The following is a 115,343-nucleotide window of genomic DNA, read 5'->3' as shown; positions in this document are numbered from 1 at the left end:
CCGGAGGTATTGCTGGCGCACAAAATGCAGCCCATTGGTTATTTATTGTATTTTCTATTACCCCACTGATTGCATTTATTACTGCAAAAATCGTTGTTTCCAATATAAGAAAACATTAATAACATATAACCTAAAAGGCTATTAAAAAAATAGCCTTTTTATTTTTTATAAATAAACGCCTTTTAAACCTGACTATCTTTATTTATGTTTTTAATATCGCTAAATTAGCCCTAAATAATATACAAGGGTAAACATATGAAATTAAGAAATGCAATAATAATTGGCGTAATATACACACCATCAATATGCCAGGCCGTAGAACAAACTAACTATAAATATTATTCTGATCATATTTCTATTAATCAAGACTCTTCAACAATAGTTAAACCTAATGAAATTAATCCTAAACAAGCAGAAATATTAATAGCACCAAAAAATTCCAAAGGTATTTCTCATAATAAATATGATACATTTGATGTAACTGATGCTGGCATTATTTTAAATAATAAAGAGGTTGCCGCTGAGACTATTATTAATGAAGTGGTTAATGGAGCAACGTCATTCTTAGCGGGGAATATCGCGGTAGCTGGCAATGCAGCTCATGTTGTTATAGCCAACCCAAATGGTATTGAATGCCATAATTGTAGTTTTTCGAATACATTACAAGAAACGTTAACAACAGGGAAACCTGTTATCAATAATAATAATGATGAATTAATCGGCTACCGCTTAGAAAAAGCTATCGCTCCTATAAATAAAGGATATAGGGGTGGAAAATCAATTGAACATATTGGAAAAATTGTATTCAGTAACAAAAATGACCGTAGTTCTAGTCATTCTTTTAATAAACTTAATATCATATCTAATAACATTAAGTTAGAAAACGGCTTTATATCTTCTAAAGGAGATATAAGTATTTACTCAGGTAAAAGAGATATAATAATTAAAGAAGGTGAAAGTATCTTAAAACAAGAATACGCCATGCGCTCAAATATAAAAAGAAACAATCTACCTAATCAGATAATATTAGGTGATAAAAATGGTGATCCTAAAAAACAAGGTTTAATCTCTTCTAAAAATATCATTATTAATGCTTCTGATACTACTATTTATAATTATGGTAGTTTAGAAAGTAGTAACCGTAGTAAAAATGCCATACAACTTAATCTAAATAAAACAACATTTAATAACCATGGATATATTCTCGCCAGAGGCGGATATTTAGATCTGCAAAATAAGTCTTTCTTCTATAATATGGAAAGTGGAACTATTGGCATGCAATATTGGCTTAATACTGGTAAAAATAACAATAACTATAGCGAGACATACATAGGGTTAATACCCAAAAATACTATTAGCCAAATGAAAAACTTAACTTTAGATATTAGTGAGGATAGCCAACTGATAAATAATGGTGTTATCAACACTGAACGATTATACACTCGCGATAAAAATATGAATAATATTCAAAACAATAGAGAAGATATCAAAATTTATACTAAATTACGCAAAATTAAATAATATTTAACAAAGAAAACCATCTGCTATGCATCAGCGGATGGTTTTCTGATTTAACTAAAAAACAAAAAAACTAATCAATATTTTTCAAAGTTTTCTTGGATCGTGGCGGGATCTTGTGTTTCTGTCAAAGATAACTGTAATAACACTCTTGCTTTCTGTGGATTTAAACGTTCTGAAGCAATAAAGCCATATTTTGCATCATCTACTTCACCATTTTGTGTGGTAAATCCAACCGGAACACGACTTGAACGAACCACAACAACACCTTTTTTTACACCATCAGCTAAAGTATTTAAGATGTCAGAATACAAGTTACCATTGCCGACACCTGCACTAACAATACCTTTAAAGTGGTTATCTATAAACGCCTTCGCCGGTAAATCAGATGCATTAGCATAGTTATAAACAATACCTACTTTTGGTAATTCGGTTAATTTGCTGACATCAAAGGCAACTTTCTCAGCGCGTGGTGTTGCAGCAGTGTAATAGTGTACTTTACCATCATGAACATAACCTTGTGCACCCGCATTAATCGGCTGGAATGCTTGCACTTCTGTCGTATTCATTTTGACAACATCTTTACCACTGATCACCGAATTATTCATGGTAACTAATACACCACGATTTTCAGATGCTTTATCACTCGCCACCACCACGGCATTATAGAGGTTTAATGGACCATCAGCACCTAATGCTGTTGCTGGGCGCATTGCCCCTACCATCACCACCGGTTTTTTACATGCTGTGGTTAAGTCAAGAAAATAGGCGGTCTCTTCCATCGTATCTGTACCATGGGTTATCACAAAGCCGTCTGTTTTATCACAATCCGTATTAATTTTATTCGCCAGTTTTAACCACACTTGGTCGTTCATATCTTGCGAACCAATATTAACCACTTGCTCGCCTGTTAAGTTAGCCACTTTTTTTGCCTCAGGTACGGCATTAATCAATGTATCAATGCCTAATTTTCCTGCGGTGTAGCTTGAAGAAGTTGCAGAGTCACCACCCCCTGCGATGGTTCCCCCAGTTGCGAGGATTGTCACATTAGGTAAAGCAAAAACGGTACCACTAATTACGGTTAATAAGCTGGCTAGCAATGTTTTTCTTATCATTTTTTAATCCTTATGAGTCTATAAAATCGCGTCCAATTATGATGATTTATTATCAGTAATTCCGTGATAAATAGAACGAATTTATCAAAAGAACTAATATATTAGTGCATTAATGATAAGGAATGTTATTTAAAATCAACCGACACGAGAAATAATTAGTGCATTAGCGACGATTTCAGTATCATGTGCCCCTAACTATCACTCGTAAAATATTGATGAAACCTGCCATGTCACAAACATTTATTCCCGGCAAAGATGCCGCACTGGAAGACTCTATCGCTAGCTTTCAGCAAAAATTAACTCAGTTAGGTTTTAACATTGAAGAAGCTTCATGGTTAAATCCTGTTCCTAACGTTTGGTCTGTTCATATTCGTGATAAAGATTGTCCGTTATGTTTTACTAACGGCAAAGGTGCTACTAAAAAAGCAGCATTGGCTTCAGCATTAGGCGAATATTTTGAACGTCTCTCAACCAATTATTTCTTTTCTGATTTCTGGCTAGGTGCTGATATTGCAGAAGGTGAGTTTGTTCATTACCCAAATGAAAAATGGTTTCCACTGACAGATGATGATGCTGTACCTGAAGGCTTATTAGATGCACGTTTACGTCAATTTTACGATCCTGAAGGTGAGCTATGTGGCAGTGAACTGGTTGATTTACAATCAAGTAATTCAGAACGTGGTATTTGTGCCTTACCGTTTATTCGCCAATCAGATAAAACACCTGTATATATACCTGTTAATATCATTGCAAATCTTTATGCATCTAATGGTATGTCAGCAGGAAATACGAAAAATGAAGCTCGAGTGCAAGGGCTTTCTGAAGTGTTTGAACGCTATGTCAAAAATAGAATTATCAGCGAAAGAATTAGCTTGCCTAAAATCCCCCATGAAGTTTTAGCTCGTTATCCTGCTGTTATTGAAGCTATTACGACATTAGAAAAAGAAGGCTTCCCTATTTTTAGTTTTGATGCATCTTTAGGGGGACAATTCCCCGTTATTTGCGTCGTGCTGTTTAACCCACAAAATGGGACTTGTTTCGCTTCTTTTGGTGCTCACCCCGATTTTGGTGTGGCATTAGAGCGTACTGTTACTGAGTTATTGCAAGGCCGTAGCCTTAAAGATCTCGATGTTTTCAATCCACCGAGTTTTGATGATGAAGAAGTCGGTGACCACACTAATCTTGAAACCCACTTTATCGACTCTAGTGGTTTAATTAGTTGGGATCTGTTTAAAAAAGATGCAGACTATCCATTTGTTGATTGGGATTTCAGTGGTTCAACCGAAGAAGAATTCCACACATTAATGTCACTGTGCCAGCAATGTGATGCAGAAGTGTATATTATGGATTATGACCATTTAGGGGTTTATGCTTGCCGTATTTTAGTCCCTGGCTTATCCGATATTTATCCTGCTGAAGATCTGCAACTAGCCAATAACATTATGGGTGTCCATTGGCGTGATACCATTCTTTCTTTACCAACAAGTCATGGCACAAAAGAAGAGTACCTCTCACTTATTGGCCAATTTGATGAAGATGGCTTAGATGACTTTACTCGTATCAGAGAAATGATTGGTATTGCACCGGGTAAAGATAATGGTTGGAGTCATTTACGTGTAGGTGAATTAAAATCAATGTTAGCACTCGCTGGTGGCGATTTAGAACAAGCATTAGTTTGGGTTGAGTGGACACAAGATTTCAACGCATCATTATTTACACCAGCGCGTCAAAATTATTATCGTTGCCTGCATAATCTTTTACTCCTACGTGAAGAGCATGAGCGTGAGCCTGCACAATATATGGAGGCATTTTCTCGTATGTATGGCGAGGAAACACTGCAAGCTGCATTAAATGCAATTGAAGGTAAACAACCTTTTTATGGCTTGCAACCCATAGATCCATCATTAGCGAATTTGCCTGTTCATCAATCTTTATTAGCCGCGTATGAAAAATTACAACAAGCAAAACGTCAATCGAATAAATAACATTATTTTATTTAAGGTTATTTATTAAATAATTATTTTTAACTGATTAATAATCGCTTTGTTTAAAATCAAAACACTCTACTAATAAGTAGAGTGTTTTATTATATATAAAAAATATAACGACAATTTTGCCACCATGACAATTATGTCAAATGACAAAAGTGTCAAATATGTCAAAAGTGACGATTTTAAGTTTTAAATACGACGTAAAAAGATAAGGTTAACTTTTTAATCTAAAAAAACCACAAAAATATAGTTTAAATTGCTAATTGTTTACCTAGATCTCAAAAATTTAAAAACCGTATTTTTATAATGGTTTTAAGGCTGGCGTAATCAATTAGATTACCCACAAATAAAGTAATGTTTATATTTAGCGCAAAAGTAAATGGAGCGTTAAATTTTATTTTTATCTGTTAACGCTAATAGAAATAAATAATACGTTATATTTACTTTTTACTTTGTTTATCCAGCCAGGCTAAAATTTTTTGATAAAATTTAAAAAATTTTTTCTTATTATTAATCAAATAATTATAGCTAATTTAGCCGGTTTTTACGTACTAAAATTGCGTCTCTCATAAGCGACTATGATCCATATCAACTTTAGGAGTAAGACCCTTTGCTACTATTATTGCGTGCTATAATTATTCCAACATATAAGAGAGTGTTAGTATGAAAGCTGACAGCCCTTTTAATTTATTATCACCTGCTGATATGGCAAAAGTTGCCGATGATGCATGTTGTTATAAAGCAAACAAACATATCCCAACAACTTACTTATCTGCTTTTACTGCGGGAATGTTTATTTCAATTGCGTTTGTTTTTTATATTACAGCGACTACAGGCACCGCATCTGTTCCATTTGGTCTCGCTAAACTCGTTGGAGGAATTTGTTTCTCTTTAGGCTTAATGCTCGTGGTTGTTTGTGGTGCAGACTTATTCACTTCAACTGTACTCACCATTATTCCTAAAGCGACAGGACGTATTTCTTGGGCTAAGATGTTCGCTAATTGGATAAATGTCTATATTGGTAACTTTATTGGCGCCCTGTTCTTTGTTGCCTTAATGTGGTTTGCAGGTCAATATGCAGCAGCTAATGGGTTATGGGGTCTGAATGTATTACAAACTGCACAGCATAAAGTTGAGCACACCTTTATTGAAGCAGTTTGTTTAGGTATTTTAGCTAATTTAATGGTTTGTCTTGCAGTTTGGATGAGTTATGCAGGTCGAACTTTAATTGATAAACTCTTTGCACTTATTTTACCTATCGGTATGTTTGTGGCGAGTGGCTTTGAGCACAGTATCGCTAACATGTTTCTTATTCCTTTAGGTATTGTAATTAAGAATTTTGCACCGGCAGAATTCTGGACTACAGTAGGTGCATCACCAGAACAATTTTCAAATCTAACAGTATCAAATTTCCTCGTTGATAATTTATTGCCAGTCACTATCGGTAATATTATCGGCGGAGCAGCCCTAGTCGGTCTGGTATACTGGTTAATGCATCTGCGCGGCGATAAACATTAATCCGTGCAGTTATGACTGATTTCTTAAGTTCCATTGTAAAAAGGTAGAAGTATCATGTCTGATTTAAATGAAAAATTTGCTGAAGCATGGAAAGGTTTTTCTGAAGGTGAATGGCAGAACAATGTTAATGTTCGTGACTTTATTCAAAAAAACTATACTCCATATGAAGGCGACGAATCTTTCCTAGCAGGTTCCACTAAAGCAACTGATACACTTTGGGAACAAGTTATGGAAGGCATCAAAATTGAAAACCGCACTCATGCGCCGGTTGATTTTGATACTTCTGTTGCTTCAACTATCACTTCACACGATGCGGGTTATATCGAAAAAGATTTAGAACAAATCGTCGGTTTACAGACTGATGCACCTCTAAAACGTGCAATCATCCCATTCGGTGGGATCCGTATGGTTGAAAGTTCTTGCCACGCTTATAACCGTGAGCTAGATCCAGAGCTGAAAAAAATCTTTACTGAATATCGTAAAACACACAACCAAGGTGTATTCGATGTTTATACTCCAGACATCTTAAAATGCCGTAAATCAGGTATCTTAACTGGTCTGCCAGATGCTTATGGTCGTGGCCGTATCATCGGTGACTACCGTCGTGTTGCACTGTACGGTATCGAGTTCCTACGTAAAGACAAATTCGCTCAATTCACCTCTTTACAAGAAAAACTGGAAAAAGGTGAAGATCTGGAAATGACTATCCAACTGCGTGAAGAAATCGCAGAGCAGCACGCTGCATTAGGTCAAATCCAAGAAATGGCTGCGAAATATGGTTGTGATATTTCTCGCCCAGCTCAAAATGCGAAAGAAGCAGTACAATGGACTTACTTCGGTTACTTAGCCGCTGTTAAATCTCAAAACGGCGCAGCAATGTCCTTCGGTCGTGTATCTACTTTCTTAGATATCTATATCCAACGTGATCTCGATGCAGGTCTGTTGACTGAAGAACAAGCTCAGGAATTAATTGACCACTTAGTCATGAAATTACGTATGGTTCGTTTCTTACGTACTCCTGAGTATGATGAATTATTCTCTGGTGACCCAATCTGGGCAACAGAATCATTAGGTGGTATGGGTTTAGATGGTCGTACTTTGGTAACTAAGAATACTTTCCGTTTCTTAAATACCCTGTACACCATGGGTCCTTCACCAGAACCAAACATGACTATCCTATGGTCAGAACAACTGCCTATTAATTTCAAAAAATATGCAGCTAAAGTCTCAATCGATACTTCTTCAATCCAGTACGAAAATGATGACTTAATGCGTCCTGACTTCAACAGTGATGACTATGCAATTGCATGTTGTGTTAGCCCAATGGTTGTGGGTAAACAAATGCAGTTCTTCGGTGCTCGTGCAAACTTAGCTAAAACCTTACTGTATACCATCAATGGTGGTGTGGATGAGAAACTGAAAATCCAAGTAGGTCCAAAACACGCACCTATCATGGACGAAGTGTTAGACTTTGATACTGTGATGAACCGTATGGATCAATTTATGGATTGGTTAGCAACTCAGTATGTTACTGCACTGAATGTTATCCACTACATGCACGATAAATACAGCTATGAAGCAGCACTGATGGCACTTCATGACCGTGATGTATACCGTACTATGGCTTGTGGTATCGCAGGTCTATCTGTTGCGGCTGACTCACTGTCTGCTATCAAATATGCAAAAGTATCACCAATCCGTGATGAAAACGGTTTAGCCGTAGACTTCAACATTGAAGGTGAATACCCACAATTTGGTAACAACGACTCTCGTGTTGATGATATCGCTTGTGACTTAGTTGAACGTTTCATGAAGAAAATTCAGAAACTGCACACTTACCGTAACGCAGTGCCAACTCAGTCAATTCTGACCATCACTTCAAACGTTGTGTATGGTAAGAAAACAGGTAACACTCCAGACGGTCGTCGTGCTGGCGCACCATTCGGACCAGGTGCTAACCCAATGCACGGTCGTGACCAAAAAGGTGCGGTTGCTTCATTAACTTCAGTTGCTAAACTGCCATTTGCTTACGCGAAAGATGGTATTTCTTATACCTTCTCTATCGTACCTAACGCGTTAGGTAAAGATGATGATGTTCGTAAAGCAAACCTTGCAGGTCTGATGGATGGTTACTTCCATCATGAAGCGGATATCGAAGGTGGCCAACATCTGAATGTTAACGTAATGAATCGTGAAATGCTGTTAGAAGCAATGGAAGATCCTGAGAAATATCCTCAATTAACTATCCGTGTTTCTGGTTATGCAGTCCGTTTCAACTCATTAACTAAAGAGCAGCAACAAGACGTTATCACTCGTACATTCACTCAAACAATGTAATTTGATAACTCATGCATTTATTTACTGAGAAAGTAGATAAAATCGCTTAGAATAAAGGCCCCTACTTTGGGGCCTTTTTATCTAGACAGTTTTGGAGTAACCCTGTTATGTCCGTACTTGGTCGTATCCACTCATTTGAATCCTGCGGTACTGTTGACGGTCCCGGAATACGCTTTATTGTTTTCTTCCAAGGATGCCTAATGAGATGCCTCTATTGTCACAACCGTGACACATGGGATACTCATGGTGGGCAAATCGTCACAGTTGATGAATTAATGAAAGAGGCAGTGACTTATCGTCACTTTATGAATGCCTCTGGTGGTGGCGTTACAGCTTCTGGTGGTGAAGCTATCTTACAAGCAGAATTTGTACGTGATTGGTTCCGTGCTTGTAAAAAAGAAAATATCCATACCTGCTTAGATACTAACGGTTTTGTACGCCGTTATGATCCTGTCATCGATGAATTAATGGACGTGACTGATTTAGTCATGCTGGATTTAAAACAAGTGAATGATGACATTCACCAAAAACTGGTTGGTGTTTCTAACCAACGTACACTGGAATTCGCCCGCTATTTAGCTAAACGAGGCCAAAAAACCTGGATACGTTACGTAGTTGTGCCCGGTTGGTCTGATGATGATGATTCTGCTCATCGTTTAGGCGAATTTATAAAAGATATGAAAAATATCGAAAAAGTCGAGCTTCTCCCTTACCACGAATTAGGTAAACATAAATGGGTTGCTTTAGGAGAAGAATATAAACTCGATGGTATTCATCCACCGTCAAAAGAGACGATGGAAAATGTTAAAGCAATTATTGCATCTTATGGTCATAAAGTGATGTATTAAGCTTTTATACACCCCCATTTTAAAAAGCAGTGCACAATGTACTGCTTTTTTTATGTAAAACTGCCATCAAGTTTTCCCCTCCCTGCGGCATGTTCTTTTGAGAAAGCGCCAGCCACTAAATTAAAAAATATTGTTTTCCATACCTCAAATAAAGATATTTTTAATAACGACCATTGCAGTTAATTATGACAATATAAAATTGTTACTCATTCTAATGGTCATTTAGAAGTTTCTAAGATTATCCTTAAGCATTCTTTAGTTTAATAGTATTGATTAATTACAAAATAAAAAGATATGATATGAATTATAAAAAGTTATATTTATAAACAATTAATTATTTTTAAGGCAGAGAAAAAAATGGAACAAGATAATAGTTCATCGCTTACGGAGCCAGAAGAGGTGTTTACGCCAGTTCCTCTACAAAGAGGTGCTTCAGGGGCAACCGAGTGGTTAGGTATTGGCTGGGATTTAGTTAAAGAGCGCTTTTTTATGTGGGTAGGCGCTGTAATTATTTACTTTCTTGTTAACTTAATTATCTCTTCTATCCTTGGATTTATCCCACTTATTGGGCCGATTATCTCCCCGTTTATTTCAGCTGTATTAGTTGCCGGGCTTATGATGATAGCCCATCAGCAATATGAGACTGGTCAGCTAAATCTGGATAATTTATTTTCTGGTTTCCAGAACAAACGCTACCTTAGCATCATGGGTGCTTATGGTATTAGTGTGCTTATTATCTTAGCAGGCTTTATTTTAGCACTATTAATCAGTGGTTCATTATTGATGGAAGTTGCTCAAGCCGCTCTTAATGATGCACCAACCTACTATATTCAAGGCTTATTGGCTGATAACCTGACACCAATTACGTTTTCTTCTATCATTATTATCATTTTTAGCTTAATCAGTACTGCCTCTTATTGGTTTGCCCCTGCCTTAATTTTAGTAAATGACTATAAAGCTATCCCTGCCGTTAAAGCCAGTTTTATGGCGGTTAAAAACAACTTATTTGGTGGCTTTCTATTCTTTGTGCTGTTAAGCATCATTATTGGCTTGAGTATTATCCCATTTGGATTAGGCTTATTTATCACTATTCCACTCTCTTTTACTGCAATGTATGGATCATATCGCCATATTTTCTATCAGAAAAATATGGGTAATATGACTAATAACCATACTGATAACAATGACAATAATGGTGATGGTGGGAATAAAGTTTCTTTAAATAAAACCGCAGAATCGAATATCGGTAAATTAGTCAGTTAAATATTTTATAATTTTGGATAACCCAAAAACAGCCACCTAATTAATGGATGGCTGTTTTTTTATTAATATAACTTAGCTGGCAAATGGATTTTTATTATCATAAGATTGATTAAATAATACATCAGAATTTAAGTAATGATAAATTTCGTCAACGATTTCTATCCCCTCTTTTTCGCTTCGCTGCGCTGCAAGCTGACTATTTTCCCCAGGATATAATACCCGTTCAAAACCGATTGCAGGCTTAATACTATGTAGCTCAGCCATTACTTGAGAAATGTGTTTTTTAAATAAATCAGCATCAGTGAAGAAAGCAGGATTAATCACAATGTGGAGCTGGCCTAATTCACGACCTTGTGTCAAATCATGATACATAGAGCTAACATGTTTACCAAAGGGTAATCCTAATAAAATGCCAGACAATACATCAACCATCATCATCAAGCCATACCCTTTTGGTCCCGCAATAGGTAATAAACCTTTTACTGCAAAGGGATCACAGGTTGGTTTGCCCGCTTCATCTACCGCCCATGTGTCAGGAATGTCACTATGTTTAGCCCGCGCATCGAGAATTTTACCCCATGCCTGCACCGTCGTCGCCATATCAAAGGTAATAGGTTTATCATCTGCACTCGGGGCTGAAAAAGCGATAGGATTAGTGCCATAATAAACTTCAGATCCACCAAATGGCACTACCATAGGATCCGATTGGCAAAGTGAAATACCAATCATTCCAGATGCAGAGGCTTGTTCTACAAAGTAGGATAACGCCCCACTATGACCAATACGTCTAACCCCAACAACAGCAATGCCTTTCTCTTGTGCCATATTAATCGCGTGCTCCATGGCCTGCTTAGCAGCAACATGTCCAGCACCATTATCACCATCAAAAATCGCACTACAAGGTCCTGTCTCTTGATAAGTAAACTTAGGATGCGTATTTGTTCCTCCCTTACTAATGCGCTCAGCATAATATTCCACACGTACAGCACCATGGGAATGAATTCCTTTCACATCAGCATGAACTAATACATCGGCAACAATGTCTGCATGGTTTTCATTCAGTCCTGCATTATGTAACTTATTTTTGATTAATTGGTGTAACTGCTGTTTAGAAATTATCATACAATAGGCTCTTTAGTAGGGTTCTAAATAAATAGAAAAGTCATAAGATAATTGAAATTAACTTGAGCGATAATTTTAATGTAGCAGTATAGAGATGATCTGCTGTGATCAGTTTAACCAATAGCGAATTGCATTATATTTTTATTTAATCTCACTTATTTTAGTAAGAATTTTTTAATAATCATCTGTTTTTTCTGCACCTGATAACTGTTATTAAATAATATTAATAGCAATAAAACGCTCTTTTATTAAAAAATCATCAGTAAAAAACTACCTGCTATTATTTATTAATAATGTCACCCTTCATCTGTATCAAAGAGAAAAATGATATGTTTCTTTTGATCATTTAAGTCCATTTAGGTAGTCTGTAATAACAATTATTATTTGTGGAATAAAGAATGATAAATAAAGAAATGTTAAAGAACCTAAAGTATTTTGAAAAAACTCCATTGATTCATCATATTAATTATTCCCTAACTGAAGATGCTAAAAAAAATATACTAAACGGCTGGTTACCTGCATGTATGGAAGATAAATGGCTTTCATATAGTATAGAAAACTGTGTCTATGTTCATCGCAGTTGGAGTGGCCATTTAATGTATAAATTCACTATTGATAATAACACCATTGATTTTATAGAAATTGCAATGGACGATTTTGTTGATATGACAAATGAAAGAAAAATAGAAGTATTTTTCTCTTTGTTGCCTTACTTATCTCAACCTCATTTAGGTATTAGATACTGAAGCTAGTATATAGCCAGAATATAAAACATTAATAAAATTATACTCAGGTTAAAAGGTTAATAGAAATTACCACCACTAGTCTTTTGATACTTTTTATACCATTAAAAAACCCCCTGTTTAGTAGGGGGTTTTAATATTATAACCACTGAGTAATTAGGTTTTTATTAACCAATATACTCAAGGCCATTCATATAAGGACGTAAAACTTCTGGAATTTCAATACGACCATCAGCAGTTTGATAGTTTTCCATAATGGCGACTAAAGTACGCCCTACAGCTAAACCTGAACCATTTAAAGTGTGCACAAGTTGAGTTTTCTTGTCACCTTTAGCACGGAAACGTGCTTGCATACGGCGTGCTTGGAAATCCCAGCAGTTAGAGCATGAAGAAATTTCACGGTAGGTATTTTGTGCCGGTACCCACACTTCTAAGTCATAGGTTTTACGTGCACCAAAGCCCATATCACCTGTACAAAGTACCACTTTACGGTAAGGCAGATTGAGCAATTGCAACACTTTCTCTGCATGGCCAGTTAGCTCTTCTAATGCATCCATTGATTTTTCAGGATGTACAATTTGTACTAACTCTACTTTATCAAATTGGTGCATACGGATCAGACCACGTGTATCACGACCATAAGAGCCCGCTTCTGAGCGGAAACATGGCGTATGTGCAGTCATTCGCAATGGTAGTTCGTCTTCTTCGAGAATAACGTCTCTAACCATATTGGTAACAGGTACTTCTGCTGTTGGGATCAGCGCATATTGGCTTTCAGACTCTTCTTCAAGTGGTTTGGTATGGAATAAATCACCACTGAATTTAGGTAACTGTCCTGTGCCATATAAAGTGGCATGGTTAACTAAATAAGGCACATACATTTCTTGATAGCCATGTTGTTCTGTATGCAAGTTCAGCATGAACTGGGCGATCGCGCGATGTAAACGTGCAATTTGACCTTTCATCACAACAAAACGTGAACCGGTGATTTTCACGGCAGATGGGAAATCTAAACCATCAGTGAGTTCACCTAGAGTAACGTGATCTTTTAATTCAAAGTCATAAGTCTTTGGTTCACCCCAACGAAATACTTCAACGTTCTCGCTGTCATCTTTACCATTAGGCACAGAGTCATGAGGCAGATTCGGTAAAGTTAACGCATAGTCACGAATGTCGGCTTGCAGTTTATCTAATTCCGCTTTTGCCGCTTCAAGTTTTTCACCTAATTGGTTAACTTCCTGACGAAGTGGCTCAATATCTTCACCACGCGCTTTAGCAGCACCAATAGACTTCGATCGGGAATTACGTTCTGCTTGCAGGGATTCTGTTTCAACCTGTAACACCTTACGGCGTTCTTCTTGTTGACGAATTTTTTCCACATCGAGGGTAAACCCCCTGCGAGCCAGTTTTTCGGCGACCGCGTCTAGCTCATTACGCAGTAGATTTGGATCGAGCATGCTTATCCTGTGCTTATTGATAGATTAATAAAAACCTTATCTCCTATCATTCTCTTGTTTACCTATCGCGAAGATACCTGAGATAAGGGGTAGTTAAAAAAATTACTAATGATTGAATAACCTTACCGCATCTTTACAATTTGCGATAGCGTTTTGTCACACTATTTTGATCTTGCTGAGAAAGCCAGTCTAATTTCTCAGCAAGCTTGATCTCTAACCCTCGATTAACAGGGTGATAATAACGCGTTTGTGCCATTTCAGCAGGAAAATAGACCTCTCCTGCCGCATAAGCATTAGGTTCATCATGAGCATAGCGATACTCTGCACCTAAGCCCATCTCTTTCATTAATTGCGTTGGCGCGTTACGTAAATGTGCAGGTACATCATAATCAGGTTTACTTTTCGCATCTGCCAGTGCGGCTTTATAAGCGGTATACACGGCATTACTTTTCGGCGCACAAGCAAGATAAACAATCGCTTGTGCTATCGCACGTTCACCTTCTGCAGGGCCTACCCGCGTAAAGCAATCCCATGCAGCGATGGCAACTTGCATAGCACGCGGATCTGCATTACCGACATCTTCTGAAGCAATAGCCAGTAAGCGACGAGCAACATACAGTGGATCTCCCCCCCGCAGTGATGATACGAGCATACCAATAAAGAGCTGCATCAGGTGCCGAGCCACGTACTGATTTATGCAAAGCAGAGATAAGATCGTAAAATCGATCACCTTTATTATCAAAACGGGCGCTACGTTCACCACTAATTTCTTTTAGTAATTCCGCTGTTAGTGTTCGTTTGCCTTGGCTATCGACTTCTGCCATATCAGCCATCATTTCAAGCAGGTTGAGTGAACGGCGCGCATCACCATTGACTAATTCAGCAATCATTTTGCGTGTATTATCAGGTAAAATAATATTACGCCCACCTAATCCACGTTCAGTATCATCTAATGCTTGCTGTAATACCTGTTCAATGTCTGTTTCTGTCAATGAGCGTAGCAGGTAAACTCGTGCACGTGATAACAGTGCCGAATTTAATTCAAAAGAAGGGTTTTCCGTTGTTGCACCAATAAAAGTGATAGTGCCATCTTCAATATGTGGCAAAAAAGCGTCTTGTTGGCTTTTATTAAAACGATGAACTTCATCAACAAATAGGATGGTTCTACGCCCCGCATTTCTATTTTGGTGCGCTATGTCAATGGCGGCCCTGATCTCTTTGATCCCTGACGTCACCGCAGAAAGTCTTTCTATATCCGCTTGGGCATAGCGCCCGATAATTTCAGCTAATGTGGTTTTTCCTGTACCCGGTGGTCCCCATAAGATCATTGAATGCAATTGGCCTGCTTTTATCGCCCGTGGTAGCGGTTTACCTTCAGCGAGTAGATGCTTCTGCCCAATATACTGTTCTAATGTTTCAGGCCGCATTCTCGCGGCCAGAGGTTGAAATTCATTTTGTGAAAAGTCGAGTGATAAATTACTCAAAATAGCCTCACTAGCGTTGGTCATCCACCGTCACACCCGCGGGTGGTGTAAAGCGGAACGCTGATGCATCAATGGGGGCGACCTTTTGTGCCGTTAATTGGTATTGGCTGACTTGCCCATCTTGCTCTGTAGCCGCAAATTGTTGGATTTGACCATTAGGTGAAACGGTAATAGAAAAGTGCTTTAAATTGTTCTCTGTTTTAGGGGTTAATTCAAAGCGATCACCATTTTGCTTAACATCGTAATTTTGCCATTCTTTACTATCATTACGCGCAATCAACATAAAAGGGGTATTCGTTGTGGCACTCTCTAACCAAGTTGCCGTCACTTGTTCGACAAATGGGTTATAAAACCACAATGTTTTACCATCAGAAATTAGTGTGCTCTCATCCGGTGCCGTCATTTGCCAATTAAACAGATCAGGACGCTGTACTTTTAAATGTCCTTCCCCTTTTTGAATTAACGCACCTTCGTTACTGGTCACCGTTTGACTAAAGTTAGCCTGAAAGCTATTCACTTTATTAAGACGTTGTTGTAAGTCTTGACGAGCATCCGCCCAAGCGGCTTGGCTACCAAACAACGCGATAGCACAGACTGTGAGTAATACTTTTTTCATTCAACACGCCTCTGACTGAGATTACGCCGACATCATGTCGGCGTATAAGTTATAGTGATAATTATTAGATTATCATGCTGATTTAAGCGCTGATAACTCTGTTTTCAAGATCTTACATTTCTGCTGGCGGTGGTGATAATACATCACGCGTATTATTGTGATTAGGTGCACTGACAATACCCTGCATCTCCATCTGTTCAACAATTCTGGCTGCACGGTTATAGCCTATTCTAAATTGACGCTGTACACCGGAAATGGAGACTCGCTGTTTTTCAACCACAAATTCTACGGCCTGATCAAATAGCGGATCAAGCTCTTCACCATCATCATAACCACCACCATTGCCACCTTCGCCTTCTTCACCACATTTGGTAATGGCTTCAATATATTGAGGTCGGCCACGTGCTTTCCAGTCTGTTGCAACCGCATGTACTTCATCATCGCTGACAAATGCACCATGTACACGCTCTGGCATATAGCCATTAGGGGCATAAAGCATATCACCCATACCTAACAAGGATTCGGCACCACCTTGGTCTAAAATAGTGCGCGAGTCGATTTTACTCGATACGGTAAATGCGATGCGACTTGGAATATTCGCTTTAATTAAACCAGTAATAATATCCACTGAAGGGCGCTGAGTGGCTAATACTAAGTGAATTCCCGCCGCACGTGCTTTCTGTGCTAAGCGAGCAATTAATTCTTCCACTTTTTTACCCGCGGTCATCATTAGATCAGCAAACTCATCGACGATGACAACAATATAAGGCTCTTTTTCTAACATAGGCAACTCAGGTGCCATGCTGTCAGAAGGTTTCCATAGTGGATCTGGAATTGGACGCCCCATGGCTTCCGCTTCTTTAATTTTTTCGTTATAGCCCGCAAGGTTACGTACCCCTAATGCGGACATTAATTTATAACGGCGTTCCATTTCTGCGACACTCCAGCGCAAAGCACTCGCAGCATCTTTCATATCTGTCACCACTTCGGTTAACAGATGCGGAATACCTTCATAAACCGATAATTCCAACATTTTCGGGTCAATCATAATAAAGCGTACATCTTCTGGCTTCGCTTTATAGAGAATGCTGATGATCATCGCATTCACCCCAACAGATTTACCCGAACCTGTAGTACCTGCAACCAGTAAGTGAGGCATTTTAGCCAAGTTAGCAACCACAGGTTGCCCACCGATATCTTTCCCTAATACCACAGTTAATGGTGAACGACTGTCACGGAATGCATCACTATCTAATAGTTCACGCATATAGACGGTTTGGCGTTTTTTGTTTGGTAACTCAAGCCCAACATAAGGTTTGCCCGGTATAACTTCAACAATACGCACTGCCGTCGTGGAAAGTGAACGTGCTAAGTCGCGGGATAGATTTGAAATACGTGCAGCTTTTACACCAGGCGCTAGCTCTAGCTCAAAACGGGTGATCACCGGGCCCGGTGAAATACCAACCACTTTTGCTTTAACACGGTAGTCATTTAAACGCGCTTCAATTAACTTACCAATACGCTCAAGCTCAAACATATCAACAGGTTCATCATCCATAGGAGGAGAGGTTAATAAGTCAAGTGATGGCATTGGTGTTGTTGGTTTTTGTAACGGCCTATCATTGCGCATTAATAACGGATGAATTAATGACTGTTGCTGTTGCTGTTGCTGTTGCTGTTGCTGTTGCTGTTGCTGTTGCTGTTGCTGTTGCTGTTGCTGTTGCTGTTGCTGTTGCTGTTGCTGTGCAAAATGTTGAGCCATCTGTGCTTGAGGCTCAATAGGTGTTTGCCCTACAGAAGATACAGAAGATACTGGCTCTGCAGGGGTTACCATCGGCGTAAAAACAGGCTCTGCAGGCTCTTCATCTAACAAATCATCCACCGGTGATAACGAGCCTAATGCATCAAGATTTTCTTGTAACTCGATAGTCGGTGTGTATTCCTCTTCTTCATCATCACGAGGTGATACTTGTAAGAATGCATCACTGTTAGGATAAAGAGTGCTGTTATCAGTCTGTTGAGTAACAGGGGTAGATTGAGACGCAAAAGAGTGCTGAATATGGGGATGATACCCTTGTGCCGAGACTGGCGTTTCGGATGCTCCAGTCGTGACTGATGGCAATACCTCGTCATCTTCATCCTGTAAAACATCCTCACCGTAGCGTTCTTGCAGTTGTTGCTTAAACTGCTCAGCGAGGTGTTGCTCATACTCATCACTCTCCTCTTCTGTTTCTTGCGCAGAAAAGGTATGGGTATCAATGAAAGGTTGATTATCAGACTCGTCATACTCGTCATATGTTGACTGCGAGCTAGATGTCGCTGATGACATCGTGATGGTTGGCTCAACATTTTGTGTTGCTGATGTATCCTCACCATAGCGCTCACGTTGTTGCTCAAGAAATTGCTGACGTAACGATTGTTCGAAATTAGCCTGCTCTTGTATATCCGCTAAATCGTCTTCATGATCTTGTTGAAGCGCTTCTTCACGGCGGCGTAATTCCGCCTCACGTTGTGATGGGATACGAATACCATAAAGCTCTCGACGCGTTGGTAATCGTACAGGATTTGGTCGAGGTAATTCAGGCCCTAATCCTTGTTTAACTTGTGCACCGTGACTGACTATTGCTGCTGTTGCCACACTGGCAACACCGGCGGCTGTTTGAGTTAATGAAGCTGAATTGCTATCTGTTGATGTAGCTGATGTAGCAGATGGCGTAAATAGTGATGCACTATGGTCGCTATTATCCGCCGCTGTTTTTTGCGAGACAATTGGCGCTTCGTTTGTCTCAATAGGTTTGTTTTCCGTCAATGGCATGGTTGTCGGTACTTCTTCTGTCACGACACTATTGTCTGCCATAGAATCAGAGGAATGCGCTTGTTGCTTAAGAAATGCCGATGGTATTTCAAAGCGATAGTGTTCAGGTTCAGGCTCAGTGACTGGGCTAGCGTCATGAGTAGCCATAATGGATGGCGGTGTTACTTCTGCATCATGGGTTGTGGCATGCGTCGGTTGTTGATTATCAACAATATGCTCTGCCCGCTCTTTGCTCTCGTGCGCCTCAGCGATAACTGTCTCTGTGGCTGAAATCGTTGGGGTTGCAGATCCGCTAGCAACTTCTGAAGTTTCAGTTATATCATCATGTTGTGGCGTGATCGCCATTTCTTGCTGACGCGCTAACTCAAGGGCGGAAGGTGCAGAAAAGAGAATATCATCACTATCTGGTTCTATTTGCGCAGAAAGTTGATGTTCTGGCTGGGTGTTGTTATCCACCAGCGCCTCAGGATCTGCCTGAGCAGGATCGGCGGGTTCTTCATAATCATCATAATCAATATCTTTTTGACCACGATTAGTAATAAAAGCAACCGCACCTAAGATAACCGCACCAATCTTTTCGGTAATCGTCAGCCATGACCAGCCAGTAAATAGCGTAAAGCCTATCGCCCATACTGATAGTAGCGCCAGTGTTGCACCTAGCATATTAAACCAAGGTAGCAATGCCTTGCTAAATAAGCTACCAATCACCCCACCAGAGCTAAAATTGTAGATATCATCAAAATTAAGATCAGCTAACGCACAAGATGTAAGAACCAGAGCCAAGGCACCAATTGTACGTAATGCAAGGGAGAAAAAATCTGTGTATTCACGATTTTTTTGATGACGTAATGCATTCCAGCAACCAAATACCACCACAATAGGGATTGCATAAGCAAGCAAGCCAAATGCTGAAAAAAGGATATCAGCAAGCCATGCACCAATATTGCCACCTAAGTTTTGAATAGGTTCATTCCACGTGGTTTGTGACCAACTCGGATCGGCTGGATGGAAGCTCAGTAAAGAAATCATTAAAAAGATAGCACCAATGCCTATCAAAATAAGAAGGGCTTCCCAAATACGACGGCGGTTACTTATCTTAGTAAAACGAATATTTTTATCTTCTGTATATTCCTGGCTCAAAGAGGGCTCTCCAGGTTTCACTTAAGGTTTAAACGGAACAACGCTGAGATAACCCAGCGTTGAAACTGTATACATAAACAGGAGTGTACCTAACTTTATCCTGTTTTGCACTAACCTATTAGCAGGCTTAGCGTGTTTTAATCACTAGGCGATTGCTTTGTTTTACTTCTTCCATCACCACATAAGTGCGGGTGTCGTTTACACCAGGAAGACGTAATAGCGTTTCGCCTAATAATTTACGATAAGCAGACATATCAGGTACACGAGTTTTCAACAGATAGTCAAAGTCACCAGAAACTAAATGACATTCTTGGATCTCTTCAAGTTTTTGAACAGCCATATTAAATTGTTCAAAGACATCTGGTGCACCACGGTTTAATGTGATTTCCACAAATACCAACAGAGATGCATCTAGGTAATGAGGGTTTAATAGCGCAGTATAACCAGAAATAAATCCTTGGCGTTCTAATCGGCGTACACGCTCTAAACATGGGGTTGGTGATAAACCAACGCGTTTAGACAGCTCAACGTTTGAGATACGACCATCTTTCTGAAGCTCATTTAGAATATTCCGGTCTATTCTATCAAGATCTTTACCCGGACGTTTTTTATTATCAATCATCTCTATACTCTCTTTCTCTTTTTCTCTTACTTTATTTTCCTATACCCATACCTGTACACCTTCAGCATCATATTGAGACCTCGGTATCAAACGGTCAGAGCAAACTACCAATCTATTTTTATTTAATGCCAGATAAAACAATCATTTTATCCAAATTTTTATCTATTCATCTTGCAAAAGCACTATCCTATGCCCTGTCTGTCTAAAAATAATACCTATTACGTCTGAGGATAATTATCTTTTACAGTCATGTTTTCGCAAATGTACAGCGGATTGTCAAAGCAAATGAGCAAAAATCAGAACAAGGCGCTATGTTATTGTCTATATATGCAAGATAAACAGCAATTGTAAAGCAAAATGTTTCAGGTTAATTCGATGATGTTAACGCAATATAACTCTATAATTATTAAACTATATTACTATTAACTATTGCTAAAATAGTTAAAATATTATCGCTATTTCCCTTTCTTGGCTTTTTTTAACGTCTTATTTCTCCTACAATCGCTCAATTCGCATCAAGCCTAATCAAAGATGAGGTATCCATGAGCACCATCAAACATAGCAAACTTATTATTTTAGGTTCAGGTCCTGCCGGCTATACTGCAGCAGTTTATGCAGCACGAGCTAACCTAGAACCCGTGCTGATTACGGGTGTTGAAAAAGGAGGACAGCTCACTACCACAACTGAAGTTGAAAACTGGCCTGGCGACCCTGAAGGATTAACTGGTCCTGGTTTAATGGATCGCATGTTTCAGCACGCTGAAAAATTTAATACCGAGATTATCTCTGACCATATCAACAAAGTCGATCTGAAAAACCGACCTTTCCGCCTATTTGGTGATGAACAAGAATATACTTGTGATGCCTTGATCATTGCAACAGGGGCATCAGCACGTTATATCGGTTTACCTTCTGAAGAAGCATTTAAAGGCCGTGGTGTTTCTGCCTGTGCAACCTGTGATGGCTTTTTCTATCGTAACCAGAAAGTTGCTGTTGTCGGTGGCGGTAATACTGCCGTAGAAGAAGCACTGTATTTAGCAAATATCGCCTCAGAAGTGCACCTAATCCACCGCCGCGATTCATTCCGCTCTGAAAAAATCTTAATTGACCGTTTAATGGACAAAGTTAACAGTGGCAATATCATTTTGCATACCGATCGTACCTTAGATGAAGTGTTAGGTGATGATATGGGTGTCACTAAAGTGCGCTTAAAAGATACGAAAAGTGATAAAACCGAAGAGCTAGAGGTCATGGGCGTCTTTATTGCTATTGGTCATAGCCCTAATACGGCAATTTTTGAAGATCAATTAGCCTTAGATAACGGTTACATTAAAGTTCAATCCGGTACGCAAGGCAATGCTACCCAAACATCTATTGAAGGTGTTTTTGCCGCAGGTGATGTAATGGATCATATTTATCGTCAAGCCATTACCTCAGCTGGTACAGGTTGTATGGCTGCTTTAGATGCAGAACGTTACTTAGACGCACTAAAATCTAACTAAAATCCTCACTTCCTTTCAAGGCGCTATTTCAGTAGCGCCTTTTACCATGTAACATACTAGCTTGGTCGTTAAAGAGTAATCATTATTATTCTTGGCGTTTTTGATACTTTGTATCTCACCTGCAGATTTGAATCTTTTCTCATGGATAAAACTAAACAAAATGAATTGGTTCGATGGCTGAAACAGCAAAGTGCTCCAGCCCGCCATTGGTTACGGCTATCAATGATTTTAGGGGTAGTCAGTGGTTTATTAATTATTGCGCAAGCATGGTTATTAGCCATTCTACTACAAGCGTTCATTATGGATGGGCTAAGTCGTGATACACATACGACTACTTTCCTTATCCTTATCAGCATCTTTATTTTACGCGCTGTCGTGATGGCGATACGCGAACGTGTAGGCTATCGCTGTGGTATGGCGGTCAGACAGCAAATTCGCAAAATAGTACTTGATAGACTTGAAGCGCTAGGCCCTGTATGGGTCAAAGGCAAGCCCGCAGGAAGTTGGGCAACGATTATTCTAGAACAAATAGAAGATATGCAAGATTACTATGCGCGTTATCTGCCACAAATGTATCTCGCCTCTATTGTACCTTTGCTTATTCTTATTACCATTTTTCCTATTAATTGGGCCGCAGGATTAATTCTTTTTGTCACAGCTCCTCTTATTCCTTTATTTATGGCGTTAGTTGGCTTAGGCGCAGCAGATGCTAACCGGCGTAATTTTCTTGCCTTAGGTCGCTTAAGTGGCAACTTCCTTGATAGATTACGTGGTTTAGATACATTGCGCCTATTCAACCGTGGTGATGCAGAAGTAAAACAGATAACGGATGCAACGGAAGACTTTCGTAAGCGAACCATGGAAGTGCTACGTATGGCATTTCTCTCTTCTGGCGTATTGGAATTCTTTACCGCCGTATCCATTGCGGTCGTCGCGGTCTATTTTGGTTTTTCCTATCTTGGAGAATTGAGCTTTGGTGATTATGGGTTAGGCGTGACGTTATTTTCTGGTTTTTTAGCCCTGATCCTTGCCCCTGAGTTTTTCCAACCATTACGCGACTTAGGCACCTATTATCATGCTAAAGCACAGGCGGTAGGTGCAGCTGGCTCCTTGGTTGAGTTTTTAGAAGCCGAAGGTGAACAGCCCCAACCTACGGGTAATCAAACTATTAATACCGACCAAGGTATTGAAATAGTTGCCCAGCAATTAGAAATTTTGTCACATCAAGGAGCCAAACTGGCAGGCCCTCTTAACTTTACCATTCATCCCAAACAGCGTATTGCGCTGGTCGGGCAAAGTGGCGCAGGTAAGAGCTCATTACTTAATGTGTTGTTAGGTTTTTTACCTTATCGTGGCTCGTTAACCGTCAATGGTGTTGAGTTAACTCAACTCTCTCCACAGGCATGGCGCCAATGTATCAGCTGGGTGGGACAAAACCCTAACTTACCAGAGCAAACCCTGCTGGATAATATTCGTTTAAGTGATCCGAACGCCAGTGAAACGAAGATAAATAAAGCTATTGAAAAAGCTTATGTAAATGATTTTATTAACGAATTACCGGATGGTTTAAACACCATTATTGGTGATAATGCAGCCCGTCTTTCTGTTGGTCAAGCCCAACGTATTGCGGTAGCTCGCGCCCTTTTATCACCTTGTCACTTTTTATTATTAGATGAGCCAGCAGCAAGTTTAGACTCTCACAGTGAACAGCGTGTAATGCAAGCGCTTAATGAAGCTTCATTACATCAAACGACACTGTTAATTACCCACTTATTAGAAGAAACGATGGAATATGATCAGATTTGGGTAATGGAAAAAGGGCAAATCATTGAAACTGGAACTTATCAGTCACTCAGTCAACAACATGGTGCCTTTGCTCGTCTTCTTGCTCATCGTAAAGAGGAACTTTGATCATGAGAGTACTGCTTCCTTTTCTCGCGTTATACCGCCGTCACTGGTTTATGCTGTTACTGGGTATTTTGTTGGCAATTTTAACATTATTAGCCAGTATCGGCCTTTTAACACTTTCTGGCTGGTTCTTAGCGGGCACGTCATTAGCGGGTTTTGCGGGCATTTATAGTTTTAACTATATGTTACCCGCCGCTGGGGTACGAGGTGCGGCAATATTTCGTACTGCGGGGCGTTATTTTGAGCGTCTTGTCAGTCATGATGCCACCTTTCGTGTACTCTCACACTTGCGTGTTTTCACTTTTAAGAAAATTTTACCGCTCTCTCCTGGGGGGATCGCCCGTTTTCGTCAAGGTGAATTACTTAACCGTTTAGTGGCTGATGTTGAAACCTTAGATCACCTTTATATTCGGGTGATCTCACCGATAATTGCCGCCTTTGTGGTTATCATGACCATTATGTTTGGGCTTGGGCTTATTGATGCTCGCTTAGCAAATACGCTAGGTGGTATTATGCTCACCCTGCTGGTGGTATTACCTTTTGTATTTTATTATGCCGGAAAGCCCATTGGTCGTGATCTCACAGATCTAAGAGGGCAATATCGCACCGTACTCACCAGTATGTTACAAGGGCAAGCTGAATTAACAATTTTTGGCGCCCTTCCCCGCTTTAGACAAAATTTAGCGCAACTTGAAGCACGCTGGCTGCGCCGTCAAGCACAACAAGCTAACTTAACTGGTTTATCTCAATCGCTAATGATTTTAGCCTCGGGATTAACCGCCACACTGATTTTATGGTTAGCTGCCGATGGTATTGATGCCCACTTTATGCCAGAAGCACTCATCGCTCTCTTTACTTTCTGTGCATTAGCGGCATTTGAATCGCTCGGCCCGGTGACTGTCGCATTTCAACATTTAGGGCAAGTCATGACATCGGCTACGCGTATTACGCATTTAATTGAGCAACAACCCGATGTCACCTTCCCAGCCCAAGGGGGAGAGATAAAACCGAGCGCCTCATTAACACTACGGGATGTCTGCTTTACCTATCCTAATCAACCCATGCCTGTGATCAATCATGTTGATCTCACCATTGAAGCAGGACAACATGTGGCATTACTGGGTAAAACGGGTTGTGGTAAATCAACACTCTTACAATTAGTCAATCGCGCGTTCGATCCCTCTCAGGGCGTGATCACATTAAATCATTTATCTCTTGCTGATTATGATGAAGCGACATTACGTTCAATGATGTCTGTTGTACCTCAACGTGTGCATGTTTTTAGCCATACTTTAAGAGAGAACTTAATTATGGCAAAAGAAGATGCGACAGATGAAGAGCTTACTCATGTTCTACGCCAAGTTGGTCTTGAACAACTGGTCGAAAATGATGAAGGTTTAAATGCATGGATGGGTGATGGTGGAAGACAGCTTTCTGGAGGCGAACAACGACGTTTAGGGCTGGCAAGAGCCATACTCCATAATGCACCACTTATTTTACTTGATGAGCCAACAGAAGGTCTTGATGCAGATACAGAGCAACAGATCCTCGCGCTATTACAGCAACATTGCCAAGGCAAAGCGGTATTAATGATCACCCACCGGCTTTCTGGGTTAGATAAAATGGATAAAATTTGTGTGATGGATGGCGGTCACATTGTCGAAACCGGCACGCATCGTCAGTTATTACAACAGCAAGGTCAGTATGCTAAATTTCATCAAAGACAAGCATTGTTAATGCCACATGATGAGGCGTAATATGCCGTTGTTTCAATTAGATGAACACGATGTGACTTTTCCTGCCCCCCATTTGGCTTTAAAAGAGCCAAGTGGGTTATTGGCAATTGGTGGCGATATTTCCCCTGCTCGTTTGAAAGAGGCTTATCAAACGGGGATTTTCCCTTGGTATACACCTCATGAAACGCCGTTATGGTGGTCACCCGATCCCCGAGCCGTCTTACCCGCAGGAACATTGCATATTGGTCGTACGTTACGTAAGTTTTTACGCCAAGCGCCTTATACCATCACCTTAAATCAGGCATTCTCTGATGTCATTGAGGCCTGTAGTGTACGTGATGAGGGAACTTGGATAGGCCCTGATATAAAAAACGGCTATCGGGCATTGCACCAACAAGGAGAAGCCCATTCGGTAGAAGTTTGGGAGGGCGACGAATTGGTCGGTGGTTTATATGGGGTTAACGTTGGTGCCGTTTTCTGCGGTGAATCAATGTTTAGTCGTCGAAATAATGCTTCTAAATGTGCCTTTGTTGCTTTTTATAACCATTTTCTGCGTTATGGGGGTCAACTATTTGATTGCCAAGTGTTAAACTCTCATACGGCAGCATTAGGTGCGATAGAAATTGCCAGAGATCGCTATTTAGAGGCGCTATCTCGTTGGAAAAAGGTGATTATTGATAAAAAGTGTTGGTATCAGCAATCGTTGGAATTATAATCACCACTCGTTTTTGTAAAGCCCATCAGATTTTAAATAGAATTTCACTGCTGTGGTCTATACAAAAATTCATCTTGCACATCCAAAGTGTGGTTTGGATGTTGTTATTTTATTGCAATAAATACCGCACAATAAAGAATTATGACTTGTGTTATTAACCTTGTTTTTCAGCAACTAAAACACAAGTAACGGTAAGGAATATTAACTTGTTAGCAAAGCAAACATCTTTGTTAACCAATAACATTCCTTTACATAGGACAATATTTTCGGCATTATCTTGCCGTTTAAAAAATATGGTTATTAAAACTTAGAGGATTAGATGGCCAAAGAAGACAACATTGAAATGCAAGGCACTGTACTGGATACTCTGCCAAACACGATGTTCCGTGTAGAATTAGAAAACGGACACGTCGTTACCGCTCATATTTCAGGAAAAATGCGTAAAAACTATATTCGTATCCTGACAGGCGACAAGGTTACCGTTGAGCTGACCCCATATGACCTGAGCAAAGGCCGTATCATCTTCCGTAGCCGTTGATCCCAATCCATTCTCTCCCGCAATATCATCATTTCGGGTGAAAAAAAACACCACAGGCAAAGCATGAATTGATGCTGACCTGTGGTGTCTGCTTTTTAGCCTAAGATAAACCGCTATTATTAAATAACGGTATCTTCTTTTTTAGCCAATTTTTCTTGGCTAGTAAATTGGTACTGTAATTTATTTTCTTGGTCATTTAAGGTCACAGAAACCGAGCCGCCATTAACTAACGAGCCAAACAGAATTTCATTGGCTAATGGTTTTTTCAGATTTTCTTGAATTACGCGCGCCATAGGTCTTGCTCCCATTGCTTTATCGTAACCTTTATCACTTAACCATTGGCGAGCTTCTTGACTTACCTCTAGCGATACCCCTTTATCATCCAATTGAGCTTGTAACTCGACAATAAATTTATCAACCACCATAGCAATAATATCGGCTGATAGCGCATTAAACCAAATAATGCCATCTAAACGGTTACGAAACTCTGGGGAAAACGCTTTTTTGATTTCAACCATGGCATCAGTGCTATGATCTTGTTCAGTAAACCCTATCGATTTACGTTGCGTTTCATGAACACCCGCATTGGTTGTCATCACCAAAATCACATTACGAAAATCAGCTTTACGGCCATTATTATCAGTAAGTGTTCCGTTATCCATCACTTGTAGCAGAATGTTAAACACATCGGGATGTGCTTTTTCAATCTCATCAAGTAACACTACAGAATAAGGGTTTTTAATCACCGCATCTGTGAGTAATCCACCTTGATCAAAACCAACATAACCAGGAGGTGCCCCAATTAAACGACTTACCGTATGTCGTTCCATATATTCAGACATATCAAAGCGCAGTAGCTTAATATTAAGCGCTTTCGCCAACTGGACCGTTACTTCTGTTTTACCCACCCCAGTAGGTCCGGCGAATAAGAAAGAGCCAACCGGCTTATTCTCTTGCCCTAAACCTGCTCGGCTCATTTTGATAGATTCAGCCAAGGCATGAATAGCTTGATCTTGACCGAACACCAACATTTTTAATTGGTTATCCAGATTTTTTAGCATTGACTTATCACTGCTAGAAACCGTTTTTTCTGGAATGCGGGCAATTTTTGCTACTACCGATTCAATATCAGAGACATTAATCGTCTTTTTACGTTTACTTGGTGCAATTAAACGGGTTTTCGCACCGGCTTCATCAATAACATCAATGGCTTTATCAGGAAGGTGTCTATCAGTAATGTATTTAACCGATAAATCAACAGCTGCCTGAATTGCCTTATTGGTATAACGCACATCGTGATGTGCTTCATACTTCTGACGCAATCCCTTAATAATCAATACGGTTTCATCTGCCGAAGGCTCAATTACATCAATTTTTTGGAAACGACGAGCCAAGGCGCGATCTTTTTCAAAGATCTGACTAAATTCTTGATAAGTGGTTGAACCAATCACACGAATACGACCACTTGATAATAGTGGTTTAATTAAGTTAGCGGCATCAACTTGTCCACCAGAGGCGGCACCAGCACCAATGATGGTATGAATTTCATCGATAAATAAGATACTTTTTTCATCTTTTTCAAGTGTTTTCAATAACGCTTTAAAGCGTTTTTCGAAATCACCACGATATTTGGTTCCTGCTAATAAAGATCCAATATCAAGAGAATAGAGCGTGCAGCCTTTCATCACATCAGGCACATCATTTTGTTCAATACGCCATGCGAGCCCTTCTGCAATTGCCGTTTTACCGACACCCGATTCACCGACCAGTAATGGGTTATTTTTACGTCGACGACATAAGACTTGTATCGTTCTTTCTAATTCCGCTTGACGGCCGATAAGTGGATCAATTTTACCCTGACGCGCCAACTGGTTTAAGTTAGTGGTAAAATTATCCATGCGATCATCGCCTTGTGGCATCTCTTGTTGAGATTGTGCATTTATATCGCCCATATCAGACTGATCATCACTGTTTTGTTGATCATCTTTTAAAATGCCATGAGAGATAAAATTAACCACATCAAGACGGCTAACATCATGTTTACGTAGTAGATAAGCGGCGTGAGACTCTTGCTCACTAAAAATCGCCACTAGCACATTGGCACCGGAAACTTCATTTTTACCTGAAGATTGCACATGGAACACAGCACGTTGTAATACACGTTGAAAACTCAAGGTTGGCTGTGTTTCTCTATCGACATGCTCGGGTAAAATAGGTGTCGTTTTACGAATAAAGATTTCAAGCTCTTCGCGTAAGACTGCTAAATCGACTTTACAAGCTTCCAATGCTTCACGCGCCGATTTGTTACTTAATAGCGCCAGCAACAGGTGCTCTACAGTCATAAATTCGTGTCTGTTATCACGGGCTTTCGCGAATGCAATGTTAAGACTAAGCTCTAATTCGTGATTAAGCATAAGCACCTCCTCCTTAAAAGACTCACCGGACTACGCTTTTTCCAGTGTACACAAAAGTGGATGGCCATTCTCTCTGGCGTATTGATTCACTTGTGCAACTTTAGTTTCAGCGATATCCGCACTATAGACACCACACACTCCCTTCCCTTTATGATGAACGTCCAACATAATTTGTGTGGCTTTTTCTTCGTTAAGAAAAAAATACATTGTTAATACTTCTACAACAAAATCCATGGGGGTGTAATCATCATTATTCAAGATCACCTTATACATCGCAGGTGGCTCATTTAACTGAGAGACCTTCTCCCCTAGTGTAGTTTCTGTTAAAAAATCAAACTGACCCATTGTTATGTGTTACTCATTGGTTTGTTAAACGTCACGACTCACTATGACATTCAGTTTACCATCTCATAGGAAAGTCTGCCTATCAACGGTTTTTTATTAACTCTTTTTCTACCAAAATAAATAACAAAGCGTTAGCTACATCAAAGTTTCACCTACTCGGAACATTTTCTTGCTCATCTCCCCCTTGACGATTGAAACAATTAATTAGAGTATGTTTTATGAACAGCTCAGTAAATATACTGAAAGTAATGTTAAGTAAATAAAGACAAGTATATGAGAGAAGCTAAGTATGGAGACAGGTACAGTTAAGTGGTTTAACAACGCTAAGGGTTTTGGTTTCATTACCCCTGCCGCAGGTGGCGAAGATATTTTTGCCCATTATTCATCAATAAGAATGGAAGGCTACCGCACACTGAAAGCGGGTCAGAAAGTTAATTATAGCACAATAAAAGGACCTAAAGGGGAGCATGCTGATCTTATCATTCCTATTATCGAATAATGGTTAAGTAAGTATGATGTGGATAATATTTTATCCGCTCTCGCTCCTTATTTCGTCCATTTTCACACTTTAAACAGAAAATGACGCTCACATTATCATACCAATAAAAGCCCTTATCTTTTGAAAGATAGGGCTTTTGATCTTTTATAGACTACCGCTATTTTACTCTCTCGCTAAGGCATCAATAGGGTTCATTTTGGCCGCATTTCTCGCTGGTAAAAAACCAAAAATAACCCCAATTGCTGTAGAGCAAGCAAAAGCACTTATCAGTGCCGTGGGCTGGAACACAAAATGCCAATTGGGTAGCATCATGCTGGCAAACATAGCAATCGCAAATGAAAGGCTAATACCTAATAATCCTCCCACCAAACACACCAGTACTGACTCAATTAAAAATTGTTGCATAACATCACTGGCTCGTGCGCCTACCGCCATACGAATACCAATTTCCCGAGTCCTTTCCGTAACAGAAACCAACATGATATTCATCACGCCAATCCCCCCTACCACCAGCGAAATAACCGCTACCAAGGTTAAAAACAGTTGCATAGTTTGCGTGGTTTTTTCAGCCGCTTTAATAAAGCTATCAATGTTATAAGTAAAAATATCTTTTTTACCATGCCGGATCGTTAATAAGCGGAGAATTTGTTGCTCAGCAACACTCGCATCATAGTCCTCTTTTACTTTTACCGTGATGTTATCTAAATAACTACGATTATAAATTCGACTACTTAGCGTACTGTAAGGCACCCAGACACGTAATGACTTATTATCACCAAAAGTGGATTTTTGCTCTGCAACCACACCTATGATAGTAGAAGGAATATTACGAATAATAATTTGCTCGCCAATCACCGCTTGTTTATTCGGGAAAAAACGATGACGAGTATTTTCATCAATAACGACTACTTGCGCTTGGCGATGGATCATATCAGGCGTAAAAGTGCTCCCCTGTGCAAATTTCAACGCATACACTGAAAAATAATCCTCGTTAACACCAGAAACTGTTGCCGGCGCATCTTGATTACCACGACGTAATCGAGAGCTAAAGTAAATCTGTGGTGTCACTGATTGTATATAAGATTGCTGTTTTAACGCATCAACATCTTGAATGGTTAAGGATTGTTTATCTTCTGGTGAATCACTACCAAGCTCCTTACCCGGATAGATATCAATGGTATTGGCGCCAATCGCTTTTATATCTGCTAAGACCCTATCTTTGGCAGCATCACCAATAACAATAATGGTGACAACAGAGGCAATGCCAATAATGATCCCCAACATTGTCAGCAAGGTACGAATTTTATTCACCACCATTGCTCGCCAAGCCATGTTTAATGCCTGCGTAAAACGTCCAATGACTTGCTGAAAATAAGAGGCGGTTTGGATCGCAGGTGGTACCTTTTTCACTGGTGCAGAATGGTGATTATTATTATCGCTAATAATTTGACCATCTTTAATTTCAATAATACGATCGGCTTGTTGGGCAATTAATGGATCGTGAGTGACAATAATCACCGTATGCCCTTGTTGATTTAATTGCTTTAAGATAGCCATTACCTCTTTACCCGATTGGCTATCTAATGCCCCCGTTGGCTCATCGGCGAGGATCACTTCTCCACCATTCATTAATGCGCGGGCAATACTGACTCTTTGCTGTTGACCTCCGGAAAGCTGACTTGGTCGATAGTGAATACGCTCTGCTAAACCAAGGCGAGTTAATAGCGCACGGGCGCGCTCTTTTCTTTGCTCTGTACTTTTACCTGCATATATGGCGGGGATCTCCACATTTTGCTCAGCAGTTAAATGCGCCATCAAATGGTAGCGTTGAAAAATAAAGCCAAAATGTTCGCGACGTAGCGCAGCCAGTTGGTCACTTTCCATATCTGCCACACATTGCCCAGCCACTTTATATTCACCGCTGCTTGGCTTATCTAGGCAACCTAATATGTTCATTAGCGTTGATTTCCCAGAGCCTGACGCACCAATAATCGCGACCATTTCCCCAGCATTAATCGTCAGTGAAATCTGATCTAGTACCACCGTGTCTTCTTCACCATTGGTATATAAACGGCTTACGTTGTTGAGCTCTAGTAATGCAGACATTATGACTCTCCTGCAATCTCACCGAGGATCACGTCATCATTTTCATTTAATCCACTAATGACTTCTGCATAAACATCTGTACGAATACCGATTTTAACTACGCGTTTTTCAGGCTGCCCATTGACGAGAACCTCTACTTGATATTCATTTATGCCCACATCCTCCCCTAATGCTGATAATGGCACTAAGAGAATATCTTTTTTATGCTCAAGGAGAATTTTAACTTGTGCTGTCATTTGTAAACGCAACAAATGTTGTTCATTGGGGACTTCAAAACGTGCATAGTAAAAAATCGCATCATTGATTTTTTCAGGTGTGGGTAAAATATCTTTTAACTTACCATTGAAGGCTTTATCTGGTGCTCCTAATACAGTAAAAGAGGCTTTGAGATCAGGTTTTAAATAGATAACATCTGCCTCAGAAACTTCGGCTTTTACTAACATGGTATCTAAATCAGCTAATGTTAATATGGTTGGTGCTTCTTGAGCTGCAATGACTGTCTGCCCTTCAAGGGTTTTGATAAAAGTGACCACACCATCCATCGGCGCAGTAATACGGGTATATTGCAAATTAGTTCTTGCGGTATCCAGTGTTGCCTGATTTTTTCTAATTTGTGCTTCATAAGTCGCCACTCGGGCTTTTTTGACTTCAACGTCTGTTTTAGTGCGATCAAGCTCTTCTTGGGCTATAACATGTGTGCCAATCAGCTTTAATTGACGTTGATAAGTCAATTGCGCCAAACGTAATTCGGCTTTAGCTTGCTGTAAATTAGCCGTCAGTTCATTATTAGTTTCTTGAGATTCCGCGACCTCATTTTGTGCTTTTTTCGGATCAATAATCGCCAGCAGATCGCCTTTTTTTACTACATCCCCTTCTTTTACATATAAGGTTTGTAGCTGACCACTCACCTGCGCACCAACATCGACTTTACGTACCGCATCTAATTTGCCCGTTGCTGTGACTTCTTTGGAAAGCTCCCCACGAGTAATTTTTTGTGTTTGATAACTAGGTAAATGCTCTTTCGGCCAGAAAAAAAATAAGCCTATGGCAATAAAAATCAAAATAGCAGCTATAATCTTCCCTTGCTTTTTAGTTAGGAAAAAAGCCATGAAATATCCTTCTTATACAATAAGAGTGAAATAAAAAATAAAGTCCTGTTGGTAATAACCTAAAATCACCCTTAACTTTTTCGATAATAAAAACACAATGAGATATCTATGCTCCTATAAATAGAAGCATAAAAAAATGACTTAATTGGCTTTTCCTCTCGCAAGCCATGCTACCCGAGAAAACATCACCTTTAATAAAGTAGGAATAGCATCAATACCTCGTTGTGCAGCATTATTAGCAACCGTTAAGGCAAGATCAGGCTTTGATGAACGTTGTATCGCTTTTATGATCACACGTCTTACTGGCCATTTTTCATTATCAGGAACACCCGCAACCTCATGATAGACATTGCGAAAACCTTCTTTATATAAATAGTGTTCCATATCTAATGCTGGCAACCGTGTTAATCGGTCACGCTCCGCATCATTTCTTTTTGCGGCAAATTCTTTAACGGTGGCGGCGTATTTTTTACCCGCCTCATCGCCATCAACCAACGTATGCCATTCTATACCCATATAGGTAGCATACTTTAACAGTGGCTTAAGTCCGCACTGCGCAAACTCAATGACTTTGATCCCTTCAGATTCAAAGAAGTAGTTACATTGTCTGGCTAATTCGTTCATTAGCCAGATTTCCGTTTCCCCTTCGACCAATAACCAACAACGAGCAAAGAGTGCAGAAGGTCGGTTATAACGAATATGAAAAGAGATACGACGCTCTTCTTCTGCATGAAGTTGTTTGTCGCCAAGTCGATAAGCGGCAACTTTATCTGTATCACGTACTAATCGACAAACACTTTGTAGTGGTGCTAAGGAGAGTAACTCCCCTGAATTGGTTGTCGTAATGCGTTGCAAAGAAAAGAGATTTAATAATCCCCATGCCACAGAAAGCATAATAGGGTGTAAGCGAGTTTCAGGGTTTTCTACAATCACTATCGGTCTTGCGTAAGGATCAAGTTCGACACTGCCTCGTGACTGTAAAATAGAAGAGAACATACCTAAGATAATTAAACGAATATTGCGCTGATTAGGTTTCGCTAAAATCTTATTAATATTTTCTAGTGCATGCCATCCTCGAATATGTGGCTCACTGACTTTGCGATGTTTCAAATGAGATTTAAACAGTAGCGCACCGTGATCAGCAAAATAGTGTCCTAATAACTGTTGCATTGCATCTAACCCTTCACGTAAATCTTCATCTGATAAATTGTCTGGGTTATTAATTAATGCTTTCGTTAATTCACTCATCTTATTATTAAATGCTTCACGATGAGGCTCATTATGAGAGTCAATAACTTCTGTTGTTAAATTAGGTATAAAACGCGCATCCTGTAAGCGCAATACTGGATAAAGGCGCACAATTTCAGCAATAATCGCTTTGGTCTGTCCATTCGCTAAACGGATCTGTTTACCTTCTTTATCCAGAAAATAACGAAAGGTTTTGACATTTTGCTGCTCATCTAATTCTGCACTAATACGGTAATAAATATGCTTACGAGCGTCCCCATTAGCTATCCATACGGGTGCTAATTTACGAAAACGATACGAGCGATGACGACCAGGACGTGATTCGGTAAAAGTCAGAATAATTTGTAGGTTTTTTTTACTGTTTTCTGGCTCATTAGGTAAACGATGAAAATCTTCTGCTGTAAAAGCATATTGATAAGTTTCGATCCCCAAACTCAAGGTTAACGCATCAAGTAATGAAGTTTTACCCCATGCATTTTCGCCAACCAAAACCGTATTCATATCAAGGGGGAGAGAAAGGCGATTAAGCCCCCGAAATCCTGCTATTTCCACTCTTTCTAAATACATAAATTCCCTCTCAGGTCGCAACTCAGTTGTTATGGTTCATCTATTGCATCTCTATCAACTTTATACGCTTTCTGATAATAATTTTACTTAATGACTTATTTTTATTAAAACACAGTTCCTCATGAGCGTAATAAAATTTACTCAACTATTCGACACATAACTAATTAGCTCATTTTTCAAACAATTAAGGCTATATTAATCAGATCGTGCTAGGCTCTTCTTCTGTAATAAAAATTTTCAACTTATCGCGGTTTCTATATCCACATAACTATTAGCAAATGTTATAATGCAATTCGCGTTATTAGTTTATTTTATGATTTTGACAACACTCAGTAAGGAATAGAAATGCTATCAGGGTTATTGATTATCCTATTGCCCCTGTTTATAGGGTATTTGATTAAGTTAAACAATCGCCCTTTGCTTCAATTGGCTAACCGTTTACTTAGTGCAATGGTCTATGTGATCCTCTTTTTAATGGGGGTTAGCTTAGCCATGTTAGATAATATTGGTGAAAATTTATTTTCTATCCTTGCCTATGCCAGTGTCTTCTTTATCTGTACTTTTGGTGCCAATCTGCTGTTTTTATGGTTGCTGGATAAAAAAGATCCTTGGCATGTCCCTGCACATAAACAAGCTAAGCCCCCTTCACGTATCAAAATGGTACTCGAATCACTACAACTTTGTGGTGTAGTGGTAGTAGGTTTTTTTGTCGGTTTAACCGGATGGTCAATTTTTGGTTATGCATCTCAAGCCAGCCAAGGCGCACTTATCTTTTTATTATGGCTTGTTGGTCTACAATTACGTAATAGTGGCATGAGTCCAAAGCAGATCTTAATTAATCGTCGCGGTACTACCATTGCAATAGTGATGGCAATAAGTGCCCTTGCAGGTGGTGCATTAGCAGCTTATTTACTCGGATTACCCACAAAAATGGGATTAGCGATAGCCTCTGGTTATGGTTGGTATTCTTTATCGGGGATCGTATTAACCGATGCGTTTGGCCCGGTAATTGGTAGTACCGCTTTCTTTAATGACTTAATGCGTGAATTAGCCGCCATCATGCTAATTCCCATTATTGTTAATCGTTATAGAAATACGGCATTAGGTATTTGTGGTTCAACTTCTATGGACTTTACGCTACCTGTATTACAACGCAGCGGAGGGGTTGCCATAGTTCCTGCTGCAATTGTGCATGGCTTCGTATTAAGTTTGGTCACACCAATCTTAATGGCGTTCTTTACTTCATAGAAAATTTTGTAACAATAGTATTATTACGTCTTTTCTTACAGTGGGTTAACGATGAATCAACAGCGTGTATTGGTATTAGGTGCCAGTGGACATATTGGACAAAATCTTATTCCTGCCTTAATAGCACAAGGCCATCAAGTCACCGCCGGTGCTCGTAGAGTCGATTGGATGATGTCGCAAGGGTGGCAAAATACACGCTGTGTATTTGTTGATTTACACGATCCCAAAACATTACGAGATGTCATCCGTAATACGGATATTGTGTATTACCTTGTACACAGTATGGGAGATGCCCATAACCTTATCGAACAAGAGCGCCAAGCGGCATTGAACGTCGTAGATGCTTTAGAAGAGAGTGACGTTAAACAAATTATTTTTTTAAGTGCGCTCCAACATAAAGATCAACCCTACTCTCCCCATCTTGTTGCCCGCAAGCTCACGGGAGAAGTACTTAGAACCAGCTCTATTCCTGTGACGGAAATCCGCACCTCTATGATTGTCGGCCCCGGCTCGGCCGCTTTTGAGATCATGCGAGATATGGTATATAACTTACCGATATTAACCCCGCCGCGTTGGGTGCGTTCAAAATCATCCCCTATTGCGTTAAAAAATTTAATTTACTATTTAACAGAAATTATTCATCACCCAACCCATCAACACCGCATTTTTGATGCCGGTGGCCCTGAATATATTAGCTATCAAACACTTTTTGAGCGCTTTATTAACATCTCCGGCAAAAAACGATTACTGATCCCTTTACCTATCCCCGCCAGTATTATTTCTGCTGGGTTTATTAGTCTAATAACTTCAGTTCCCACTTCAATCGCCAAGGAGCTTATCCAAGGGCTTAAATACGATCTTCCCGCTAAAGATGCCTCTTTACGCAAGCTGATCCCACAAAAGTTAATTTCTTTTGATGACGCAGTCAGAGAAACACTCGCAGATGAAGAAGCGGCTTTAGATGATCAAGATTGGGGTTACTCTCCTGAAGTACGTAACCGTTGGAAACCCGGCTATGGCTATTATCCCAAAAATGCCGGATGTACAGTGTCAACACCAGCAAGTGCGGCGGCACTTTGGCATGTCGTTCAGCAAATTGGTGGTGAACAAGGTTATTTTTATGGTAATGCATTATGGAAAACGCGTGCTTTATTAGATGATCTTGTCGGCAACAACGTCACTTATGGGCGCCCTCAGCGTGAAACGCTAGCGCTAGGTGATATGATTGATGGTTGGCGGGTAATAAAGTTAGAGCCTGAAAAACAACTGACTTTACTCTTCGGTATGAAAGCCCCCGGTTTAGGGCGCCTCTCTTTTACTATTCACGATAGTGGTAACCTACGCTCATTAGATGTCCGTGCTTGGTGGCATCCTGCTGGTTTTAGTGGTTTACTCTATTGGTTTGCCATGATGCCAGCCCATTTATTTATTTTTAAAGGTATGGCTCAAACCATCTCAACTTGCGCCTATAGATTGGATAAAAATTCACCTAAAAAGCCCGAGTAATCGTCCTAATATCCATTTTTAAGTAAAAAAAGCAATTTTTTATGCACTATTAGTTGCATAATTATTCTCATCGTTTTATCATTTGAAACAGTTAATGACTATTCAAAAAAAACGCATGAGTATTCAATTAAAAAATATAAATTGTTTCTACGGTTCGCACCAAGCACTCTATGATATTAATCTAGAATGTTCTGCTGGTGAAACAATGGTTCTGTTAGGACCAAGTGGTGCGGGTAAGAGCTCTCTAATGCGGGTTCTAAACTTATTAGAAATGCCTCGTTCTGGTGAATTAGACATTGCTGGTCTACATTTTGATTTTGGCCAGCAACCGAATGCGAAAGCGATTCGTACATTACGCCAAAATGTTGGCATGGTTTTTCAGCAATATAATTTATGGCCACACTTAACGGTTCTTGATAATTTAATTGAAGCACCTTGTCGTGTATTAGGCTTGGCAAAACCGCAAGCTAAAGAAAAAGCGATGAAATTACTTGAGCGTTTACGTTTAAGTGATTATGCACAACGTTTTCCACTGCATTTATCCGGTGGACAACAGCAACGTGTTGCCATTGCAAGAGCATTAATGATGGAGCCTCAAGTACTGTTATTTGATGAACCAACGGCAGCACTTGATCCAGAAATTACGGCTCAAGTTGTTGATATCATAAAAGAGCTTTCTGAAACTGGGATCACACAAGTTATTGTGACCCATGAAGTTGAAATTGCGCGCAAAGCCGCAAGCAAAGTTGTATATATGGAAAACGGCCGTATTATAGAGCAAGGTGATAATCATCATTTCACTGCCCCTCAAACGGAAGCTTTTGCTAATTACTTGTCACACTAAATCGGGATCTGACAATGAAAAAAATATTATTTGCAGCACTTCTGACCAGTATTACACTTTCTGCAACAGCGGCTGATAAAGAGACTATTCGTTTTGCTACTGAGGCAACTTATCCTCCATTTGAAATGATTGATGCAAACAATCAAATCGTTGGTTTTGATGTAGATTTAGCAAATGCCATGTGTGAAAAAATTAATGCTGAATGTACTTTTACCAATCAATCATTTGATAGCTTAATTCCTAGCTTAAAATTCCGTCGTTTTGACGCATTAATGGCGGGAATTGATATTACGCCTGAGCGTCAAAAACAGGTAGATTTTACTGATTCTTACTATGACAACTCAGCGGTCTTTATCACCGTGACAGGTAAAATTTCCGATGTTGCAAGTTTAAAAGGCAAGCAAATTGGTGTCCAAAATGGGACAACCCATCAGAAATTCATCAATGAACAACATAAAGAGATGAAAACGGTGCCTTATGACAGTTACCAAAATGCCGTGTTAGACCTAAAAAATGGTCGTATCGAGGCTATCTTTGGTGATACCGCTGTGGTTAATGAATGGCTGAAAAAGAATCCGGAATTAGGCATTGTCGGTGATAAGGTCACTGATCCTAACTATTTTGGTACAGGCCTTGCTATTGCAGTAAGAAAAGGTAATGCTGATTTACAAGATAAATTAAACAAAGCATTATCTGAAGTAAAAGCCGATGGCACCTATGATGTCATTTATAAAAAATGGTTTGAATAATTATAGTTAATAACAACAATAGCTTAATAAATGAATGAAATAACAACGCTAGCAGGTGCGACCGTGACTACGGTCACACTTGCTATTTCTGCTCTTATTATCGGATTAGTTCTAGCCATGCTGTTTACTGCGTGGGAATCCGCAAAGTGGAAAGCCTTTGCTTTTCTAGGAACTTGCTGGGTAACACTAATTAGAGGACTGCCAGAAATGCTGGTGGTTCTTTTTGTCTATTATGGCACCTTACAAGGTGTCATGATGCTCATGGATGGTATTGAATTAGGTCCTTTCACCTTACAATTTGACTTTGGTGATACTGAATCTTTACCTTTCTATTGTGGTGTTATCGCCCTTTCACTTCTGTATGCGTCTTACGCTTCACAAACTTTACGTGGTGCATTAAAAGCCGTGCCAACCGGACAGTGGGAAGCAGGACAGGCATTGGGTATGGGAAAAATCACCATTTTTTTCCGCTTTATCATGCCTCAAATGTGGCGTCACGCGTTACCCGGACTCGGTAATCAGTGGTTAGTGCTCTTAAAAGATACCGCTTTAGTCTCATTAATTAGCGTTAATGATTTAATGCTACAAACCCAGAGTATTGCCAATCGTACTCAAGAGCCTTTTACTTGGTATAGCATTGTGGCACTTATCTATTTAGCCATTACATTAGTCAGCCAATATATTCTGAAATGGTTAGAGATGAGAACGACCCGATTTGAACGGAGTGCCTCATAATGTGGGATTATATTGTTGATATTTTACCAGGCTTACCGACCAGTTTATCACTGACTTTTGTTGCGCTCTTAGTCGCCTTTACGTTATCGGTATTAATGACTTTTATTTTGGCATTAAAAGTCCCTGTTATTTCACCTATCGTAAAAGTCTATATTACATTGTTTACTGGCACACCTTTGTTGGTACAATTTTTCTTAATCTATTATGGACCAGGACAATTCCCCTCATTAAAAGAATATCCTCTGTTGTGGGAATTATTATCCACACCTTGGTTTTGCGCCATGGTGACATTAGCATTAAATAGTGCGGCTTATTCAACACTCCTTTTCCACGGTGCAGTCAGGGCGATACCTGCTGGACAATGGCAATCCTGCCAAGCTTTAGGTATGTCGCCATTACAAACAGCGAATGTCATCTTACCTTATGCTTTTAAACGCGCCCTTTCTTCTTATTCCAATGAAGTGGTGCTGATTTTCAAGAGTACTTCTCTTGCTAGCACTATCACTTTACTTGAGCTAACCGGTTATAGCCGACAAGTCTTTGGGCAAAATTATGATGTGATGGTATTTGTTGCTGCAGGCATTATTTATTTAGCTATCAATGGAATACTGACACTGTTAATGAGATTAATTGAGAAGAAAGCCTTAGCTTTTGAACATCGTGATTAGTGCTACTTAAATCATTACACCACGTTTTTTGCTTTAAAATTAACCCCCAAAGTTGAACAACCGCTTTGGGGGTTATTAAGTTGTGCTGTTAAAATTATCAAGCGTTAACGGCAATAATATGTTATTGCGATTAAATGAGCGTTTAACTTTGTTGTAAAACCAAGAGCGTCAACACTTCATAATGAGCAGTATGAGGGAACATATCAAACAGTTGTACTCTATCGATACGATAATGAGAAAGTTGTTGTATATCTTTTGCCATCGTTTGAGCATTACAACTGGAATAGAGGATAAAACGAGGCTTCATACTATTTAAATAGTCGCATAACGTTTCGCCAATACCTCGTCGTGGCGGATTAACCAGTACTAATTCAGGAACAGACTCTTTTGCTAAAGCAAAACCAGTAGAGTCCAGCGCTTGAAATTCTACATGCTCTAACCCTAATTCATTGGCGGATAAACGTGCACATTCAATCGCTTCTGGACTAATCTCAATGCCTGTTAATTCCGTGTTTTTTTGTGCGCAATGTAAGCCAAACCCCCCTGAGCCACAAAAGAGATCCCATAACCGGTTTATCTGCAACTCTTTGACCCAATGCCCTGCCGTTGCATACAGTGACGCGGCAACATCGGGATTGGTTTGAAAAAAACCTTTCGGGCGAATATGTAACGGAATCTCATTAAAATATTCATCTAAAAAGGTTTTCTCTGTTAATACAATTTCTTGCTCACCTTCCAATATCGCCATATGGACAGGTTGGATATTCACCGAAATAACGGCTAATTGGGGTAATTGAGCCTGTAACCATGGTAATGCTTGGCGAAGTTGCGCCAGTTTTTTTTTCTGAGCGCAGCACAAAACGTAGCATCATGCTGTGATTGTGGCGACTTTCTGTTAATAAAATAAACTTTAGCTCGCCTCGACGACGTTCCACGTTATAAGGCACTAATCCTGCTTTGGCAATAAAGGTTTTTAATATTGGAAAAACCGGTTCAAAAGAAGCGGGATAGAGTGGGCATTGGCATAAATCAACACCTTCCCCCTCTGGTTTACGTAACCCTAAAATCGGTTTTTCGACACTACCACTTACTACCATTTTCGCTTTATTACGAAATTTAACTTGTTGGCTTTCTACCGGCGCTAATTGAGTAAACGCGTAGTTTTTGGGCAATAAGTCTAATAGATTATGTTGTTTTTGATTAATTTGTTCGGAATAAGCAAGAGAAAGCCACCCACAAGAGTGGCAATCACCCGCACTGGAGCGTGCGCATTGCATAAGATTTTGTGACCGTTATAGATAGTAATTAATGTACAGTATATGAAGAGTCTGTTGATGATGATGTTATGTCTAGATCTTCATCTTCTTCATTTTCTTGTCTTTCGCCATACAGAAAATCATTATTAAAGATCTCACTGATCACTTCTGCTGACTGCTCTTCAGCCTTATGTAAAAACAGCTCGAACTGATTAAATGATAGTCCCACAGCAATAGGTAAAGATTGGCTCAAAACTAATTTCGGTAAGTTTTCATCGCTAATTTCTAGGAACGTCTTAATAAATAGGGAACTTGCATTAATTTGACTAAGATTTGCCATAACAGGCACTATCGCTGATGGTTTTAATTCAGCAATAGCGGTAAAAACAAGCACATCATCAAGCACATCAATTTTAGCATCAAAAATACCATTGATATATTGAAGATGAGGTAAATGTAACGCCTGACAAGAGTCACATTCATAGAAAGCAATCTGTAATTCATCCAGCCAAGATTTCAGCTGATCCAGATCGATAGTAACAACAGCGTCCATTAAATAACCTTTACGCGCTAAAAATAAGAGTGCTTTTCTGCATTGACGTTATTTTGCCACTTTTTTCACCAGAAGGCAGTAATAAATAGAAAAACGCCACAAATAAAGTCAAGTGACAAAGAGGCTAAGTCACCTAGCCTCTTTCACTCATCATGATATAAAACTGTATTTATTTTTCGTTATGTGGCTTTTTCTTTTTATTTTCAGTTGCCTTAGTATCAATACCTAAGAAGGTTAAACGATAGATCGCTCGCCAAACGATATGTATTGCAGGTGGGATCATACAAAGCACCCCTAAAACAACCAAGGTCAATTGCCCTGTATAGGTTGTTAACCATTCCGGTGAAGTCATATATTGATTAATATATAAGTAAGCGATAACCAATAGCACAATACCAATTAGTTCAATAATAATAATTGGCTTTGGCATATCTGATAGTGTTTTCATATCCCGTTTAGAGGGCTTTTCCATGTTGTCTCCGTTCATCACCTTGCACTAGTCCTATATCATGATTCAGCAAATTGATATAATTTATTACACTAAAAGGCAATAACTGTTTTTGTTTATTCGAATAAAAAGGCATAGTATTCACAAATAAAGACTATTATGCCTGAATTTATTTCCTCAATAAGGAGTGTCGTATGTTTGTTGTAATTTTTGGTCGTCCTGGTTGCCCATATTGTGTCCGAGCTAAACAACTTGCTGAAACCTTGTCTGAAAAACGTGATGACTTTGATTTCCGCTATGTGGATATTCAAGCTGAAGGTATTACCAAAGCAGACTTATCAAAAACTGTCGGTAAACCAGTTGAAACTGTGCCACAAATTTTTATTGATGAAAAACACATTGGTGGCTGCACAGATTTTGAAGCTTATGCGAAAGAGCATTTAGGCATCTATAACTAATTTTTAAAACGCTAAAATACTTTATTTATCAATGTATTTTAGCGTTTTCATTCTTTTTTACCTACTACTTTCTCCGTTGTTTTTTCCCTTTTCAGACCACTTACTAAAAATATTTCTAATTTTTTTCATTAATTGGCGAACTTTCTTTTTAACTCGTAGTCTGAATTAGTGCCACTGCTTTTCTTTGATGTCCCCAAATATTGAGGAGCCCGATAGTTTCAACCCCTTTTGGTGAAATAACTGTCGGGTTTTTTATTGCCTAAAATTCAGTAACACTCTCCTTGTAATGTCACCACAATACGTCGACGCCCACCGTGATCTCTATGTTCACCTAAATAAATCCCCTGCCATGTACCTAAATTTAATTCCCCTTGGCAAATAGGCACCGACACACTCTGACCAAGTAAACTACTTTTAAGATGGGCTGGCATATCATCACTGCCTTCATAAGTGTGAAGATAATAAGCTTCATGCTCTTTCACACAGCGATTAAAGAAACTTTCAAAATCACTGCGTACAGTCGGATCGGCGTTTTCATTAATGGTTAATGACGCAGAAGTATGTTGAATAAAAAAATGAGCAATACCTATTTTGTATTGTCTGAGTTCGGGTAATTCTTGCAACAGTGCCTGTGTGATTAAATGAAATCCTCTCGGTTTTGCTTGAAGTAAAATCTCTTTTTGAAACCACATTGATTAATACCTTTAAACATATGGGTGATAGATAAAAAAGTGCAATTACTCAAGGGTAAAGTGTTTTTTTAGTTAATTCAGTCAGTCAGCGAAAAAAAACTGACAATTCTTGAAAAAAAGCACAATTAAATAAGAAAATTACTCTTTACCCTGCGCACAGCCTCATTTAACCTTGTGGGATTGACTGATTATGTACCATAAACATTGCCTATCAGCACGATATATATGGAGCTTACTTTGCTGGAACAACTCAATTTAGCCGTATTTTCATTGATGAATGCAACCCCTTCGGCCTCCCCTTTAGAGATTAATGTCGCGATCTTTATTGCTAAATACTTGGTTTACTTGTTCCCTCTGTCTTTAGCTTTCTATTGGCTATGGGGAAATGAAAAACATATTGATCAGCAAAGGACTTTAGCTTGTAAGGCTGGGGTCGCTCTGATTATTGCCCTCTCTATCTCTTGGTTTATCGGTATGATAGCTCCCCATGATCGCCCTTTTGCAGCCAATATCGGTTATAACTTCCTTGATCATGAGGCAACGCCTTCCTTCCCTAGTAATCATGGTACTTTCGTGTTTACTATCGCACTGGCTTATCTTTTTTGGCATAACAGTAAACGCATTGGCATGCTGATGCTTATTTTAGGTCTTGCGATTGCTTGGGCTCGTATCTATCTTGGCGTCCATTGGCCAATAGATATGGTTGGTGCATTTATTGTTGCTCTCCTCTCTTGTGCATTAAGCCAAATACTTTGGTCACAAGGCGGGAAAAAGTTACAAAAAGCGATCCACCAGCTTTATCAACTCTGCTTTGCATATCCTATTCGCAAAGGTTGGACAAAAGCTTAATCCTATTAGGATAAGAAACAACCGCAAAAGGCCACAGTATTAATGTGGTCTTTTTTATTGTCTTTTTCTGCTATTTAATATAAATAAATAAAGATTTTATATATTAATATATGAATAAAAATATTCTCTATTATTATATTTTTTGTCCAAAAAATAATTTCGTTGTTATTTTAATCAAAATGAAGTTTTTATATTCACTAGAAATAAAATATTTTATGATTTTATTAACAGGAATATTGTACCAAATATAAACAATATTTCTGTTATTGATAAAATAATGAGATAACTATTTTATCAAACAGTAGAAGACCATTAATAAATAATCATATTTTTTTATTTCTATAGGCTTTTAAGTGATTTTTTAGCCAAGTCACAAAATTTATTTTTTATATATAAATCAACATATCATAAAGTTAAAATAATGTTTTAAATGTAAATAAAAATAACCTCATTGATTTAAATCATCTATTTTATAAAAAATAGAAAGCAGGAAAAATAATCATTAACATATGAATATTTCTATATTTAATTTTATTCTAAAAAATAAACAATTTTGGAAAACCATTTCAAAATGTTTATAAACAGCACACAAAAAGCACAAAGTATAAAAAATGTTACATTTAGCGATTTTTTAGTTATATTTAGCATTTGAGATGGTGATCACGGTAGTTTATCCTGAAAAACACTATATTCTGCCCATCTAAAGTCTAGATATAAACTTATTGAATATTTTTTCAAATTTTAGAAGATTTTTATTCTTTTAAAATCTAGCTTTTTTAGTATGTGGTAATTGAAGATATTGAGATAACACCAGGCACTCAATGCGCTCATTTATTCATAATAAAATTTATGCAGTGATTGCTTTGTAAAAAGGCAATGACTCACTTTATTTTTCATTATTTTTTTACCGCGTTATTTCGGAGAGTATTATGGATACAACCAAAGCTGGTTCTATCGCACAGGGTAATACCCAAAGTGATTACAAAACATGGCGTAAGTCAGACACAGTATGGATGCTCGGTTTGTATGGTACAGCTATCGGTGCTGGCGTTCTGTTTTTACCTATCAATGCCGGGATTGGTGGCTTAATTCCTCTGTTGATTATGTTAGTACTTGCTTTTCCTATGACCTTTTTTGCACACCGTGGTATGTGTCGCTTTGTGCTATCAGGTAAAAATCCAGGTGAAGATATTACTGAAGTGGTTGAAGAACACTTTGGTAAAACAGCAGGTGTATTAATCACTCTGCTCTATTTCTTTGCTATTTATCCTATCTTGTTGGTTTACAGTGTCGCTATCACTAATACGGTAGAAAGCTTTATTGTTCACCAAATGCATATGACAGCACCACCTCGTGCGATTTTATCACTGGTACTGATTGTCGGTATTATGTGTATCATTCGCTTTGGTGAACAAGCTATCGTTAAAGCAATGAGTGTCTTAGTATTCCCATTCGTTGCCATCTTGATGGTACTTGCTTTATACCTCATTCCTGAATGGAATGGTGCCATTCTTGATACGCTCTCTTTTGATCACGCCTCAACTTCTGGTATGAGCCAAGGCTTGTTAGTAACCTTATGGTTAGCTATCCCTGTGATGGTGTTCTCTTTTAACCACTCACCAATCATCTCTGCTTTTGCTGTGGCAAAACGCGAAGAGTACGGTGACAATGCAGAGAAAAAATGTTCACGCATCTTAGCTTATGCTCATATCATGATGGTGATCACTGTTATGTTCTTCGTGTTTAGCTGCGTATTTAGCTTAACACCAGAAAATTTAGCAGAAGCAAAAGAGCAAAACATCAGTATTCTGTCTTATCTTGCTAACCACTTTGAAGCACCCGTTATCGCTTACATTGCACCTTTCATTGCCTTTGTTGCGATTACTAAATCTTTCTTAGGTCACTATTTAGGGGCTCGTGAAGGTTTCAATGGCTTAATTATCAAAGGGATGCGCGGAATTGGTAAGAATGTCGAAAAAGATCGTTTAAACAAAATCACAGCTCTGTTTATGTTGGTTACAACGTGGATCGTTGCAACATTAAACCCAAGCATCCTTGGTATGATTGAAACACTGGGTGGCCCAATCATCGCAATGTTACTGTTCTTAATGCCTATGTATGCTATCCGTAAAGTACCAGCGATGAAAAAATATCAAGGCCATATTAGCAACGTATTTGTTGTTATCATGGGTCTGATTGCAATCTCAGCGGTTTTCTACACCTTAGGTAATACTTTCATTAATTATTTCTTTAACTAATAAGTTTATCGATGGCTACTTTCTAAAATGAAAGTAGCCATATCGCTACAGTCTACAAAACAGTTTTCATTCTAATAACACACAGTGCGCCTTTAAATTAGGGAGGCGAATATTATGGTTAGCGTTTTTGATATTTTTAAAATCGGTATTGGACCTTCAAGCTCACACACGGTAGGCCCAATGAAAGCAGGTAAAGAATTTGTCGATTTACTTGCTGAGAAAAACATTCTCTCCTCTGTTTCCCGCGTAGTCGTTGATGTGTATGGCTCTTTATCTCTAACAGGTAAAGGTCACGCAACAGATATCGCGATTATTATGGGATTAGCCGGTAATTTACCTGATACGGTTGATATTGACGCTATCGCACCTTTTATTAAACAAGTCGAAAATACCGGACGTTTGATGTTAGCTAATGGTGCTCAAGAGGTTGATTTCCCCGCGGTTGGAGGCATGAATTTTCATAAAAGTAATTTACCTCTTCATGAAAATGGTATGACTATCAGCGCCTATAATGGCGAACAACTTCTGTTGAAAAAAACCTATTACTCCATTGGTGGCGGCTTTATTGTTGATGAAGAGCATTTTGGTCAACCCGAAGAGAATAAAGTTGAAGTACCTTATCCTTATCAATATGCTGCCGATTTGCAACGTCACTGTAAGGAAACCGGTCTCTCTCTTTCTGCACTGGTGATGCAAAATGAACTTGCATTACGCAGTAAAGAAGAGATCTCAGCCCATTTTGCTGCCGTTTGGGAGGTAATGAAATCAGGTATCGAGCGCGGTGTTAATACCGAAGGCTTATTACCGGGACCATTACGTGTTCCTCGTCGCGCGTCTGCGTTACGTCGTATGTTAGTGACTGAAGATAAAACCACCACCGATCCTATGACAGTGGTTGATTGGATCAATATGTTTGCATTAGCCGTAAACGAAGAGAATGCAGCCGGTGGACGTGTTGTAACAGCACCCACTAATGGCGCATGCGGTATTATTCCTGCCGTACTCTCCTATTACGATAAATTTATTCGCCCAGTCAATGAAAACTCCTATACACGCTTTTTCTTAGTAGCCGGTGTTATTGGGTCGCTGTACAAAATGAATGCCTCTATTTCCGGTGCTGAAGTGGGTTGTCAAGGTGAAGTCGGTGTAGCCTGCTCAATGGCTGCAGGGGCTTTAACTGAACTGCTAGGGGGTAGTCCTGAGCAAGTCTGTATTGCGGCTGAAATCGCGATGGAGCATAACTTAGGTCTTACTTGTGATCCGGTTGCAGGACAAGTACAGGTGCCTTGTATCGAGCGTAATGCTATTGCTGCCGTACAAGCGGTAAACTCAGCACGGATGGCGCTTCGTCGTGTCAGTGATCCACGTATCTGTTTAGATAAAGTCATCGAGACCATGTATGAAACAGGTAAAGATATTAATTCTAAATATCGTGAAACATCACAAGGTGGCTTAGCCATTAAAGTCTCTTGCGATTAATTTAACACTTTGACATGATTGTTACCCATAAACCAATGCCAGCTTTTGCTGGCATTATTTATTTTTGCTCCCCGACCAAGATCCCTCCAATCACAACATAATAATTTTATATTTTTATCACAATGGCAGTATCATGTGACACCGAGCATATCTTCTAAAGTCCAATATCTATAAACCTATAAATCTATTGGTCATATTTATATTATTAGCTAAAGTTGATTAATTAGAGGGTTATTCGCTCAATAAGTAGCAACAGAGCGACACATTTTTTCTTGATCTGTTGAATCGATAGCATTGATGCATTATCACTCATGTAGCTCTACACGGGATAAAAAGAGAACCAAAATGAAATCAGATATTGAAATTTCCCATCAAGCACCGCTTTTACTCATCCAAGATATTGCTAAAAAAATAAATGTAGACCAAGACGATATTGAATTTTATGGCAAATACAAAGCCAAGTTTAGCCAGAGTATTTGGTCAAAAATCACCTCAAAAAAACAGGGTAAATTGGTGCTTGTCACTTCCATTAATCCCACACCAGCAGGTGAAGGTAAAACCACCGTTACGGTAGGATTAGGACAAGCCCTTAATCAATTAGGCAAAAGTGCCATTATTGCATTACGCGAACCCTCCTTAGGCCCTTGTTTTGGTCTAAAAGGAGGAGCGGCTGGCGGTGGATATTCACAAGTTGTACCGATGGAAGATCTCAATCTTCATTTTACCGGTGACTTTCATGCTATCACCTCTGCAAATAATTTATTAGCAGCGATGTTAGATAACTCGCTTTATCAAGGTAATCCCCTTAACATTAATCCTAAAAAGATTATTTTTAAGCGCTGTATGGATATGAATGATCGCGCACTACGTCATTTAGTGATTGGATTAGGTGGCGACAAAGATGGGGTGGTTAGAGAAGATAGCTTTGTTATCACCGTTGCTAGCGAAATTATGTCTATCCTTTGTTTAGCAAAAGATATTAATGATTTAAAACAGCGCTTAGCACGTATCATCGTTGCATATAACTATGAAGGCGAGCCTGTTAGTGCTGAAGATCTCAACGCTGTCGGCGCTATGGCAACCTTACTTAAAGATGCCCTTAATCCTAATTTAGTACAAACGTTAGAAAATACCCCCGCGATTATTCATGGTGGCCCTTTTGCCAACATTGCCCATGGCTGTAATAGCCTAAGAGCGACTAAACTTGCTCTTCAACTGGCTGATATCACTGTAACAGAAGCGGGATTTGGTGCTGATCTAGGTGCGGAAAAATTCTTTGATATCAAATGTCGCATAGGCGACTTACAACCAGACTGTGCAGTTTTAGTCGTTACCACTAAGGCATTAAAATATAATGGTGGCTTAGGCAAAACACAGTGGGATCACGAAAATCTCACCGCTTTAGCAACGGGGATCGAAAATCTAGGTAAGCATATTGAAAATCTGAAAAAATATGGTGTTCCGGTTATTGTTACAGTAAATGCTTATGTGACAGACTCTGCTAAAGAGCATGAATTTATCGCCCAATATTGCCAGCAAAGAGGATGTCGTTTTGCCATTAGTCAAGTATGGGAGAAAGGTGGCGCGGGTGGTATTGAATTAGCCAATCAGGTTATTGATACACTAGAAAATGATGCACCACAGTTTCAATTACTCTACCCTGATAATATGCCTTTAAAGCAAAAGATAGAGACCATTGCTCAAGAAATTTATGGTGCAAAAGGGGTGACTTACAATGCTAACGCCCAAGAGATGCTAACAAAAATCGAGGATATGGGCTTTGGCCATTTCCCTATTTGTATGGCAAAAACGCAATATTCTCTATCAGATGATCCCGCATTACTTGGTCGCCCGACTGATTTTACCATTAATATCCGGGAAGTGTATGTCAGTGCTGGTGCAGGCTTTGTTGTTGCATTAACGGGCACAATAAATACGATGCCAGGATTACCTAAAAAACCGGCAGCAATGGCGATGGACGTTGATGATCATGGGGCAATAAAAGGACTGTTCTAAAACACTTAAAACCTACTCAATAAAGAATGCCAGTTAATACTGGCATTCTTATTTTAAATGGGTGAGTTTTTTCAGTAATTATGAACTTAATTAACCAAAAAGCGCATTAAACCAACCAGAGACTGTTTTAACCACAAAGTCCCAGATACGACTAAAGAACCCCCCTTCTTCAACCGCTTCTTTTACCACTAATGGACGCTGCTCAATCACTTCATCGTTTAGTAAGAAATTCACTGTTCCTACTACTTGATTTTGTGTTAATGGTGCTTCTAATTCGGGGTTAGTCAATGTAAAAGAGGCTTTTAAGTTCTTTAGCTCTCCTTTAGGAATGGTGATTGATGCATCTTTAGCAACTCCTAAAGCCACTTCACCTTTATCGCCATACCATACTTTTTGCGTAGTCAGGGGCACGTTCTCTTTTACAGGTGTCACGGTTTCAAAAAAGCGGAAACCCCAGCCGAGTAATCTTTCACTTTCAGCAAAACGCACTTTATCTGATGGCGCCCCTAAAACCACTGCAATCAGACGCATATTTCCTTCGGTTGCCGAAGAGACAAGGTTATAGCCAGCCCCATTGGTATGCCCGGTTTTTACACCGTCGACATTCATATTTTTATTCCACAATAGACGGTTACGATTTGGCTGGCGAATATTGTTGAAGGTAAATTCTTTTTCTTTATGAATATCATATTCTGAAGGTACATCGCGGATCATGGCAGCTGTTAATAACGCCATATCTTGTGCTGTGGTGTACTGCCCTTCAGAATCTAGACCGTGTACTGTTTTAAAGTGAGTGTTTTTTAAACCTAAATTCGCGGCATAGGTATTCATAAGATCAACAAAGGTTTCTTGGCTACCGGCAACATGCTCTGCCAACGCAATACTGGCATCATTACCAGATTGGATCACCATACCTCGATTTAAGTCGATCACTTTAACTCGATCGCCTGGTTTTAAAAACATCAAGGATGAGCCCTTTAAAACAGGATTACCTGTCGCCCAAGCATTGCGCCCAACAATAACAATATCATCGGGCGACATACGTCCCTCTTTTATCGCTTGTCCTACCACATAACTACTCATTATTTTGGTTAGACTGGCAGGATCTAGGCGCTCTTCAGGCTTCTCTGAAGCAAGTATTTTTCCACTGTTATAATCCATTAATACGTAAGATTTAGCCTCAATTTGAGGCGGCACAGGATTACTCACCGCAAAAGTAGGACTAGAAATAATTAGCAGTAAACCCATTCCCGCGGTAACCTTAGCCAATACGGATGGAAGATTTGTTTTCATTACCGATCACCCTTTTATATCAATTTGTTAAAGCTTTCCTACTATAGGGCTTTATGGAATAAGACGCCAACATTGATAGATAAAGATTTATCTTATATTCATATTTAACGCCCTACAGAGGGAATTTTTGTTACTTATCGTGGTTTAGGAGACCTTTATGTTAAAAGTCTGGGGTAGAAAAAACTCATCGAACGTTAAAAAAGTCCTGTGGTGTTTAAAAGAGCTTCAAGCTCCTTACGAACAAATTGATGTCGGAGGCCCTTTTGGTGGACTTCATGAGGCCAACTATTTAGCACTCAATCCCAATGCATCTATTCCTACCTTACAAGATGATGATTTTGCCTTATGGGAGTCAAATACCATAATTCGTTATTTATGTACCAAATATGAAAATTATCATCTCTACCCAACCGATGTAAAGCAACGCGCAAACGTTGAAAAATGGATGGATTGGTCAAATGGTAGCCTTTTTTCTCCAATCCAACAAATGATGATAAATCTTGTTCGCACACCAAAAGAGCAGCAAGATCCACAGCTTGTACAGAGCCTAAAAGCGAAATTAAACCAACTGATCAAAATTGCCGATGATCAACTGGCTAAAACAGCTTATTTTGCCGGTGACTATTTTTCATTAGCTGATATCGCTATTGCTCCTTTGGTATACCCATGGCTAGAGGTTTGCCAAGAAGGTGCAAATTATCCACATCTACAACGCTGGTTTGCACAATTAAGTGAAAATCAGATCTTCCGTGATGTCGTTTTACTGCCGGTAAATTAACTCATTGGCATTTTGTCGGGATCAGGATAGTGATAATGAAATCCGAGATCTCGGCAAATCTCCTGACCGTCGATCTCTCGTGCTGGCGGTTTATCTTCTAGAGCAAATTCAGGGGGAGTAAGATCTAACTGTGCAGCAGCACGGCTGTAAAAATCTTTCTTTTTAGGATGAATAGGCGCGCATAAATTATATAAACGGCCTCCTTCATTTTGAGCAAGCAGTTGCTCTATCGCAAAAATAACATCGTCTAAATGCACTAAATTGACACTCTGATGTGCACCTTTGACCTGTTTTTTACCGGATAAAAAGCGTCCTGCATGACGACCAGGCCCAACTAACCCCGCCAAACGTAAAATATCGACGGTCGTAAGTGGTAAGCGATGTAACCAATTTTCAACTTCCGCTATCATCTTAGCGGATTGCGTTTCTGGCCTAATATCAACTTCTTCTGTAATAACACCACTTTGATTGCCATATACTGAAGTAGAGCTAATATAAATCACTCTTGTCACATGCCGAGACATGGCACTATCCACTAACGTTTGTATCCCTTCAACATAATCATATCCTCCTCCCGCCGCACTGGGAGGTAATGTAATAATCAGTACGTCAGTTTCCATTAAGTAATCAAAATCATCTCTATCACACTCAATAGCCGGTGTTAAATTCATTAGACAACAATCAACACCACTCATTCGTGCTGCTTCTACACCATCTTCTGTGGTTTTTGTTCCTTTTACTTGATACCCCGCTTCACGCAAGGCATTGGCAAGTGGTAATCCTAACCAACCTAATCCGACTATCGTGATCCGTTTCATTTTCTACCCCTACTTTCATGGCTTATTTAAATTATGTAACAAAACTTAATTTTATCCATTACTGATAAAAACTGCTTAAGCGTTATATATATTTAGCCTGCTTTAATATACTGGCGCACTTACTCGGTTAAGTAAAGAAAAGAAATATTAAAATTCTCTAAAAAACATAAGGTTACAATTTATTTAAATTATTATTAAAAAATAGGTTGATTTTTACTTTATAAATCAGGTAGGTTGAAAGGCAGACAAATTTTAAATACTGGTTAATTATTTATAACGGGTATTTTTATTCGCTAGGAAAACATTATGTATAGCATTCAATTAAACCACCATCATCACCATCATCCTGACTAGTCTTTCAGGCGATGAGTGCTGGAAGACGTTTAGGTAACGCTTCCGGTGGTCTGAGTGCAGACAATAAAATAAAAACCCCGGAAGGCAACTTCCGGGGTTTTTTTATAGCTAAATTTCATAACAAGAATACGGACAAAGATAGGGTAACATTATGTTAGATAAAACAAGATTACGAATTGCCATGCAAAAATCAGGTCGTTTAAGTGATGATTCACGAGCACTTTTAGCGCGTTGTGGCATTAAAATAAACTTAAACCAACAACGCCTTATCGCTTATGCGGAAAATATGCCTATCGATATTTTACGTGTCAGAGATGATGATATCCCCGGTTTAGTGATGGACGGAGTGGTTGATTTAGGCATTATTGGTGAAAATGTATTAGAAGAAGAATTACTAAAACGCCGAGCACAAGGAGAAAATCCAAGTTATATCACACTGCGTCGTCTTGACTTTGGTGCTTGCCGTTTATCTCTTGCTGCACCGGTTGATTTTGATTATCAAGGGGTTGAATGCCTCAATAATACCCGTATTGCCACCTCTTACCCTAATCTATTAAAACGTTATTTAGACCAAAAAGGGATCACCTTTAAATCTTGCTTATTAAATGGCTCCGTTGAAGTCGCACCTCGAGCCGGTCTGGCCGATTCTATTTGTGATTTAGTTTCTACTGGCGCCACATTAGAAGCCAATGGATTAAAAGAAGTAGAAGTTATTTATCGTTCTAAAGCTTGTTTAATTCAACGTGACGGTGAAATGGACGCAACAAAACAAGCCCTTATCGATCGCTTAATGACGCGTATTCAAGGAGTTATTCAAGCGCGCGAATCAAAATACATTATGTTACACGCGCCAAGTGATTGCCTTGAAGATGTTATCGCCCTATTACCGGGTGCTGAGCGCCCGACCATCCTTCCTTTAGCGGGTGATCAAAATCGAGTAGCAATGCACATGGTCAGCAGTGAAACCCTCTTTTGGGAAACGATGGAAAAACTAAAAGCATTAGGGGCAAGTTCAATTCTTGTTTTACCAATTGAAAAAATGATGGAATAAGGTGAGATGATGAAAACGGCGTTTAATACATTAAATTTCTGGGATAAATGCACCCAACAGCAACAACAACAGCTACTCACTCGCCCAGCGATATCCGCATCAGCGTCTATTACAGAGCAAGTTGCTACGATTATTTCTCAGGTACGCAACGATGGGGATAAAGCCCTCAAGGCACTGAGTCAAAAATATGATAAAGCGGCTCCCGATAGCGTATTGGTGACAAAAACACAGATTGACGCGGCTTGTGCAAGGCTCAATAACGAAATCAAACAAGCAATAGCGCAAGCCATGAGCAATATACGCCGTTTTCATGAAGCGCAAATTCCTAAAACCATTGAGGTAGAAACGCAACCTGGTGTATTTTGCCAACAAGTCAGTCGCCCTATTGATGCCGTAGGACTTTATATTCCCGGTGGATCAGCGCCTTTACTCTCAACAGTGATGATGTTGGGGCTACCGGCCCGTATTGCCGGTTGTCGCAAAATAATTTTATGCTCTCCGCCACCGATTGCTGATGAAATATTGTATATTGCGCAACAAATTGGTATTGATGAAATATTCCAAGTCGGTGGTGCTCAAGCCATTGCTGCGATGGCTTTTGGTACAGAGTTTATCCCAAAGGTAGATAAAATTTTCGGCCCGGGAAATGCTTATGTGACAGAAGCAAAACGCCAAGTCAGCCAATCGCTACAAGGTGCGGCTATTGATATGCCAGCTGGCCCTTCGGAAGTATTAGTGATTGCTGATGCCGATGCTGATCCTGCCTTTATTGCCGCTGATTTACTATCACAAGCAGAGCACGGCCCTGACTCACAAGTGGTGCTATTAACCCCAGATGAAGCCCTTGCCAAAGCGGTCATTAGCGAGACGCAAGCCCAATTAACACAATTAACTCGCGCAGAAATAGCACAACAAGCCTTAGCCGAAAGTCGTGTCATTATCACCCGTGATCTCAACCAATGTATTGAAATCAGTAATCGCTATGGGCCTGAACACTTAATTATTCAGACTAATGATGCAGACTCACTTGTTGATAGCATTACTAGCGCCGGCTCCGTGTTCTTAGGAGCTTGGTCTCCTGAATCAGCGGGAGATTACGCTTCTGGCACCAATCACGTACTACCTACATACGGTTATACCGCTACCTATTCGAGTTTAGGCTTAGCCGATTTTATGAAGCGTATGACCGTACAAAAACTGACTGCTCAAGGTTTGGCGGATTTAGCCAATACCATTGAAATATTAGCGCAAGCAGAACAATTAACTGCACATAAAAATGCCGTCACACTTCGCGTTAACGCTTTGGCTCAAGGAGATAACTAGCCATGAACACGCCCTTTGATATTACCCTATTAGCCAGAAAAAATGTTCGCCAGTTAACCCCTTATCAATCAGCGAGACGTTTAGGTGGAAATGGCTCGGTTTGGTTAAATGCCAATGAATACCCTACCGCTCCTGACTTTACGTTTAATGAAAAAAATTTAAACCGCTACCCTGAGTGTCAGCCGGTTAACGTAATTAATCGCTATGCAGCATATGCAGGCGTTCAACCTGAGCAAGTGTTAGTTAGCCGAGGTGCCGATGAAGCGATAGAACTACTGATCCGTGCTTTTTGTGAGCCTGGTAAAGATGCTGTTCTCTATTGTCCACCCACTTATGGTATGTACAGCGTCAGTGCGGAAACCTTTGGTGTAGAACAGCGTGTTGTCCCTGCTCTTGCTGATTGGGAGCCTGATGTCAAAGCCATTGCATCACAACTTGATAATGTAAAACTTATCTACCTATGCAGTCCCAATAACCCAACGGGCAATATCGTTGAGCCTTCACTGATCCGCGAAGTATTAGCATTAGCAAAAGATAAAGCCATTGTGGCTATTGACGAAGCTTATATTGAGTTTTGTCCTCAAGCATCACTAGTCACTTGGTTACAAGAGTATCCGAATTTAGTCATTTTGCGAACTCTCTCTAAAGCTTTTGCATTAGCGGGGCTGCGTTGTGGCTTTGCACTTGCCAATTCACCTGTTATTGAATTATTACTTAAGGTGATCGCCCCTTACCCACTTTCTACCCCAGTTGCTGATATTGCGGCACAAGCATTAACTGACCAAGGTATAGAAGCGATGAAACAACGGGTAACGGAAATTGTACACAATAGAGCATATTTAGCAGATGCACTAAAAAATTTACCCAATGTTGAACAGGTTTATTGTAGTGAAACCAACTATATTTTAGTGAAATTCACTGATGCTGATTGTGTTTTCCGCAGTTTATGGGAGCAAGGGATTATTTTACGCGATCAACAGCGTCAATATGGGCTGGCAGGCTGTTTACGCATCTCTATCGGTACGCGTCAAGAGTGTGATAGCGTGATAACCGCTATAAAAAATAGACAAACGGCAAACGTATAAACATCACTAATGATAACAATAAAAAATCACCACTGAGGGATCTCAACCATGAGCCAGAAAATTCTTTTTATCGATCGTGATGGTACTTTGATCACTGAGCCACCAACCGATCACCAAGTTGATAGTCTCAATAAGCTTGCCTTTGAAAATGGCGTTATTCCCGCATTACTCAACTTACAACAGGCGGGCTATAAGCTTATTATGATCACCAATCAAGATGGGCTTGGTACAGACAGTTTTCCACAAGCGGACTTTGAACCCCCTTATAATCTCATGATGCAGATTTTTTCTTCACAAGGCATTGTTTTTGATGACGTATTAATCTGCCCTCATAAACCTGAAGACAACTGTCCTTGTCGTAAACCTGAAACAGGGTTGGTCACCCAATATCTGGTTGAAAGTGCTCTTGATAAAACCAATAGCTATGTGATTGGTGATAGACAAACCGATCTACAATTAGCTGAAAATATGGGGATCAACGGATTACGCTATAACGCCAATGAATTAAGCTGGTCAGCTATCAGTGAATTGCTGACGAAAAAAGATCGCTACTCCCACGTTGAACGTAAAACCAAAGAGACACAAATTGCCATTGATATCTGGCTTGATCGTGAAGGTGAAAGCCAAATTAGCACTGGAGTTGGTTTTTTTGATCATATGCTAGATCAAATTGCCACCCACGGTGGCTTTCGTATGAATATCAACGTACAAGGGGATTTAGTCATTGACGATCACCACACCGTTGAAGATACCGGTCTTGCACTCGGCGAAGCACTGCGAGAAGCATTAGGTAATAAACGCGGCATTGCACGTTTTGGTTTTACTTTGCCTATGGATGAGTGCCTAGCAAGTTGTGCGCTAGATATTTCTGGACGCCCTCACCTTGAATATAAAGCAGAATTTAAATATCAGCGCGTTGGTGATTTAAGCACAGAGATGATTGAGCACTTTTTCCGCTCTCTCTCTTACACTATGGGCTGCACTCTACACTTAAAATCAAAAGGCAAAAACGATCACCACAAAGCAGAAAGTCTGTTTAAAGTATTTGGTCGTACCTTACGCCAAGCTATTCGTGTTGAAGGAAATACCTTACCCAGTTCAAAAGGTGTGCTGTGATGAAAGTCGTCATTCTTGATACAGGTTGTGCTAATTTAGCCTCGGTTGCGTACGCCGTACAAAGGCTAGGTTACGATCCGATTATTTCTTATGAAAAAAATATCGTGTTATCTGCTGATAAACTGTTTCTACCCGGGGTGGGAACAGCTAGTGCCGCTATGGAACAACTAAAAGCCCGTGAACTTATCCCTTTAATTAAAGCGTTAACCCAACCCGTATTAGGCATTTGCTTAGGAATGCAAATTTTGGCCTCTCTGAGTGAAGAAGGTCACAATATCCCTCTATTAGGATTAGTTGACGGTAATATCAATAAACTTGATACCAAAGGATTACCCTTACCGCATATGGGTTGGGATCAGGTATTAGCAAAACCCGCTCACCCTCTATTTCGCAATATTGACAGCGACGCTTGGTTCTATTTTGTTCACAGTTATGGTTTAGGGCTCAATGACTCAACCATAGCCGAAACAGAATATGGTTCACGCTTTAGCAGTGCCATTCAGAAAGATAATTTCTATGGGGTGCAATTTCACCCTGAACGCTCAGGAAAAGCGGGTGCTCAACTGATTAAGAATTTTTTGGAGATGTAACGCGTTATGATTATTCCGGCATTAGATTTAATTGATGGCAAAGTCGTTCGTCTTCATCAAGGTGATTATAATAAACAACGTGATTATGATGATGATCCGATCCGTCGCTATCAACAGTATCAACAAGACGGAGCAAAATTATTGCATCTCGTCGACCTAACTGGTGCGAAAGATCCACTTGCACGGCAGATCCCACTATTAAAACAGCTAGTTGCCTGTGTTAACGTTCCTGTGCAAGTTGGTGGTGGTATTCGTAGCGAAGAAGATGTGAAGTCGCTATTAGCCGCAGGAGCAAGTCGAGTGGTGATTGGCTCTACAGCGGTGAGCCAGCCCGAATTAGTCAAAACATGGTTTGAGCGTTATGGTGCCGATGCGATTGTACTCGCCCTTGATGTTCGTATCGACGAACAAGGTAAAAAATGGGTGGCGGTAAGTGGCTGGCAAGAAAACTCCCCCTATACACTAGAAGAGATCATCGCACTTTATCAACCTGTAGGATTAAAGCATGTGTTGTGTACTGATATTTCTCGTGATGGCACCTTAGCCGGTTCTAACGTCGAACTGTATAAAGAAATTAGCCAGCGTTTCCCTGATATTTTATTCCAAGCTTCAGGCGGTATTGGCGATTTACAGGATATTGCAGCACTTCCTGGATCGGGTGTTGCGGGCATTATTGTTGGCAGAGCACTATTAGAAGGCAAATTCACATTACAAGAGGCGATATCATGTTGGCAAAACGCATAATTCCTTGTCTTGATGTTCGTGATGGACAGGTTGTTAAAGGTGTGCAATTTCGTAACCATGAAATTATTGGTGATATTGTTCCCTTAGCAGAACGCTACGCGAAAGAAGGTGCCGACGAGCTGGTCTTTTATGATATTACCGCCTCTTCTGATGGCCGAGTGGTCGATAAAAGTTGGGTATCGCGGGTAGCCGAAGTGATTGATATTCCATTTTGTGTTGCGGGTGGCATTCGCTCAGTAGAAGATGCCGGGAAAATTCTCTCTTTTGGAGCAGATAAAATCTCAATTAATTCCCCTGCACTTTCTGATCCAACACTGATTTCTCGCCTTGCCGATCGCTACGGTGTGCAGTGTGTAGTTGTGGGAATTGATACATGGTTTGATGAAAAAACTGGGGAATATCTCGTTTATCAATTTACGGGTGATGAAAAACGCACACAACAAACGCCATGGAAAACGCTCGATTGGGTACAAGAAGTACAGCAACGGGGGGCGGGAGAAATAGTGTTAAACATGATGAACCAAGATGGTGTAAGACAAGGCTATGATTTAAAACAACTCGCACTGGTACGCCAAGTCACTCAGGTTCCCATGATAGCTTCTGGCGGTGCAGGTGAAATGTCACACTTTCTGGATGCGTTTAAATTAGCCAATGTTGACGGTGCCCTTGCCGCTTCCGTATTCCATAAGCAGATCATTAATATCAACGAATTGAAACAGTATCTCGCAGAAAATGGCGTTAAGGTAAGAATATAATGAATAATACAAAACTCGCCCAATTAGATTGGCAAAAAGTCGATAACCTAATGCCTGTCATTATCCAAAATGCTATTTCTGGTGATGTCTTAATGCTTGGTTATATGGATAAAGCCGCATTAGAAATGACGCTAAACAGTGGCAAGGTCACTTTCTATTCACGAACTAAACAACGTTTATGGACAAAAGGTGAAACATCAGGCAATTTCCTTAAATTGGTGGATATTTATCCTGATTGTGATAACGATACTTTACTTATTTTAGCTCACCCAATCGGGCCTACTTGTCATAATGGGACTGAAAGTTGTTTTGCTCCAGCTAAAAGCCAATGGGGATTTCTTTATGAGCTTGAGAACTTACTGCGCGAGCGTAAAAGCGCCTCGCCAGATAGCTCTTATACGGCACAACTTTATGCCAGCGGAACCAAACGTATCGCACAAAAAGTCGGAGAGGAAGGTGTTGAGACTGCTTTAGCTGCAACTGTTAATGATCGTGAAGAGTTAAAAAATGAAGCTTCTGATTTGCTCTATCATTTAATGGTGCTATTACAAGACCAATCGCTATCTCTATCTGATGTGATTGATTGCTTACAAAAGCGTCATAAAAAAGCGCAATAAAATAAGTGTCAGTCATTAAACTACATGACCACTTAATACTTAATAATATAAAAAACACCTCAAATACGACATTGATATTTGAGGTGTTAATTCTTTGCTTAAATAAGATGTTAACTTATATTAACCCTCTTATTTTTAGCGATTACATTGCTTGGCGGAATATCTCGATAACATCACTTTCACTACCTTGAACAGGGTTAGTGATGGCACATGCATCTTTTAATGCATTTTCAGCTAATGTTTTAAAATCTTCTTCTTTCACGCCTAATTCTTTCAGGCCTGCTGGGATACCGACATCTTTGGCGATTTTGCGGATCTCTTCAATACAAGCTTGCGCACCCTGCTCATCATTCATTGCCGAAACATCAACACCCATAGCTTGCGCTATATCTTTTAAACGACCTGCTGCTGCTTGGATATTATAAGCTTGAACATGAGGCAGTAATACTGCATTACATACACCATGAGGTAAGTTATAAAAACCACCTAATTGGTGAGCCATAGCATGCACATAACCTAAAGAAGCATTATTAAATGCCATACCCGCTAAAAATTGTGCATAAGCCATATTTTCACGTGCTGCTGTATCACCACCGTTTTCAACGACTTTACGTAAAGACTCACTGATCATCGTCACTGCTTTTAACGCACATGCATCAGTAATAGGATTAGCGGCAGTAGAGACATAAGCTTCAACAGCATGGGTTAACGCATCCATACCCGTAGCTGCGGTTAAACCTTTTGGCATGCCAATCATTAACTCTGAATCATTTACAGATAAGATTGGTGTTACATTTTTATCAACAATAGCCATTTTAATATGACGCGCAGTATCCGTGATGATACAAAAACGTGTCATTTCAGAAGCAGTACCAGCGGTTGTATTAATTGCAATCAGTGGTAATTGCGGATGCTCAGAGCGATCAACCCCTTCATAATCGGCAATCTTACCACCATTGGCAGCGACTAGTGCGATACCTTTAGCACAGTCATGAGGAGAGCCACCACCTAAAGAGATAACACAGTCACATTGATGCTCTTTTAATAAGGCTAACCCCGCTTCAACATTTTCAACGGTAGGGTTTGGCGCTGTACCATCATAAGTAACGCTAGCAATACCTGATTTTGCCAGTAATTCACTCACTTTATTTACAACACCTAATTGATTTAAAACACTATCAGTAACAATCAGTGCTTTATGAAAGCCAAAGTCTTTCATTGAGTTTATCGCGTCTGCAAGACAACCTGCGCCTAATTTGTTTACTGAAGGGATATAAAATGTTGAACTGGCCATTATTGACTTCCTTTTAGTAATTTAATCTACGTTTTAATATGTTCTATTCTTTTTATTCTTAAATTGATCATTATCAATATAATGAATAAATATTAATTTTTTTATAATATTAGAGCTCTAAAATAATATAGATAATCTAATTATCCTATTAATTCAATAGGATAATACTATTAACATATTATCATTTGTAACAAAATAATTTGATAGGCTTATCAAAATAATAAATACCAAAGAAACATATCACCGCAGAAAAATTTTTTTAAAGTCGTATAATGACCGAATAAAAATACATGCTTAATCTTAGGAGTCATTGATGTCTTTGACTATTTTCGAGCAATTAACCACATTACTCAATAACCACCACGCCCGTTATCGCGTCATGGAACACCCGACCGCGGGTCGTTCTGAGGAAGTTGCTAAAATAAGAGGTACACAATTAGGGCAAGGGGCAAAAGGTCTAGTTTGTCATGTAAAAGGCAATGGTATTAAACAACATGTACTGGCCATTTTACCTGCTGATAAACAAGCTGATCTATCAAAACTCGCTATCGCTATTGGTGGGACAAGAGCCTCTCTTGCAAGCCCGAAAGAAGTTGATGAACTAACGCAATGTGTATTTGGCGCGATCCCACCTTTTAGTTTTCATCCAGCACTAAAACTGGTTGCTGATCCGCTATTATTTGAACGTTTTGATGAATTAGCCTTTAATGCTGGAACATTAGAACGCTCGATTATTTTAAATACACAAGATTATCAGCGTATTGCTCAGCCTGAGTTAATTCATTTTATTCGCCAAGATGCTCAAGAGCATAATGATTAATAAAAGTACTATAAAATGCAGCTAAAAAGTATTTTTTAACTATAACTTTTTAATTACAAATAGTAAAAAGGTGCTGAAATTCAGCACCCCTAACACTTATAACTCACTGTTTTTAAAACTTACTCCATCCACTCAGTATGGAATACGCCTTCTTTATCAGTACGTTTATAAGTATGCGCACCAAAATAGTCACGTTGTGCTTGAATTAAGTTTGCTGGTAACACTTGCGCACGGTAGCTATCGTAATAAGAGATAGCCGCGGAGAATGTTGGCGTAGGAATACCTGCTTGAACACCATAACAAACAACATCACGCAATGCTTGTTGATACTCATCAGCGATATTTTTAAAGTAAGGTGCTAATAATAAATTAGCGATATTCGCATCGTCATTATAGGCATCAGTGATTTTTTGTAAGAATTGAGCACGAATGATACAACCTGCACGGAAAATTTTCGCAATTTCACCGTAATTTAGATCCCAGTTATATTCATCTGATGCAGCTTTCAATTGTTGGAAGCCTTGCGCATAAGAGACGATTTTACCTAAATATAGTGCACGACGAACATTCTCGATAAAGGCTTTTTTATCACCAGTAAATGCTTTTGGTGTTGGACCTGATAATACTTTAGATGCCGCCACACGTTGATCTTTCAGTGAAGAAATATAACGTGCAAAAACAGATTCTGTAATCAACGTAACAGGAACACCTAAGTCTAAAGAGCTTTGGCTAGTCCATTTACCGGTGCCTTTATTTGCCGCTTCATCAAGAATAACATCAACAAGGTAGTTACCTTCTTCATCTTTCTTACGGAAAATATCAGCAGTAATTTCAATAAGGTAGCTACTTAATTCACCTTTATTCCACTCGGTAAAAGTGTCCGCTAACTCTTCGTTAGTTAAACCTAGTGAGTGTTTTAATACTGAATAAGCTTCTGCTATCAGTTGCATATCACCATATTCGATACCATTGTGTACCATTTTCACATAGTGACCTGCACCATCTGCACCAATATAAGTGACACAAGGCTCGCCATCTGCCACCGCGGCAATTTTCTCAAGAATAGGAGCAACTAACTCATAGGCTTCTTTTTGACCACCAGGCATAATAGAAGGTCCTTTTAATGCCCCTTCTTCACCACCAGAAACACCCGTACCAATAAAGTTAAAACCTTGAGCCGATAGCTCACGATTACGACGAATAGTATCTTTAAAGAAAGTATTTCCGCCATCAATAAGGATATCGCCCTTATCTAAATGTGGTGTCAGCGCTGCGATGGTTTTATCTGTTGCTTCACCCGCTTTAACCATTAACAAAATACGACGCGGTTTTTCTAATGAATCAACAAATTCCTCAATAGAGTAATTCGGAACCAGTTTTTTACCTGGATTTTCAGCGATCACTTCATTGGTTTTATCGCTCGAGCGGTTGTAGATAGATACAGTGTAACCACGGCTTTCAATGTTTAGCGCAAGGTTACGTCCCATCACTGCCATACCAACCACGCCGATTTGCTGTTTTGACATGAAATAACTCCCGTCTGAATATAAACCTGCCAGTCTCAATGTACTGACAATTTGTTAACCTGATCACATAGTAACTCACTCTCTCATTTGGTGGTAGTTATTGATGCAATCGATATCGCATTCCTTATGGATAAAATGAAATTATTCTGCCACTATCAATAATAATTTATTGAAAAATTCCGCTAAATTGCTCATTATTCCCAAGTCGGCATATGCCGTCTTTATAGAAGGTAAAACAAACTGTATGGAATGGATCGTAGATCCGACGATATGGGTAGGTCTTTCCACCCTTATTGTTCTCGAAATCGTACTTGGTATTGATAACCTTGTTTTTATTGCTATTCTAGCAGATAAACTCCCAGCAAAATTAAGAGATAAAGCACGTATCACAGGATTATTGTGTGCTCTTATTATGCGGATTGTACTGCTATTTAGTCTCTCTTGGCTTATCACCCTAACCAAACCTCTTATCACACTGTTTGATCATCCTTTCAGTGCCAGAGACTTAATCATGCTCCTCGGAGGGATATTCTTACTTTTCAAAGCCACAATGGAGCTTAATGAACGGCTAGAAGGTAAAGATCATAACGAGGGAAAACAACGTAAAACCACGAGTTTTTGGTCTGTTGTTGCGCAAATTATTGTACTAGATGCTGTATTCTCTCTAGACTCTGTTATCACTGCGGTAGGGATGGTTGACCATCTCGGCGTTATGATTGCTGCTGTAACTATTGCGATGTTCTTGATGATCCTCGCAAGTAAGCCATTAACCACATTTGTCAATAATCACCCAACTATTGTTATTTTATGTTTAAGCTTCTTATTGATGATTGGTTTTGCCTTAGTTGCAGAAGGGTTTGGCTATCCAATACCTAAAGGCTATTTATACGCTGCCATTGGTTTCTCTATTATGATAGAGATATTTAACCAACTCGCACAGTTTAACCGTCGACGCTTCTTATCAGCTTCTCGCTCTTTGCGTGAACGTACAGCGGAAGCGGTATTGCGCATTATTAATGGTAAACCAGAAGCCTCTGAACTTGACCCTCACACTTCTGATTTAGTTGCTAATACAGAAGAGGTGTTTGATCCTCAAGAGCGCCAAATGATTGTGCGCGTTCTGGGTTTAAGCCAGCGAAACGTCAATAGTATTATGACTTCACGCCATGATGTTGAATATGTTGATCTAAAAGCCACCCAAGATGATATTCGCCAATTACTAGAAGAAGATCCCCATTCTCGTCTCGTTATTACCGACGAAGAAAATAGCGACGAACCTATCGGCGTGGTAAATGTTATTCAATTATTAAATCAACAGTTACGTAATGAACCATTAGATTTGCGTTTATTAATTACACAACCCTTAATCTTCCCTGAGGGGTTATCACTATTACAGGCATTAGAACAATTCCGTAATGCTCATACTCACTTTGCCTTTGTGGTTGATGAGTTTGGCTCTGTCGAAGGCATTGTTACCTTAACCGATGTAATGGAAACCATCGCCGGTAATTTACCAGTAAGTACAGAGGAAAATGACTCTCGTCACGACTTAGTACAGAATGAAGATGGCTCATGGACTATCAATGGTTTTACACCGCTGGAAGACTTAGTGCTTTATATTCCTATTAAGTTGGATGAAAAACGTGAGTATGAAACCTTGGCTGGCTTATTGATGGAACACTTACAACGCGTTCCTGCCGTCGGTGAAAAAGTGGTTATTGATGGTATTGAATTTGAACCATTAGATGTACACAATCACCGTATTAATAAAGTACGTATTGTTGAACCAACACCTGAAGACGAAGAAAACGTCGACGAAGCTTAATTTCTATTAAATAACCAAATATCCGTCTCTAAGGCGGATATTTTTTATCTGAAAATGATGCTTAATAAAAAAACGGGCTTTGTCTATGCATAACAAAGCCCGTCAATAGAATGAAAAATAAAGTAGATAAAGCTAACTTTATTTCAATAATTTATTGATGATCAACCTAATGTGCTAGGTACCAGTATTTCCGTTGCAACAATCACAATCACAAGCCCGACCAATACTGGCACAGAAACGCGTTTCATCACTTCAAAAGGTGAAATTTTTGCCATTCCTGATACAGCAACTACCACACCCGATACAGGTGATAAAGTCCGTCCTAAGTTTGATGCTTGTAACATCGGAATAGTTAAGTAAGCAGGATTCACACCCATATTACTTGCTAAGCGCGGAATTAATTCAACGAAAGCATAGAAAGGCGCATTCCCTGAGCCGGTTGTCATTGCTGCGAGCATGGTAATTAAGACTAATGCAATCATCATAACAATCGCCCCTGAGCCTAATGATTGTGCACCATCAATTAACGCGTGAATAAAGCCAACCGTTGTTAAACCTTGCGCAAAAACCCCTGCGGCAACTAATAACATTACCACTTGGGCAAATGCATCAGCCATACCACGGTAAGCAACTTCTAAACCGGCAAAAACCTCTTTAGCACTAAAGCTACGGATAAATTCAATAACCGCAGATAACATCATGCAAAGAATAATAATGGCAACAATATGAAGCTCTGGTAACCATTTACCATCAAAAACTAATACACCAATAATAGGTGTGAAAGGTAAAATCGCATAGAAATTAGGGGCGTGAGTTTTGATTTCGTTCACATCTAACATCTCTGTTTCGATATGCTCTTTACGATCAAGATAACGTTGCCAGAAAAAGTGAGCAATACACATCCCAAGAATTGCGGCAATAGAGATAGGCAGTGTTGTTTTAAACGCAAAATCAATAAGTGGCATTTCAGAAGCTTGTGCCGCTAAAATCACGTCACCAGAGGTTGGCGCTAAAATAATTGATGCAGGTGAAGCACAGATAGCTGCCGCCGCACCACGACTAATTCCCATATTGACCATCACTGGGAATAAGGTCGCCATCAATAACACACCAAGACCTGTTGCGGATGAAACAGCTAATGACATTAAACATGCAACAATATAAGCCGCTACCATTAAAAGATAAGGTGAGTTGATCATTTTTAATGGGCGTGAGGCAAGTTTCACGACCACGTCATTGGCACCAATATGAGTCATATAAGAAGCAAACCCACATAGCACCATGATCATCATCCCCAGATCACCACCACGGCTCATAAGTAGATTTTTTACATACTCAACAATATCGATTAAGCGATAACCGGTACTTGTGACACTGGCTGGTAATACTGATTTGCCCATAATCACACTGATGATAAGCAATAATAGCCCACCAGTAAGTAGCACACCTGTTGGCGAATATCCCTTAACAATGTAACGCCCAACACCCACAGCGACGAGGGCGCCGATAAGAATTTCAATCATGTATAGTTCCTGTCTACGATAGTTATTTATAAAATGAAGCTTTTTGTTTTTATCATCATTTTTTTGCATTTAGTGCAATGGACACACTCTGCCCAAAGGCAACGTTGCAGTGTATGACATATATCAAAAAAAACGACTATTTTTTTACATGTAAACAGTACGAATGAGTATTTTTTAGGCAAAAACTGAATTAAATGATAAACATAATGCACTATGAGCATAATTTAATCATTTTATCCATTTTCTGTTAACAGTGACAGGGAACGGGGAACGGGGATAAGAAACATAATGCAGCATCTGTGTTCCACAGATATTGTTTAATATAAGAGAAGGGGTTATTAATCATAAATTAATAAAATCAATTTATTAGCCAAAAAACAAAACAAGGTGGAATAAAATTTTATTCCACCTTGTTAACAACTTTAAAAATTATATTTTTTTCAATAATTGATTAAGCGCTTTAACTTCGGGGCTATCATCTTGCTTATTTAACCAATTATCTATGGCCTGTTTTGCTTTTTGCTGTAATTGATCACGTAGTAATTTTTCAACGTTAAACTCATATTGGATAGCATTCCAATTACCATACAATCTTAATGGAATATCTATTTTGGCCAGTTGGCGAATAAATTCATTCTCTTTGCCCCAACCTTTTTTGATATTAACCATCAGCATCACATCTAGATTATGACGTTGTAGATCTAATTGACCTTGCCCGCTGATCTGATAAGCACTTGCTTGAGCATCTAACTGATTTAACGTCACTCGGCCTTTAGGTGCTAGTTTAAACTGGGCAATCACACTATCTGCTTTGGTATAGTTCTCAATATCTTCAGGGTAAACCACTTGATCGGTTGTTTGTGCAATAGATTGCTGGATCACTTGTGGAATATTTAATCCTAGCATTTTAAATTCGCTTAATGAGGTATCCAGTGTGCCCTGCCAGCTATTAAGAAACGCGTTGCGATTATATCCGGCACCTTCTAGATGCCCTTTTGCAGAAATTAAACCGCTGAAATTTTCTGGCTGATCAAAGACGCGTAATAAAGGTTGCAAAGGGATATTATTCATTGTGACATTCATACTAATATGCGCTGGCACAATGCTAGTAGAAATCACCGTAGGCAGTGAGAAATTTCCGTTTAGGATCTGCCCTTCTAACCTATCAATATTTAATGATTTGGGGTTATTTAATGCGGTTAATTTAACATTGTTTATTTCTAATTCTTTATACAATAACTTATTGAGCGCTAAGTTTAAGCTAAATTCAATATCACCCCAGTGGGTTAAATCATACGCTTTGTTTTCAATTGTCGCGGAGGTAATAACCGGACGAGCCATAATAGTTGCATTGGGTGATGGTGCAGCCTGAGCATGGCTAAAGAATGAGAATGATCTCGACGGGGTATTTGCCAAGGTTAACGATGCTGTTTCAGATGAATTAGGCTGTGCTAACTCAGGTAATAGGGTATTTAAATTTAAAGTGTCCCCAGTTAATTCCACTTGATAGCGGTTCTTTTTAGCCAATTCAGCCGTGATGCTACCTTGTAGCTGACTCTCATTTGCCGTCATATTTAAATTATTTAAGGCAATAACATTTACACTATCATTTTTAATATTGAAATCTGAGGTTAAATTTCCGGAGATCCCTTGAGCCGGAAGTCCTATTCCCGATAATGCATAATCTAATTGAGCGATATTGCCACTGATTTGATATGGGTAGCCACTCATATCAGCATTAGCAACAACATTTAACATTAACTCGCGACGATCACGATTAATTTTGGTGCTCATCTCAAGGTTAATTTGTTTTTTGTCGTCCGTTTTTAATAATAAATTGATATCGCGTAAATTAAGTTGCTCTCCCCCTTTGGTTTGCCAAATAATCAAACTATCGGAGATCCTCACCTTAGCAATATTTAATTGCCAACGATTTGTTTTTGGCTCAATAATCGGACGAGTACTGTCTTCATTGGCAACAGAAGGCGGGGTTATTTTAGGTATTGCTTTACTCTCAGGCGTTTGTCTAACCACTGCGCCTTTTAGCATCACTTCTTTTACTTCCAACTGGTGGGAAAGTAATGGCCATAATTCCACATCAAGACGCATATTATCAGCAGTGATCAATGGTTGCTCAGCACCGGGGGCTGTTAATGACATTTTACCACTAATAATGCTGAGTTTTGGCCAGACATGCCAACGCATATCATCTTGTAAGGTTAATTTATAGCCACTTTGTTTTTCAACGCGTTCAACAAGATAACCACGAAAATCATTAGGGTTAATGAGCAAAACTAATGTCGTTAAGCCTGCCAAAATCACTACAAGCAAAATGGCGAGTGTTGTCAAAAACCTTTTCATATTGTTACCCGCTTAATAAAGTTGATAATAGTCGTTAATGAAAAATTAATCTTCACTAATCCGACTTCCTACCGCACCTTGTTGATTTTTATATTTCGCATCTTGGCGACGATTGTAAGGCCTATCCGCAGAGCCTGACATAGGTTCAAAACTTAATGCGCCAATCACCATACCCGGTCTTAATGCTAATGGCAGTTTACCTGAATTAAAAAATTCTAATACGATGTGTCCATGCCAGCCCGGATCAATTCGGTGAGCCGTGACGTGTACCATTAATCCCAATCGCGCTAAAGATGAGCGTCCATCTAACCACCCTACTACATTATCCGGTAATGTGACAGACTCTAATGTAACCGCCAAGGCAAGCTCTCCGGGATGAAGATAAAACGCTTCGCCTTCTGGTAATACAATTTCATCACTCATCACCCGCTCAAGGGCCTCATTAACTTCATTTTTGGGGCCACTGAGGTCAATGTAAGCCGCAGTATGTCCTTGGAAAACACGAAACTGGTTACCCAAGCGAACATCCGCTGTTGCGCCGTTAATTCGCTCGACAGGCGGGCGGGGTTCAATGACTAATTTACCTTCATCAAGCCACTGAATAATATCACGGTCGCATAATCGCATTTTATTTCCCTTCTTCAAGTTAAACAGGCAGTTTCATGGTTAATCATGCATGAAAGCTGCCTACAAATGAACTCAATTATTCACAAAACTGTCCGATTTTTGCTTTCAAAATATCGATCGCAACACGGTTTTTTCCCCCTCTAGGCACAATAATATCGGCATATTGTTTAGAAGGCTCAATAAACTGGAAGAACATCGGACGAACAGTTTTATTATATTGTTCAATAACAGAATCTAGACTACGCCCACGTTCATTCACATCACGTTTAATTCTACGCATTAAACAGATATCTAATGGCGTATCGACAAAGATAGAAAAATCCATCTCTTCACGTAAGCGCTTATCTGTTAATAACAGAATACCTTCAATAATAATAACTTTTTTTTGGTTTAAAATGAATGGTTTCTGATTTACGGGTGTGAGCGACATAATCATATTGAGGGAGTTCGATGGCGTTTCCGGCTTTTAGTTCACACAAATGTTGGTATAAAAGTGCGTGATCCATCGAATTGGGGTGGTCGTAGTTAACTTTATATCGCTCTTCCATTGTTAAATCACTTTGGTCACGATAATAGCAATCTTCTGGTATCACACCGATATTATGATCACCTACTTGCGCTCTTAATTCACGGTAAAGTGTACTGGCAATAAGACTTTTGCCTGAAGCAGAGGCTCCAGCGATACCTACAATTGTGCACTGATGTGCTGTGTCAGCCATAATAAAAAACCTGGTTTGAAATAAAAAAGAGGAATAACGTAATAATATGTAAATATTACGCTCGCGCAGATTATAGTTTTGAAATCCTTCTGGTTCCAGCGTAAAACCAAAAATCTCTTTGTTTTTTATCAAAAATAGTCAGATTTCAGCGGATAAAAAAAAGGAAGCCTAAAAGACTTCCCATAATAATCAATAGATTATTGTTTCACCGCTTATACCGCGCGGAAAGAAATTTCCGTTGGAATAGCATCCCCATCCCAATACATTTGCGCAGAAACTGTTGAAGCAATTTCACGATAGATATCAGCGAATTCACCTTCTGGATCACGCATCACCGTCGGTTGTCCGCGATCTAAATCTTCACGTAAAGAGATATGCAGTGGAATTTGACCCAATAATTGGCAATGATATTTTTCGGCTAATTTCTCAGCACCACCAGTACCAAAAATAGGCTCAAGATGACCACAATTGCTACAAATATGCGCACTCATATTCTCAATAATACCTAATACGGGTACATTGACTTTTTTGAACATGACAATGCCTTTCATCGCATCCACCAGCGCAATATCTTGTGGTGTTGTAACAACAACGGCGCCAGTCACCGGAATATTTTGTGATAAGGTCAATTGAATATCACCCGTTCCTGGTGGCATATCGATCACAAGGTAGTCTAAATCAGGCCATAACGTATCTTGCAGCATTTGCATCAACGCTTTGCTTGCCATTGGACCACGCCATACCATGGCATTATCGTCTGTGACTAAATAACCGATAGAGTTAGATGCTAGACCATACGCCATAATAGGTGCCATATGTTGCCCATCTGGTGAAGTTGGGCGTTCCATGGTTGTACCTAACATATTAGGAATGGATGGGCCATAAATATCCGCATCCAGAATACCAACTTTAGCCCCTTCTTGTGCTAGCGCTAAAGCAAGGTTTACCGCGGTACTGGATTTACCCACCCCGCCTTTACCTGAACTCACCGCCAGAATATTACGTACGCCATTAATACCTGGTAGATCGTTTGCACGACGTAGTGTGGCAATATTGTGTTTTAGCTTCCACTCAACAGCTTTGGCTCCCGTCATATTACGCAGCTCTGCCGTTTTTTCTTCAATCAGTTGTTGGAAAGGTTTTTTCCACACAAACGGCATCACTAATTCGATATGAAGGACATCATCAATCATCGCACACTGATGTAATGCTTTTAGGGAAAGCAGATTACGTTTCAATGTCGGGTGTTCAAAAGTAGACAAGACACCTGAAACTTTTTCTTTCAGAATCTCAGGGGTGGTCTGCTCGGGGGATTTATCACTCATCCCGGCTCCTCTCATTTTCGTTATTCATTAAATATCTGAGTGCACCTATCATATCAGATAGTCAATGACTACGATAATGCCTTACCTCAATTTGCCAAGCGAAATTTCTCTTGCAAAAACTCTATGATTGCCCTAGCGACATCATGACGGATAGGTTAACATCAAAGACCCTTTTTTTAATTTAATGGAAGTAAGATCCTTACTATGTCTCACGTCGCGAATAAATTATTGGTAACCTGTGCGTTACCTTATGCTAACGGTTCAATTCATCTCGGTCATATCCTTGAACACATTCAGGCTGATATCTGGGTCCGTTACCAACGAATGCGCGGCAAAGAAGTTCATTTCATCTGCGCTGATGATGCTCACGGCACGCCTATTATGCTGAAAGCTCAACAATTGGGTATTACCCCAGAAGCCATGATTGAAGAGATGAGCAAAGAGCATCAACAGGATTTTGCCGGTTTTAATATCAGCTACGATAATTATCACTCCACACACAGTGAAGAAAATCGTCAATTATCGACGAAAATTTATCTAGCCCTGAAAAAAAATGGTCATATTAAAAGTAAAACGATTTCTCAACTTTATGATGAAGAAAAAGGCATGTTCTTGCCTGATCGTTTTGTTAAAGGGACTTGCCCTAAGTGTAAAGCGCCCGATCAATATGGTGATAACTGTGAAGTATGTGGGTCAACTTATAGCCCGACAGAATTAATTAATCCTCGCTCTGTGGTATCGGGTTCAACGCCGGTAATGCGTGAAACTGAACACTATTTCTTTGATCTCCCAGCCTTTAGCAATATGTTGCAAGAGTGGATCCGCTCCGGTGCATTGCAAGAGCAAGTAGCCAATAAGATGCAAGAGTGGTTTGACAGCGGTCTGCAACAGTGGGATATCACCCGTGACGCCCCTTATTTCGGTTTTGAAATCCCTGATGCGCCGGGTAAATATTTCTATGTTTGGTTAGACGCCCCTATTGGTTATATGGGCTCATTCTTAAACCTATGTGAAAAACGTGGTGATTTAAGCTTTGATGAGTTCTGGAACAAAGAGAGCAAAACTGACTTATACCATTTTATCGGTAAAGATATCGTTTATTTCCACAGCTTATTCTGGCCGGCAGTGTTAGAAGGTAGTGAATACCGTAAACCAACCAACCTATTTGTGCATGGCTATGTCACCGTCAATGGTGCGAAGATGTCAAAATCTCGCGGCACCTTTATTACGGCACGTGCCTATCTTGATCACTTTGATGCTGATTGCCTACGCTATTACTATGCGGCAAAACTTTCATCACGTATTGATGATATTGACCTAAACTTAGAAGACTTTGTACAGCGTGTAAACAGCGATATCGTCAACAAGGTGGTTAACCTCGCGTCCCGTACTGCGGGTTTTATCAGTAAACGCTTTGATGGCAAATTAGCGGCAAGCCTTGATGATGCGAAGTTATATCAACATTTCGTCGATATGCAAGAAAGCATCGCACAATGTTTTGAAAACCGTGAATTTGGTAAAGCCATTCGTGAAATTATGGCATTAGCAGACGAAGCTAACCGCTATATTGATGAAAAAGCGCCTTGGGTGGTTGCTAAACAAGAAGGTAAAGAGGCTGAGTTGCAAGCTATTTGTACTATGGGAATTAACTTATTCCGTGTACTGATGACTTATTTAAAACCAATTCTACCTTCTTTAACAGAACGTTCAGAAGCCTTCTTACAAACTGAATTAACTTGGAATGCTCTGTCGCAACCGCTGTTAAACCATGAAATTACTAAATTTAAAGCATTGTTTAATCGTATTGAAATGGATAAAGCCAATGCAATGGTAGAAGCTTCAAAAAGTACCATTGCGCCAGTCAAAGAAATCACGGGTCCATTAGCAGACGCGCCTATTCAAGAAACTATTAAATTTGATGATTTTGCCAAAATTGATATGCGCATTGCTGAAATTAAACAGGCTGATTTCGTTGACGGCTCAGATAAGTTGCTAAAATTAATACTGGACTTAGGGGGAGAAACACGCCAAGTATTCTCCGGCATTCGTTCTGCATACCCTGATCCGAAAGTATTAGAAGGTCGCTTAACTGTTATGATTGCAAACCTAGCACCTCGCAAAATGCGTTTTGGAATTTCAGAAGGTATGGTGATGGCCGCAGGCCCTGGTGGTGAAGATATTTTCTTACTTAGCCCAGATAGTGGGGCTAAACCGGGTCACCAAGTGAAATAAAAACTGACCTTTATTCAAAATGCAAATACAAAGCGGGGTTCTATAAAGAGCCCCGCTCTTTTTTTATTGTGATCCATAGCACACTTTGAAAATTGGTGTATGATAAATACGTCAGTTGATTTAGGACACATATCTATGAAATCTAAGCGGGTGCAGATCACAATCTGGCACTATATACGATCATTTTTTATACTTTATCTTTGTCTTTTTGCCGGTAATCTTATTTCAGCCTTATTACCTTTCGCGGTGCCAGGCAGTATTGTTGGACTACTTATTCTATTTGGTTTACTTGCCTTCCAGCTTATTCCATTACGTTGGGTAAAACCCGGTGGTAATATTTTACTGAAAAATATGTCATTGCTCTTTATTCCTATCGGGGTGGGTGTAATGAACTATTATAATTTATTAAGCCAACAACTCTTTCCTATTGTTCTGGCCTGTGTTGTCAGTACCTTTGCGGTGATGGCGCTAGTCGCTTACTGCTCACATTACGTGCATCGTGAACGTCCTATTATCGGTGCTAAACCCGATAAAGTAGAGGATGTAGAATTAGCAGAACAACAAGACGACGACAGAGCGTTAAGTGAGAAGAAAAAATGTTAATATTAATGAATATTTGGTGGTCATTACCGCTAACACTTATTATTTTCTACTTAGCACGTAAACTGGCTGCTCGATTTAAATGGCCTATTTTAAATCCGTTATTGATTGCTATTGTTGTTATTATTCCTATTTTATTAGTGACACACACCGCCTATGAGGATTATTTTGCCGGAAGTCGTATCCTTAACGACTTGTTGCAACCTGCTGTTGTTGCTTTAGCTATTCCTTTATATCAACAATTACACCAAATACGCGCACAATGGAAATCGTTAATTAGTATCTGCTTTATTGGTAGTATCGCCGCCATGGCTAGTGGTACAGCGATTGCATTATGGGCTGGTGCTACTCCTGAAATTGCCGCCTCCATTTTGCCTAAATCGGTAACAACCCCTATCGCAATGGCTGTTGCGGATTCCATAGGTGGTATTCCTGCAATCAGTGCTGCATGTGTTATTGCAGTAGGTATTTTAGGTGCCATTTTTGGTCATACGCTATTTAAAATATTACGTATTCCAACTCACGCTTCTCGTGGTTTAGCGATGGGAACAGTCTCTCACGCAGTGGGTACCGCAAGAGCAGCTGAAATCGATTATATTGAAGGGGCATATAGTTCATTAGCATTAATGACTTGCGGTATTATTACTTCACTTACCGCACCTTTTATTTTTCCTTTTATTTTGCACCTTTTTAGCTGATTAGCTAATTAGCTAAATCAATAGAACACATAAAAAACCTTCGTTCAGAGCGAAGGTTTTTTATGCTAATGCTAAAATCAATTTACTATAAATTTGAGATGTATCTCCCAATTAATCATTCAGTTGCAATAGTTTCATTGAAAATATGATTTTAATCACATATAAGAATAGGTAAAGATGCCTAAAATCTTACAATAGCAGAAGATTAATGGGAGACACCTATATGCATACTCGTTTTCAGGCAATTTGGTCAGATTTATCCCCTCAATTACAACAAGCACTTACGCCTTATCTTGAGCAGGATGAATTTCCGGCAATGTTCACTGCAGAACAAGTTAATGCGTTAAAAACACAGTTACAATGTAATGATGATGAGTTAGCCCTCGCATTACTGCCTGTTGCAGCCGCTTGTGCTGTGACACCTATCTCTCATTTTAATGTGGGTGCCATTGCTCGTGGTGAAAGCGGCCACTTCTATTTTGGGGCAAATATGGAGTTTGCTGGCGCCCCATTACAACAAACGGTACACGCAGAGCAAAGTGCGGTTACACATGCTTGGTTACGCGGTGAGTCTCGTTTAGTTGCCATCACAGTTAACTATACCCCTTGTGGTCATTGTCGTCAGTTTATGAACGAACTAAATAGCGGCACTCATATTGCAATCCATCTCCCAGGCCGAAAAGTGGCGACCTTAGGTGACTACTTACCTGATAGCTTTGGCCCTAAAGATCTCAATATCACTACCCTACTGATGGATAAAGTTAATCACGGTTATCAAATAGATAACACTAGCCAACTAGCACAACAGGCACTACAAGCAATAAATCGTAGTCATGCCCCTTACAGCCATTCTCACAGTGGTATTGCTGTACAGATGAAAAGCGGCAAGATCTTTCAAGGCAGTTATGCTGAAAATGCCGCATTCAATCCTAGTATGCCACCATTACAAGCGGCACTTATTGCATTAAATATGGCGGGTGAAAATGTTATGGATATTGAGTCTGCAATATTAATTGAAAAAGCAGACAGCCTATTAACTCAGTGGGATGCCACCCAAGCAACATTAACAGCTTTAGGTTGCCGCCAAATACAGCGTGTCACTTTGTAACATTTTTTAACTTATACCGTTAAATTGTCCTCATAAAAAAGCATCAGCATGTAAATTTTTGCTGATGCTTATCAGAAAAAGTCATAACAATTGTATCTATCTCTCATTTCTAAGCAGAAAAATCATAAAAAAATAACATAAGCTGTACATATTTTTATTATTTTGTAGGATCTACACTTGTCATGTGACTAACTGCCTTACAAGAGTATTTTTCATGGAACTGGAACACGAAAGTAAACGTCCTCTCTATATCCCGTATGCAGGCCCAATCCTGCTTGAATTTCCCCTGTTAAATAAAGGTAGTGCTTTTAGCGAAGAAGAGCGCAGCACCTTTAACCTTCATGGTTTACTGCCTGAGGCAGTAGAAACCATTGAAGAGCAGGTGGAACGCGCTTACCGTCAATATCTTGATTTTAAAAATGATAACGATAAACACATCTATTTAAGAAATATCCAAGATACCAATGAAACGCTATTTTATCGTCTGTTGGAATCTCACCTTACTGAAATGATGCCCATCATTTATACCCCCACAGTAGGTGAAGCTTGTGAGCACTTCTCTGATATTTACCGCCGTGCGCGTGGACTTTTTATCTCTTACCCTAACCGCGCCAATATTGATGATATGCTACAAAACGCCACCAAACAAAACGTAAAAGTGATTGTGGTCACAGATGGTGAGCGTATCCTTGGTTTAGGTGACCAAGGTATCGGTGGTATGGGTATTCCTATTGGTAAACTCTCTTTATATACCGCTTGTGGTGGAATAAGCCCCGCTTATACCTTACCCGTTGTACTGGATGTTGGCACCAATAATCCACAACGTTTAAATGACCCACTTTATATGGGCTGGCGCCACCCACGTATTACCGGAGATGAATATAACGAATTTGTCGATGAATTTATTCAAGCCGTTAAACGTCGTTGGCCAAATGTACTGCTGCAATTTGAAGATTTTGCACAAAAAAATGCCATGCCGTTATTAAATCGTTATCGTGATGAATTATGTTGCTTTAATGATGATATTCAAGGTACTGCCGCTGTGACATTAGGTAGTCTAATTGCGGCAAGCCGTGCTGCCGGGCGTCAATTAAAAGATCAAACTGTCGCTTTCTTAGGGGCAGGATCAGCAGGTTGTGGTATTGCAGAGCAAATTATTGCACAAATGAAGTCTGAAGGACTAAGCGACGAACAAGCTCGTGCACGTATCTTTATGGTTGACCGTTTTGGTTTATTAACGGATAAACTGCCAAACTTACTCGATTTCCAAAGTAAGCTTATTCAAAAAAGCGAAACGCTGGCCGATTGGCAAACAGAAACGGATGCAATTTCACTGTTAGAAGTGGTTAAAAATGCTAAGCCAACCATTCTGATTGGCGTTTCTGGTCAAGCAGGACTTTTCACTGAAGAGATTATTCGTGAAATGCATAAGCATTGTGAACGTCCTACCGTGATGCCTCTTTCGAACCCAACGTCTCGTGTTGAAGCGCGTCCTGAAGATATTATTAATTGGACTGATGGACAAGCTCTTGTTGCTACAGGAAGTCCATTTGCCCCAGTCACCTATAAAGAGAAAGTGTATCCTATTGCACAATGCAATAACTCATACATCTTCCCAGGTATTGGCCTTGGCGTTATTGCAAGTGGTGCAAAGCGTGTTACTGATGCCATGTTAATGGTTGCAAGCCGTGCGTTAGCCGATTGCTCGCCTATGGCAAAAGAAGGCGATGGCCCACTATTACCTTTATTAGCCGATATTCAACAAGTTTCACGTTATATTGCTAAACAAGTTGCCAAAGAAGCACAGGTGCAAGGTGTTGCAACGGTCACGTCTGATTCTGCTTTAGAAGAAGCGATTGAACGTAACTATTGGGAGCCTGAATACCGTATTTACAAGAGAACGTCATTCTAATTGAGTTAAAATCATTAGGTTTCATTCTGAAAAGCGCACTATTATCACTAATAGCGCGCTTTTTTCTTGCTTCCCAATTAGTGCTCAAGTAGCCTTTAACCTATTAGAAAACCCTGAGTCATTAAGGCAAGGATATGCTAAAGCGCCTCATTTATCTCTTTTTGACCCTTTTTATCTTAGTTGCGGTGGCATTAATTGCTTGTGATCGCTGGATAGGTGTAAAAACTAGCCCCTATATATTTGAAGATATAAATAAACTACCTGCCAAAAAAGTAGGCATGGTATTAGGTACTGCTAAATATTACACCACAGGCTATCTTAACCAATTTTATCAATATCGTATTCAAGGTGCTGTTAATGCCTATAGCAGCGGCAAAGTGCAATATCTGTTACTCAGTGGAGATAATGCACAGCATAGCTATAATGAACCCAATACGATGCGTAAAGATTTAATTAAAGCAGGCATACCTGCATCGCGTATCGTTATGGATTTTGCTGGATTTAGAACTTTAGATTCGGTAGTACGCACAAAAGAAGTGTTTGGGACAGATGGCTTTACTATTATCACTCAGCGTTTCCATTGCGAACGAGCCGTATTTATTGCCCTTGAAAAAGGCATTGATGCCCAGTGTTTTGCTGTTGCTTCGCCGAAGAGTATGTTTAAGGTGCGTGTACGTGAAGTTTTAGCCAGAGCAGGTGCGGTTGTCGATCTCTATATATTAAAACGCGAACCGCGTTTTCTAGGTCCACCAGAAGCAATACCTGCTGTACAAAATATTCCTGATGATATTAAGGGCTATCCGGCGGTTTCACCACAAGAGGTAGAAGCGTTGCCATTAAACAATGGTAAAAACAGTTAAAAGCGTTTAGCTAACCCTGTTGACGAGTGGCGCCACAGCCACTCGATTGGCCCTTGAGAAAAATAGCGTAACCACGTTACAGCAAAGATAATATTTATCCCCCAAATAGCCATCACAAATAGCATAAGCTGCAATAAAGTAAATTGGTTAAATAACCCCATCCACTGGAAAAGCGTCGTGCCAATAATACTCTGTAGTAAATAGGTGGTAAGCGCCATTTTCCCCACACAACGTAAAGCATAGGCGATAAAACTGTGTTGAATATAAGGCCATGCCCAATAGAGTAAAGCAATATAACCTAAGCTTTGAATAATTTGGATCACCATGGTGATAGGCTGAGCCACTACCGCAGACCACATATAATGCCAATCTAAATAATAATCGGTAATAACAAGCGTCCCTTGGAAAAGTAAACTTATGACTAAAAAACAAACCGCTATCAAACCATAATGAGACTGTGAATAGCGTCGTTGTAACCAACCGGATGCCATTAACGCCGCCCCCATTAACATGGCGCCAATTAAAAACCAACTATATTGACGAACTAAATTAAAAATAAAATCACTCAGTTCATCTAATCGCCAGTAGATACTATTTATATAGTTTCCGGTTTTCCAGTTAGTCTCTATCATGGCGGAATAGTCAGAGCTATACCAAACTATTTCAACAAAATCACGATAGTAATAAAATAAAAAAGCTAAAATAATCGCGCCAAATAAATAGAGCAGCAGCCCAAGGATAAATTGCCGCTTAATAGGTAATGCTTTAATAAAAAAGAGAACAAATAATCCGCAAATACTATAAGGAAATAAGATATCCCCTTCCCATAGTAATAGGGTATGAATAATACCGATTAATGCCAGAATAATTAGGCGAGAGACGTTCCAAGCAACAGAGCGTTGTGATAATAAATAAAGTGTTCCGCCAAATAGCAGCGCAAAAATAAACAGAAACTTTCCTTGGGTAAATAAATTTAATCCCATCCAAGTAAGTTTGTCCGCAAAAGTCGCCTCTCCTGAATGCATAGGATTAAATGAGGCAACTCTTAATAAGGCAAAACCTGAGATATTGAGTAATAAGATGCCAAGGATCGCTATTCCTCTCAACGCATCTAAAGCGTCGATGCGTTGACGTGAACTTTGTTCCATTTATTCATCTCAAAGGTGGCGTACAGCACGCAAAAACTCTTGGCGAGTATTTTGGCTAGATTTAAATAGTCCACCTAATGAGGTTGTGGTGGTTGCACTGGTTGCATCACGAATGCCTCTTGCTTTTACACAATAGTGAACGGCATCAATAGAGACAGCAACGTTTTTCGTCCCCAATAGCGTTTGTAAGGCAATCAATATTTGTTGCGTTAAACGCTCTTGCACTTGAGGGCGTTGTGCGAAGAACTGCACAATACGGTTAATTTTTGATAAACCAATCACTTTATCTTTAGGAATATAAGCAACCGTTGCTTTACCATCAATAGTGACAAAATGGTGCTCACAAGTACTGGTTAATGTGATGTCACGAACAGTGACCATTTCATCAACCTGCATTTTATTTTCAATCAGGGTGATTTTAGGAAAGTTGTGATAATCCAAGCCTGAAAAAATTTCATCAACATACATTTTCGCAATGCGATGTGGCGTTTCCGCTAAACTGTCATCACTCAAATCTAGGTTTAACAATTTCATCACTTCCGTCATGTGATGTTTAATTTGTTGTTTACTCTCACTGGGTGAAAGTTTTGGCTCACGAAGAGGCGTTTCCAAACCACGCTCCACTAACGCGGCATGTACCCATTGCGCCTCTTTACTTAATGTTGATGACATTGGACTCTCCGATAAACACATTAATTAAGTCTCTGTTACCTAATTCAACGATAACCGTTACACTTTAGATGAGCTGAATCACATTATCCAGCAATACTGCATTTTTGGTTATGAAATTATTGCTTTTTTGTCATTTTTTATTGTTTTACCCTTTATTGTTTTCTTTCATACAAACCAAAATACCGCCGATGATCAATATCACAAAGGCGACATATAATGCCGGCTCTAGTCTTCCCGTTAACGCCGTTGAAAGGAAGGAAACCAGAGGCCCAACTAGCTGTCCAATAGCATAAAATGTTGTTAATAATCCTGCCATATAACGAGCATGATCAGGTGCCAACTCTTTACCACGTAAAAATGCCAATTGCACCGCACACATTAACCCTCCCCCCACTAAAAATGCGCCAATAGCAAGACCTGTAATTGTGGGTAGCCATTCGGCAATGATGATCCCCAGTGCTTGCAACCATAGTGTTATCGCCAATCGTAATTGTGTATTAAGGACATTACGTGTCAGTATCGCGATCCCAATACATAAAGCTGCGGAAGCACCAAAAATAGGCCAGACAAATTGAGCAACTAAGCTACCGGGAAAACGTTCCGTCGCCATTTGAGATAAAAAGGTTGCAGGTAAAATATAACCAAAGCCCGCAAAGGTATAACCCCAAATCAATTTTTTCATCGCCGGCGTTAAGATAAGTGGCTCTACTTTGACTTGCTCACGATTAATTGACCAAGGTTTGGGTAAATGATAGCTCACATAAATTGCACAAATAAATGCCAACACACCGTAAATCAACCAACCTGTTGTCGCACTCATCTGCCACTTGAGAATGAATACCGCAAGAAGGCCACTAATAAAGATCCCCGCCCCTGTTCCTGCATAGACTGCCACACTTAATGCCGGGCGATTTAAACGGGCTAATACTTCATTTGCCCACGAAGCAACGAGCACTAATGTCCAACCGCTTGCCCAACCAATAAAAAAACGGGCAATACTATGAGTTAAAGCATCATTAAGTACCGCACTAAGCAGTGTAATGATCACCGCTCCCCATAATCCCCCCCAAAGCCGATAGCCCACACCTTTAGTTGCTTTCATCGCATCATATGAACCAGCTAAATATCCTAGATAATTAAATGCAGCAACAATACTGGCACTGGTTAATGTCAGTTGTGTGTCCGCAATCATTAGCGGTACTTGAGGCGTAAAAGTAAAACGCCCTATCCCCATAGCAACAACTAAAGCAAGGAAACCACTAAAAGCGATATGAAAGGCTTGTGCTGAATGGCTTGGGTGGGTTGAGGTATTCATAAGGCTCCATTGTATTGATGTTATTTATTACATTTAAAATACAACAATATTATTAACACATTAACTAACAGTTTTGTTTTAAATAGTTAACATTTTATGTTGAGTAATATTTTCTTTTTTTGCTGATGAGATGATCGCTAACATGATGTGCTTCATCGTGATAGATTAGTATCGTGAAATAAAACAGCACATTTCGATAGATTTTGGAGTATACAATGAGTCAATGTCAGGTTAGCGGTTTGTTATCCCTTGATGAGGCGCTAGAAAAATTACTTGAAAAACCGGTGGCAATCACAGATACCCTTAGTATCCCTTTGCATAAGGCAGCAGGTTATATCTTAAGTGAGCACATCACTTCACCACTCAATGTACCTCCTTTCGATAATTCTGCCATGGATGGTTACGGTGTACGTTATACGGATCTAAACACTCAATCTCCTTTACCTATTGCAGGCAAAGCGTTTGCTGGAGTCCCTTTTGAAGGTGAATTACCACAAGGACAATGTGTTCGTATCATGACCGGAGCCATGATACCCGCAGGTGTCGATACCGTTATTATGCAAGAAGAAACACAAGTGACTGACAACGGTATTCTTTTTCCACATCCGGCCAAGCTTGGACAAAATATTCGTCGTATTGGTGAGGATATAAAACAAAACGATATCGTCTTAGCCGCAGGAACAAAACTTTCTACAGCACAGTTACCTCTTATTGCTTCACTCGGTATTGCCAATATTAATGTTTACCGCAAATTAAAAGTGGCCGTATTTTCAACGGGTGATGAGTTGCAAACTATTGGCCAACCATTAAAAGCGGGGCAAATCTATGATACTAACCGCTTTGCCGTACGCTTAATGTTGGAAAAATTAGATTGTGATGTGCTTGATTTAGGCGTTATTCCAGATTCGCCAGAAAAACTGAGAGAAACCTTTAAAACCGCTGATGCACAAGCGGATTTAGTGATTAGCAGTGGCGGAGTTTCTGTGGGTGAAGCGGACTATACTAAACAAATTTTAGATGAAATAGGCGAAATTGGTTTTTGGAAATTAGCCATTAAGCCGGGTAAACCTTTTGCTTTTGGTCGCTTACATAATGCTTGGTTCTGCGGATTACCGGGTAATCCTGTATCAGCAACAGTGACATTCTACCAATTAGTACAGCCTTTAATTGCCCGTTTATCTGGTTTTAGTCAGTGGCGAGCACCACAGCGTTTCCATGCTAAAACCTGTTCACCATTAAAAAAATCTGTCGGTCGTCTGGATTTCCAACGCGGTATCGCCAGTATTAATGAAAATGGTGAATGGCAAGTAACCACATCGGGACATCAAGGCTCTCACGTATATAGCTCCTTTAGTGTTGCAAACTGTTTTATCGTCTTAGAGCGAGAGCGTGGTAAAGTTGCAGCGGGTGAAACCGTCACTATTGAGCTATTTAATCCTCTGCTAAAAAGCGAATAGTGTTTATGAGTATAGAATTAACCGATGAAGAAACGCTGCGTTATAATCGCCAAATTGTGTTAAGGGGCTTTGATTTTGACGGTCAAGAAGCACTGAAAAGTGCTTCTGTATTGATTGTCGGTGTTGGGGGATTAGGCTGTAGTGTATCGCAATATCTCACTGCCGCAGGTGTTGGCAAACTGACACTATTAGATTTTGATACCGTTTCACTGTCCAATCTTCAACGCCAGATCCTGCATCGCGATAGCACCATTGGTCAGCCGAAAGTTTTATCAGCTAAAACAACATTAAACGCGATTAATCCCCATGTACAGATAGATACGGTTGATGCACTACTTGAAGATAAAGCACTGGCTGAATTAATCAGCCAACATCATCTGGTAATGGATTGCACAGATAATGTCACTATCCGCGAACAACTAAATCGACTGTGTTTTATGCAGAAAAAACCCTTAGTATCTGGTGCAGCCATTCGTATGGAAGGCCAAATTAGCGTCTTTACCTATCAAGATGATGAACCTTGCTATCGCTGTTTAAGTCATCTTTTTGGTGATAATGCACTCACTTGTGTTGAAGCGGGTATTATGGCCCCTGTTGTGGGTACTATTGGCACTTTACAGGCCATTGAAGCCATCAAATTACTCACTGGTTATGGTGAAACTTTACATGGCAAAGTATTAATATTTGACGCTATGCGGATGCAATTTCGTGAATTTAAGTTACCTAAAAATCCACACTGTGATGTATGTGCGGCTAATTTGCCCGATAATTGACCCCCTCTAGTATTTTAATAGGGTAAGTAGCTATCGGTTCTGCTTACCTTATTATCTTCCATATAGTGGTATTCTATGCGGTTTATCCTATTATTTTCGCCCGTTGATAAAACAGTTAGTTAAATCAATGTAACACGCAGGTAGTATTGAGCGTCATTTAATTCTAATATGACCGCCCGCATCAAAACTTCATAGGATGCCCAATCAGTACCGAAAATTAGCCATCATCGCCAAAAAAGCTATACAAGGTAGAAGAATGACATTTCAAATTGCAGACACACTCTATTATAACGGCCTAATCTATACCGCTGATAATAGTAACAATTTCGTCGAAGCTATCGCTGTTTCCCAAGGCATTATTATTGCAACAGGCACAAAATCGAATTTACTTGCTTACTGTAATGAAAAAACACAGCATATCGATTTACAGAAGAAAATGGTGATGCCCGGCATTATTGATGCTCATATGCATCCATTTTGGGGGGGAGCCACATTAGCAGGTTGTCACCTTGATTACCTCTCCTTAACAATCGATGAAATTCTATCGCGTATCCAACGCTATCTTGATGCTGATCCCATCGATAGTGATACAGCTTGGTTGAAAGTGTCAGCATGGTATCGTGAAGGGATGCAACCGGAAGGGATACAAATGACGCGTTATCACCTTGATAGCTTAAATACGTCTCGCCCTATCTTACTTTTTTCTAGTGATTGTCATAGCGTATTAGCAAATTCCCGCGCACTAGAATTATTAAATATTACGGCTGAAACCCCCGATCCACCTGATGGCAATATTGAACGTGATGGTGATAGAACACCTATTGGTATTCTTGAAGATGCGCCAGCTATGCAGGCTATTGATAGCCTACCGCCTTTAACGGCAGAGCAAAATCTACAAATCGCACGCCATGTACAAAAGTTGCTCAATCAACAAGGGGTAACGACTATCATGGATGCACGTGTTGGTGAGCCACAATTACGTGCCTTTAATACCTTGCGAGAAGCGGGTGAATTAACGGTTCGTGTTGAGAATGCGGTTGAAATTACCCCTGATGATGTGGCTGATATTGCAGCTATTCCTCATGCTGTACAACAAGCAATAACACGATTCTCTCACTGGCATCAAATCAGCCAAGGCGCGCAACCCAGTGTCGCTATTCGCCATATTAAGCTTTTTCTTGATGGTGTATTACAAGCGCCGATTATGACAGCCCGTTTACACGCCCCTTATCGTATTAATGTCGGTACGGATGAAACGCCTCATTGGCAAGATTCAGAGCATGTTGGCGATCTCTATTTTTCACCTGAAATCTTGACGCCATTAGTCACTGAGATTAGCCGTGCAGGTTATCATCCTCATATTCATACCGTAGCTGAAGGGGCTATTAGTGTCGCACTTGACGCCATTAGTGAAATGCGCAAAGCCTTGCCAGAAAAAGATATTCGCCCCGGCCTTGCGCATAACGAATTAATGTGTGAAAAAGATTATGCGCGCTTTGCCCAATTAAATACCTACCCTTTTCTCTCCTTTCAATGGGCTGGCGTAGAGCAACATAATATTGATAAAGATCTTGAAATGTTAGGCAAAGCACGTTGCCAATATCTAGAAACCGCCGGTAAATTTATTGATGCGGGAGTGACTGTCGCATTTGGCAGTGATTGGCCGATTGATCCATTAAATGAGTGGTATGACTTTAAAGTTGCCATGACTCGACAAAAAGATCCCTCTCAGCCACGTTTAGATAATGATCGCAATCTCACCTTAATCGAAGTATTACGAGCCGCCACCATCAATGCCGCTTATGCACTAGATATGGATAAACAGATTGGTTCATTAGAAGTAGGAAAATTCGCCGATTTTATTGTCTTAGATAGAAACTTGTTTGAAATATCGGCAGAAGATATTGAAAATGTCAGGGTATTGTGTACGATAATTGCGGGGAAACCCACAATTTAGCTGAATAACATAATTAATAAACCCGCACTCAGCGGGTTTATTTTTGCCATGATTAAGCGAAACTTACAAAGCAATACCCATCACGGTACTGACTTCTTTTAACCCTTCTCGCTGATAAAAACGTTTAGCATCGGCATTTTCAGCCAATACTGAAAGCTCTAGGTGGGTCATTTTTTGTTGTTTTGCCCACGCCTTCATGGCATTTAGCAACAATGCCCCTGCCCCTTGTCCACGAACAGAAGGGTCAACAACAATATCAAAAATATAGGCATATTTACGCTGTACTAAACAGTTAAATAGCGGTGTCTCTTGTATTTGGGCAATAGTAAAACCGACAATTTTCTGTTCTAACTCAGCCACTAACAGATGAAATTTATCATTTTTAATGCCATTAATAATAAATGCTTCATCTTGTTTACCCGGTTTTAATCTTTCTGGCTGTAATTTCGCCATCTCAGCAAATAAATAGCCATACAGGGTATTAATCTGCTCAACATCAGAAAGTACAGCTTTTCTTATGGTTATCATGCTCTACCTTTATTTATCGTAGGTTTTAATCGAAGGGGCAATATAACTTTCAAATTTATCTAATAACTGGATAGGTGATTGCTCAACAATCGCCATATGACGATATTTTTCATGTAAGAATTTTTCATCTACCATTTTATCTATCATAGCCAGTAATGGCTGATAAAAATCATTAATATTAAATATACCTAATGGCTTTTGATGAAGGCCAATTTGGCTCCAAGTAAACACTTCACTGAACTCTTCTAATGTGCCAAAACCCCCCGGCAGTGCCACAAAGCCGTCCGCGAGTTCAATCATTTTACTTTTACGTTGGTGCATAGTTTCAACGACATGGAGCTCTGTCAGATTTTTATGTGAGATTTCACGCCCTTCTAATAGCGTTGGGATCACACCAATAACTTTACCCCCTTCCTGTAAAACGGTATCCGCGAGCGTGCCCATAATTCCTACACTGGCACCACCATAAACTAAAGTGATATTACGTTTAACCAGCTCTTTAGCAAAAAGAATCGCTTGTTGTTTATAAATTGGTGAAGCACCTAAACTTGAACCACAATACACGGCAATAGACTTTATTTTATTCATTTTTAATTCTCTTTAGCTAGTTAAAACGAGTGAAAAATTATACTGAACCCCTCAGTTATAAAAAAGGTCAAAAAAAATTATTTTATCGCTTTTATAATATATCTCTCTGTTTGTTTTATTAATAATACACATTTAATTTGATTGTTTTTATTCATCCTTACTGTATTTTCCAAATATATTTTAATATTATTAAACTATCCCTAAACTAAAATAATTTAAGTTGTGTTATTAATAAATAATTAATAAATAACTATATTAAAAATCACAAATTTACTTTATATTATGTGATCCTTTGTTATATAGGATAACAGAGTACTCAACGCTTTACTTTTGACGAGGTTTTTCAGGATGTTGTCAGCCAGACACTCAGCTAAATTACAGGTGTTCTACCCTGTGCTTCTTTTGCTTCTTTCTATGCTATCAATACAAAGTGGCGCATCATTGGCAAAAAGCCTGTTTCCTGTTATTGGCGCCCCCGCAGTCACAGCATTACGCCTTTTTCTAGGTACTCTGATCCTGTTTTTTATTTTTAAACCATGGCGTCTAAGCTTTTCTCGTAGTGCCATAATGCCACTATTTTTATATGGTTTATCATTAGGGGCAATGAACTACTTATTCTACTTGGCTCTTGAAACTATTCCATTAGGTATTGCAGTAGCACTTGAGTTTACGGGACCGCTTGCGGTAGCGATGTTTTCTTCACGCAGAGCAATCGATTTTTTATGGATAATCTTAGTGATTGCTGGATTAGGGTTATTACTGCCGATTGGGGATAATATTCACGGACTCGATCCCCTAGGCATTTTATATGCATTAGGTGCGGGTGTCGGTTGGGCATTGTATATTGTTTTCGGACAACGTGCAGGAAAAGGCTATGGCGCAGCGACAGTTTCTATTGGCTCACTTATTGCCGCCTTTATCTTTTTCCCTATTGGTATGCTACAAAGTAGCCCTGAGCTAGTTTTTAGTTGGTCTATATTACCTATTGGATTAGCTATTGCGATTTTATCTACCGCTTTTCCTTATACTTTGGAAATGATTGCACTTACCCGTTTACCGGCAAAAACCTTTGGGACATTGATGAGTTTAGAGCCTTGTATGGGGGCTTTTATTGGTATTATTTTCTTACATGAACATTTAACGTTAATACAATGGGTTGCGTTGGCATTTATTGTGTTAGCGTCAATTGGTTCCACTGCAACCATGAAAAGAAAAACCAAAATTGAAAAAGTAGAATAAATATTTATACAGTTTAACTTATTAATAAATAAAATATTAAATGAAAAGAGATCAGTTGATCTCTTTTTACTTATTAAATAATAACTTTACTTCCCTAACATTGCTATTTTAAGCATATTGTCTTATTCTAAATAGGCTATTTCGATAGATGACATTTTTATTAGTAATGCCCTATCAATTTAATAGTAGCAAGCGATAAGACTAACCATTAATAATCCACTATCATAATTAACAGAAATTAAGATATTGAGTTATTAATTATTTAGGGAGAACGATTATGAGTACTGCTAAATTAGTCAAATCCACACCTTCAGCCCTGCTTTATACCCGTAATAATGTTGATGACAGTGTTAAACTGCATACTATCGAACTACTGCAGCAAATGGTGACTCAGTTTATCGATTTGTCTCTCATTACCAAACAAGCACACTGGAATATGCGCGGTAGAAACTTTATTGCCGTACACGAAATGGTAGATGGTTTCCGTGATACCATCAATGAACATACTGATGAGTTTGCTGAGCGTTTAGTACAATTAGGTGGCACAGTCCTTGGTACACCACAAACTGTCAGTAAAAAAACACCTTTAAAAGCCTATCCACTCGATATTCATGATGTGCAAGATCACCTTAAAGCATTGGCTGATCGCTATGCGGTAGTCGCTAATGATATTCGTAAAGCGATTGATGAAGTTGAAGATGAAGATACTGCTGATATGTTTACCGCAGCATCCCGTGATCTAGATAAATTCTTATGGTTTATTGAAGCAAATATTGAAAACTAATTGCTTACTTAATCACATGCTTCTTACTGAAAAGGGCTACCAATATAGGTAGCCTTTTTATTATTCTGTTTTAGGTATATCTGGCTGATAAATAGGAAAGACAGGTAGCGCGGTTAATAGCCGTGAACCGTAGTTTTTCGTTAATAAACGTCTATCATAAATAACAACTTCACCATGGCAATGATGGCTACGAATAAGACGCCCAACTTGCTGGATCAAATTAAATGATGCACTTGGTAAGCTTTGCACTTCAAAAGGATAACGTTTCAGTGATTTTAGCCATTCCCCTTCCGTCACAATAACCGGATCAGTAACAGGTGGAAAAGCAATTTTATGAATATGTACTTGCGTTAAATAGTCACCTTTTAAATCTAATCCTTCAGCAAAAGATTGTAACCCAATTAACACACTATTATCGCCCGCATCAATACGCTTACAATGTGTCTCCACTAAACGATAGCGCGGTTGATCTCCTTGGACTAAAAGACTCAAACGTAGATCTTTAACTTCCTCTAAAAAACCTTCCATCGCCCGTTGACTACTAAATAATACTAATTGCCCTCGATGGTGGTTTTCTACCATTCCTTGACGAAAATAGCGTGCCATCTCTTTTAAATGCGCTTTTTCATTCGCCATTGTCGGTTCATAACGCATTTTAGGGATAACGAGTTTCCCTTGCCTTTCATGTGTAAAAGGCGATGACAAGGTAATAAAACGATCATCAAAGTGTTCGCTTAGTCCTGTAAGCTCTTGAATACGCGAAAAACTGTTTAATGAACGTAGTGTGGCAGAAGTGATCACCACATGAGGAATATTTTTCCATAATAATTGTGTTAACTGTTCACTAACGCGAATACCAGCACAATGTAAATAGAGATGTGACTGCTTTTTATCATAACGACGAGTAAGCCATTTCGAAACGGGTGCTTTTGATGTCTGCTCTAATGTCGCAAGTCGCCATAGTTTTGCCATATTTTCCAGATAACCAACCATTCTGCTGGTGGTTAAAATCGCGCGATGTAAACGTACAACATCTTCTTTTGCTGTTCGCTCAGTTAAGTCGTTAAGAATCGACTCACCTAACATTTTTAAACCATCGGTTAGCTTAAATAAGTCTTGGCAACATAATAGTAATTGTTCAGGTAATTGACCTAATGGAAATAAATATTCATCATTTTCACTGCGCTCAGGCAATAACGCGCGGGTAAAATGTTCAACGTCTTGATAGGCTTCGCGCATTTTTGCAATATGAGCATCAAAACGAATGGGATCGGCTAATTTGGGTGGTTTGACTGGGATAAATTGTGCTAAATATTGGCTGACATGACGAGTCATATTATCAAGTTGCATATTTAATGCCGATAAGGTTATTTCCCCTTCAACTTCAAGCGCATCTCTAGCAACATCAGGAATATGATGCCCTTCATCCAATACTAATAAAATATTTTTTGCATCAGGTAACACCGATTCACTTTCCATCGCAGCCATCACAAGAGCATGATTGGTGATAACCACATCAACTTCGTCTATTTCTCGACGGGCCAGAAAAAAAGGACAGCGATGATAGTATTGGCAATTACGACCTAAGCAATTCATTTTATCTGTGCTAATCTTGCGCCATAAACTATCCGTTAATGCTCGTTTATGGTGATCACGCAAACCATCCCAACCAAAGCTGGTAAAATCGTGCTTTAACTCTTGGCAAATCTCCCTTTCCGCACTGGTTGCGACATCAACTTTATCTTCCAGCAAGAACATTAAATCAATTTGCTCGCCTTCTGTTGCACAAATTGCCTCTAAATTACGGGGACATAAATAACGACCTCGCCCAAAAGCCCCAGTAAAAGTCAGGTCTGGAATAATTTTTTTTAGTAAAGGCAGATCTTTGCTGTAAATTTGATCTTGTAGCGCCACATTCGCCGTACTGATAATCAGTGGTTTTTTCTCTTCCCGACTGATAGCAATACCAGGAATAAGATAAGAGAGTGTTTTACCTACTCCGGTAGGCGCTTCAATAATTAGATGTCGCCCCGTTTCATCAGAAAATGTCTTCGCAACTTCAGCAATCATTTCGCGCTGAGGCGCTCGTGGAATAAAGCCTTCAATATGCTCAGGTAATGCTTTATACCATTGGCTGATTTGCATTTTTACAGATTGAGAAAGGGACATAACTACTCTATTCGTCATTAAAATAAGCGTTATTGTCGCATAACACTGTATAAAAATCAGTAGTCAGCTGCACTTACTCGCCTTTTTCATCAAATACTGCGTAACCCTACGAATTTATTGAGCGGTGTTATAGATTATTGATCCAACTCTTCATAGTATGAAAGAGAGCGGTATGCCAATTAAAAAGAACTTTATTAACCTTTATAAAAATAATACCTCTTGCGTTTTATTTCGCACCACAACACCAATTAAGAGATAATAAAATGACTTCTGCAAAGCGCCCTATTTTTAATTTAGAGTTAGACCTACTCAGAACTTTTGTTGCTGTTGCCGATGGTTCCACCTTTGCCGCAGCCGCTGAATCAGTTTGCCGAACACAATCTGCAGTCAGCCAACAAATGCAACGCCTTGAGTCATTAATAGGTAAAGAGCTTTTTGCTCGACAAGGGAGAAATAAAACATTAACCGAAGCAGGCACTCAACTGCTTAATTATGCTCGGCGGATTTTGCGCATTAATGATGAAGCATGTTTATCTTTATTGCATGAAGAAATTGATGGAATATTAAAGATTGGCTCTCCCGATGATACAGCAAACACAATCTTACCCGATCTACTTGCTCGTTTTTCAGGTGCTTATCCTCGTTTAATTATGGAGATTATTGTTAAACGTAGCCCTTTTTTAATGTCAATGTTGGAAAATAATGAGGTCGATTTAGCCATTTCTACAGAAGAGCATGTCGGTTATCCTAAAATTGTCTTACGCGTATCGCCTTCGTTATGGTATTGCGGTAAACATTTTAGATTTGATCTTGACGAACCGTTACCTTTAGTGGTTCTTGATGAACCAAGTACTTACCGTGATATGATGATAAATCACCTTGATCAACAAAATATTCGCTGGCGCATTGCCTATATTGCCACCACCTTATCTGGTGCCAGAGCGGCCGTTCGTGCTGGTTTAGGTATAATGGCACGCTCTATCGAGCTTTCTGGTGATGATTTACGTATTTTGGGTGAAAAAGAGGGATTACCGCCATTACCTGCTATTCGTTATAACCTTTATCTTAATGCCAATAGCCCGAGTAAAGCAGCTCAGATACTATTTGATTCATTAAAAAATGAGCAGAATGAAGTCATTAATCACGCAGATATTACCCTTCAAAACCACTAACTCATTAAGGAAACAAAAATGGCACTACAATAAATTGTCAGTGCCATTTATCAGGTGCAACTCATTTAAACAAAAGGTATCAGATTCATTATCTTGTCCCTGTGGATGCAGATAAAAGAGTTATGCCTCTACCCGTAATAATTGTGTAAGTAATGAAATAGGTATATTTTCAAAATTCATTATATTTTCAATCAGTTGATCAGCTTGTGTCTTTTTCATTACACACTTGGCATTATCATAAAACTTCGCTATTACATCCGTATCAACCATCGGATTTTCAGGGTTACCATACTGAATATCGATCCTTTCAGTTAATTGTTGCCCATTTTTCAATCTAACAAAGATTAATCCAGGAAAATAGCTCGGAAAGGGAATTTCATTTTCTGATGGATAACGATAGCTCACTTTTTTCGCCAATAGTTGGATATCGTTACGCTGTAAGTTTTCCGCTGAAAGCGATGATAAAGTTAACGCATTATCCAAAAAACCAATAGCAAATAACCAAGGTAAGCTAAATTTTGCCCCATAAGCTGTTTTTGGCGCCCATTTTGTTTCGAGTGGCTCACAAATTAATGCAGCAGCAACTGGATCAATCACACATTCTACTTGTTCAATTTCTTCCGCACTGATCCCTCTTTTAAGTAAACGACGCCCACAATCAACAGTAGCATGAGCAAAATGGCAAACCGGATAAGGTTTTATTGAAACATTTAAAAACTCCCATTGTTCACCTAATCCTTGTGCAACTTGTTCAGGGATCGCTTGCTCGCTGATCCCATGAGTATGATAAATACTGTATCGCCCTTCAAATATTGTCTCAGGCCCAGTCATTCCCCCTTTAGCTAACGAGGCTGCAATAATACCGGATTGAGCGGCCCATCCGGCATGAAAACATTTTGCCGATGAGCTATTAGTCAGATATTCAGCGATACCCGCTGCTTGACTTGCCGTTAGTCCTAACGCATTTACCGCCTGCTGTGACGTAAGTTTTAATAATGAAGCCGCACATGCTGTTGCACCGAAGATCCCAGCAATCGCCGTTGCATGAAATCCACGTTGATGGAAACCACTGTGACTCGCTAAACCAACCCGTGCAGCGACTTCCCAACCAATAACCCAAGCCGTTAATATTTCTTCATTTGAGGCGTTTAATGTTTCCCCTAACGCAAAAGCTATCGGTGTTAATACAGCACTACCGTGAGTAATAGAATCAGTATGTGTATCATCGAAATCTAATGCATGTGCAGCAATACCATTGGCTAAGGCTGCTGCAGTGGTATTAGCTGTCTGCATACTTCCCCAAATGGGGATCTTACCTTGGCTATCGGGTAAAAGAGTAATCCCATGACGTCCTTGTTTCGAGCTAGATTGTGTACTCCCTGCAAGTGCTACACCTAATGTATCTAATAAATGTAATTTGGCTCGAGCTATCAGTTGCGTTGGAAGCTGTGAAAATGTCGTTGTAGTAATAAAATTAGCTACATGCTGACTCAATGTCATATAAATACCTCAATGCTGATAATAACAAAGCCAGTTATCACTGGCTTTTTATGAGATTTCATTCCATCAATTAATCATTTAACCAGCCGGAAGCTTTTGTTTGAGCGACTACACGATCAACTTGCTCAGGAGCATTACCAACATAGGTAGTTGGATCTAGCAAAGCATTTAACTCTTCTTGTGAAATATGGTCACGAATACGAGTATCACGATTAATAGCTTCTACGAAAGTAATCCCTTCTTCTTGTCCAGACATTGACGCTTCATACACAATTTCGTGAGCAGTTTGTTTGCCTGCTTTATCGGACAGAGCAAACATCATACGTTCTGCTAACATAAACCCACCTAAGATATCCATGTTGTGACGCATTTTTTCAACATGAACATTTAGCCCACCTAGTACTGTTTTCATATTATCCAAGATAACAGATAACATCAGACACATTTCTGGCATAATCTTCCACTCCATCTTCCAGATAGCACCATCACGTTCATGTTGATGTTTCATCATATCCGTTAATACAGAAAGATTAGCTTTTAAGGTATTACTTACACAGGCGGCATTTTCAACAATAGCTGGATTGCGTTTATGTGGCATAGTTGAAGAGCCAACTTGCCCTTTACCAAAAGGCTCTGAAAGCTCATCAATTTCATTGTGTGCTAATATTAAGATCTCGTTAGCTATTTTCCCTAACGTTCCACTAATTAATCCAATTAACATACCATATTCACTAAATCTATCACGTGCTGGTTGCCATGAGATTTCCGGTATACCTAATCCTAAGCGTTTTAATACGCGTTTTTCTAATTCATCAGCTTTATCGCTTAAAGAAGCTTTAGTCCCGACAGCACCGACTACACTGCCAACAAATAGACGAGGTTCCACCTCTTTAAGTCGTTGATAATGACGCGCTAACTCTGTCAACCAAATTGCTGTTTTATGCCCAAATGTGATTGGTAACGCTTGTAACGCTAAAGTGCGTCCAACCATAGGTGTATTGCGGTGTTTTTCACTTAAAGAAAGTAATGAACGACCTAATATTTTAATATCACGTAAAAAAGTTTGATGAGCAGCTTTAAGTTGTAGCACTAAGCCTGTATCAATAACATCTTGTGTTGTCGGCCCAAAATGAACATATTCTCCATAATGTTCAGAACAAGCATATTCTAAGCCTCGAATAGTAGGTACTAATGGATGTCGAGTAAGACGAACTTGTTCTAATACATAATCCATATCTAATTTTTCAAGTTTTGCACTCTGTACAATAACCTCAGCCGCCTTTTGAGGAATTAAACCAAGCTCAGCTTGTTCTATTGCTAATGCTGCTTCATAATCAAGCCAATTTTGCATTCTAGTTTTGTCAGAAAAAATAGTTCTCATTTCTTCTGTTGACCATAAGTTTTTTAATAAAACAGAATCAAGCACACTAGTTCCCATAATTATTTCCCCTGTTAAAAGAATAATAAAAAATCGTTTTTAAAATAAAACGAGTTGTTAGCTTGTTACTTTATTTATGCAATAGAATTTTAATAAAAACACTTTGATAATTTTAATCTAATTTAAAGAATTTCTAATCAATTAAAAATTAATTAAAATTCAATAAGTTGCAAAATAAAATTAATTTATTATTTATACCTTTTAAATCTTAAACAATCTTTAAGATTTAATTAGAATAATTAATGATAAAAAATTAGAGCAAGATCATCATTTTTTAAAAATAGATATTTTAAAAATAAATATCTTTGTTATAAATAATAGCAACTACAAATTTCCAGCTCAAAATAGTAATTAAATTCTAAATTAATTACTGGGAGATCTTATTTTCTATATTCGGAGATATAAATAATGAAACAGAATAAACAAACAACATTGATACATAGTGGGCGTCAAGCAATTAAAACATCTGGCCCAATTAACCCTCCTGTTATGAGAGCCAGTACTATTGTTTTTGATTCAATAAAAAGTTGGCGTGAAATACGCGATCGTCGTATTACTGAACGAGTATTAAGCTATGGTGCTCGTGGTACAGAAACAGCGTTTGCACTTGAAGCATTAGTAACTGAATTAGAAGGTGGTTATCGAGCACAGCTCTTTCCTACAGGGCTAGCCGCAATTGCATTTACTATTATGGGCTACGCCCGAAGTGGTGGGCATGTTTTATTTGCTGATTCTGTCTATGAACCCGTACGTAAAATAGCCTCTGCTTTTTTAGAGCCTAATAATATCACTTATAGCTTTTTTAAAACTGACGGTTCAGATTTCGAGCAAAAAATTCAAGAAAACACTCAACTTATTTTCGTTGAATCACCGGGTTCATTACTTTATGAAATGCTGGATCTACCAGAAATTTGCCATATCGCTCATGAAAAAAATATTCCTGTTGGGGTGGATAATACTTGGGGCTCGGCATGGCTTTATAACCCTTTGGAATTAGGTGCTGATGTTTCTGTAATTGCTGCAACTAAATATTTATGCGGTCACTCAGATGTCATGATGGGCATTATGATCGCAAATGAAACCGCATGGAAACAAATTGGGGCATTACCAGAAGCTCTTGGTCAAGCAAGTAGCCCTGATGATGCCGCCTTAGTCCTGAGAGGAATGAGGACTCTTGCTCAACGTCTTACAAATCATGGTAAATCAGCACTGGCTATCGCTCAGTGGTTAGAAACACGCCCTGAAGTGGCCAAAGTTTGGTTTCCAGAGTTACCCACACATCCTCGCCATGACTTATGGAAACGTGATTGTAAAGGTAGTAATGGATTATTAACCATTGAATTTAAACAAAAATATACCATTAAACAATCTGAACAATTTATTGATGCATTAACCTTATTTGGTATTGGTGCATCTTGGGGAGGATTTGAAAGTCTTGCATTACCCGCCAATGTTATGGGTGCCAGAACAGCAACAGATTGGCGTGAAGGCCACGGTCCTTTTGTACGTTTACATATTGGTCTTGAGTCTACTGATGACTTAATTGCAGATCTCACCCAAGCATTTAGTGCATTAAATCAATAACAACAATACTGCATCACGACACTGGGGAATTAATTATGACTGGTTTAATTATTGCCGCGCTAGTTACTGCGTTGGTAGTTTATTTGCTGGCTCGAGGTTATAAACCTCAACCTGTGTTATTACTCGGAGGCATGCTGTTATTGCTCCTTACAGCTTCTCTCGATCTCAACCCTTTATTACCGGAAAATAAATCTACACAATTTAAGTATTTTGATATTTTCCAAATTTTTACCGATATTATGAGCTCGCGTTTAGCGGGTTTAGGTTTAACCTTAATGGCAATTGCTGGTTTCTCACGTTATATGGAACACGTGGGCGCCAGCCGAGCTTTATTTGCTATTTTTGAAAAACCATTAAAAACGATTAAATCCCCCTACTTATTACTGGTTATTTCATTTTTAGTCACACAAATTTTAGTTATTTTTATTCCTAGCCATGCAGGTTTAGGAATGTTACTCATGGTAACGATGTACCCTATTTTAATTCGCTCAGGTATTAGTCCTCTATCTGCTTTAGCTGTTATCGGTTGTTGTCAATTTATTGATCATGGACCCGGCTCTGGAAATGTTATTATGGCGGCTAAAACAGCGGATATTGAACCTGCAGTCTATTTTGTTCAACACCAACTCCCTATCACTATTCCTATTATCATTGCGGTTGCTATTACCCATTTCTTTATTCAACGTTGGTGGGATAAACGTGAGGGTTTTGTTTTCGACCCAACAGCTATTGATAATGTAAAAGAAGAAGGAAGTCAGGTGCCATTATCATATGCCTTATTACCCGTGATCCCTTTAATTCTTATTATTGGTTTTAGTCCGTTATTTCATAATTACATTAAATTAGAAGTGACTACCGCAATGATTATTAGTACGGTTATTGCACTAGTCTTTGAATATGTGCGATTGCGCGATGCTAAAGCGGTAATGAACAGTTTTATGTTGTTCTTTGAAGGCATGGGAAAACAGTTTGTTTTAGTTGTATCGTTGATTGTATCTGGGGAATTTTTTGCTAATGGATTACTAAAAAGTGGCGCGGTAGATACCTTAATTAGTTCTGCTCAAGATGCTGGCTTTGGTATTGCTGCGATGATTATTGTGATGAGTGCCATCTTAGCATTAGCAGCCTTTTTAATGGGATCGGGTAATGCTGCATTCTTTTCATTTGCCGCATTAACACCCAAAATTGCTGCGTTCTTAAAAGTCGATGTCATCACTTTAATTTTACCTATGCAAATTATGACCAGCTTTGGTCGCACAGTTTCACCTATTACGGCAGCTATTGTTGCTATTGCAGGAATTGCCAATGTCTCACCTTTCCAAATAGTGAAAAGAACCGCAATTCCAATGGCTATCGCCGCTACCGTTAACTTAGCGATGACATTCTGGTTTTTATACACATAATTTACAGCACCGATTGTGTATCAAATAAAATAATAAGTTGTATTCCCTTCCCCTTAAACTCGGTGACTCCTGAGTTTAAGGGCTTTTTGTTATTATCCATCATCCTAAACAATAACTATCACCATAATTAAAACTAGGTATTATTATATTCCAAATTTGTTTGTTTTTTGAACAGCGATATCGTATTTTAATACTAACCAATTTACTGCTTTATGTGGTACAGCACTTGTTTCAATGGCATATCTAGATATACTTTTTAGTAACATTCATCTGCACATAAATCTTATGAAAAAATTACTTCTTGTTGTTATCGCACTACTGGCTTTTGGCTCCCTTGGGGGCGTTTTTCTTGCCGGACTAAATATTTATACGCGCTCAACCACACCGGTAGACACAGAGCAAACTCAACCTAATCGCTCACCAGCACAGCAATTTCCAGCTCTACCAGATAGCTCACCATCGACGAAATAAAGAGGTTGCACCATGGAATTTGATTATTTTGTTACTCCACAATGGCTTTTTGAACATCACGACGCTCAAGATCTCGTGATAGTTGATGTTAGCGCGCCTATGCCTACGCAAGATATTGACTATCATCAGCGCTATCTTGAACGTCATATTCCTGGTGCCCATTTTTTTGATCTGGATGAAATCGCCGATAAAACAACATCATTACCACATATGTTGCCATCTGACACACTGTTTTCTGAAACCTTAACTCAGTTAGGTATTTCAAATAATACAACAGTGATCCTCTATGATATCGGCAATCTCTTTTCAGCACCTCGTGGCTGGTGGACTTTTACTACCTTAGGTTGTCACAAGGTGCGTATTCTGGCCGGTGGTTTACAAGCTTGGCAAGAAGCGGGGTTCCCCCTTGAACAAGGAGAAACGCCCAAAGTCCCAGCCACTCACCCTTTTATCGTCACACGCCACACTCAACGCTGTGTCGATAAACAACAAATACTGGATAATCTGACCACGCAACAAAATCAAATCATTGATGCTCGCTCGGCGGATAGATTTTATGGCAGAGCACCAGAGCCTCGCCCTGGTTTACGTAGGGGCCATATTCCCAATAGTAAAAATGTTCCTTGGGATAGCTTAGTCATTAATGGACAATTAAAAGATAAAGCGCAATTACAGCACATTTTTGAACAAGCGGGAGTCGATTTATCTCAGCCAATTATTGTCAGTTGTGGCTCAGGTATGACTGCGGCTATTCTATTTTTAGCTTTAACTCTATTGGGCTGCCAAAATATCGCACTGTATGATGGCTCTTGGGCGCAGTGGGGAGCAGAAAACGCATTACCTTGTGAATGCGAATAAAATAAAAGCGATAGTGAAGTTAACGCAAAAAAGTAAACCCGCAGATGCGGGTTTAATAGTATTAATAGACTCTTTATTTCCAATTAACTGGCAAATATTTTTGCTAAATAAAGCACAACGATTGCCCCTATTACGGCAACGACAAAACTACCAAAATTGAAACCATCTACTTTGCCTTTACCAAAGAAATTACTAATTACACCACCAACTACAGCACCCACAATACCTAGAATACAGGTCCAGATAAGGCCGATATCATACGAGCCAGGCATTAAAAATTTGGCTAAGATACCCGCAATAAGACCGAACACAATCCAAGAAAGAAATCCCATAGTTCCCCCTAAATGTAGTGATAATATAGATAGTATATTAAAAATGGTCACTTTAAGAGTGTAAGACGAAATAGTGATTTTTTCCAATAATTGTACTTAAACAGCAATTATTTTTTTCATATTCAGATATTTTTACCTTTTTATAGAAAAAACCAGCACCTTATTATTAATGCTGGTTTTGGCTATTAATAACCTATTGTGGTTATTATAACGCTTCTATTATTTTGGCTATTTCAGGTGAGGTTTTTAGCGTTCTAATTTGACTAAAAAGTGCATCAGCATCTTGATATTCTTTCCTTAAATATCCCAACCACTGTTTTATACGGGAAGCATGGTAATAAGTGGTATCCCCTTGCTTTTCTAGACGAATATAGCGTTTAAGTAATTGGATCACTTGTGACCAAGGCATTTTTTCTTCAATACCTTTTATCACATTACTTAAATTGGGCGTATGCATCGCCCCGCGACCTATCATAATCGCATCACAGCCGGTTATCTTTAAACAAGAGATAGCATCTTCTCGACACCAAATCTCACCGTTAGCGATAACGGGAATAGTCAATTTTTGGCGAATTTCACCAATCGCCTGCCAGTTTATCTTATCAGCACGATAACCATCTTCTTTTGTTCTACCGTGGATAGTAATTTCTGTCGCGCCACCTTGTTCTACGGCATCGGCAATTTCATGACAATAAGATGAACAATCCCACCCTAATCGGACCTTTACAGAAACAGGTAAATCCGCAGGTACAGCACCACGCATCGCTTTAGTTGCTTGATAAATCGTTTCTGGTTGTTTTAATAACGAGGCACCACCACCATTACCATTGACGGTTTTAGAAGGACAACCACAATTAAGATCAACCCCCCATGAACCTAAAGAGACGGCTCGAAAAGCGTTTTCTGCCAACCATTGTGGATTTTGCCCTAATAATTGTACCCGCACCAAAGTGCCACTTTGCGTGCGGCTTTGGGTGTGTAATTCAGGGCATAAACGATAAAATGCTTTTGGCGGTAATAATGAATCAACAACGCGAATAAATTCCGTGATACAGAGATCGTAATGATTAATCGCCGTCAGTAGATCTCTCACAAGGGGGTCTAACACCCCCTCCATTGGCGCTAATAGGACTCGCACAGTTTAGCCTCAAAATTCTTTTCTAGCTTTTGACCAAGGATTTTGATTATCACGATCATCATCGTGTTTGCGTGAACGTCTAGCTGGTTTAGATTTATTCTGTTTTATCTCACCCGTTTCACTCTCTTTTTGATTACGACTATTTTTATTACGTGGTGTATGGCGATTATCTTTGCCACGCATATCAGCACGACCATGTCCGCCTTCTTTATTATTACGTGCTTTATTCTTTGGCTTTTTATGCAAAGGTGCCGCTTTTATTGAGGGATCAGGATCATAACCTTCTAATGCTAAACGAGGAATTTCACGTTTTAATAAGCGTTCAATATCGGCTAATAAGCCATGTTCATCAACACAAACTAAAGATATCGCTTTACCTGTTGCCGCCGCACGCCCTGTTCGACCAATACGATGAACGTAATCTTCTGCTACCTGCGGTAATTCAAAGTTGACCACATAAGGAAGTTGGTCAATATCAAGTCCCCGCGCTGCAATATCAGTGGCAACTAACGCTTTTAATTTACCGTCTTTAAAATCAGCTAAAGCACGTGTTCTAGCTCCTTGGCTTTTATTACCATGGATCGCCGCTGATTTGATGCCATCTAAATTAAGATGTTCAGCTAATTTATTCGCACCATGTTTAGTTCGAGTAAAAATAAGAACTTGAGGCCAATTTTCTAGACCAATTAAGTGTGATAACAGCTCTGTCTTACGCTTTTTATCCACTAAATGGACATATTGATCAACAGATTCAGCCGCTGAGTTTTTGGGGGCAACAGCAATACTTATAGGATTGTTGAGTAGTGAGTTAGCAAGCCCTGTTATCTCTTTTGAAAAAGTCGCTGAAAAGAGTAAATTTTGTCGTTTTTTCGGTAACTTATTGATGACTCGACGAATATCATGAATAAATCCCATATCTAACATACGATCAGCTTCATCTAACACCAATACTTCAACGCGAGATAAGTCGACAGCATTTTGATGTTCAAGATCAAGTAAGCGGCCCGGTGTTGCAATCAAAACATCGACGCCACCTCGTAGTTTCATCATTTGAGGATTGATACTAACGCCACCAAAAACCACCAATGAACGAATAGGTAAATAACGACTATAAGCTTTTACGTTATCGGCAATTTGTGCAGCTAATTCACGTGTAGGGGTTAAAATAAGTGCTTTAACTGGCTTACGCCCTTTCGTTTTCTCTGCTGATGTAGCGAGTTTTTCCAGTATCGGTAATGTAAATGCGGCCGTTTTTCCCGTACCCGTTTGTGCACTTGCTAATACGTCCTTACCCGCCAAAATCGGCTCAATCGCCTGTTGTTGAATAGGGGTTGGGGTTTTATACCCTTGTTCATCAATAGCGCGGAGAAGCGCCTCACTTAAACCAAGCGATGTAAAATCGGTCAAAACAGAAATCTCCTACAACCAGAACGTATAACACGGTGATTGAAATTAAAAATGACGGGCTTTCACCTCAAGGTGAAAGAGAATGAACCTTATCAGGTTAACCTAATAGCGGTCATTTTAACAGTTTTGCTATCTTGCGAATATAAAAATAATTTTTAAATAAATCATGTTTTTTTTATTACATGTCATCTTTATTTCATTATTTACTACAAATTTATCCTGTTACTCAATATCATCGAATATACTACTTTCAATAACGACTATTTTAATGTTATTTCTTTGTTACATTTTACTTAAGTAAGGTATCCTTATGCCAGACACACACCAAAAGAAAACTCGAGGGGAACTTGCAAAACGACAGTTATTAGAAGCTGCCTGTGAAATCTTTGGTAAAAATGGGCCTGATGGCGCCACAACTCGCCAGATTGCGCAAGCTGCGAAGCAAAATATCGCGGCTATTGCTTACTATTTTGGCTCTAAAGAAGGGTTATATCTCGCTGTTGCACAGTATATTGCCGATTTAATTCGAATTGATTTTGAACCCACCGTTGCACAACTTGATGATTTTCTTGAAAAACCTAATCCAACAGAGCACTTACCCCTATTACAAAAACTGATCATTGACAGTTTTTTGCAATATGCCCGACTCGTACTTGATAAAAGCAATGTACATATCAGTCGTATTATGGCAAGAGAACAACTTGTTCCCACAGAAGCCTATTCCCTTATCCACCAGCAAGCGTTATCTCCGCTATTAACTCGTGTAAATCGTTTATTAGCACTTTATATTGGCTTAGATCCAACTTTACCAAAAACCATGCTACATACTCACGCTATTTTGGGAGAGGTGCTATCATTTCGATTAGTACGAGAAACCATTTTACGCCAAACTGGATGGGATAGAATTGGTAAACAGGAATATGAAATTATTTCTAATACCTTAAAAGTACATATTACTTTACTACTTGATGGACTAAGAGAGATCTATACTCATAACAACCATGCATAAATATAAATAGAGTTATTATGAAAACGAAAAAAATCAGTGTCTTTATTATCTTAATGATTATTATCGGTATTATCGCAGGTATCTATTATTATGAAGAGAACAAAGATCCTGAGTTAGTACTCTATGGAAATGTTGATATTCGGACGGTTAACTTAAGTTTTCGTGTTGCAGGCAAGTTAGCGGAACTACAAGTTGATGAAGGTGCGCCGGTCACCAAAGGTCAATTATTAGGCCAACTCGATGATGCACCTTACATTAATGCATTAAATAAAGCTTATGGTGAACGTGATAGTGCCATCGCTTCATTAGCCTTAATGGAGGCTGGTTACCGCAGTGAAGAAATTGCACAAGCCCAGTCAGATGTGTCATTAAAACGTGCCGCATGGCAATATGCTGAAAACTTTTATAAGCGACAACAAGATCTTGCTAATCGCAAAGTTATTTCAGCCAATGACTTAGACAGTGCCCGCAATAATCGTAACCAAGCGGCTGCGGCATTAAAAGCAGCACAAGACAAACTCAATCAATATCAAAATGGTTATCGCCAAGAAGATATTGATATGGCAAGAGGTCAAGTACTTCAAGCCAAAGCGGCAGTTGCCCAAGCAGAGCTTAATCTTCAAGACACCAAATTAACCTCACCTGCAGAAGGAACTATACTGACTCGTGCTGTGGAGCCTGGCACTATTTTATCAGCAGGAAGCCCTGTTTTTACTGTTTCTTTAACTAACCCTGTGTGGGTTAGAGCTTATATTAGTGAAAATCATTTAGGTGAAGCGATACCTAATCGCGAAGTGTATCTTTATACCGACAGTCGCAAAGATAAGCCTTATCATGGCACTATAGGTTTTGTTTCGCCAACCGCTGAGTTTACCCCTAAAAGCGTTGAAACACCGGAACTACGCACTGATCTAGTTTATCGTATAAGAGTGGTTGTCACCGATGCTGATGATGCATTACGCCAAGGAATGCCAGTGACCTTGAAATTTGCACCGACTCATTAAGTTGAGGAGAGGCAATCAATATGGATAACACAAATTACACCATCAATTTAAGCGGTGTTGAAAAACGCTTTATTGGGCTTGAAAAACCGGCGGTTGCTTCACTCACCGCCACCATTACCGGTGGTTCAGTCACAGGTCTTGTCGGCCCTGATGGTGCGGGAAAAACAACCCTAATCCGCATGCTAGCAGGATTACTAAAACCTGATGCTGGTGAGATCAAAATTTTAGGAATGGATCCGCAAAAACAGAGTGTTGATGTTAGGGCTATCCTCGGTTATATGCCACAAAAATTTGGCTTATATGAAGATCTCACTGTGCTAGAGAATCTCAACCTTTATGCAGATTTAAAAAATGTTATCGGTGAAGAGAGAAAAAGAGTTTATCAACAGCTACTCTCTTTTACTGACTTAACACGTTTTACCTCTCGTCTAGCGGGTAATCTTTCTGGTGGGATGAAACAAAAATTAGGGTTAGCTTGTACTCTATTAGGTAGTCCCAAAGTCCTGTTATTAGATGAGCCGGGAGTTGGTGTTGATCCCATTGCCCGTCGAGAGCTTTGGCAAATGGTTCATACCTTAGCCGGTGATGGCATGCTTATCTTATGGAGTACCTCTTATCTTGATGAAGCAGAACAATGTAAAAACATTCTGCTACTGAATAAAGGTGAATTACTTTATAGCGGTGTACCTCAGACCTTAACGGCTAAAATGGCGGGACGCTCTTTTTTACTCAATGTTGAAGGTCATCAGCGTCGAAAAGTATTGCAACAAGCCATTATACAACCTCAAGTGACCGATGGCGTGATCCAAGGGCAATCTGTACGATTGATCTTAAAAAAACACAGTGACCAAACAGCATTGTTAAACGCCTTAGGAAAACCAGATGCAAAACTTATTCCGGCGACACCGCGCTTTGAAGATGCCTTTATTGATTTATTAGGTGGTGGCCCTTCTCATAAATCTGAACTGGCGGAGATCATGCCACAAATCCCCCCAGCACCCGATGAAACCGTTATTGAAGCACAACAATTAACGAAAATGTTCGGTCAATTTGCCGCCACTGATCATGTTGATTTCCAAGTTAAACGTGGGGAGATTTTCGGATTATTAGGCCCTAACGGTGCGGGAAAATCGACAACTTTTAAGATGATGTGCGGGCTATTAGTACCAACGAGTGGTAAAGCATTAGTGTTAGGTATGGATCTGAAAGTCAGCTCAGGTAAAGCTCGCCAACATTTAGGTTATATGGCACAAAAATTCTCGCTATATAGCAACTTAAAAGTGGGGCAAAACCTGAAATTTTTTTCTGGGGTTTATGGATTATATGGTAAGCAACAGCGCAATAAAATTAATGATATGATAACCGCATTTGGCTTACAGCCAATGATTAATCAAATCACCGATACCTTACCTCTTGGCTATAAACAGCGTCTTGCCCTTGCATGCTCTTTGATGCATGAGCCAGATATTCTTTTTCTTGATGAACCTACCTCAGGGGTTGACCCTTTAACACGCCGTGAATTCTGGCTTCATATCAATGGAATGGTGGATAAAGGTGTAACAGTGATGGTAACGACTCACTTTATGGATGAAGCTGAATATTGTGATCGTATCGGTTTGGTTTATCGCGGAAAAATTATTGCAGCAGGCGAGCCGGATTCATTAAAACAGATGGTAGCAACAGAAGAAAATCCGACCCCCTCTATGGAAGATGCTTTTATTGGCTTAGTACTGGATTACGATAAAAAACTTGAACAAGAAAATCACCAAGGGAGCGAAAAACATGAGTAATTCGTCTCAATCATCACCTGCACATTTTTCTTGGCGACGTTTATATGCTCTTTGTTTAAAAGAGACTAAACAAATCACCCGTGATCCCAGTAGCGCGCTTATTGCTATTGTTATCCCCCTCACCTTACTGTTTATTTTTGGTTACGGTATCAACTTAGATTCAAGCAAATTAAATATTGGTATACTAACTAACCAACAAAGCCAACCGGCACAAGAGTTAGTGTATACTTTTACCAACTCTCCCTATATTAACGCCACCATTAGCGATAATCGCCAATTGCTTATCGATAAAATGCAAGCCGGAGAAATTCGTGGCATTGTGGTTATTCCTGTCGACTTTGCGCAATTATTAGCCCGACAAGATAGCAAAGCTCCCATTCAAGTGATCACCGATGGTAGTGAGCCAAATACCGCAAACTTTGTACAAGCCTATACCAAAGGGGTTTGGCAAATCTGGTTACAGCAACAAGCTTTAAGTCAAGGCATTCAACAGCAACCATTAATTGAAATTGAGCCAAGGTATTGGTTTAACCCTGCAGCCATCAGCCAACACTATATTATTCCCGGTGCCGTCACTATTATCATCACCGTGGTTGGGGCTATTCTAACCTCTTTGGTTATCGCTCGAGAATGGGAGCGTGGCACCATGGAAGCCTTACTCTCAACCCAAATTACACGCACAGAATTACTGCTTTCCAAGCTTATTCCTTATCAAGTATTAGGCAGTTTTGTTATGGTGCTATGTATGTTGGTCACTGTCTATATATTAGGCGTGCCTTACCGTGGCTCATTATGGATTTTAGCGGGTATTACTTCACTATTTTTAGCCACTGCACTAGGTATGGGGCTATTGATCTCCACCCTAACTCGCAATCAATTTAACGCGGCAATGATCTCACTTAATGCGGCTTTTTTACCTGCGGTGATGTTATCAGGCTTTGTGTTTGAAATTGATAGCATGCCATTTTTTATTCAAGTAGTGACCTATTTTATTCCCGCACGTTATTTTGTTAGTAGCTTACAGACACTCTTCTTAGCGGGAGATATTCCGATGATCTTAATGCTGGATATGTGGCTATTAATTGTTTCAGCCATCTTTTTTATTGGCTTAACGGCGTTAGCAACACGTCGTCGCTTAGATTAATAAGGGAGAGTTTTTATGTTTCATCGTCTTCTCACCCTGATAATGAAAGAGCTACAGTCATTATTACAAGAGCCGCAAACACGGATTATCTTAATATTACCGGTTATCTTTCAGATGATCTTATTCCCTTTTGCGGCCACCCTTGATGTTACCAATGCCTCTGTTGCTATTTTTGATGAAGACAATGGTAAACAATCTATTGAATTAACCCAACGCATAGCCAAAGCCAGTGCTTTTTCTGAAACCCTATTATTAAAAAGTGAACATGAAATTAAAGAGACGATTAATAATCGTAAAGCCTTGCTATTAGTGCGTTTTCCACAAAATTTTAGTGCTAATTTAGCCAGTCATACTCCGGTAAAATTACAATTAATTCTTGATGGACGTAATTCTAATAGTGCACAAATTGCGGCAAATTATGTACAACAAATTGTGCAAAATTATCAAACAGAATTAGCCGGCGATACCCCATCTTTACTGAATAAAAGCGAATTAGTAGTACGCAATTGGTATAACCCCAATTTAAACTATAAATGGTTTATTGTGCCTTCTTTAGTAGCCTTAATTATCACCATCGGGGTAATGATAGTAACATCACTGTCTGTTGCTAGAGAGCGAGAGCAAGGGACATTAGATCAGCTATTAGTTTCACCGTTATCAACTTGGCAAATCTTTGTGGGAAAAGCGGTTCCTGCCATGGTTGTTGCGGCAGTACAGGGAACCATTGTATTAATTATCGGTATTTTCGGCTATCAAATACCTTTTTCAGGCTCACTGCTATTATTTTACTTTACCATGCTTATTTACGGTTTATCGCTGGTAGGTTTTGGGCTTTTGATTTCCGCGTTAAGTTCAACACAACAACAAGCATTTATTGGTGTGTTCGTATTTATGATGCCCGCAGTATTATTATCAGGCTATATTTCTCCAGTGGAAAATATGCCAGTTTGGTTACAGCAAGCCACATGGATAAACCCAATCCGTCATTTCACCGATATTACCAAACAAATCTACCTCAAAAATGCCGATATTACCGTAATATGGCATAGTTTATGGGCACTGATTGTTATTGCTATTGGGACAGGATCTATTGCCTATTATCTTTTCCGCAGGAAGATAGTATAAAATCTGTACCTTGATAGATAAGAATAAACATCTCACGCTATAAATAACGACTTGCTGCCCGTATTTTATAAATACAAAAAATCCCATAACTGAAGAGGTTATGGGATTTAACTATGCGGTTATTAAACGACGCAGTTTATGATTAACGACGATCGCCTAAAATACGCAGTAACATTAAGAACAGGTTGATAAAATCTAAATAAAGCGTTAATGCACCCATAATTGAGTAACGGCGCATATTTTCTTTATCTTCTTGATTAATTTCGCTACCCATATCCTTTAATTTTTGTGTGTCATATGCGGTTAAACCAGCGAAAATCAGTACACCTGCGTAAGAGATAACCATGCTCATCATGCTGCTTTGCATAAAGATATTAACAATAGAAGCAATGATAATACCGATAAGCCCCATAAACAGGAAGCTACCCATCCCAGTTAAACTACGTTTAGTGGTGTAACCATAAACACTTAATGCACCAAACATTGCCGCACAGATAAAGAAAGTGCTAGCAACAGAGGAGTAAGTATAAACAATTAACACACTCGAAATAGTGACACCTGTTAATGCGGAATAGAGCATAAAGAGGGTTGTAGCAAGCGCACCACTCATTTTATGTACCATACCGGATAATATAAAAACTAATGCTAATTGAGCGATAATCAAACCGAAGAAAAAGATCTTATTAGTGAAGATCATCTCAATTAAAGTCGCGCTGGATGCAACATACAGAGCAACAAATGCAGTAAGTAACAGACCTACTGTCATCCAGCCATACACTTGCGCCATAAAGGTTTGTAGACCTGTACCAGTGCGCTGTACGATTGAATCATTTGAACGTGAAAATCGATCCATGATGATTACCCTTTAATCATAGTGATAACGTTGAATTTAACGATAACGTTTATTTCAGTAAAGAGCCCATTATGGACTCATTAGTGATTAATTTTATCACACTAATGTTACATTTCCACGAAATAAACTGTATAGAATGTCACCGTAAAATAAATTTAAGTAAAGTGATATTGTCTTTGATTTCGCTTGATGAATTATTCCCAACGCTTAGCTGAATCATAGTCACTTTGGCGAGCATCAACCCATCTATCTTGGTTAGCTGATAGCCCCTCTTTTTTCCAAAAAGGCGCGCGCGTTTTTAAAAAATCCATAATAAATTCTGCGGATTCAAAAGCACTATGGCGATGTGCGCTGGTCACACCAACAAACACGATCTCTTCACCAATATTTAATTGGCCAACACGGTGGATGACGCTGACTCTTTGTAAAGGCCAACGCGCGCGTGCTTGCTCAACAATGTCATTTAACGCCTTTTCTGTCATACCAGGATAATGCTCTAGAGTTAGCGTATTAACTTCATCACCTAAATTATGATTACGCACTTTTCCTGTAAAAGTGACGACCGCACCATCACTTTCACACTCTGACAACCATTGATATTCATCACCAACATTAAAATGTTCGTTTTGGACTGATATACGGGTCAATGTACTCATCTTAGCCCCCTGTTACAGGTGGGAAAAAAGCCACTTCATCACCGTCTTTAATGGCATAAGTGCCTTGAACAAAGGATTGATTTACCGCGGATAACAATTTGCCATCTTCAAGCGCTAATGCCCAACGATCGCCTTTGTTAATTAAAGCACGGCGTAAATCATCCACTGTTGGATAATCATTTTGTAATTCCAGTGAATCAACACCCACTAATTCACGCACTTGGGCGAAAAAAAGAACCTTAATCATGCATCCACCTTAAAGTGTCCCGATTTACCACCGGTTTTTTCTAATAAACGCACAGATCCTATGACCATATCTTTTTGTACTGCTTTGCACATATCATAGATAGTCAATGCGGCCACTGATGCGGCAGTGAGAGCTTCCATTTCAACCCCCGTTTTACCCGTTAAGCGACACACTGATTCAATACGCACACGATTTGAGTCTGTAAGGGCTTCTAAATGGACTTCAACTTTGGTTAACAGCAATGGGTGACATAAAGGAATTAATTCCCATGTTCTTTTGGCTGCTTGAATACCCGCAATACGTGCGGTAGCAAAGACATCTCCCTTATGGTGTCGACCTTCGGTTATCATTGCTAAGGTTTCTGCTGACATTTCAACAAAGGCTTCTGCTCGTGCTTCACGTACGGTTTCAGCTTTGGCGCTAACATCCACCATATGCGCTTCACCGGCAGCATTAATATGAGTTAGTTGAGACATGCACAACTCCTGAAATTAACTAAATAACAGAGCGAAAAAACTTATCCACCAATCACAGAAAGATTAGGGGTAATACCACTATCGCCCTGATGAAGAAAATGTGTTTCTCTTTTATGAAGAAGTCCACCCTGAATACGCTGTTGTAGAGCTTGTTGTTGTGCATCATCAGCCAATAAATCGCGTAAAGGAATACCATTTTCGCCAAATAAGCAAAGATGAAGATTACCAATCGCAGAAACGCGTAAACGGTTACAGGTGACACAGAAGTCTTTTTCATAAGGCATGATAAGACCAATTTCACCTTGATAATCAGGATGAGTAAAGACTTGAGCTGGCCCATCACTACGGGCGCGAGGAATTTGTAGCCAACCTTCGTTAAGTAAACGTTGGCGGATCACTTCACCAGATAAATGAAAGCGATTAAAAACATCACTACCATCACCAGTTTCCATTAGTTCAATAAAGCGTAGTTGTATCGGTCTGTCTTTGATCCAATGGAGAAAATCAGGCAAGTTTTTATCATTTACGTTGCGCATTAACACAACATTGACTTTCACTTTGTCATAACCTGCCGTAAAAGCAGCGTCTATTCCTTCCATCACTTGATGGAATTTATCTTGCCCGGTAATGGCATGAAATTGGCGGGGATCTAAGCTATCAACACTGACATTTATCGCACTTAGCCCCGCATCACGCCATTGTGCAACATCACGGGCTAAACGATAGCCGTTTGTTGTCACAGCAATCTTTTTAATGGCTGGGTTTTCATTAATAGTCGCGATAATATCAGTAAAATCTCGACGCATCGTAGGCTCACCACCCGTTAAACGGATTTTTTCTGTGCCTAATTCAGCAAAAGAGTGAGTCAGTCGGCGGATTTCATCCAGTGATAGAAAGGACTTATGACCATTTGGCTTGTAGCCATTAGGTAAGCAGTAAGTGCAACGGAAATTACACACGTCTGTGATTGATAGACGTAAATAGAAAAATTTGCGGGAAAACGCATCAACAAGTTGTTGCATAATAACACCTTTCCAAATTCGGGAGATGCGGGCATTTCTACCGTGCACCCTGGTGACTTAGTTAGTCACGGCCAGAACATCATATCTTTTGGATAAAGCTTGTTGACTTAGATGTTAAGGCTAGGAGTTAATCTTTACCTGTTTTTAACAGGTTCTTATACCAATATTTTATGTGTGGATTTTACCTGTTTATTTAATAAAAAGCGAATATTGTTTTCGTTATATAATTTATAATACAACGACTTACAACACTTTTTTTATTTTTATTCTATTTACACTCCCCTTACTCTTCCCTTTTATTTGTCTAAATAACCAGCAATCGATACTCATTCAAGATTAAGAATGTGATGAAATCACGCCGTGATCATAGGCTTAAATTATAATTGTGATAAATTAGCGGCAAATTTTTAAAAGTGAGTAAGACAATTATGCGAAATCGCACGCTAAGTGATTTAGATCGTGTTGTAGCCCTTGGTGGAGGTCATGGCCTTGGACGTGTGCTTTCAGCACTCTCCCATTTAGGAACACGCCTTACGGGGATTGTCACGACAACAGATAATGGTGGCTCCACGGGACGTATTCGTAAAGACGAAGGCGGTATCGCGTGGGGAGATATGCGCAATTGTATTAATCAATTAATCACAGAGCCTTCCGTTGCTTCTGCGATGTTTGAATACCGTTTCTCAGGCACAGGAGAGCTTGCTGGACACAACTTAGGTAATCTTATGCTAAAGGCCTTAGATAACTTAAGCGTTCGTCCATTAGAAGCAATTAATCTTATCCGCGGTCTACTTAGAGTCAATGCTCATCTTATTCCTATGTCAGAACAAGCGGTTGATTTAATGGCCATTGATGATGAAGGTAATGAAATCTATGGCGAGGTCAATGTAGATAATTTACCGAGGATGCCTCGTCAATTAAAACTCTATCCAGACGTCACCACCACACGAGAAGCCATTGAAGCCATTGAGCAAGCTGATTTAATTTTAATTGGCCCGGGCAGTTTTTTTTACCAGTTTGATGCCTTTATTGTTGCTACCTGATTTAGCTAAAGCATTACGTCGTAGCAGTGCCACTACTATTTATATTGGTAAT

Annotated in this window: 95 protein-coding genes, 4 pseudogenes, 1 riboswitch and 1 other annotated feature (1 of these 101 running past the window's edge); of the genes and pseudogenes, 58 read left to right on the top strand and 41 right to left on the bottom strand. The window is 39.4% G+C overall.

What is annotated here, in order from left to right:
- Positions 1 to 119, top strand: partial view of an MFS transporter gene (locus tag ACYUCW_RS03050; RefSeq protein ID WP_004247627.1) — the 3' end only. 1,312 nt of this gene lie to the left of the window's left edge; the window shows 119 of its 1,431 coding nt (coding positions 1,313–1,431); its start codon lies beyond the left edge, outside the window; the stop codon is at positions 117 to 119.
- 136 nt (positions 120 to 255) lie between these two features.
- Entirely contained in the window at positions 256 to 1,521 is a 1,266-nt protein-coding gene (locus ACYUCW_RS03045; protein ID WP_049209993.1) for a two-partner secretion domain-containing protein, read from the top strand.
- A gap of 74 nt (positions 1,522 to 1,595) precedes the next feature.
- On the opposite strand, the gene ansB is transcribed toward ACYUCW_RS03045, so the two are convergent.
- On the bottom strand, positions 1,596 to 2,633 hold the full coding sequence (gene ansB, locus ACYUCW_RS03040; RefSeq protein ID WP_004244579.1) for an L-asparaginase 2: 1,038 nt from the start codon (positions 2,631 to 2,633) through the stop codon (positions 1,596 to 1,598).
- Positions 2,634 to 2,860: 227 nt separating this feature from the next.
- On the opposite strand from ansB, the gene ycaO reads away from it, so the two are divergent.
- From ycaO to ACYUCW_RS03015, 5 genes are all read left to right on the top strand, one after another.
- On the top strand, positions 2,861 to 4,618 hold the full coding sequence (gene ycaO / locus ACYUCW_RS03035) for a 30S ribosomal protein S12 methylthiotransferase accessory factor YcaO (protein ID WP_049203590.1): 1,758 nt from the start codon (positions 2,861 to 2,863) through the stop codon (positions 4,616 to 4,618).
- Positions 4,619 to 5,287: 669 nt separating this feature from the next.
- Positions 5,288 to 6,142 (top strand): formate transporter FocA, encoded by an 855-nt coding sequence (gene focA / locus ACYUCW_RS03030; protein ID WP_460408195.1) that lies wholly within the window; start codon positions 5,288 to 5,290, stop codon positions 6,140 to 6,142.
- Between the two features lie 54 nt (positions 6,143 to 6,196).
- Entirely contained in the window at positions 6,197 to 8,479 is a 2,283-nt protein-coding gene (gene pflB, locus ACYUCW_RS03025) for a formate C-acetyltransferase (protein ID WP_004244576.1), read from the top strand.
- A gap of 107 nt (positions 8,480 to 8,586) precedes the next feature.
- Positions 8,587 to 9,327 carry a pyruvate formate lyase 1-activating protein gene (gene pflA, locus ACYUCW_RS03020; protein WP_004244575.1) on the top strand — a complete coding sequence of 247 codons (741 nt, stop codon included), beginning with the start codon at positions 8,587 to 8,589 and terminating at the stop codon, positions 9,325 to 9,327.
- 357 nt (positions 9,328 to 9,684) lie between these two features.
- A complete protein-coding gene (locus ACYUCW_RS03015; protein WP_004244574.1) occupies positions 9,685 to 10,590 on the top strand; it encodes a BPSS1780 family membrane protein in 906 nt (301 codons plus the stop codon).
- Between the two features lie 72 nt (positions 10,591 to 10,662).
- Here ACYUCW_RS03015 and allD read toward each other — a convergent pair whose 3' ends face one another.
- Positions 10,663 to 11,712, bottom strand: coding sequence for an ureidoglycolate dehydrogenase (gene allD / locus ACYUCW_RS03010; RefSeq protein WP_004252018.1), 1,050 nt, complete (start codon positions 11,710 to 11,712; stop codon positions 10,663 to 10,665).
- 398 nt (positions 11,713 to 12,110) lie between these two features.
- Between allD and ACYUCW_RS03005 the strand changes: the two genes are divergently transcribed.
- Positions 12,111 to 12,458 (top strand): hypothetical protein, encoded by a 348-nt coding sequence (locus ACYUCW_RS03005; protein ID WP_049209992.1) that lies wholly within the window; start codon positions 12,111 to 12,113, stop codon positions 12,456 to 12,458.
- A 164-nt stretch (positions 12,459 to 12,622) separates the two neighbouring features.
- On the opposite strand, the gene serS is transcribed toward ACYUCW_RS03005, so the two are convergent.
- From serS to lrp, 5 genes and pseudogenes are all read right to left on the bottom strand, one after another.
- Positions 12,623 to 13,912 carry a serine--tRNA ligase gene (gene serS, locus ACYUCW_RS03000; protein ID WP_004244571.1) on the bottom strand — a complete coding sequence of 430 codons (1,290 nt, stop codon included), beginning with the start codon at positions 13,910 to 13,912 and terminating at the stop codon, positions 12,623 to 12,625.
- A gap of 133 nt (positions 13,913 to 14,045) precedes the next feature.
- Positions 14,046 to 15,396 (bottom strand): annotated as a pseudogene (locus tag ACYUCW_RS02995) (replication-associated recombination protein A).
- Between the two features lie 10 nt (positions 15,397 to 15,406).
- Positions 15,407 to 16,012 carry an outer membrane lipoprotein chaperone LolA gene (lolA, locus tag ACYUCW_RS02990; protein WP_004244569.1) on the bottom strand — a complete coding sequence of 202 codons (606 nt, stop codon included), beginning with the start codon at positions 16,010 to 16,012 and terminating at the stop codon, positions 15,407 to 15,409.
- A gap of 112 nt (positions 16,013 to 16,124) precedes the next feature.
- Positions 16,125 to 19,988, bottom strand: coding sequence for a DNA translocase FtsK 4TM domain-containing protein (locus ACYUCW_RS02985; RefSeq protein ID WP_460408194.1), 3,864 nt, complete (start codon positions 19,986 to 19,988; stop codon positions 16,125 to 16,127).
- 106 nt (positions 19,989 to 20,094) lie between these two features.
- Positions 20,095 to 20,589 (bottom strand): leucine-responsive transcriptional regulator Lrp, encoded by a 495-nt coding sequence (gene lrp / locus ACYUCW_RS02980; protein WP_004244566.1) that lies wholly within the window; start codon positions 20,587 to 20,589, stop codon positions 20,095 to 20,097.
- 542 nt (positions 20,590 to 21,131) lie between these two features.
- On the opposite strand from lrp, the gene trxB reads away from it, so the two are divergent.
- From trxB to infA, 5 genes are all read left to right on the top strand, one after another.
- Complete coding sequence (trxB, locus tag ACYUCW_RS02975) at positions 21,132 to 22,091, top strand: thioredoxin-disulfide reductase (RefSeq protein WP_004252032.1); 960 nt, start codon at positions 21,132 to 21,134, stop codon at positions 22,089 to 22,091.
- Positions 22,092 to 22,232: 141 nt separating this feature from the next.
- Positions 22,233 to 24,002 carry a heme ABC transporter permease/ATP-binding protein CydD gene (gene cydD, locus ACYUCW_RS02970; protein ID WP_460408193.1) on the top strand — a complete coding sequence of 590 codons (1,770 nt, stop codon included), beginning with the start codon at positions 22,233 to 22,235 and terminating at the stop codon, positions 24,000 to 24,002.
- 2 nt (positions 24,003 to 24,004) lie between these two features.
- Positions 24,005 to 25,756, top strand: a complete 1,752-nt coding sequence (gene cydC, locus ACYUCW_RS02965) for a heme ABC transporter ATP-binding protein/permease CydC (RefSeq protein ID WP_004244562.1) — start codon at positions 24,005 to 24,007, stop codon at positions 25,754 to 25,756.
- Between the two features lies 1 nt (position 25,757).
- Entirely contained in the window at positions 25,758 to 26,450 is a 693-nt protein-coding gene (gene aat, locus ACYUCW_RS02960; protein ID WP_049203584.1) for a leucyl/phenylalanyl-tRNA--protein transferase, read from the top strand.
- A 319-nt stretch (positions 26,451 to 26,769) separates the two neighbouring features.
- A complete protein-coding gene (gene infA, locus ACYUCW_RS02955; protein WP_004244560.1) occupies positions 26,770 to 26,988 on the top strand; it encodes a translation initiation factor IF-1 in 219 nt (72 codons plus the stop codon).
- A gap of 119 nt (positions 26,989 to 27,107) precedes the next feature.
- Here infA and clpA read toward each other — a convergent pair whose 3' ends face one another.
- Together clpA and clpS are read right to left on the bottom strand one after the other, a co-directional pair.
- Positions 27,108 to 29,402 carry an ATP-dependent Clp protease ATP-binding subunit ClpA gene (gene clpA, locus ACYUCW_RS02950; RefSeq protein ID WP_004244559.1) on the bottom strand — a complete coding sequence of 765 codons (2,295 nt, stop codon included), beginning with the start codon at positions 29,400 to 29,402 and terminating at the stop codon, positions 27,108 to 27,110.
- Positions 29,403 to 29,432: 30 nt separating this feature from the next.
- Positions 29,433 to 29,747, bottom strand: coding sequence for an ATP-dependent Clp protease adapter ClpS (clpS, locus tag ACYUCW_RS02945; protein ID WP_004244558.1), 315 nt, complete (start codon positions 29,745 to 29,747; stop codon positions 29,433 to 29,435).
- 289 nt (positions 29,748 to 30,036) lie between these two features.
- On the opposite strand from clpS, the gene cspD reads away from it, so the two are divergent.
- Complete coding sequence (cspD, locus tag ACYUCW_RS02940; RefSeq protein ID WP_049203582.1) at positions 30,037 to 30,246, top strand: cold shock domain-containing protein CspD; 210 nt, start codon at positions 30,037 to 30,039, stop codon at positions 30,244 to 30,246.
- A gap of 162 nt (positions 30,247 to 30,408) precedes the next feature.
- Here the strand turns inward: cspD and macB are convergent, their stop codons facing one another.
- From macB to ACYUCW_RS02925, 3 genes are all read right to left on the bottom strand, one after another.
- Positions 30,409 to 32,352, bottom strand: coding sequence for a macrolide ABC transporter ATP-binding protein/permease MacB (gene macB, locus ACYUCW_RS02935; RefSeq protein ID WP_049203580.1), 1,944 nt, complete (start codon positions 32,350 to 32,352; stop codon positions 30,409 to 30,411).
- Positions 32,352 to 33,461, bottom strand: a complete 1,110-nt coding sequence (macA, locus tag ACYUCW_RS02930) for a macrolide transporter subunit MacA (RefSeq protein WP_004244555.1) — start codon at positions 33,459 to 33,461, stop codon at positions 32,352 to 32,354. Before macA ends, macB begins: the two co-directional genes overlap by 1 nt.
- Positions 33,462 to 33,602: 141 nt before the next feature.
- Complete coding sequence (locus ACYUCW_RS02925; RefSeq protein WP_004244554.1) at positions 33,603 to 35,276, bottom strand: ATP-dependent nuclease; 1,674 nt, start codon at positions 35,274 to 35,276, stop codon at positions 33,603 to 33,605.
- 345 nt (positions 35,277 to 35,621) lie between these two features.
- On the opposite strand from ACYUCW_RS02925, the gene ACYUCW_RS02920 reads away from it, so the two are divergent.
- The 6 genes from ACYUCW_RS02920 (at position 35,622) to artM (ending at position 41,026) form a co-directional block, all read left to right on the top strand.
- Positions 35,622 to 36,524 (top strand): LysO family transporter, encoded by a 903-nt coding sequence (locus tag ACYUCW_RS02920; protein WP_004244553.1) that lies wholly within the window; start codon positions 35,622 to 35,624, stop codon positions 36,522 to 36,524.
- Positions 36,525 to 36,575: 51 nt separating this feature from the next.
- Entirely contained in the window at positions 36,576 to 38,030 is a 1,455-nt protein-coding gene (locus tag ACYUCW_RS02915; RefSeq protein ID WP_107337105.1) for a DUF2867 domain-containing protein, read from the top strand.
- A gap of 115 nt (positions 38,031 to 38,145) precedes the next feature.
- Positions 38,146 to 38,874, top strand: coding sequence for an arginine ABC transporter ATP-binding protein ArtP (gene artP / locus ACYUCW_RS02910; RefSeq protein WP_012367698.1), 729 nt, complete (start codon positions 38,146 to 38,148; stop codon positions 38,872 to 38,874).
- Between the two features lie 14 nt (positions 38,875 to 38,888).
- Positions 38,889 to 39,623, top strand: coding sequence for an arginine ABC transporter substrate-binding protein (artJ, locus tag ACYUCW_RS02905; RefSeq protein ID WP_004244550.1), 735 nt, complete (start codon positions 38,889 to 38,891; stop codon positions 39,621 to 39,623).
- 30 nt (positions 39,624 to 39,653) lie between these two features.
- Positions 39,654 to 40,358: an arginine ABC transporter permease ArtQ gene (gene artQ, locus ACYUCW_RS02900; protein WP_004244549.1), complete on the top strand. Its 705-nt coding sequence runs from the start codon at positions 39,654 to 39,656 to the stop codon at positions 40,356 to 40,358.
- Positions 40,358 to 41,026, top strand: a complete 669-nt coding sequence (gene artM, locus ACYUCW_RS02895; RefSeq protein ID WP_004244548.1) for an arginine ABC transporter permease ArtM — start codon at positions 40,358 to 40,360, stop codon at positions 41,024 to 41,026. The genes artQ and artM overlap by 1 nt, the downstream gene beginning before the upstream one ends.
- 142 nt (positions 41,027 to 41,168) lie before the next feature.
- On the opposite strand, the pseudogene rlmC reads toward artM, so the two are convergent.
- From rlmC to ACYUCW_RS02880, 3 genes and pseudogenes are all read right to left on the bottom strand, one after another.
- A pseudogene (gene rlmC, locus ACYUCW_RS02890) lies at positions 41,169 to 42,303 on the bottom strand (23S rRNA (uracil(747)-C(5))-methyltransferase RlmC).
- Between the two features lie 28 nt (positions 42,304 to 42,331).
- Complete coding sequence (locus ACYUCW_RS02885; RefSeq protein ID WP_012367695.1) at positions 42,332 to 42,835, bottom strand: type III secretion system chaperone family protein; 504 nt, start codon at positions 42,833 to 42,835, stop codon at positions 42,332 to 42,334.
- A gap of 169 nt (positions 42,836 to 43,004) precedes the next feature.
- Positions 43,005 to 43,307 carry a YbjC family protein gene (locus ACYUCW_RS02880; protein ID WP_004247610.1) on the bottom strand — a complete coding sequence of 101 codons (303 nt, stop codon included), beginning with the start codon at positions 43,305 to 43,307 and terminating at the stop codon, positions 43,005 to 43,007.
- Between the two features lie 170 nt (positions 43,308 to 43,477).
- On the opposite strand from ACYUCW_RS02880, the gene ACYUCW_RS02875 reads away from it, so the two are divergent.
- Positions 43,478 to 43,741: a GrxA family glutaredoxin gene (locus tag ACYUCW_RS02875; protein ID WP_004244541.1), complete on the top strand. Its 264-nt coding sequence runs from the start codon at positions 43,478 to 43,480 to the stop codon at positions 43,739 to 43,741.
- 266 nt (positions 43,742 to 44,007) lie between these two features.
- Here the strand turns inward: ACYUCW_RS02875 and ACYUCW_RS02870 are convergent, their stop codons facing one another.
- Complete coding sequence (locus ACYUCW_RS02870; protein WP_004244540.1) at positions 44,008 to 44,433, bottom strand: secondary thiamine-phosphate synthase enzyme YjbQ; 426 nt, start codon at positions 44,431 to 44,433, stop codon at positions 44,008 to 44,010.
- A gap of 237 nt (positions 44,434 to 44,670) precedes the next feature.
- On the opposite strand from ACYUCW_RS02870, the gene ybjG reads away from it, so the two are divergent.
- From ybjG to ACYUCW_RS02850, 4 genes are all read left to right on the top strand, one after another.
- Positions 44,671 to 45,282: an undecaprenyl-diphosphate phosphatase gene (gene ybjG, locus ACYUCW_RS02865; protein WP_004247606.1), complete on the top strand. Its 612-nt coding sequence runs from the start codon at positions 44,671 to 44,673 to the stop codon at positions 45,280 to 45,282.
- A gap of 929 nt (positions 45,283 to 46,211) precedes the next feature.
- A complete protein-coding gene (locus ACYUCW_RS02860) occupies positions 46,212 to 47,540 on the top strand; it encodes an HAAAP family serine/threonine permease (RefSeq protein ID WP_004244537.1) in 1,329 nt (442 codons plus the stop codon).
- A gap of 114 nt (positions 47,541 to 47,654) precedes the next feature.
- Positions 47,655 to 49,019 (top strand): L-serine ammonia-lyase, encoded by a 1,365-nt coding sequence (locus ACYUCW_RS02855; RefSeq protein WP_163748451.1) that lies wholly within the window; start codon positions 47,655 to 47,657, stop codon positions 49,017 to 49,019.
- A 345-nt stretch (positions 49,020 to 49,364) separates the two neighbouring features.
- The gene (locus tag ACYUCW_RS02850; protein ID WP_163748449.1) at positions 49,365 to 51,035 is read left to right on the top strand and encodes a formate--tetrahydrofolate ligase; all 1,671 of its coding nucleotides are present in this window, start codon (positions 49,365 to 49,367) and stop codon (positions 51,033 to 51,035) included.
- A gap of 90 nt (positions 51,036 to 51,125) precedes the next feature.
- Here ACYUCW_RS02850 and ACYUCW_RS02845 read toward each other — a convergent pair whose 3' ends face one another.
- Positions 51,126 to 52,328, bottom strand: coding sequence for a serine hydrolase (locus tag ACYUCW_RS02845; RefSeq protein WP_460408192.1), 1,203 nt, complete (start codon positions 52,326 to 52,328; stop codon positions 51,126 to 51,128).
- A gap of 157 nt (positions 52,329 to 52,485) precedes the next feature.
- Here ACYUCW_RS02845 and ACYUCW_RS02840 point away from each other — a divergent pair, with 157 nt between their 5' ends.
- Complete coding sequence (locus tag ACYUCW_RS02840; RefSeq protein WP_004244532.1) at positions 52,486 to 53,106, top strand: glutathione S-transferase family protein; 621 nt, start codon at positions 52,486 to 52,488, stop codon at positions 53,104 to 53,106.
- On the opposite strand, the gene ACYUCW_RS02835 is transcribed toward ACYUCW_RS02840, so the two are convergent.
- Positions 53,103 to 53,924, bottom strand: coding sequence for an SDR family oxidoreductase (locus tag ACYUCW_RS02835; protein ID WP_004247604.1), 822 nt, complete (start codon positions 53,922 to 53,924; stop codon positions 53,103 to 53,105). The genes ACYUCW_RS02840 and ACYUCW_RS02835 overlap by 4 nt on opposite strands.
- Before the next feature lie 329 nt (positions 53,925 to 54,253).
- Positions 54,254 to 54,385 (top strand) — a sequence feature (His leader region).
- Between the two features lie 44 nt (positions 54,386 to 54,429).
- Between ACYUCW_RS02835 and hisG the strand changes: the two genes are divergently transcribed.
- From hisG to hisIE, 8 genes are read left to right on the top strand one after another with little or no spacing between them, the layout of a single operon-like run.
- Positions 54,430 to 55,329, top strand: a complete 900-nt coding sequence (gene hisG / locus ACYUCW_RS02830; RefSeq protein WP_004252065.1) for an ATP phosphoribosyltransferase — start codon at positions 54,430 to 54,432, stop codon at positions 55,327 to 55,329.
- A 6-nt stretch (positions 55,330 to 55,335) separates the two neighbouring features.
- The gene (gene hisD, locus ACYUCW_RS02825) at positions 55,336 to 56,652 is read left to right on the top strand and encodes a histidinol dehydrogenase (protein WP_460408191.1); all 1,317 of its coding nucleotides are present in this window, start codon (positions 55,336 to 55,338) and stop codon (positions 56,650 to 56,652) included.
- 2 nt (positions 56,653 to 56,654) lie between these two features.
- The gene (hisC, locus tag ACYUCW_RS02820; RefSeq protein WP_004247600.1) at positions 56,655 to 57,737 is read left to right on the top strand and encodes a histidinol-phosphate transaminase; all 1,083 of its coding nucleotides are present in this window, start codon (positions 56,655 to 56,657) and stop codon (positions 57,735 to 57,737) included.
- Positions 57,738 to 57,785: 48 nt separating this feature from the next.
- Entirely contained in the window at positions 57,786 to 58,853 is a 1,068-nt protein-coding gene (gene hisB / locus ACYUCW_RS02815) for a bifunctional histidinol-phosphatase/imidazoleglycerol-phosphate dehydratase HisB (protein WP_460408190.1), read from the top strand.
- On the top strand, positions 58,853 to 59,443 hold the full coding sequence (hisH, locus tag ACYUCW_RS02810) for an imidazole glycerol phosphate synthase subunit HisH (protein ID WP_004244525.1): 591 nt from the start codon (positions 58,853 to 58,855) through the stop codon (positions 59,441 to 59,443). Before hisB ends, hisH begins: the two co-directional genes overlap by 1 nt.
- Positions 59,444 to 59,449: 6 nt before the next feature.
- Positions 59,450 to 60,187 (top strand): 1-(5-phosphoribosyl)-5-[(5-phosphoribosylamino)methylideneamino]imidazole-4-carboxamide isomerase, encoded by a 738-nt coding sequence (gene hisA / locus ACYUCW_RS02805; protein WP_004244524.1) that lies wholly within the window; start codon positions 59,450 to 59,452, stop codon positions 60,185 to 60,187.
- The gene (gene hisF / locus ACYUCW_RS02800; protein WP_004244523.1) at positions 60,169 to 60,942 is read left to right on the top strand and encodes an imidazole glycerol phosphate synthase subunit HisF; all 774 of its coding nucleotides are present in this window, start codon (positions 60,169 to 60,171) and stop codon (positions 60,940 to 60,942) included. The genes hisA and hisF overlap by 19 nt, the downstream gene beginning before the upstream one ends.
- A complete protein-coding gene (gene hisIE / locus ACYUCW_RS02795; RefSeq protein WP_004247598.1) occupies positions 60,942 to 61,559 on the top strand; it encodes a bifunctional phosphoribosyl-AMP cyclohydrolase/phosphoribosyl-ATP diphosphatase HisIE in 618 nt (205 codons plus the stop codon). Before hisF ends, hisIE begins: the two co-directional genes overlap by 1 nt.
- 142 nt (positions 61,560 to 61,701) lie before the next feature.
- On the opposite strand, the gene yiaY is transcribed toward hisIE, so the two are convergent.
- Positions 61,702 to 62,853 carry an L-threonine dehydrogenase gene (gene yiaY / locus ACYUCW_RS02790; RefSeq protein WP_004244521.1) on the bottom strand — a complete coding sequence of 384 codons (1,152 nt, stop codon included), beginning with the start codon at positions 62,851 to 62,853 and terminating at the stop codon, positions 61,702 to 61,704.
- A gap of 313 nt (positions 62,854 to 63,166) precedes the next feature.
- On the opposite strand from yiaY, the gene ACYUCW_RS02785 reads away from it, so the two are divergent.
- Positions 63,167 to 63,673 (top strand): YbaK/prolyl-tRNA synthetase associated domain-containing protein, encoded by a 507-nt coding sequence (locus ACYUCW_RS02785; protein ID WP_036894512.1) that lies wholly within the window; start codon positions 63,167 to 63,169, stop codon positions 63,671 to 63,673.
- A gap of 119 nt (positions 63,674 to 63,792) precedes the next feature.
- Here the strand turns inward: ACYUCW_RS02785 and gndA are convergent, their stop codons facing one another.
- On the bottom strand, positions 63,793 to 65,199 hold the full coding sequence (gene gndA / locus ACYUCW_RS02780; RefSeq protein ID WP_004247595.1) for an NADP-dependent phosphogluconate dehydrogenase: 1,407 nt from the start codon (positions 65,197 to 65,199) through the stop codon (positions 63,793 to 63,795).
- 244 nt (positions 65,200 to 65,443) lie between these two features.
- Between gndA and ACYUCW_RS02775 the strand changes: the two genes are divergently transcribed.
- Positions 65,444 to 67,024 carry a TerC family protein gene (locus tag ACYUCW_RS02775; protein ID WP_460408189.1) on the top strand — a complete coding sequence of 527 codons (1,581 nt, stop codon included), beginning with the start codon at positions 65,444 to 65,446 and terminating at the stop codon, positions 67,022 to 67,024.
- A gap of 161 nt (positions 67,025 to 67,185) precedes the next feature.
- On the opposite strand, the gene dcuC (ACYUCW_RS02770) is transcribed toward ACYUCW_RS02775, so the two are convergent.
- The 5 genes and pseudogenes from dcuC (ACYUCW_RS02770) to apbC form a co-directional block, all read right to left on the bottom strand.
- Complete coding sequence (dcuC, locus tag ACYUCW_RS02770) at positions 67,186 to 68,547, bottom strand: anaerobic C4-dicarboxylate transporter DcuC (RefSeq protein ID WP_004247593.1); 1,362 nt, start codon at positions 68,545 to 68,547, stop codon at positions 67,186 to 67,188.
- A gap of 429 nt (positions 68,548 to 68,976) precedes the next feature.
- Positions 68,977 to 70,908 carry an outer membrane assembly protein AsmA gene (gene asmA / locus ACYUCW_RS02765; RefSeq protein WP_004247592.1) on the bottom strand — a complete coding sequence of 644 codons (1,932 nt, stop codon included), beginning with the start codon at positions 70,906 to 70,908 and terminating at the stop codon, positions 68,977 to 68,979.
- Positions 70,909 to 70,953: 45 nt separating this feature from the next.
- Positions 70,954 to 71,535: a dCTP deaminase gene (gene dcd, locus ACYUCW_RS02760; protein WP_004244515.1), complete on the bottom strand. Its 582-nt coding sequence runs from the start codon at positions 71,533 to 71,535 to the stop codon at positions 70,954 to 70,956.
- A 76-nt stretch (positions 71,536 to 71,611) separates the two neighbouring features.
- Positions 71,612 to 72,254 (bottom strand): annotated as a pseudogene (gene udk / locus ACYUCW_RS02755) (uridine kinase).
- A 212-nt stretch (positions 72,255 to 72,466) separates the two neighbouring features.
- On the bottom strand, positions 72,467 to 73,579 hold the full coding sequence (gene apbC, locus ACYUCW_RS02750) for an iron-sulfur cluster carrier protein ApbC (protein WP_004247590.1): 1,113 nt from the start codon (positions 73,577 to 73,579) through the stop codon (positions 72,467 to 72,469).
- Between the two features lie 204 nt (positions 73,580 to 73,783).
- Here apbC and metG point away from each other — a divergent pair, with 204 nt between their 5' ends.
- The 6 genes from metG (at position 73,784) to sanA (ending at position 80,989) form a co-directional block, all read left to right on the top strand.
- Entirely contained in the window at positions 73,784 to 75,811 is a 2,028-nt protein-coding gene (gene metG / locus ACYUCW_RS02745) for a methionine--tRNA ligase (protein ID WP_163748445.1), read from the top strand.
- 135 nt (positions 75,812 to 75,946) lie between these two features.
- Positions 75,947 to 76,414, top strand: coding sequence for a CidA/LrgA family protein (locus ACYUCW_RS02740; RefSeq protein ID WP_004247588.1), 468 nt, complete (start codon positions 75,947 to 75,949; stop codon positions 76,412 to 76,414).
- On the top strand, positions 76,408 to 77,109 hold the full coding sequence (locus ACYUCW_RS02735; RefSeq protein ID WP_004247587.1) for a CidB/LrgB family autolysis modulator: 702 nt from the start codon (positions 76,408 to 76,410) through the stop codon (positions 77,107 to 77,109). The genes ACYUCW_RS02740 and ACYUCW_RS02735 overlap by 7 nt, the downstream gene beginning before the upstream one ends.
- Positions 77,110 to 77,332: 223 nt before the next feature.
- Positions 77,333 to 78,217: a cytidine deaminase gene (gene cdd / locus ACYUCW_RS02730; protein ID WP_004247586.1), complete on the top strand. Its 885-nt coding sequence runs from the start codon at positions 77,333 to 77,335 to the stop codon at positions 78,215 to 78,217.
- Between the two features lie 214 nt (positions 78,218 to 78,431).
- Positions 78,432 to 80,129 carry an NAD-dependent malic enzyme gene (locus ACYUCW_RS02725; RefSeq protein ID WP_004244507.1) on the top strand — a complete coding sequence of 566 codons (1,698 nt, stop codon included), beginning with the start codon at positions 78,432 to 78,434 and terminating at the stop codon, positions 80,127 to 80,129.
- Between the two features lie 134 nt (positions 80,130 to 80,263).
- A complete protein-coding gene (gene sanA, locus ACYUCW_RS02720) occupies positions 80,264 to 80,989 on the top strand; it encodes an outer membrane permeability protein SanA (protein WP_460408188.1) in 726 nt (241 codons plus the stop codon).
- On the opposite strand, the gene yeiB is transcribed toward sanA, so the two are convergent.
- From yeiB to ACYUCW_RS02705, 3 genes are all read right to left on the bottom strand, one after another.
- Positions 80,986 to 82,137: a DUF418 domain-containing protein YeiB gene (yeiB, locus tag ACYUCW_RS02715; protein WP_460408187.1), complete on the bottom strand. Its 1,152-nt coding sequence runs from the start codon at positions 82,135 to 82,137 to the stop codon at positions 80,986 to 80,988. The two genes, sanA and yeiB, sit on opposite strands and share 4 nt — an antisense overlap.
- A 9-nt stretch (positions 82,138 to 82,146) precedes the next feature.
- A complete protein-coding gene (gene folE, locus ACYUCW_RS02710) occupies positions 82,147 to 82,809 on the bottom strand; it encodes a GTP cyclohydrolase I FolE (protein ID WP_004244504.1) in 663 nt (220 codons plus the stop codon).
- A gap of 145 nt (positions 82,810 to 82,954) precedes the next feature.
- Positions 82,955 to 84,124: a YbfB/YjiJ family MFS transporter gene (locus tag ACYUCW_RS02705; RefSeq protein WP_004244503.1), complete on the bottom strand. Its 1,170-nt coding sequence runs from the start codon at positions 84,122 to 84,124 to the stop codon at positions 82,955 to 82,957.
- Between the two features lie 215 nt (positions 84,125 to 84,339).
- Between ACYUCW_RS02705 and moeA the strand changes: the two genes are divergently transcribed.
- The 3 genes from moeA to ACYUCW_RS02690 all read left to right on the top strand — a co-directional run bounded on the left by moeA (position 84,340) and on the right by ACYUCW_RS02690 (position 88,311).
- Positions 84,340 to 85,581: a molybdopterin molybdotransferase MoeA gene (gene moeA, locus ACYUCW_RS02700; RefSeq protein ID WP_004252107.1), complete on the top strand. Its 1,242-nt coding sequence runs from the start codon at positions 84,340 to 84,342 to the stop codon at positions 85,579 to 85,581.
- Between the two features lie 5 nt (positions 85,582 to 85,586).
- Positions 85,587 to 86,354, top strand: a complete 768-nt coding sequence (moeB, locus tag ACYUCW_RS02695) for a molybdopterin-synthase adenylyltransferase MoeB (protein ID WP_163748441.1) — start codon at positions 85,587 to 85,589, stop codon at positions 86,352 to 86,354.
- Between the two features lie 256 nt (positions 86,355 to 86,610).
- Positions 86,611 to 88,311 carry an amidohydrolase gene (locus ACYUCW_RS02690; protein ID WP_004247580.1) on the top strand — a complete coding sequence of 567 codons (1,701 nt, stop codon included), beginning with the start codon at positions 86,611 to 86,613 and terminating at the stop codon, positions 88,309 to 88,311.
- Between the two features lie 63 nt (positions 88,312 to 88,374).
- On the opposite strand, the gene ACYUCW_RS02685 is transcribed toward ACYUCW_RS02690, so the two are convergent.
- Positions 88,375 to 88,839 (bottom strand): GNAT family N-acetyltransferase, encoded by a 465-nt coding sequence (locus tag ACYUCW_RS02685; protein WP_004244499.1) that lies wholly within the window; start codon positions 88,837 to 88,839, stop codon positions 88,375 to 88,377.
- A gap of 9 nt (positions 88,840 to 88,848) precedes the next feature.
- Complete coding sequence (locus tag ACYUCW_RS02680; RefSeq protein ID WP_004244498.1) at positions 88,849 to 89,427, bottom strand: LOG family protein; 579 nt, start codon at positions 89,425 to 89,427, stop codon at positions 88,849 to 88,851.
- A gap of 348 nt (positions 89,428 to 89,775) precedes the next feature.
- Between ACYUCW_RS02680 and rhtA the strand changes: the two genes are divergently transcribed.
- Positions 89,776 to 90,666 carry a threonine/homoserine exporter RhtA gene (gene rhtA / locus ACYUCW_RS02675; protein WP_004244497.1) on the top strand — a complete coding sequence of 297 codons (891 nt, stop codon included), beginning with the start codon at positions 89,776 to 89,778 and terminating at the stop codon, positions 90,664 to 90,666.
- Between the two features lie 277 nt (positions 90,667 to 90,943).
- Positions 90,944 to 91,450 (top strand): DNA starvation/stationary phase protection protein Dps, encoded by a 507-nt coding sequence (dps, locus tag ACYUCW_RS02670; RefSeq protein ID WP_004244496.1) that lies wholly within the window; start codon positions 90,944 to 90,946, stop codon positions 91,448 to 91,450.
- 60 nt (positions 91,451 to 91,510) lie between these two features.
- Here the strand turns inward: dps and dinG are convergent, their stop codons facing one another.
- A complete protein-coding gene (dinG, locus tag ACYUCW_RS02665; RefSeq protein WP_004247579.1) occupies positions 91,511 to 93,619 on the bottom strand; it encodes an ATP-dependent DNA helicase DinG in 2,109 nt (702 codons plus the stop codon).
- A gap of 263 nt (positions 93,620 to 93,882) precedes the next feature.
- Between dinG and ACYUCW_RS02660 the strand changes: the two genes are divergently transcribed.
- On the top strand, positions 93,883 to 94,791 hold the full coding sequence (locus tag ACYUCW_RS02660) for a LysR family transcriptional regulator (RefSeq protein ID WP_004244494.1): 909 nt from the start codon (positions 93,883 to 93,885) through the stop codon (positions 94,789 to 94,791).
- 120 nt (positions 94,792 to 94,911) lie between these two features.
- Here the strand turns inward: ACYUCW_RS02660 and ACYUCW_RS02655 are convergent, their stop codons facing one another.
- Entirely contained in the window at positions 94,912 to 96,291 is a 1,380-nt protein-coding gene (locus tag ACYUCW_RS02655) for an MmgE/PrpD family protein (protein ID WP_004252118.1), read from the bottom strand.
- A 70-nt stretch (positions 96,292 to 96,361) separates the two neighbouring features.
- Positions 96,362 to 97,729: an adenylosuccinate lyase gene (purB, locus tag ACYUCW_RS02650; protein WP_460408186.1), complete on the bottom strand. Its 1,368-nt coding sequence runs from the start codon at positions 97,727 to 97,729 to the stop codon at positions 96,362 to 96,364.
- Between the two features lie 408 nt (positions 97,730 to 98,137).
- On the opposite strand from purB, the gene metC reads away from it, so the two are divergent.
- The 4 genes from metC to sseA all read left to right on the top strand — a co-directional run bounded on the left by metC (position 98,138) and on the right by sseA (position 102,045).
- Entirely contained in the window at positions 98,138 to 99,313 is a 1,176-nt protein-coding gene (gene metC, locus ACYUCW_RS02645) for a cystathionine beta-lyase (RefSeq protein ID WP_004244491.1), read from the top strand.
- Positions 99,314 to 99,348: 35 nt separating this feature from the next.
- Positions 99,349 to 100,716, top strand: a complete 1,368-nt coding sequence (gene dcuC, locus ACYUCW_RS02640; RefSeq protein WP_004252125.1) for a C4-dicarboxylate transporter DcuC — start codon at positions 99,349 to 99,351, stop codon at positions 100,714 to 100,716.
- A 285-nt stretch (positions 100,717 to 101,001) separates the two neighbouring features.
- The gene (locus tag ACYUCW_RS02635) at positions 101,002 to 101,187 is read left to right on the top strand and encodes a hypothetical protein (RefSeq protein WP_012367682.1); all 186 of its coding nucleotides are present in this window, start codon (positions 101,002 to 101,004) and stop codon (positions 101,185 to 101,187) included.
- Positions 101,188 to 101,199: 12 nt separating this feature from the next.
- Positions 101,200 to 102,045, top strand: a complete 846-nt coding sequence (gene sseA / locus ACYUCW_RS02630; RefSeq protein ID WP_161680296.1) for a 3-mercaptopyruvate sulfurtransferase — start codon at positions 101,200 to 101,202, stop codon at positions 102,043 to 102,045.
- A gap of 83 nt (positions 102,046 to 102,128) precedes the next feature.
- Here sseA and ACYUCW_RS02625 read toward each other — a convergent pair whose 3' ends face one another.
- From ACYUCW_RS02625 to rhlE, 3 genes are all read right to left on the bottom strand, one after another.
- On the bottom strand, positions 102,129 to 102,377 hold the full coding sequence (locus ACYUCW_RS02625) for a GlsB/YeaQ/YmgE family stress response membrane protein (RefSeq protein WP_004244486.1): 249 nt from the start codon (positions 102,375 to 102,377) through the stop codon (positions 102,129 to 102,131).
- A 205-nt stretch (positions 102,378 to 102,582) separates the two neighbouring features.
- Positions 102,583 to 103,515 (bottom strand): tRNA dihydrouridine(16) synthase DusC, encoded by a 933-nt coding sequence (gene dusC, locus ACYUCW_RS02620; RefSeq protein ID WP_004247575.1) that lies wholly within the window; start codon positions 103,513 to 103,515, stop codon positions 102,583 to 102,585.
- Positions 103,516 to 103,524: 9 nt separating this feature from the next.
- Complete coding sequence (gene rhlE / locus ACYUCW_RS02615) at positions 103,525 to 104,922, bottom strand: ATP-dependent RNA helicase RhlE (RefSeq protein ID WP_004244484.1); 1,398 nt, start codon at positions 104,920 to 104,922, stop codon at positions 103,525 to 103,527.
- Positions 104,923 to 105,232: 310 nt separating this feature from the next.
- Here rhlE and ACYUCW_RS02610 point away from each other — a divergent pair, with 310 nt between their 5' ends.
- The 5 genes from ACYUCW_RS02610 to ACYUCW_RS02590 are packed head-to-tail and all read left to right on the top strand — an operon-like array spanning position 105,233 to position 110,994.
- The gene (locus ACYUCW_RS02610) at positions 105,233 to 105,931 is read left to right on the top strand and encodes a transcriptional regulator (protein WP_004247574.1); all 699 of its coding nucleotides are present in this window, start codon (positions 105,233 to 105,235) and stop codon (positions 105,929 to 105,931) included.
- 17 nt (positions 105,932 to 105,948) lie between these two features.
- Positions 105,949 to 106,935 (top strand): secretion protein HlyD, encoded by a 987-nt coding sequence (hlyD, locus tag ACYUCW_RS02605; RefSeq protein WP_004247573.1) that lies wholly within the window; start codon positions 105,949 to 105,951, stop codon positions 106,933 to 106,935.
- A gap of 20 nt (positions 106,936 to 106,955) precedes the next feature.
- Positions 106,956 to 108,725, top strand: coding sequence for an ATP-binding cassette domain-containing protein (locus ACYUCW_RS02600; protein ID WP_004247572.1), 1,770 nt, complete (start codon positions 106,956 to 106,958; stop codon positions 108,723 to 108,725).
- Entirely contained in the window at positions 108,718 to 109,869 is a 1,152-nt protein-coding gene (locus ACYUCW_RS02595; RefSeq protein WP_004244479.1) for an ABC transporter permease, read from the top strand. The genes ACYUCW_RS02600 and ACYUCW_RS02595 overlap by 8 nt, the downstream gene beginning before the upstream one ends.
- A gap of 15 nt (positions 109,870 to 109,884) precedes the next feature.
- Entirely contained in the window at positions 109,885 to 110,994 is a 1,110-nt protein-coding gene (locus ACYUCW_RS02590) for an ABC transporter permease (protein WP_004244478.1), read from the top strand.
- A 142-nt stretch (positions 110,995 to 111,136) separates the two neighbouring features.
- Here the strand turns inward: ACYUCW_RS02590 and ACYUCW_RS02585 are convergent, their stop codons facing one another.
- From ACYUCW_RS02585 to moaA, 5 genes are all read right to left on the bottom strand, one after another.
- Positions 111,137 to 111,847, bottom strand: coding sequence for a Bax inhibitor-1/YccA family protein (locus ACYUCW_RS02585; protein WP_004244477.1), 711 nt, complete (start codon positions 111,845 to 111,847; stop codon positions 111,137 to 111,139).
- A 194-nt stretch (positions 111,848 to 112,041) separates the two neighbouring features.
- The gene (gene moaE, locus ACYUCW_RS02580) at positions 112,042 to 112,503 is read right to left on the bottom strand and encodes a molybdopterin synthase catalytic subunit MoaE (RefSeq protein ID WP_004244476.1); all 462 of its coding nucleotides are present in this window, start codon (positions 112,501 to 112,503) and stop codon (positions 112,042 to 112,044) included.
- A 1-nt stretch (position 112,504) separates the two neighbouring features.
- Positions 112,505 to 112,750 (bottom strand): molybdopterin synthase sulfur carrier subunit, encoded by a 246-nt coding sequence (gene moaD / locus ACYUCW_RS02575; RefSeq protein WP_004244475.1) that lies wholly within the window; start codon positions 112,748 to 112,750, stop codon positions 112,505 to 112,507.
- Positions 112,747 to 113,226, bottom strand: coding sequence for a cyclic pyranopterin monophosphate synthase MoaC (moaC, locus tag ACYUCW_RS02570; protein WP_004247569.1), 480 nt, complete (start codon positions 113,224 to 113,226; stop codon positions 112,747 to 112,749). Before moaC ends, moaD begins: the two co-directional genes overlap by 4 nt.
- Positions 113,227 to 113,267: 41 nt before the next feature.
- Positions 113,268 to 114,248 carry a GTP 3',8-cyclase MoaA gene (gene moaA / locus ACYUCW_RS02565; protein WP_004244473.1) on the bottom strand — a complete coding sequence of 327 codons (981 nt, stop codon included), beginning with the start codon at positions 114,246 to 114,248 and terminating at the stop codon, positions 113,268 to 113,270.
- A riboswitch (molybdenum cofactor riboswitch) is annotated at positions 114,238 to 114,387 on the bottom strand. It overlaps the preceding gene by 11 nt.
- Positions 114,388 to 114,676: 289 nt before the next feature.
- On the opposite strand from moaA, the pseudogene ACYUCW_RS02560 reads away from it, so the two are divergent.
- Positions 114,677 to 115,343: pseudogene (locus ACYUCW_RS02560) on the top strand (gluconeogenesis factor YvcK family protein); the annotation flags it as partial.

It is taken from the genome of Proteus sp. MB838, assembly GCF_054767435.1.
The sequence above is the reverse complement of the archived record's forward strand: the minus strand, read 5'-3'. Positions and strand labels throughout refer to the sequence as shown.

What these genes read in the sequence shown, in the direction of transcription:
- ACYUCW_RS03045 (WP_049209993.1), top strand. Translation starts at nt 256, where the DNA reads ATGAAATTAAGAAATGCAATAATAATTGGCGTAATATACACACCATCA.
- ansB (WP_004244579.1), bottom strand. Translation starts at nt 2,633, where the DNA reads ATGATAAGAAAAACATTGCTAGCCAGCTTATTAACCGTAATTAGTGGT.
- ycaO (WP_049203590.1), top strand. Translation starts at nt 2,861, where the DNA reads ATGTCACAAACATTTATTCCCGGCAAAGATGCCGCACTGGAAGACTCT.
- focA (WP_460408195.1), top strand. Translation starts at nt 5,288, where the DNA reads ATGAAAGCTGACAGCCCTTTTAATTTATTATCACCTGCTGATATGGCA.
- pflB (WP_004244576.1), top strand. Translation starts at nt 6,197, where the DNA reads ATGTCTGATTTAAATGAAAAATTTGCTGAAGCATGGAAAGGTTTTTCT.
- pflA (WP_004244575.1), top strand. Translation starts at nt 8,587, where the DNA reads ATGTCCGTACTTGGTCGTATCCACTCATTTGAATCCTGCGGTACTGTT.
- ACYUCW_RS03015 (WP_004244574.1), top strand. Translation starts at nt 9,685, where the DNA reads ATGGAACAAGATAATAGTTCATCGCTTACGGAGCCAGAAGAGGTGTTT.
- allD (WP_004252018.1), bottom strand. Translation starts at nt 11,712, where the DNA reads ATGATAATTTCTAAACAGCAGTTACACCAATTAATCAAAAATAAGTTA.
- ACYUCW_RS03005 (WP_049209992.1), top strand. Translation starts at nt 12,111, where the DNA reads ATGATAAATAAAGAAATGTTAAAGAACCTAAAGTATTTTGAAAAAACT.
- serS (WP_004244571.1), bottom strand. Translation starts at nt 13,912, where the DNA reads ATGCTCGATCCAAATCTACTGCGTAATGAGCTAGACGCGGTCGCCGAA.
- lolA (WP_004244569.1), bottom strand. Translation starts at nt 16,012, where the DNA reads ATGAAAAAAGTATTACTCACAGTCTGTGCTATCGCGTTGTTTGGTAGC.
- lrp (WP_004244566.1), bottom strand. Translation starts at nt 20,589, where the DNA reads ATGATTGATAATAAAAAACGTCCGGGTAAAGATCTTGATAGAATAGAC.
- trxB (WP_004252032.1), top strand. Translation starts at nt 21,132, where the DNA reads ATGAGCACCATCAAACATAGCAAACTTATTATTTTAGGTTCAGGTCCT.
- cydD (WP_460408193.1), top strand. Translation starts at nt 22,233, where the DNA reads ATGGATAAAACTAAACAAAATGAATTGGTTCGATGGCTGAAACAGCAA.
- cydC (WP_004244562.1), top strand. Translation starts at nt 24,005, where the DNA reads ATGAGAGTACTGCTTCCTTTTCTCGCGTTATACCGCCGTCACTGGTTT.
- aat (WP_049203584.1), top strand. Translation starts at nt 25,758, where the DNA reads ATGCCGTTGTTTCAATTAGATGAACACGATGTGACTTTTCCTGCCCCC.
- infA (WP_004244560.1), top strand. Translation starts at nt 26,770, where the DNA reads ATGGCCAAAGAAGACAACATTGAAATGCAAGGCACTGTACTGGATACT.
- clpA (WP_004244559.1), bottom strand. Translation starts at nt 29,402, where the DNA reads ATGCTTAATCACGAATTAGAGCTTAGTCTTAACATTGCATTCGCGAAA.
- clpS (WP_004244558.1), bottom strand. Translation starts at nt 29,747, where the DNA reads ATGGGTCAGTTTGATTTTTTAACAGAAACTACACTAGGGGAGAAGGTC.
- cspD (WP_049203582.1), top strand. Translation starts at nt 30,037, where the DNA reads ATGGAGACAGGTACAGTTAAGTGGTTTAACAACGCTAAGGGTTTTGGT.
- macB (WP_049203580.1), bottom strand. Translation starts at nt 32,352, where the DNA reads ATGTCTGCATTACTAGAGCTCAACAACGTAAGCCGTTTATATACCAAT.
- macA (WP_004244555.1), bottom strand. Translation starts at nt 33,461, where the DNA reads ATGGCTTTTTTCCTAACTAAAAAGCAAGGGAAGATTATAGCTGCTATT.
- ACYUCW_RS02925 (WP_004244554.1), bottom strand. Translation starts at nt 35,276, where the DNA reads ATGTATTTAGAAAGAGTGGAAATAGCAGGATTTCGGGGGCTTAATCGC.
- ACYUCW_RS02920 (WP_004244553.1), top strand. Translation starts at nt 35,622, where the DNA reads ATGCTATCAGGGTTATTGATTATCCTATTGCCCCTGTTTATAGGGTAT.
- ACYUCW_RS02915 (WP_107337105.1), top strand. Translation starts at nt 36,576, where the DNA reads ATGAATCAACAGCGTGTATTGGTATTAGGTGCCAGTGGACATATTGGA.
- artP (WP_012367698.1), top strand. Translation starts at nt 38,146, where the DNA reads ATGAGTATTCAATTAAAAAATATAAATTGTTTCTACGGTTCGCACCAA.
- artJ (WP_004244550.1), top strand. Translation starts at nt 38,889, where the DNA reads ATGAAAAAAATATTATTTGCAGCACTTCTGACCAGTATTACACTTTCT.
- artQ (WP_004244549.1), top strand. Translation starts at nt 39,654, where the DNA reads ATGAATGAAATAACAACGCTAGCAGGTGCGACCGTGACTACGGTCACA.
- artM (WP_004244548.1), top strand. Translation starts at nt 40,358, where the DNA reads ATGTGGGATTATATTGTTGATATTTTACCAGGCTTACCGACCAGTTTA.
- ACYUCW_RS02885 (WP_012367695.1), bottom strand. Translation starts at nt 42,835, where the DNA reads ATGGACGCTGTTGTTACTATCGATCTGGATCAGCTGAAATCTTGGCTG.
- ACYUCW_RS02880 (WP_004247610.1), bottom strand. Translation starts at nt 43,307, where the DNA reads ATGGAAAAGCCCTCTAAACGGGATATGAAAACACTATCAGATATGCCA.
- ACYUCW_RS02875 (WP_004244541.1), top strand. Translation starts at nt 43,478, where the DNA reads ATGTTTGTTGTAATTTTTGGTCGTCCTGGTTGCCCATATTGTGTCCGA.
- ACYUCW_RS02870 (WP_004244540.1), bottom strand. Translation starts at nt 44,433, where the DNA reads ATGTGGTTTCAAAAAGAGATTTTACTTCAAGCAAAACCGAGAGGATTT.
- ACYUCW_RS02860 (WP_004244537.1), top strand. Translation starts at nt 46,212, where the DNA reads ATGGATACAACCAAAGCTGGTTCTATCGCACAGGGTAATACCCAAAGT.
- ACYUCW_RS02855 (WP_163748451.1), top strand. Translation starts at nt 47,655, where the DNA reads ATGGTTAGCGTTTTTGATATTTTTAAAATCGGTATTGGACCTTCAAGC.
- ACYUCW_RS02850 (WP_163748449.1), top strand. Translation starts at nt 49,365, where the DNA reads ATGAAATCAGATATTGAAATTTCCCATCAAGCACCGCTTTTACTCATC.
- ACYUCW_RS02845 (WP_460408192.1), bottom strand. Translation starts at nt 52,328, where the DNA reads ATGAAAACAAATCTTCCATCCGTATTGGCTAAGGTTACCGCGGGAATG.
- ACYUCW_RS02840 (WP_004244532.1), top strand. Translation starts at nt 52,486, where the DNA reads ATGTTAAAAGTCTGGGGTAGAAAAAACTCATCGAACGTTAAAAAAGTC.
- ACYUCW_RS02835 (WP_004247604.1), bottom strand. Translation starts at nt 53,924, where the DNA reads ATGAAACGGATCACGATAGTCGGATTAGGTTGGTTAGGATTACCACTT.
- hisG (WP_004252065.1), top strand. Translation starts at nt 54,430, where the DNA reads ATGTTAGATAAAACAAGATTACGAATTGCCATGCAAAAATCAGGTCGT.
- hisD (WP_460408191.1), top strand. Translation starts at nt 55,336, where the DNA reads ATGATGAAAACGGCGTTTAATACATTAAATTTCTGGGATAAATGCACC.
- hisC (WP_004247600.1), top strand. Translation starts at nt 56,655, where the DNA reads ATGAACACGCCCTTTGATATTACCCTATTAGCCAGAAAAAATGTTCGC.
- hisB (WP_460408190.1), top strand. Translation starts at nt 57,786, where the DNA reads ATGAGCCAGAAAATTCTTTTTATCGATCGTGATGGTACTTTGATCACT.
- hisH (WP_004244525.1), top strand. Translation starts at nt 58,853, where the DNA reads ATGAAAGTCGTCATTCTTGATACAGGTTGTGCTAATTTAGCCTCGGTT.
- hisA (WP_004244524.1), top strand. Translation starts at nt 59,450, where the DNA reads ATGATTATTCCGGCATTAGATTTAATTGATGGCAAAGTCGTTCGTCTT.
- hisF (WP_004244523.1), top strand. Translation starts at nt 60,169, where the DNA reads ATGTTGGCAAAACGCATAATTCCTTGTCTTGATGTTCGTGATGGACAG.
- hisIE (WP_004247598.1), top strand. Translation starts at nt 60,942, where the DNA reads ATGAATAATACAAAACTCGCCCAATTAGATTGGCAAAAAGTCGATAAC.
- yiaY (WP_004244521.1), bottom strand. Translation starts at nt 62,853, where the DNA reads ATGGCCAGTTCAACATTTTATATCCCTTCAGTAAACAAATTAGGCGCA.
- ACYUCW_RS02785 (WP_036894512.1), top strand. Translation starts at nt 63,167, where the DNA reads ATGTCTTTGACTATTTTCGAGCAATTAACCACATTACTCAATAACCAC.
- gndA (WP_004247595.1), bottom strand. Translation starts at nt 65,199, where the DNA reads ATGTCAAAACAGCAAATCGGCGTGGTTGGTATGGCAGTGATGGGACGT.
- ACYUCW_RS02775 (WP_460408189.1), top strand. Translation starts at nt 65,444, where the DNA reads ATGGAATGGATCGTAGATCCGACGATATGGGTAGGTCTTTCCACCCTT.
- dcuC (WP_004247593.1), bottom strand. Translation starts at nt 68,547, where the DNA reads ATGATTGAAATTCTTATCGGCGCCCTCGTCGCTGTGGGTGTTGGGCGT.
- asmA (WP_004247592.1), bottom strand. Translation starts at nt 70,908, where the DNA reads ATGAAAAGGTTTTTGACAACACTCGCCATTTTGCTTGTAGTGATTTTG.
- dcd (WP_004244515.1), bottom strand. Translation starts at nt 71,535, where the DNA reads ATGCGATTATGCGACCGTGATATTATTCAGTGGCTTGATGAAGGTAAA.
- apbC (WP_004247590.1), bottom strand. Translation starts at nt 73,579, where the DNA reads ATGAGTGATAAATCCCCCGAGCAGACCACCCCTGAGATTCTGAAAGAA.
- metG (WP_163748445.1), top strand. Translation starts at nt 73,784, where the DNA reads ATGTCTCACGTCGCGAATAAATTATTGGTAACCTGTGCGTTACCTTAT.
- ACYUCW_RS02740 (WP_004247588.1), top strand. Translation starts at nt 75,947, where the DNA reads ATGAAATCTAAGCGGGTGCAGATCACAATCTGGCACTATATACGATCA.
- ACYUCW_RS02735 (WP_004247587.1), top strand. Translation starts at nt 76,408, where the DNA reads ATGTTAATATTAATGAATATTTGGTGGTCATTACCGCTAACACTTATT.
- cdd (WP_004247586.1), top strand. Translation starts at nt 77,333, where the DNA reads ATGCATACTCGTTTTCAGGCAATTTGGTCAGATTTATCCCCTCAATTA.
- ACYUCW_RS02725 (WP_004244507.1), top strand. Translation starts at nt 78,432, where the DNA reads ATGGAACTGGAACACGAAAGTAAACGTCCTCTCTATATCCCGTATGCA.
- sanA (WP_460408188.1), top strand. Translation starts at nt 80,264, where the DNA reads ATGCTAAAGCGCCTCATTTATCTCTTTTTGACCCTTTTTATCTTAGTT.
- yeiB (WP_460408187.1), bottom strand. Translation starts at nt 82,137, where the DNA reads ATGGAACAAAGTTCACGTCAACGCATCGACGCTTTAGATGCGTTGAGA.
- folE (WP_004244504.1), bottom strand. Translation starts at nt 82,809, where the DNA reads ATGTCATCAACATTAAGTAAAGAGGCGCAATGGGTACATGCCGCGTTA.
- ACYUCW_RS02705 (WP_004244503.1), bottom strand. Translation starts at nt 84,124, where the DNA reads ATGAATACCTCAACCCACCCAAGCCATTCAGCACAAGCCTTTCATATC.
- moeA (WP_004252107.1), top strand. Translation starts at nt 84,340, where the DNA reads ATGAGTCAATGTCAGGTTAGCGGTTTGTTATCCCTTGATGAGGCGCTA.
- moeB (WP_163748441.1), top strand. Translation starts at nt 85,587, where the DNA reads ATGAGTATAGAATTAACCGATGAAGAAACGCTGCGTTATAATCGCCAA.
- ACYUCW_RS02690 (WP_004247580.1), top strand. Translation starts at nt 86,611, where the DNA reads ATGACATTTCAAATTGCAGACACACTCTATTATAACGGCCTAATCTAT.
- ACYUCW_RS02685 (WP_004244499.1), bottom strand. Translation starts at nt 88,839, where the DNA reads ATGATAACCATAAGAAAAGCTGTACTTTCTGATGTTGAGCAGATTAAT.
- ACYUCW_RS02680 (WP_004244498.1), bottom strand. Translation starts at nt 89,427, where the DNA reads ATGAATAAAATAAAGTCTATTGCCGTGTATTGTGGTTCAAGTTTAGGT.
- rhtA (WP_004244497.1), top strand. Translation starts at nt 89,776, where the DNA reads ATGTTGTCAGCCAGACACTCAGCTAAATTACAGGTGTTCTACCCTGTG.
- dps (WP_004244496.1), top strand. Translation starts at nt 90,944, where the DNA reads ATGAGTACTGCTAAATTAGTCAAATCCACACCTTCAGCCCTGCTTTAT.
- dinG (WP_004247579.1), bottom strand. Translation starts at nt 93,619, where the DNA reads ATGTCCCTTTCTCAATCTGTAAAAATGCAAATCAGCCAATGGTATAAA.
- ACYUCW_RS02660 (WP_004244494.1), top strand. Translation starts at nt 93,883, where the DNA reads ATGACTTCTGCAAAGCGCCCTATTTTTAATTTAGAGTTAGACCTACTC.
- ACYUCW_RS02655 (WP_004252118.1), bottom strand. Translation starts at nt 96,291, where the DNA reads ATGACATTGAGTCAGCATGTAGCTAATTTTATTACTACAACGACATTT.
- purB (WP_460408186.1), bottom strand. Translation starts at nt 97,729, where the DNA reads ATGGGAACTAGTGTGCTTGATTCTGTTTTATTAAAAAACTTATGGTCA.
- metC (WP_004244491.1), top strand. Translation starts at nt 98,138, where the DNA reads ATGAAACAGAATAAACAAACAACATTGATACATAGTGGGCGTCAAGCA.
- dcuC (WP_004252125.1), top strand. Translation starts at nt 99,349, where the DNA reads ATGACTGGTTTAATTATTGCCGCGCTAGTTACTGCGTTGGTAGTTTAT.
- ACYUCW_RS02635 (WP_012367682.1), top strand. Translation starts at nt 101,002, where the DNA reads ATGAAAAAATTACTTCTTGTTGTTATCGCACTACTGGCTTTTGGCTCC.
- sseA (WP_161680296.1), top strand. Translation starts at nt 101,200, where the DNA reads ATGGAATTTGATTATTTTGTTACTCCACAATGGCTTTTTGAACATCAC.
- ACYUCW_RS02625 (WP_004244486.1), bottom strand. Translation starts at nt 102,377, where the DNA reads ATGGGATTTCTTTCTTGGATTGTGTTCGGTCTTATTGCGGGTATCTTA.
- ACYUCW_RS02610 (WP_004247574.1), top strand. Translation starts at nt 105,233, where the DNA reads ATGCCAGACACACACCAAAAGAAAACTCGAGGGGAACTTGCAAAACGA.
- hlyD (WP_004247573.1), top strand. Translation starts at nt 105,949, where the DNA reads ATGAAAACGAAAAAAATCAGTGTCTTTATTATCTTAATGATTATTATC.
- ACYUCW_RS02600 (WP_004247572.1), top strand. Translation starts at nt 106,956, where the DNA reads ATGGATAACACAAATTACACCATCAATTTAAGCGGTGTTGAAAAACGC.
- ACYUCW_RS02595 (WP_004244479.1), top strand. Translation starts at nt 108,718, where the DNA reads ATGAGTAATTCGTCTCAATCATCACCTGCACATTTTTCTTGGCGACGT.
- ACYUCW_RS02590 (WP_004244478.1), top strand. Translation starts at nt 109,885, where the DNA reads ATGTTTCATCGTCTTCTCACCCTGATAATGAAAGAGCTACAGTCATTA.
- ACYUCW_RS02585 (WP_004244477.1), bottom strand. Translation starts at nt 111,847, where the DNA reads ATGGATCGATTTTCACGTTCAAATGATTCAATCGTACAGCGCACTGGT.
- moaE (WP_004244476.1), bottom strand. Translation starts at nt 112,503, where the DNA reads ATGAGTACATTGACCCGTATATCAGTCCAAAACGAACATTTTAATGTT.
- moaD (WP_004244475.1), bottom strand. Translation starts at nt 112,750, where the DNA reads ATGATTAAGGTTCTTTTTTTCGCCCAAGTGCGTGAATTAGTGGGTGTT.
- moaC (WP_004247569.1), bottom strand. Translation starts at nt 113,226, where the DNA reads ATGTCTCAACTAACTCATATTAATGCTGCCGGTGAAGCGCATATGGTG.
- moaA (WP_004244473.1), bottom strand. Translation starts at nt 114,248, where the DNA reads ATGCAACAACTTGTTGATGCGTTTTCCCGCAAATTTTTCTATTTACGT.